Annotated in this window: 89 protein-coding genes (2 of these 89 cut by a window edge); 37 read left to right on the top strand and 52 right to left on the bottom strand. The window is 52.6% G+C overall.

Features of this window, described 5'->3' with window-relative positions; translation table 11 throughout:
* The 7 genes from CRP01_RS16885 to CRP01_RS16915 all read left to right on the top strand — a co-directional run.
* Positions 1–1,661: the 3' portion of a bifunctional riboflavin kinase/FAD synthetase gene (locus CRP01_RS16885; protein WP_099151254.1), read on the top strand. The gene continues 349 nt to the left of window position 1, outside the view; the window shows 1,661 of its 2,010 coding nt (coding positions 350–2,010); its start codon lies off the left edge, out of view; it ends in the stop codon at positions 1,659–1,661.
* Complete coding sequence (locus CRP01_RS16890; RefSeq protein ID WP_099151255.1) at positions 1,658–2,383, top strand: RluA family pseudouridine synthase; 726 nt, start codon at positions 1,658–1,660, stop codon at positions 2,381–2,383. The genes CRP01_RS16885 and CRP01_RS16890 overlap by 4 nt, the downstream gene beginning before the upstream one ends.
* Positions 2,384–2,524: 141 nt before the next feature.
* Positions 2,525–2,947: a response regulator gene (locus CRP01_RS16895; protein WP_099151256.1), complete on the top strand. Its 423-nt coding sequence runs from the start codon at positions 2,525–2,527 to the stop codon at positions 2,945–2,947.
* A gap of 244 nt (positions 2,948–3,191) precedes the next feature.
* Positions 3,192–3,755, top strand: a complete 564-nt coding sequence (locus CRP01_RS16900; protein WP_099151257.1) for an RNA polymerase sigma factor — start codon at positions 3,192–3,194, stop codon at positions 3,753–3,755.
* 83 nt (positions 3,756–3,838) lie between these two features.
* Positions 3,839–4,702 (top strand): helix-turn-helix domain-containing protein, encoded by an 864-nt coding sequence (locus CRP01_RS16905; RefSeq protein ID WP_099151258.1) that lies wholly within the window; start codon positions 3,839–3,841, stop codon positions 4,700–4,702.
* Between the two features lie 160 nt (positions 4,703–4,862).
* The gene (locus CRP01_RS16910; RefSeq protein ID WP_170110408.1) at positions 4,863–5,465 is read left to right on the top strand and encodes a cysteine dioxygenase; all 603 of its coding nucleotides are present in this window, start codon (positions 4,863–4,865) and stop codon (positions 5,463–5,465) included.
* A gap of 51 nt (positions 5,466–5,516) precedes the next feature.
* Positions 5,517–5,885, top strand: a complete 369-nt coding sequence (locus tag CRP01_RS16915) for a DsrE family protein (RefSeq protein ID WP_222845757.1) — start codon at positions 5,517–5,519, stop codon at positions 5,883–5,885.
* Between the two features lie 377 nt (positions 5,886–6,262).
* Here the strand turns inward: CRP01_RS16915 and typA are convergent, their stop codons facing one another.
* The 3 genes from typA to CRP01_RS42325 form a co-directional block, all read right to left on the bottom strand.
* Positions 6,263–8,071, bottom strand: coding sequence for a translational GTPase TypA (typA, locus tag CRP01_RS16920; RefSeq protein WP_099151261.1), 1,809 nt, complete (start codon positions 8,069–8,071; stop codon positions 6,263–6,265).
* A gap of 336 nt (positions 8,072–8,407) precedes the next feature.
* Positions 8,408–9,709 carry a M24 family metallopeptidase gene (locus tag CRP01_RS16925; protein ID WP_099151262.1) on the bottom strand — a complete coding sequence of 434 codons (1,302 nt, stop codon included), beginning with the start codon at positions 9,707–9,709 and terminating at the stop codon, positions 8,408–8,410.
* A gap of 22 nt (positions 9,710–9,731) precedes the next feature.
* On the bottom strand, positions 9,732–9,899 hold the full coding sequence (locus CRP01_RS42325; protein WP_170110409.1) for a hypothetical protein: 168 nt from the start codon (positions 9,897–9,899) through the stop codon (positions 9,732–9,734).
* A 168-nt stretch (positions 9,900–10,067) separates the two neighbouring features.
* Between CRP01_RS42325 and CRP01_RS16930 the strand changes: the two genes are divergently transcribed.
* The gene (locus tag CRP01_RS16930; RefSeq protein WP_099151263.1) at positions 10,068–11,810 is read left to right on the top strand and encodes a hypothetical protein; all 1,743 of its coding nucleotides are present in this window, start codon (positions 10,068–10,070) and stop codon (positions 11,808–11,810) included.
* A 68-nt stretch (positions 11,811–11,878) separates the two neighbouring features.
* On the opposite strand, the gene CRP01_RS16935 is transcribed toward CRP01_RS16930, so the two are convergent.
* Positions 11,879–13,429: a serine hydrolase domain-containing protein gene (locus tag CRP01_RS16935; RefSeq protein WP_099151264.1), complete on the bottom strand. Its 1,551-nt coding sequence runs from the start codon at positions 13,427–13,429 to the stop codon at positions 11,879–11,881.
* A 300-nt stretch (positions 13,430–13,729) separates the two neighbouring features.
* Between CRP01_RS16935 and CRP01_RS16940 the strand changes: the two genes are divergently transcribed.
* On the top strand, positions 13,730–14,551 hold the full coding sequence (locus CRP01_RS16940) for a class I SAM-dependent methyltransferase (RefSeq protein WP_099151265.1): 822 nt from the start codon (positions 13,730–13,732) through the stop codon (positions 14,549–14,551).
* Between the two features lie 62 nt (positions 14,552–14,613).
* Here the strand turns inward: CRP01_RS16940 and CRP01_RS16945 are convergent, their stop codons facing one another.
* From CRP01_RS16945 to CRP01_RS16955, 3 genes are all read right to left on the bottom strand, one after another.
* Positions 14,614–16,374 carry an ABC transporter ATP-binding protein gene (locus CRP01_RS16945; protein WP_099151266.1) on the bottom strand — a complete coding sequence of 587 codons (1,761 nt, stop codon included), beginning with the start codon at positions 16,372–16,374 and terminating at the stop codon, positions 14,614–14,616.
* A gap of 355 nt (positions 16,375–16,729) precedes the next feature.
* Positions 16,730–17,008: a hypothetical protein gene (locus CRP01_RS16950; RefSeq protein ID WP_099151267.1), complete on the bottom strand. Its 279-nt coding sequence runs from the start codon at positions 17,006–17,008 to the stop codon at positions 16,730–16,732.
* Between the two features lie 288 nt (positions 17,009–17,296).
* Positions 17,297–18,718, bottom strand: coding sequence for a glycoside hydrolase family 53 protein (locus CRP01_RS16955; protein ID WP_170110410.1), 1,422 nt, complete (start codon positions 18,716–18,718; stop codon positions 17,297–17,299).
* Between the two features lie 254 nt (positions 18,719–18,972).
* Between CRP01_RS16955 and CRP01_RS16960 the strand changes: the two genes are divergently transcribed.
* The 3 genes from CRP01_RS16960 (at position 18,973) to CRP01_RS16970 (ending at position 22,570) form a co-directional block, all read left to right on the top strand.
* Entirely contained in the window at positions 18,973–20,010 is a 1,038-nt protein-coding gene (locus tag CRP01_RS16960; protein WP_099151444.1) for an MBL fold metallo-hydrolase, read from the top strand.
* 503 nt (positions 20,011–20,513) lie between these two features.
* Positions 20,514–21,548 (top strand): bestrophin family protein, encoded by a 1,035-nt coding sequence (locus CRP01_RS16965; protein ID WP_099151269.1) that lies wholly within the window; start codon positions 20,514–20,516, stop codon positions 21,546–21,548.
* Between the two features lie 248 nt (positions 21,549–21,796).
* Positions 21,797–22,570 carry a MerR family transcriptional regulator gene (locus CRP01_RS16970; protein ID WP_099151270.1) on the top strand — a complete coding sequence of 258 codons (774 nt, stop codon included), beginning with the start codon at positions 21,797–21,799 and terminating at the stop codon, positions 22,568–22,570.
* A gap of 107 nt (positions 22,571–22,677) precedes the next feature.
* Here CRP01_RS16970 and ftsZ read toward each other — a convergent pair whose 3' ends face one another.
* The 15 genes from ftsZ to CRP01_RS42330 form a co-directional block, all read right to left on the bottom strand.
* Entirely contained in the window at positions 22,678–24,123 is a 1,446-nt protein-coding gene (gene ftsZ / locus CRP01_RS16975; protein ID WP_099151271.1) for a cell division protein FtsZ, read from the bottom strand.
* A 180-nt stretch (positions 24,124–24,303) separates the two neighbouring features.
* Positions 24,304–25,623, bottom strand: coding sequence for a cell division protein FtsA (ftsA, locus tag CRP01_RS16980; protein ID WP_099151272.1), 1,320 nt, complete (start codon positions 25,621–25,623; stop codon positions 24,304–24,306).
* A 236-nt stretch (positions 25,624–25,859) separates the two neighbouring features.
* Positions 25,860–26,642 (bottom strand): cell division protein FtsQ/DivIB, encoded by a 783-nt coding sequence (locus tag CRP01_RS16985; RefSeq protein ID WP_099151273.1) that lies wholly within the window; start codon positions 26,640–26,642, stop codon positions 25,860–25,862.
* Between the two features lie 62 nt (positions 26,643–26,704).
* Positions 26,705–28,066: a UDP-N-acetylmuramate--L-alanine ligase gene (gene murC, locus CRP01_RS16990; RefSeq protein WP_185154569.1), complete on the bottom strand. Its 1,362-nt coding sequence runs from the start codon at positions 28,064–28,066 to the stop codon at positions 26,705–26,707.
* Positions 28,067–28,103: 37 nt separating this feature from the next.
* The gene (gene murG, locus CRP01_RS16995) at positions 28,104–29,216 is read right to left on the bottom strand and encodes an undecaprenyldiphospho-muramoylpentapeptide beta-N-acetylglucosaminyltransferase (RefSeq protein WP_099151274.1); all 1,113 of its coding nucleotides are present in this window, start codon (positions 29,214–29,216) and stop codon (positions 28,104–28,106) included.
* A 57-nt stretch (positions 29,217–29,273) separates the two neighbouring features.
* Positions 29,274–30,410 carry an FtsW/RodA/SpoVE family cell cycle protein gene (locus CRP01_RS17000; protein WP_099151275.1) on the bottom strand — a complete coding sequence of 379 codons (1,137 nt, stop codon included), beginning with the start codon at positions 30,408–30,410 and terminating at the stop codon, positions 29,274–29,276.
* 119 nt (positions 30,411–30,529) lie between these two features.
* Positions 30,530–31,831: a UDP-N-acetylmuramoyl-L-alanine--D-glutamate ligase gene (gene murD, locus CRP01_RS17005; protein ID WP_099151276.1), complete on the bottom strand. Its 1,302-nt coding sequence runs from the start codon at positions 31,829–31,831 to the stop codon at positions 30,530–30,532.
* Positions 31,832–33,097 carry a phospho-N-acetylmuramoyl-pentapeptide-transferase gene (gene mraY, locus CRP01_RS17010; RefSeq protein WP_099151277.1) on the bottom strand — a complete coding sequence of 422 codons (1,266 nt, stop codon included), beginning with the start codon at positions 33,095–33,097 and terminating at the stop codon, positions 31,832–31,834.
* A gap of 54 nt (positions 33,098–33,151) precedes the next feature.
* A complete protein-coding gene (locus tag CRP01_RS17015; RefSeq protein ID WP_099151278.1) occupies positions 33,152–34,606 on the bottom strand; it encodes a UDP-N-acetylmuramoyl-L-alanyl-D-glutamate--2,6-diaminopimelate ligase in 1,455 nt (484 codons plus the stop codon).
* Positions 34,607–34,736: 130 nt separating this feature from the next.
* Positions 34,737–36,902, bottom strand: a complete 2,166-nt coding sequence (locus CRP01_RS17020; RefSeq protein WP_099151279.1) for a penicillin-binding protein — start codon at positions 36,900–36,902, stop codon at positions 34,737–34,739.
* Positions 36,892–37,218 (bottom strand): FtsL-like putative cell division protein, encoded by a 327-nt coding sequence (locus CRP01_RS17025; protein ID WP_099151280.1) that lies wholly within the window; start codon positions 37,216–37,218, stop codon positions 36,892–36,894. The genes CRP01_RS17020 and CRP01_RS17025 overlap by 11 nt, the downstream gene beginning before the upstream one ends.
* A gap of 142 nt (positions 37,219–37,360) precedes the next feature.
* A complete protein-coding gene (gene rsmH, locus CRP01_RS17030; RefSeq protein ID WP_099151281.1) occupies positions 37,361–38,266 on the bottom strand; it encodes a 16S rRNA (cytosine(1402)-N(4))-methyltransferase RsmH in 906 nt (301 codons plus the stop codon).
* Complete coding sequence (gene mraZ, locus CRP01_RS17035; RefSeq protein ID WP_099151282.1) at positions 38,263–38,733, bottom strand: division/cell wall cluster transcriptional repressor MraZ; 471 nt, start codon at positions 38,731–38,733, stop codon at positions 38,263–38,265. The genes rsmH and mraZ overlap by 4 nt, the downstream gene beginning before the upstream one ends.
* A gap of 389 nt (positions 38,734–39,122) precedes the next feature.
* Positions 39,123–39,854: a polyprenol monophosphomannose synthase gene (locus CRP01_RS17040; RefSeq protein ID WP_099151283.1), complete on the bottom strand. Its 732-nt coding sequence runs from the start codon at positions 39,852–39,854 to the stop codon at positions 39,123–39,125.
* 135 nt (positions 39,855–39,989) lie between these two features.
* Complete coding sequence (locus CRP01_RS42330) at positions 39,990–40,133, bottom strand: hypothetical protein (RefSeq protein WP_170110411.1); 144 nt, start codon at positions 40,131–40,133, stop codon at positions 39,990–39,992.
* 63 nt (positions 40,134–40,196) lie between these two features.
* Here CRP01_RS42330 and CRP01_RS17045 point away from each other — a divergent pair, with 63 nt between their 5' ends.
* Entirely contained in the window at positions 40,197–40,982 is a 786-nt protein-coding gene (locus CRP01_RS17045) for an SDR family oxidoreductase (protein WP_099151284.1), read from the top strand.
* Between the two features lie 377 nt (positions 40,983–41,359).
* Here CRP01_RS17045 and CRP01_RS17050 read toward each other — a convergent pair whose 3' ends face one another.
* Together CRP01_RS17050 and CRP01_RS17055 are read right to left on the bottom strand one after the other, a co-directional pair.
* Entirely contained in the window at positions 41,360–44,134 is a 2,775-nt protein-coding gene (locus tag CRP01_RS17050) for a T9SS type A sorting domain-containing protein (protein WP_099151285.1), read from the bottom strand.
* 240 nt (positions 44,135–44,374) lie between these two features.
* Entirely contained in the window at positions 44,375–45,502 is a 1,128-nt protein-coding gene (locus tag CRP01_RS17055) for a hypothetical protein (RefSeq protein ID WP_099151286.1), read from the bottom strand.
* A gap of 350 nt (positions 45,503–45,852) precedes the next feature.
* Between CRP01_RS17055 and CRP01_RS17060 the strand changes: the two genes are divergently transcribed.
* From CRP01_RS17060 to CRP01_RS17075, 4 genes are all read left to right on the top strand, one after another.
* Positions 45,853–47,019, top strand: coding sequence for an alkaline phosphatase (locus CRP01_RS17060; RefSeq protein WP_233752698.1), 1,167 nt, complete (start codon positions 45,853–45,855; stop codon positions 47,017–47,019).
* 60 nt (positions 47,020–47,079) lie between these two features.
* A complete protein-coding gene (locus CRP01_RS17065; protein WP_099151287.1) occupies positions 47,080–48,222 on the top strand; it encodes an acyl-CoA dehydrogenase family protein in 1,143 nt (380 codons plus the stop codon).
* Positions 48,223–49,017: 795 nt separating this feature from the next.
* Positions 49,018–50,676 (top strand): gamma-glutamyltransferase, encoded by a 1,659-nt coding sequence (ggt, locus tag CRP01_RS17070; protein WP_233752699.1) that lies wholly within the window; start codon positions 49,018–49,020, stop codon positions 50,674–50,676.
* A 589-nt stretch (positions 50,677–51,265) separates the two neighbouring features.
* Positions 51,266–53,749 (top strand): heavy metal translocating P-type ATPase, encoded by a 2,484-nt coding sequence (locus CRP01_RS17075; RefSeq protein WP_099151289.1) that lies wholly within the window; start codon positions 51,266–51,268, stop codon positions 53,747–53,749.
* A gap of 153 nt (positions 53,750–53,902) precedes the next feature.
* Here the strand turns inward: CRP01_RS17075 and CRP01_RS17080 are convergent, their stop codons facing one another.
* From CRP01_RS17080 to CRP01_RS17100, 5 genes are all read right to left on the bottom strand, one after another.
* Positions 53,903–54,757, bottom strand: a complete 855-nt coding sequence (locus CRP01_RS17080; protein ID WP_099151290.1) for an MBL fold metallo-hydrolase — start codon at positions 54,755–54,757, stop codon at positions 53,903–53,905.
* A gap of 100 nt (positions 54,758–54,857) precedes the next feature.
* Positions 54,858–55,379: a 6,7-dimethyl-8-ribityllumazine synthase gene (gene ribH, locus CRP01_RS17085; protein ID WP_099151291.1), complete on the bottom strand. Its 522-nt coding sequence runs from the start codon at positions 55,377–55,379 to the stop codon at positions 54,858–54,860.
* A gap of 314 nt (positions 55,380–55,693) precedes the next feature.
* Positions 55,694–56,389: a tetratricopeptide repeat protein gene (locus tag CRP01_RS17090; RefSeq protein WP_099151292.1), complete on the bottom strand. Its 696-nt coding sequence runs from the start codon at positions 56,387–56,389 to the stop codon at positions 55,694–55,696.
* 168 nt (positions 56,390–56,557) lie between these two features.
* Positions 56,558–57,589, bottom strand: coding sequence for a pyruvate dehydrogenase (acetyl-transferring) E1 component subunit alpha (pdhA, locus tag CRP01_RS17095; protein WP_099151293.1), 1,032 nt, complete (start codon positions 57,587–57,589; stop codon positions 56,558–56,560).
* Positions 57,590–57,882: 293 nt separating this feature from the next.
* Positions 57,883–58,476, bottom strand: coding sequence for an NUDIX hydrolase (locus CRP01_RS17100; RefSeq protein WP_099151294.1), 594 nt, complete (start codon positions 58,474–58,476; stop codon positions 57,883–57,885).
* A gap of 201 nt (positions 58,477–58,677) precedes the next feature.
* Between CRP01_RS17100 and pyrE the strand changes: the two genes are divergently transcribed.
* The 3 genes from pyrE to CRP01_RS17120 all read left to right on the top strand — a co-directional run bounded on the left by pyrE (position 58,678) and on the right by CRP01_RS17120 (position 61,623).
* On the top strand, positions 58,678–59,316 hold the full coding sequence (gene pyrE, locus CRP01_RS17105; RefSeq protein WP_099151295.1) for an orotate phosphoribosyltransferase: 639 nt from the start codon (positions 58,678–58,680) through the stop codon (positions 59,314–59,316).
* Between the two features lie 155 nt (positions 59,317–59,471).
* Complete coding sequence (locus CRP01_RS17110) at positions 59,472–60,551, top strand: M42 family metallopeptidase (RefSeq protein WP_099151296.1); 1,080 nt, start codon at positions 59,472–59,474, stop codon at positions 60,549–60,551.
* 217 nt (positions 60,552–60,768) lie between these two features.
* Positions 60,769–61,623, top strand: coding sequence for a UbiA family prenyltransferase (locus tag CRP01_RS17120; RefSeq protein ID WP_143473418.1), 855 nt, complete (start codon positions 60,769–60,771; stop codon positions 61,621–61,623).
* A gap of 8 nt (positions 61,624–61,631) precedes the next feature.
* Here the strand turns inward: CRP01_RS17120 and CRP01_RS17125 are convergent, their stop codons facing one another.
* The 3 genes from CRP01_RS17125 to CRP01_RS17135 form a co-directional block, all read right to left on the bottom strand.
* Positions 61,632–62,261, bottom strand: a complete 630-nt coding sequence (locus tag CRP01_RS17125; protein ID WP_099151299.1) for a hypothetical protein — start codon at positions 62,259–62,261, stop codon at positions 61,632–61,634.
* A 97-nt stretch (positions 62,262–62,358) separates the two neighbouring features.
* Positions 62,359–63,285 carry a hypothetical protein gene (locus CRP01_RS17130; protein ID WP_099151300.1) on the bottom strand — a complete coding sequence of 309 codons (927 nt, stop codon included), beginning with the start codon at positions 63,283–63,285 and terminating at the stop codon, positions 62,359–62,361.
* A 170-nt stretch (positions 63,286–63,455) separates the two neighbouring features.
* Positions 63,456–65,531 (bottom strand): glycoside hydrolase family 97 protein, encoded by a 2,076-nt coding sequence (locus CRP01_RS17135; RefSeq protein WP_099151301.1) that lies wholly within the window; start codon positions 65,529–65,531, stop codon positions 63,456–63,458.
* A 293-nt stretch (positions 65,532–65,824) separates the two neighbouring features.
* Here CRP01_RS17135 and CRP01_RS17140 point away from each other — a divergent pair, with 293 nt between their 5' ends.
* The 4 genes from CRP01_RS17140 to CRP01_RS17155 all read left to right on the top strand — a co-directional run bounded on the left by CRP01_RS17140 (position 65,825) and on the right by CRP01_RS17155 (position 69,499).
* Positions 65,825–67,051, top strand: coding sequence for a pyridoxal phosphate-dependent aminotransferase (locus tag CRP01_RS17140; protein ID WP_099151302.1), 1,227 nt, complete (start codon positions 65,825–65,827; stop codon positions 67,049–67,051).
* Between the two features lie 128 nt (positions 67,052–67,179).
* Positions 67,180–67,908, top strand: a complete 729-nt coding sequence (gene ubiE / locus CRP01_RS17145; protein ID WP_099151303.1) for a bifunctional demethylmenaquinone methyltransferase/2-methoxy-6-polyprenyl-1,4-benzoquinol methylase UbiE — start codon at positions 67,180–67,182, stop codon at positions 67,906–67,908.
* Complete coding sequence (gene porT / locus CRP01_RS17150; protein WP_233752700.1) at positions 67,881–68,603, top strand: type IX secretion/gliding motility protein PorT/SprT; 723 nt, start codon at positions 67,881–67,883, stop codon at positions 68,601–68,603. Before ubiE ends, porT begins: the two co-directional genes overlap by 28 nt.
* Positions 68,604–68,671: 68 nt before the next feature.
* Positions 68,672–69,499 (top strand): DUF6624 domain-containing protein, encoded by an 828-nt coding sequence (locus CRP01_RS17155; RefSeq protein WP_099151305.1) that lies wholly within the window; start codon positions 68,672–68,674, stop codon positions 69,497–69,499.
* A gap of 191 nt (positions 69,500–69,690) precedes the next feature.
* Here CRP01_RS17155 and CRP01_RS17160 read toward each other — a convergent pair whose 3' ends face one another.
* Positions 69,691–70,272, bottom strand: coding sequence for an acyl carrier protein phosphodiesterase (locus CRP01_RS17160; protein ID WP_099151306.1), 582 nt, complete (start codon positions 70,270–70,272; stop codon positions 69,691–69,693).
* A gap of 1,354 nt (positions 70,273–71,626) precedes the next feature.
* Here CRP01_RS17160 and CRP01_RS17165 point away from each other — a divergent pair.
* Both CRP01_RS17165 and CRP01_RS17170 read left to right on the top strand, forming a co-directional pair.
* On the top strand, positions 71,627–72,838 hold the full coding sequence (locus tag CRP01_RS17165; RefSeq protein WP_222845758.1) for an Nramp family divalent metal transporter: 1,212 nt from the start codon (positions 71,627–71,629) through the stop codon (positions 72,836–72,838).
* Between the two features lie 94 nt (positions 72,839–72,932).
* Positions 72,933–73,649, top strand: a complete 717-nt coding sequence (locus CRP01_RS17170; RefSeq protein ID WP_099151307.1) for a hypothetical protein — start codon at positions 72,933–72,935, stop codon at positions 73,647–73,649.
* On the opposite strand, the gene CRP01_RS17175 is transcribed toward CRP01_RS17170, so the two are convergent.
* The 6 genes from CRP01_RS17175 to CRP01_RS17200 form a co-directional block, all read right to left on the bottom strand.
* Positions 73,646–74,809, bottom strand: a complete 1,164-nt coding sequence (locus CRP01_RS17175) for a sensor histidine kinase (RefSeq protein WP_143473419.1) — start codon at positions 74,807–74,809, stop codon at positions 73,646–73,648. The genes CRP01_RS17170 and CRP01_RS17175 overlap by 4 nt on opposite strands.
* 13 nt (positions 74,810–74,822) lie before the next feature.
* Positions 74,823–75,374, bottom strand: a complete 552-nt coding sequence (locus CRP01_RS17180) for a heme NO-binding domain-containing protein (protein ID WP_099151309.1) — start codon at positions 75,372–75,374, stop codon at positions 74,823–74,825.
* A 329-nt stretch (positions 75,375–75,703) separates the two neighbouring features.
* On the bottom strand, positions 75,704–77,782 hold the full coding sequence (locus CRP01_RS17185; RefSeq protein WP_099151310.1) for an alkaline phosphatase D family protein: 2,079 nt from the start codon (positions 77,780–77,782) through the stop codon (positions 75,704–75,706).
* 30 nt (positions 77,783–77,812) lie between these two features.
* Positions 77,813–80,227: an ABC transporter permease gene (locus CRP01_RS17190; protein WP_099151311.1), complete on the bottom strand. Its 2,415-nt coding sequence runs from the start codon at positions 80,225–80,227 to the stop codon at positions 77,813–77,815.
* A gap of 117 nt (positions 80,228–80,344) precedes the next feature.
* Entirely contained in the window at positions 80,345–80,737 is a 393-nt protein-coding gene (locus CRP01_RS17195; RefSeq protein WP_143473420.1) for a GIY-YIG nuclease family protein, read from the bottom strand.
* A gap of 93 nt (positions 80,738–80,830) precedes the next feature.
* The gene (locus CRP01_RS17200; protein WP_099151313.1) at positions 80,831–81,886 is read right to left on the bottom strand and encodes a PA0069 family radical SAM protein; all 1,056 of its coding nucleotides are present in this window, start codon (positions 81,884–81,886) and stop codon (positions 80,831–80,833) included.
* A gap of 597 nt (positions 81,887–82,483) precedes the next feature.
* Between CRP01_RS17200 and CRP01_RS17210 the strand changes: the two genes are divergently transcribed.
* Positions 82,484–83,077 (top strand): peroxiredoxin family protein, encoded by a 594-nt coding sequence (locus tag CRP01_RS17210; protein WP_099151315.1) that lies wholly within the window; start codon positions 82,484–82,486, stop codon positions 83,075–83,077.
* On the top strand, positions 83,061–83,546 hold the full coding sequence (locus CRP01_RS17215; RefSeq protein ID WP_099151316.1) for a protein-disulfide reductase DsbD domain-containing protein: 486 nt from the start codon (positions 83,061–83,063) through the stop codon (positions 83,544–83,546). The genes CRP01_RS17210 and CRP01_RS17215 overlap by 17 nt, the downstream gene beginning before the upstream one ends.
* A 492-nt stretch (positions 83,547–84,038) precedes the next feature.
* On the opposite strand, the gene CRP01_RS17220 is transcribed toward CRP01_RS17215, so the two are convergent.
* Together CRP01_RS17220 and CRP01_RS17225 are read right to left on the bottom strand one after the other, a co-directional pair.
* Entirely contained in the window at positions 84,039–84,788 is a 750-nt protein-coding gene (locus CRP01_RS17220) for a hypothetical protein (protein WP_143473421.1), read from the bottom strand.
* Positions 84,789–85,088: 300 nt separating this feature from the next.
* Entirely contained in the window at positions 85,089–85,841 is a 753-nt protein-coding gene (locus CRP01_RS17225) for a hypothetical protein (RefSeq protein ID WP_099151318.1), read from the bottom strand.
* Between the two features lie 340 nt (positions 85,842–86,181).
* Here CRP01_RS17225 and CRP01_RS17230 point away from each other — a divergent pair, with 340 nt between their 5' ends.
* The 4 genes from CRP01_RS17230 (at position 86,182) to CRP01_RS17240 (ending at position 90,141) form a co-directional block, all read left to right on the top strand.
* Positions 86,182–87,264 (top strand): sensor histidine kinase, encoded by a 1,083-nt coding sequence (locus CRP01_RS17230; protein ID WP_099151319.1) that lies wholly within the window; start codon positions 86,182–86,184, stop codon positions 87,262–87,264.
* Positions 87,265–87,275: 11 nt separating this feature from the next.
* The gene (locus tag CRP01_RS17235) at positions 87,276–87,977 is read left to right on the top strand and encodes a LytR/AlgR family response regulator transcription factor (protein ID WP_099151320.1); all 702 of its coding nucleotides are present in this window, start codon (positions 87,276–87,278) and stop codon (positions 87,975–87,977) included.
* A 68-nt stretch (positions 87,978–88,045) separates the two neighbouring features.
* A complete protein-coding gene (locus CRP01_RS43200; RefSeq protein WP_262510330.1) occupies positions 88,046–88,177 on the top strand; it encodes a hypothetical protein in 132 nt (43 codons plus the stop codon).
* Positions 88,178–88,215: 38 nt separating this feature from the next.
* A complete protein-coding gene (locus CRP01_RS17240; protein ID WP_233752701.1) occupies positions 88,216–90,141 on the top strand; it encodes a RecQ family ATP-dependent DNA helicase in 1,926 nt (641 codons plus the stop codon).
* A 48-nt stretch (positions 90,142–90,189) separates the two neighbouring features.
* Here the strand turns inward: CRP01_RS17240 and CRP01_RS17245 are convergent, their stop codons facing one another.
* The 5 genes from CRP01_RS17245 to CRP01_RS17265 form a co-directional block, all read right to left on the bottom strand.
* On the bottom strand, positions 90,190–91,488 hold the full coding sequence (locus tag CRP01_RS17245; protein ID WP_099151321.1) for a sulfatase-like hydrolase/transferase: 1,299 nt from the start codon (positions 91,486–91,488) through the stop codon (positions 90,190–90,192).
* A 14-nt stretch (positions 91,489–91,502) separates the two neighbouring features.
* On the bottom strand, positions 91,503–92,132 hold the full coding sequence (locus CRP01_RS17250; protein ID WP_170110412.1) for a YHYH protein: 630 nt from the start codon (positions 92,130–92,132) through the stop codon (positions 91,503–91,505).
* 519 nt (positions 92,133–92,651) lie between these two features.
* Entirely contained in the window at positions 92,652–93,653 is a 1,002-nt protein-coding gene (locus CRP01_RS17255) for a hypothetical protein (protein ID WP_099151323.1), read from the bottom strand.
* 585 nt (positions 93,654–94,238) lie between these two features.
* Complete coding sequence (locus CRP01_RS17260) at positions 94,239–96,860, bottom strand: ABC transporter permease (protein ID WP_222845759.1); 2,622 nt, start codon at positions 96,858–96,860, stop codon at positions 94,239–94,241.
* Positions 96,861–96,948: 88 nt separating this feature from the next.
* The gene (locus tag CRP01_RS17265; protein WP_099151324.1) at positions 96,949–97,275 is read right to left on the bottom strand and encodes a PadR family transcriptional regulator; all 327 of its coding nucleotides are present in this window, start codon (positions 97,273–97,275) and stop codon (positions 96,949–96,951) included.
* A 484-nt stretch (positions 97,276–97,759) separates the two neighbouring features.
* On the opposite strand from CRP01_RS17265, the gene CRP01_RS17270 reads away from it, so the two are divergent.
* Both CRP01_RS17270 and CRP01_RS17275 read left to right on the top strand, forming a co-directional pair.
* A complete protein-coding gene (locus tag CRP01_RS17270; RefSeq protein WP_099151325.1) occupies positions 97,760–98,086 on the top strand; it encodes a PadR family transcriptional regulator in 327 nt (108 codons plus the stop codon).
* Entirely contained in the window at positions 98,083–100,740 is a 2,658-nt protein-coding gene (locus CRP01_RS17275; RefSeq protein ID WP_170110413.1) for an ABC transporter permease, read from the top strand. The genes CRP01_RS17270 and CRP01_RS17275 overlap by 4 nt, the downstream gene beginning before the upstream one ends.
* Positions 100,741–100,745: 5 nt before the next feature.
* On the opposite strand, the gene CRP01_RS17280 is transcribed toward CRP01_RS17275, so the two are convergent.
* Positions 100,746–101,999: a DUF418 domain-containing protein gene (locus CRP01_RS17280; protein ID WP_170110414.1), complete on the bottom strand. Its 1,254-nt coding sequence runs from the start codon at positions 101,997–101,999 to the stop codon at positions 100,746–100,748.
* Positions 102,000–102,188: 189 nt separating this feature from the next.
* Between CRP01_RS17280 and CRP01_RS17285 the strand changes: the two genes are divergently transcribed.
* A complete protein-coding gene (locus CRP01_RS17285; RefSeq protein WP_099151328.1) occupies positions 102,189–103,409 on the top strand; it encodes a TlpA family protein disulfide reductase in 1,221 nt (406 codons plus the stop codon).
* Between the two features lie 144 nt (positions 103,410–103,553).
* Here the strand turns inward: CRP01_RS17285 and CRP01_RS17290 are convergent, their stop codons facing one another.
* The 4 genes from CRP01_RS17290 to CRP01_RS17305 form a co-directional block, all read right to left on the bottom strand.
* Positions 103,554–106,130 carry an ABC transporter permease gene (locus CRP01_RS17290; protein WP_099151329.1) on the bottom strand — a complete coding sequence of 859 codons (2,577 nt, stop codon included), beginning with the start codon at positions 106,128–106,130 and terminating at the stop codon, positions 103,554–103,556.
* 178 nt (positions 106,131–106,308) lie between these two features.
* On the bottom strand, positions 106,309–108,912 hold the full coding sequence (locus CRP01_RS17295) for an ABC transporter permease (RefSeq protein ID WP_099151330.1): 2,604 nt from the start codon (positions 108,910–108,912) through the stop codon (positions 106,309–106,311).
* Positions 108,912–109,238 carry a PadR family transcriptional regulator gene (locus CRP01_RS17300; RefSeq protein ID WP_099151331.1) on the bottom strand — a complete coding sequence of 109 codons (327 nt, stop codon included), beginning with the start codon at positions 109,236–109,238 and terminating at the stop codon, positions 108,912–108,914. Before CRP01_RS17300 ends, CRP01_RS17295 begins: the two co-directional genes overlap by 1 nt.
* Before the next feature lie 276 nt (positions 109,239–109,514).
* Positions 109,515–111,680 carry a polysaccharide lyase family 8 super-sandwich domain-containing protein gene (locus CRP01_RS17305; RefSeq protein WP_099151332.1) on the bottom strand — a complete coding sequence of 722 codons (2,166 nt, stop codon included), beginning with the start codon at positions 111,678–111,680 and terminating at the stop codon, positions 109,515–109,517.
* A gap of 208 nt (positions 111,681–111,888) precedes the next feature.
* On the opposite strand from CRP01_RS17305, the gene CRP01_RS17310 reads away from it, so the two are divergent.
* Positions 111,889–112,644, top strand: coding sequence for an SDR family oxidoreductase (locus CRP01_RS17310; protein ID WP_099151333.1), 756 nt, complete (start codon positions 111,889–111,891; stop codon positions 112,642–112,644).
* Between the two features lie 13 nt (positions 112,645–112,657).
* Here the strand turns inward: CRP01_RS17310 and CRP01_RS17315 are convergent, their stop codons facing one another.
* Positions 112,658–114,493 carry a family 43 glycosylhydrolase gene (locus tag CRP01_RS17315; RefSeq protein ID WP_099151334.1) on the bottom strand — a complete coding sequence of 612 codons (1,836 nt, stop codon included), beginning with the start codon at positions 114,491–114,493 and terminating at the stop codon, positions 112,658–112,660.
* Between the two features lie 330 nt (positions 114,494–114,823).
* Between CRP01_RS17315 and CRP01_RS17320 the strand changes: the two genes are divergently transcribed.
* Positions 114,824–115,343: the beginning of a SusC/RagA family TonB-linked outer membrane protein gene (locus CRP01_RS17320; protein ID WP_099151335.1), read on the top strand. 2,663 nt of this gene lie beyond the right edge of the window; 520 of the gene's 3,183 nt are visible here — the first part of the coding sequence; its start codon is at positions 114,824–114,826; its stop codon lies beyond the right edge, outside the window.

Consider the following 115,343-nt stretch of genomic DNA (forward strand, 5'->3'; position numbering starts at 1 on the left):
CCCGATACATTGTTATCGGCTACGATCACCGCTTCGGTCTGAATCGCCAGGGCGATCTGAACTACCTGCAGTGGTACAGCGAGCAGGCCGATTACGAAGTGGTGGAGATCGCCAAGCAGGAGGTCGATGACCTTTCCGTAAGCTCCACCAAGATCCGTAAAGCGCTCAATGCGGCGGATATCGACACGGCCAATCTGCTGCTGGGCCATCCTTTTCCCCTTTCGGGTAATGTGGTGCACGGACAGAAACTGGGGCAAAAACTGGGTTTTCCTACTGCCAATATTCAGTTGGAGGATTCCGTCAAACTGGTACCACCGCACGGGATCTACGCCGTACACGTCTACCACGAAGAGCAACGCTACGGCGGTATGCTGTACATCGGTGACCGACCGAGCCTGGCCGATGCCGGCCACCGCACCATCGAGGTCAATATCTTCGATTTTCAGGACAACCTCTACGGTAAAGAACTCTATCTGGAGATCGTCGGCTTTATCCGGGAAGATGCCCGCTTTCCCGATCTGGAAGGCCTGAAAGCCCAACTGGCCGAAGACCGCAAGAGCAGTCAGCAGTTGCTCGACCGACTGGAAGCGCAGCAGAGTCCGGTTGCCGAAAGTACCGCCAGCGTGGCGGTCGTCATTCTGAATTACAACGGCCGGGAATATCTCGAAAAATTCCTACCTTCCGTATTCAACAGCAGTTATGAGAATCTGACGGTCTACGTGGCCGACAACGGCTCCGGCGACCAATCTCTGGCGTGGCTGGAGGAACACCGGCCGGAGGTCCGGCGCATCGATCTGAAAAAGAACTACGGCTACGCCGAAGGCTACAACCGGGCGCTGCGCCAGGTGGAATCCGATTACTATATCCTGCTGAATTCCGATCTGGAGGTGCAGCCCGGCTGGATCGAGCCGATCATCCGGCTGCTGGAAGAAGATCCCGCAACGGCCGCCTGCCAGCCCAAGATCCTATCCTACGAGAATCCTTCGGCTTTTGAATACGCCGGTGCCGCCGGGGGCTGGATCGATTACCTTGGCTACCCTTTCTGTCGCGGTCGCGTCTTTGATCTCACCGAAACGGACGAGGGGCAGTACGATGATCAGCAGGAGATCTTCTGGGCCAGCGGTGCGGCCTTTTTTGTACGGGCTAATCTTTTTCACCGCATTGGCGGTTTCGATCCCGATTATTTTGCCCACGCCGAGGAGATCGATCTGTGCTGGCGGCTAAAGAGGGCTGGTTTCAAGATCCAGGTCGTTCCGGAAAGCGTGGTCTACCATCTGGGTGGAGGCACCCTGAACTACCAGGCACCCAACAAAGCTTATCTCAATTTTCGCAATACGCTGTATACCATCTGGAAAAACGAATCCGGCCTCAAACTCTGCTGGCTGATCCCGGCCCGTATGGTCCTGGACGGCGTAGCCGGTGGGCTGTTCTTATTTCAGGGGAAATTTGCCCACATCAAAGCGATCGTGCGGGCTCACTGGACCTTCCTGCCCAAGATCGGTCAACTCAGCCGGAAAAGGCAGCATTACGCCGGGCTGATCGCCAAAGCGGGCAACGGTCTGCCACCGAACGAGCGGGGGCGCTTTTACGGCAGCATTGTCTGGCAGTACTACGCACTGGGCAAAAAAAGATTTAAATCCATTATAAACGGATCCATATGAAAAGCAGGGTGGACATCCTCTACCAGGACGATCACCAGATGGTGGTCGATAAACCGGCCGGATTGCTGGCCGTACCGGACCGCTACGATCCCGCCAAACCTAACCTGATGGACTGGCTGCGCGAGCGGTACGGGGATATCATCAAAGTGCACCGCCTGGATAAGGATACCAGCGGCGTGATCTGCTTTGCCCGCCATACGGATGCTCACCGGCATCTGTCCCTGCAATTCGAACAGCACGAGATCGAAAAGACCTACCTGGCGCTGGTGGAAGGTGCAATGGCCCGGGAAGCAGGCACCATCGACCAGCCCATTGCACCCAACCCGTCGCGGCCCGGCCGGATGATCGCCACCAGTAAGGGAAAAAGTGCCCTCACCCATTTCCGGACGCTGGAAACCTTTCAGCGATTTTCCTGGGTGGAAGTCGAGATCGAAACCGGCCGCACCCACCAGATCCGGGTGCATTTTCAGTATCTGGGCCACCCGCTGGCGGTAGACGAATTTTACGGTACCCGCAATGCCCTCTTCCTCTCCGAGATCAAAGGGAAGGGCTACCGACTCGGTAAAGATCAGGAGGAGCGACCGCTTATCAGTCGCTTAAGTCTGCACGCACACCGGCTGGCGTTCGTCCCTTTTGGCAAGTCCGAAAAGGCTACTTTTGAAGCGCCGCTTCCTAAGGATCTGGCCGTTAGCCTTAAACAGCTGCAACGCTGGGGCGGATAGGGACCGGTGCACCCAAAAAAATTTTCTCCGCCGGATGTTACCAATTTACATTTCCACGTCTCAAAGCCTAAATTAATTTCCCTGTGCAGCCCGGCGAGCCCCAACAGCGACACCGGAATTAAATCCTATTGATGACTGATCATGGAAAATAACGCCCACCAATTGGTTAAGGTGGTTGTCGTGGAAGATCACTTTCCGGATTTTGTGCTGATTGAAACAGCCTGTGAGCAACTGCCCTTCCCAGTGCAGTTGACGCATTTTTCCAATGGATTGGACTTACTCCATTCGCTCTCGCCGGACGGCAGTACGGACCTCGATTTCATCTTGCTGGATCTGAAGAACTGTGTAATGGACGGTCGGTCTTTCCTGCGGAAGATCCGGGCCCTACCGGCCTATCAGTATTTGCCGATCATTGTTTTTTCCAGTTCGAAGACCCCTTCCGATGTGCAAAGCTGTCTGGAGTTGGGAGCAAATGCCTTCGTCTCTAAACCCCTCGAATACCCGGAGTTTGCCCGGCTCATTCACAGCCTTTTCACTTTCTGGAATTACAACATCAGCCTCTGAGCTATACCCCCGGAACGGAAAACTTTTGCTTTCTACCCATCTATGTATAAAAAAGGCTTTATATTTGTTGCGATTAGATGCGCCGCTAAACCGGATCGTTAATTGACAAAGACTATTCTTAAGATCCGGCTTTTACGCTTCCAATCAAACACTGTACAACCGCTTTGAAAAGCAAAATCTGCGATACGATCCAGCATTGTATCGCTTTTTTTTATAATATTGTAGAGTACTAAAAAACGCGCTCATGTACTCTTACTCTGATTGCCAGGCCCGGCAAAGCAGCCGGCTATTGGCGCAAACCTACTATCAGCGGGCCGATACCCGCATTCTCGCCATTCTTTTCCACCGTTATCGTGCTTCCGTTTTCCGAATCTGCTGTTCCTACCTGAACAACCGTATGGAAGCCGAGGACGCTACCATGGAGATCTTCGAAATGCTCCCCGATCAATTAGGTCGCTACCGTATCCGGAACTTTTCCTACTGGTTCCGTCAATTCAGCCGGAATCACTGCCGGCGGCGGCTGAGAAGGCAGCCGCCGCGGATTTGGAGCAACGCCTTCGGCCCCTTGTCAGAAGAGCAGTCTTCGGAGGCAAAGCTCAGGATGGAAAAGAGGATCGAACAACTGTATCTCGGTCTGGATCAACTCAAGCAGCCCCAGCGGAACTGCATTGTGGGCTACTATTTTGAGGAGCTTTCCTACCGGGAGATCGCCCAAAAACTAGAGCTTTCCACCAAGGCGGTGAAGAGTCATATCCAGAACGGGAAAAGGAATCTGCGCAACTTTTGCCTGAAGCCCTGTCCCACTTAGTGTATGCCCGTTCTGGCTTAGCGTATATTTTCCAATTTAGCTGATATAGTGGTAATTTGATCTTGTATTAAACACCTAAAACCATGCTAAATTTTTTTAAGATCGTAAAGGAGAATCTGAGCTTCAATCGCTTTCAGTTCCAGGAAACCGTTTGCCTCGAATACAGTTGCCCGATCGACGCCGAAACGGTCGGGATCTTTTCCAAAAATGACTATCTGGTCCACGTACTGAGTGGAAAAAAGACCTACCGGACCATCAACGGGGAGTGGACGGTGAATCCGGGTCAGACCCTCTATTTCAAAAAAGGGGCGGAGATCATCAACCAGTATTTTGATGATGAATACTGCATGCTCGGTTTTTTCCTGTCGGATGACCTGATCAGGGAAACTTACGAAGAAGTCAAAGGCCAGGTCCTGGTCAATACCGCCGGAGATCACCGGAAATTCACGGCCGCCGAAGTGCGTAATTCCAGTTACCTGGAAGGTTATTTTCACTCCATGCTGACCTACTTCCGCGGGATCAACCGCCCGCCCGATCATATCCTCGTCCTCAAACTGAAGGAGCTACTGCTGAACCTGATGAGCGCCGATCCCTTACTGACGGCCTACTTCAGCAGTCTTGCGGATTCGGGCCGCCCACCCCTACACCAGATCATGGAGCAAAATTTCTGCTTTAATCTCAAACTCGAAAATTACGCCGAGCTCTGTCACCGGAGTCTGTCTACCTTTAAAAGGGACTTTCAGGAACACTACCAGGAAACACCCGGTAAATGGCTTACCAAAAGGAGGGTGCACCACGCGGCCCATCTGATCGCGAATTCCGGCCTAAGTGTTACCCAGGTTGCCTTTGATTCCGGCTTCGAAGACCTGTCTCATTTCAGCCGGGCTTTCAAAAAGATCATGGGCAGTACCCCTACGGAATTCAAAAAAACACTGGTGCAGGTCTGATTTTTTGAGATTGGACTTTTTAGTCCACCAATTGAACTTTTGGGCAAAACCGGGCGCTGAAATAACCTGCTTCTTTGCATTGTACCTAACATCAAAGAAGAAAGTTATGAAAACCCTTGTCCATCAACCCCATTACCCAAACAACCACGAAAACACCGCTATGTCCAAGATTAGCCCTTACCTGGCGATCCAGCGCGGTTCCGCAACTTCCAGTCCCCGACGGGAAGCCAAACGTATCTTATTGCCCTCCCGGAAAACGGACGAAGGCAACCAAAGCATACTGACGGAGGCGGCAGCCGAAGCAATGGCCAATGGCCACATTCCCAACCTGGAGAAGATCTGCCGGGAACTGAACGCCACCTTCCACGACGGAAGCCGGGAACATTCCGCTTTACAGTTTATCCCCATTCTCAAGCAATTATCCGCCTTCGATGCGGCCGAAACGGAACGCTTCCTCAGCAATCCCCAAACCAGCTATGTACTGGTACAGAACGATCAGCTAAAGGTGGTGCTGATCCACTGGCCTCCGGGCAAATTCAGCAGTATTCACGGACACGCCCAGGGAGGCTGTGTATTCAAAGTGCTGAAGGGAAGCGTGCAGGAGAAACGCTATACCCCCGACGAGCGACAGCACGAGTTGGCTACCAGTCGGTTCGAAGAGCAGGCCATGGCCTATATCGACGACGAAATGGCTTACCACGCGGTGGGCAATCCCTACGACGAGCCGGCGATCAGCCTACACGTGTATACGCCGGGGCGTTAGGCCAACCAATCTCAAAATTCAATAAATCTAAAACCCTTAAATCAAATGGTTATGGAAACGAATCAAAAATTAGTAGTGATCATCAGCAACGGTCTGGACAACGAACGCTCCTCTGTAGCCTGGAGTATTGCCAACGGTGGTATCAATTCCGGACTGGACGTATCGATATTCCTGGTAAGCTCCGGTGTAGACTGGGTGCGCAAAGGTGCGGCCGATGCCGCCCGCCCCAACCCGGAAGATCCGCCCATAGGTGAGATGATCCAGAAAGTACTTGATAATGGTTGCGCCATCGGAGTATGCCCGCCCTGCGCAAAGGTGCGCGGTTATTCCCAGGAGGATTTCATTGACGGAGTGACCATTGTCGGTTCGAGCGCCATTCACGAGCCCATTAAGGCCGGCGCAGTAGCATTGACGTTTTAGGTGATCTGGTGACGGAGTATCCCGAAGATGTAGAAACAAGGGTTTTCGAAAGCAGGGGAGATGGAGGGCACACGCGTGGCTTCTTTCTCCCACCTGCTTCGCTCTTGAGCCCTGCATGGTGAGCAATTTTACCCGGTTCGGCCGGATCTGAGCACTCCGCGCATCTTCCACTCCGTCCTTTATCCGACACCCAAACCCATAGCCCGCGACTGACAGCGCGCGGCACCCATTTTATCCAAAAGGTTTTTCATTTCAGGACTAAAGCAGAAAGGTTGGGCAGTGTCGATCGGGATCCTGGGGATCTCCGGTTTTCGACAACTGTCCAACCTTCTTTATTGGGTCCTTCCGCTGCGGAAGGAATTGATCTTATCTAACTACTAAACCAAAGCGGCATTTCTTGAACGCTTGCGCTCGTGCTCTTTCAGCAGCATTTTGCGGAGGCGGATCGATTCCGGCGTCACTTCTACGTATTCATCTTCCTGGATGTATTCCAGCGCTTCTTCCAGCGTGAACACCTTGGGTGGGATCAGCTTGAGCTTGTCATCCGCTCCGGAGGAACGCATGTTGGTCAGCTTTTTGGTTTTCGTCAGGTTGATCACCAGATCGCCCGGACGGCTGTTCTCCCCTACTACCTGACCTTCGTAGATCTCGACACCGGCTCCTACGAAGAAGCGGCCACGGTCCTGCAGGTTGAAGATACTGTAGGGGATCGCTTTTCCAGTTTCCATACTGATCAGCGAACCGTTGATACGGCCGGGGATCTCGCCTTTGTGCGGCTGGAATTCCTTGAAGCGGTGCGTCATGATGGCTTCACCGGCAGTTGCCGTCAGCATATTGCTCCGCAGACCGATGATACCCCGGGAAGGGATCTCAAACTCCAGGTGTACCTGGTCGCCCTTCGGTACCATTACCAGCATCTGTCCTTTACGGCGGGTAACCATGTCGATCACCGTGCCGGAATGTTCGTCGGGAACGTCGATGGATAGTTCCTCGATCGGTTCGTGGACGATTCCGTCAATTCGCTTGTTGATTACCTGCGGCTGTCCGATCTGCAGTTCATATCCTTCCCGACGCATGGTCTCGATCAGTACGGAAAGGTGCAAAACACCGCGACCGTATACTTTGAAAACATCCGCAGAATCGGTCGGCTCCACGCGCAGGGCGAGGTTGCGTTCCAGTTCTTTTTCCAGACGCTCTTTCAGGTGACGGGAAGTTACGAACTTACCTTCCTGACCAAAGAAAGGTGAATCGTTGATGGTGAACACCATACTCAACGTCGGCTCGTCGATGGCGATGGTGGGCAATGCTTCCGGCTGATCGAAATCGGCAATTGTATCCCCGATCTCAAAACCTTCCACACCGAAAACCGCACAAATGTCGCCCGCTTTGACTTCCTCTACTTCCTTACGCTCAAATCCTTCAAACACATAGAGGTTACGTACCCGGCTCTTTTCGATCGAACCGTCTTTTTTCATCAGGCTGACCGGCTGACCGCTCTTCAGCGTACCCCGGTTCAGACGACCGATGGCGATACGGCCGATATATTTACTGTAATCCAGCGAAGTAACCAACAGCTGGGTAGTTCCTTCTGCTACTTTCGGTGCCGGAATGTGTTCGATGATCGTATCCAGCAGCACGGTGATATCTTCCTGGGGTTCCCGCCAGTCGGTACTCATCCAGCCGTTTTTGGCCGAACCGAAGATGGTCGGGAATTCCAACTGTTCTTCGTTGGCTTCCAGGTTGAACATCAGATCAAATACCTCTTCGTGTACATCATCCGGGCGGCAGTTCGGCTTGTCCACTTTGTTGACCACTACGATGGGTTTCAATCCCAGCTCCAGGGCCTTGGACAGTACGAAGCGGGTTTGCGGCATGGGACCTTCAAAAGCATCCACCAGCAGCAGTACACCGTCCGCCATATTGAGTACACGTTCTACCTCACCTCCAAAGTCGGCGTGACCCGGGGTGTCGATGATATTGATCTTGTGATCTTTATATTCGATAGACACGTTTTTGGACAGGATCGTGATACCACGCTCTCTCTCCAGATCATTATTGTCCAGGATCAGTTCCCCGGGCCGTTCGTGGTCGGCAAACAGCTTTCCGGCGAGGATCATCTTGTCAACCAGGGTCGTTTTACCGTGGTCAACGTGGGCAATAATGGCTACGTTACGAAGATTATTCATAAATGCTTTTATCAAATGAGGCGCAAAGGTACGCATAATATGCGAAAGTGGGTATAGCCAATTGAAAATTATCCTAAATATAATTTATTGAAAAACAGCAAATTACACCATTGAAACGATCTATTTGTTTTTACCAGGATCAGCAAACTTAAATTGTCCAGGCGGAGGGAATACCAAATAAAATAGTCATTGTTAGGAAGACGGGAGGGGGTGAGGGGGTGATGGGGTGACTTGGTGACTTGGTGATGGGGAGACTTGGTGAGTGGGAGACGGGTTCCCACTCAGCAGGTCTTCTCTAACTTTTGAAAACTGGTCCACAGCATCTTCCCGCTTGGGTTATTTGATCACCAACACCCGCGGATTCACCGGATAAAGCCATTCAATACCCCGGGAGGTGACGATGGCGTCATCTTCGAGCGGCACGCGCAATTTTTTACCGCCCCACTCCGGCACCTTGGTATAGGCAAAGAATTCGATGGACAGGAGGTTAGAAGGTTTGATCTCAAAGCCCAGACGGACCGGGTTGAAAAAAGCGATCGACGGCCCGACGCCGTGCCCCCAGTTACCTACCGAGTGGCAGCCGATAATGACGTCGGTCACATCTCCTTCCGTAAACTGATTGAAACCTTTCATCTTATTGAAGCCGGCGGCCGTCAGGGCTTCGTACACCGCATCTTCGGCCTGTCGGGCCGTGACACCCGGTTTGATCGTTTTCTTGATGATGTCCCGCACTTTCACCGCTTCGTCAAAGGCGTGCTGGATACCGGCCGGCACCTCCGTTTCCCCTTCCTGTAAAACGTAGGCCATGCGCTTCATATCCGTGTACATATTCATCAGCCCGACGCCCCAGTCAATCATCAGTACATCGCCACGCTGGATAATGCGATCGGTCGAAGTGGCCAGGATTCCGCGGACGCCGGTGACGTATACCGACGGCATGCCGAAGGAGGATCCCAGATTGTGTTTGAAAAGCTGTTCTTTCATCCACCAGGCGACGTCTTCCAGGGTGGTAATACCCGGCGTGATCACCTCATTGGAGAGGGCCTTTTCGGCGATCTGATAAGCCAGATCACAGGCTTCTCCGTAAACGGCGATCTCACTCGCCACCCGCCGGGAACGGAAATCAGATACGAGTTTCTCGGCCGATACGAATCGCGCTGCGTAGGTTTCGCCCAGTATTTCCGTCAGTTCCAGATAGCCGGAATAAGATAAACCGTCCGCGCCACCGATAGATCTGGAATAATTAAGGCCGATCCGCTGCGGGTCCCTCTCGGCGACATAGTCTTTCAGTTCGAGTTCCGAGCCGAAATAGTCGTAAGCGCCGCCTTCTTTCAGCAGATAGCCGCTGATGCCCAGTGCCGCTCTTTCTATGCGATCACCGCCCCGATCGGTAAAGACATAGTAGCCGGTGGAGCCTACATAGCCTTCTCCCATATCCGGATACAGGGGATCAAATCGTCCTTCCCGGTTCATGATGATCCACATGTCAATATTATTCTCCCGCATCACTTCCGGCAGGATCAGGTCAAATTTATCATTACGGATCTGGTTCATTTTACGCCAGCGGCGGTGGGCTTCCTGGCCGGTCAGTGAAATGGAGAGAAAGATCAGCAGTAGTAAGGTAAACGTTAAGCGCATACTTTTCCGGTTTTTGTTTCCACTAAAGATAAGCGGGTTTTTGACTTTGGCCCCCAAACTGAGCGGCAGCAAACCGGATATTGGCGTGCCAGGCCATAGCTACCACAAAGGAATTTGGATATTGCACCCGAAAAGCGATGGCTCCGACCGGGACATTAGTCTTCTTCTGAGCACCAAAAGAAGCTAGCATTTGGAGTTATTTTCAGTTATTTATAATCAATTGAAAATCATCACACTAACTAATAAAAGACGATAGATTTTTAACAAAATTTTGGTTATTATGGATTATAATTGTCGTCGTTCAAGTCCGGAAAAGAATTGATTTTCACGGTCTATAATCACCTAAAACCCCTACTTTATGAAAAGCACTACCGCAACGCGTTTTCCATTTTTATGCATCTGCCTGGCCTTCTTATGCCTCACTTCCTGCAGTCGTCGGGCAACCACCTACCTTTACCAAAGCAAAGGTGAAACCTTCGTTTTCCCGGAAAGTGATCTGCAACTCAAACCGACCGGGATCTGCTTTTCCGGCGGCGGCACCCGCGCCATGACCTGTGCCACCGGGCAAATGAAAGCCCTCGACAGTCTCGGTATCTGGCCGCACATTGGCTACATTTCCTCGGTTTCCGGAGGTTCCTGGGCGTCCTCCATCTTTACCTTTTACCGACCGACGGCCAATGGTCCCAGAAACGACCGTGAGTTGTTAGGGACACCCCGGGGAGCCCAAAAACTTACCCTGCAGGAATTAAAACAGCCGATCTCAACACGCCACATGCTCTACGCGGTTACCCGCGATCTAACTTTCAGGTTGCTGGAAGGCCTGGCGGAAGATGATGTCAGTTTAGGACTGCTCGAACGATCCGATGATATCTGGATCGATGCCGTTGCTTCCACCTACCTAAAGCCGTTCGGATTGTACGGCGGCCGGCAATCCTATTTCACTCTGGATCGGGCCAGTATGCAGGACATCATCCGGCGGGAACCGAAACTCCGGCTTTCGGAGCGGGATTTTCACCTGGTGCACCAACAGGCCGGAGATGCTCCCCGACCCTACCTCGTCATGAACTCCTGTGTCCTGGGACCTTCCGAAGACCTGCCCTTTCCCGGTCACGAGCAACTGACGGTATTCAACTATTCCCCATTGGGTGTCGGAGCCACCCAGTTTCGAAACATTACCTTCGACCAGGAAAAAACCGGGGAACACGACTTTTCCGTCGGTGGCGGTTTCATCGAGCCTTTCGCCATGGGTGGCACCGCTCCATTGCAGCCTCCCGCCGTATGCGAAGATGAGCGGGGCCGGCAACGACTGTGCGCCGAGATCAAGTTACACCCCAAACGGCGTTTCAGACTCGCCGATGCGGTCGGCACCAGCAGTGCGGCCTTCGCCGCCGAAGTTGGGCAAAACGCAGCATTGGGTATTCTCACCGAAATAGCGGCCCTGGGTTCGATCATTCCGGAACAGCACTACTGGCCCGCAGGCGCTGACAACATCAGCGCGGAATCCTTTCGCTTTGCCGACGGCGGCAGCCTGGAAGATCTCGGCGTCGTGTCCCTCCTGCAACGTAAGGTGAAAAAGCTGGTCGTGTTTATCAATACGGATACCCCAATCGATACGACCTTCAAACCGGGAGAAAGTGCCCCGACCGAAAAGGTCATTGACTACGATCTCTTTACTTTGTTTGCCGATTACACCTACGGGAATCACATCCACAATCAGGTCTTTTCCGAAGCGGATTTTGTCCGGGTCTTTAATCAGTTTGTGAATTGTGTGAAAAACGGAGAAACCGTAATGGCCCGGCTAAATACCACTACTCTGGCCAATCCCTGGTGGGGCATTCAAGCGGGCCAGGAAGTAGAGATACTCTGGGTCTACAACGACAAAGTTCCGGATTGGGAAGGCCAGCTACCGCCGGCCATTCAGGCCGAAATTGCGAAAGGTAAATCCGGCCTGTTCCCCAATTTCCCACAGTATCCGATCGCCTTTCCCGAAGAGATCCCTTACCTGCAGCGGCTTAGCCCGGCGATGGCTAAACTCCTGTACGAGTTACAGTTCTGGAATGTGTATTCCCACGGATCGGAATTTGATTTTCTAAAAGAGTGATCATTCTTTTTCCTGGAAATACAACGAATCGTCAGATTGCTGACTGATCAACCGCTATATTGAGAGCATCAGCGGTTCACGTTCAGCCTTTGCACCTTCGGGTCCGCTTCGGGGCTTAAGGTGAAGAAAACCCGGAGGGTATCCCGCTCTGCGTTAAGATCAAAAGCGCCGCGCAATTGATTGATCGCCCTGACATCACTTACCGATTGAATAGGTCCAGCTTCTGTAAGCAGCGCGTTGATCTTTTCCATTCGAGGATCCCGGGGCTCGTCCAGATAGAAATTTTCGGCCAGGATCTGCTGCTCCAGTCCGGCGTCCCAACTCGTGATCATTTCGACGATCTGATCGCGCCTGGTCGTCAGGATATCAGCGGTGCCGACCTGCCGTGGCTGCAGATCCAGTTCGTCGAAGAGCAATTTTAGGATTTCCGGATAGGGCCAGGGCGTGGTGTAGGTAAGATTGCAAAACGCCATGATCCCGATGCCCAGGTCCGGATAGAACACATAGTTGCTACCGAAACCGGGAAGCGCCCCGCCGTGGGAGATCCTCCGGGTGCCGGCGCAGTTTTCCGAGATCCCCAGACCGAATCCGTATCCCGACAGCACCGGGCAGGGAACATCATTCCAGTCCGTGGCGTTCGGGATCAGGCGGACAAACTGGGGTTGGTGCATTTTTCGTAAAGAACTTCGTTTGACCGGACCGTCGTCGGCAGCCGTTCTCGGCGGCCAGGCGGAGAGGTGAAAGCTGACGTATTTGCTAAAGTCGGAAATAGAGGTGATCAGTCCGCCCATCGCCCCGAAGGCGCCGTCGTGTAACATGGGTTCGATCTCCAGACTTTCGGGCCGGTAGCCGATGGCCAGTTGTTCCGCAGGCACGGCTTCGTATTCCCAGTAGGTTTCGGACATGCCCAGCGGTTGCAGGATCCGGGTGGTGATGTACTCCTGGTAGGGCATCCCGGAAACCCTGGAGACGATCATTCCCAATATGGCGTAGCCTGTATTGCTGTATTCAAAAGCAAAGCCCGGTGGGTTAGAAAAGCTGATCCCGCTGAGGATCAGGTTGGTTAACATACTGTCCGGTTCGTCCAGTTGCCGGTCGCCCCACGGGTTGTCTTCCGGGAATCCGGCCGTCATGGTCAGTAGGTTTTCGATGGTAATGACCGGCGCATCGTTGGTCGGATAGACCAGTTCTGACATTTCCGGAATATAATCGGCCACCGGATCACCCAGGGCAATACGCCCGTCTTCCATAAGCTTCATAATGGCCATGGCGGTAAAACTTTTCGTCATGGAAGCAATACGGAAGGAGGACTCCGTCGTAGCGGCTATTTCCTGTTCCCGGTTGATGACGCCCACCGCCGAATCGATCACCAACTCATCATCGACCACCACCCCGTAGGCGATGCCCGGGATGTTCCGGTCTTTAGCGTAGTCTGCAAACAACTGATGTAGCTTCATCCGAATGGATTCGATCTGCTGCCGGCGATCATCCTGCGCAAAAGTGGAAGGTACGTAGGTTGATGAGACCCGGGGTTCTGCCTGCGTTTCTGCCGCTTCCGGCGTTTCCGAGTTGCAGGACCAAAAACCGGCCAGGAGTAGTAACAATAGCGTTCTGTACATTCTTTTGATTTTGGGTTTTAGGAGGAGTTTTCCATCGATTTGCAGCACAACTAATTCTGGGTGAACCTCACATCACTGGGCTCAAATCCTATCGCACTTTAAGATAAGCCGGATTTTCTATACGCGACCTAAAGTGGTTTGGTATTTTCCCAAAGCGCTTCGGCACGTCTCCTGGTAAAAAACCTTCCAGCGTACATTCCTTCAGTAACTGGTGACGAATGCTTAACTTAAAACCGCAGCTCCTGAGGACGGGGCATCTTTTGCGTTCGCTTCCCAGGCCAGGATCACAAAACCGGAAAAATGACCGACCAAAACAAGATCAGGAACTATTACAAAAGCTTCGATGAGTGGGGAAGACTGGATACCTATCCGGGCCGGCTGGAATTAAAGATTGTCCTTGAAATAATAGACGCTTACATCCGCCCCCCGGCGAATATTTTTGACCTGGGCGGTGGCGCAGGACGGTATACCTACGAACTGGCGAAGCTGGGCTACGACATGCACCTGGCGGATCTTTCTCCGGACCTGATCGCAATCGCCCGGGAAAAACTCGCCAACTTTAACGGACAGGGTACCATTAAAGCTATAGGCATTGCCAATGCCCTGGACCTGTCGGACTTTGAGGATGATACCTTTGAAAATGTATTGCTGTTTGGCCCCCTGTATCATCTTACTGACGAGGACGAGATCCAAACATGTTTGCGGGAGGTGCATCGCGTATTACAGCCCAAAGGCAAGGTATTTTCATCATTCATCCCTTACCATTGTGGCTTAACGAGCATCCTGGAAAGGTCCATCCTATCTCCCGAGCAGGTAGACGGTACGGTGTTCTCCGGAGTATACGAAAATGGGACCTTCAACAATGCCGCCAATTATGGATTTCAGGAAGGAAAATACCTCCGGGCCAGAACCCTACAGGATCATTTTGCCCGGGCCGGTTTCGAGCCATTGGAATTACGGTCGATCCGGGGGATAGGTTATAGACAGGAAGAAGCGATCCTGGCTCTGGAAAAGCAACGCCCGGAGTACTTCCGGCAGGTCATGCAGATCCTGCATGCTACCGCCGGTGACCTGCCGATCGTGGAGACCGGTGGGCATGCGATCTATGTGGGGGAGAAATGAGTCAGACCTGACGGATAAAGACCTGGCAGATTGAGTAAATCTGCCAGGTCTGGCGGGTTTGATCAGATCTTGGCCTGGTAGGTATACAGATCATAATACCGACCGCCCTGGGCAATCAGTTCTTCGTGTGTACCTCGCTCGGCAATGCGCCCCGCTTCGATCACCAGGATTTGATCGGCCTTTTTGATAGTACTGAGGCGGTGGGCAATAACGATGGTGGTCCGGTCCCGCACCAGTTCGTTCAAACTTTTCTGAATAAGCCCTTCGCTTTCGGTGTCCAGGTTAGATGTAGCTTCATCCAGGATGATCACCTTGGGATCGGCCAGAATGGCGCGGGCAATAGCGATGCGCTGCCGCTGCCCGCCCGAAAGTTTGACGCCCCGCTCTCCGATCAGGGTATTCAGCCCCTCCTCGAAACGATCGGTAAATTCGTTGACGTAGGCGGCGTTCACCGCGTTTTGTAGCGCCTCTTCGGAGGCATCCGGCCGGGGGAAAAGGATATTTTCCCGGATAGTTCCTTCAAACAGGAATTCATCCTGTAGCACTACCCCGAGATGTTGGCGGAAGCTGCTCAGGTTTACTTTGGTGATGTCCTGCTGATCGATGGTGATGGTACCCGAATCGGGATTGAGGAAAGTCGCGGCCAGCCCCGCAATGGTAGATTTTCCGGAGCCCGAACTACCCACCAGGGCGGTCACCGAACCGGGCGGTGCGTGGAAACTGATCCCATGCAGCACTTCGTTGCCCTCTTCGTAAGCGAAGGTTACCTTGTCAAATTTGATGTCACCCCGCATATCTTCCAGATGGATCCGGCGGTGTTCCGGATCCTCTTCCGGCTGCATATTCATCAGCTCTTCGGTGCGATCGAGCCCGGCAAGCGCCTCGGTGAGCTGGCTTCCGATATTGCTCATCTGCACGATGGGTGCGATCATGAAACCCAGCAGTAGGGTGAAGGAGAGAAAATCGCCCGTCGTCAGATCTCCGGCCATGATCTTGTAGCCGCCGATCCCCATGATCCCCGTGGAAGCGATCCCCAGGAGGAAAGTCGCTGAGCTGGTCATCAGCGCCGTCGCCGTCAGGCTCTTTTTCACATTCTGGTAGAGTCGGTCTACCCCTCCTTCAAAAGTCCGGTTTTCCTGTTCTTCCGCGTTGAATGCTTTGATCACCCGCACCCCGGCCAGGGATTCGGTCAGGCGGCCGGTCACTTCCGCATTGATCTTTCCCCGTACCCGGAAAATGGGTCGGATATAAGCAAAAGCCCGGAGCGCCAGGTACCCGAAGATACTGACCGGTACCAGCACGAAAAGCGTCATCGAAGGGCTGATCCGGATGAGCAAGAACAGGGAGATCACCGCCGTGAGCGTGCCGCCGACCAGTTGCACCAGTCCCGTCCCGATGAGATTGCGTACCCCTTCCACGTCCGTCATGATGCGGGAGACGAGCTCTCCCGACTTGGTGTTGTCGAAAAAGCGGATCGGCAGGGATAACACTTTCTTTTGTACCTGGGCCCGCAGTTCGGAGATCAGATACTGCGCCTGTACACTCAGCAGGCGGGTGAGCAGAAAGGACGTGATCGCCTGCACCAAAATGGAAACCCCCACCAGGATAAGCAGGTTATACAGCTCTTCGTAACTTTTTGCAGGAATTACCTCATCGAGCAGGGCTTTACTTTTCCAGGGGAGCACCAGACCAGCCAGGCGGCTGATGACAATGAGCACCAATCCGATCAGTACCAGATTGCGCCGGGGCCAGATGATGGTTCGGAAAGCCTGGGCCATCGTCACTTTGGAACGGCCGTCGGCAGTATCATTTTTTTTGGACATAGTTGAGGGTGGGGAATTTTAGGATCCCACGCCAAAACTACCACTTCGTACGGCAAAATGCAGCAAAAGCGGGACACCGTTTTAGCGGTTGGTTGGAAACAAACTTATTAGGAAGGAAAAATGATCAGAAAATACGGAGGAAAACAAGGGAAATGGGCAAAAAAAAACCCCGAAATTCCACAGTGGAAAGATCGGGATTATTGTGTTTGGCGATTTGGTTGGGGGTTATATGTTCATCAGATTGTTTTGGGGTATAAAGGACTGAGGTCTCCTGAGGTCTTTAATTTAACTAGTTTTCATGGTTTTCCGGGGTCTTTATCTTGACGGAAAATTTACTTGCTAAGGACGGTAATCTCTACCGGTTTCTCAGTCGGAAGCCTTGTACGTGCTGGCTGTTCGTATGTGGATTAGCCACCAGTTCCAGGTCTACGATGCAGTGTTCGAATTTGATTGCGTATGAGCGGCGTACGATGGCGGGGTTAAGCACATCTTTTCCGATCAGTTGCGATCCGATATAAGCGCCAGCTTCCTTAAAAGTGGACATCATTTCGCGGATCTTGTTCAAAACATTGCTGGAGTTGCTGTTGTTCAGCAGGCCGACCGTAAGTGCAAGTTTAATTTTCCGGGTGTTCATCTTGGATATGTTTTAAGGTATAGGATTGTTTGGTTAAATTGTACATCTTAAGAACTCTGTTTTGCCCCCGTATGTTGCAGGGACTTTATTTAAACATTTGTTAATATTTCTTAAGAAGTTTTAAAAACTTTAAGGAGCTTTCTCCTCTCTGATGATGTTTGCTTTCTAAACCCTCCGATATACATACGTGTTCGTTTGCATTTTCGGTTTTTGGTAAAATTATTTTCGCAACCATCGTCTTTATATGTCCTGAGCCCGAAAAACGTTACCCCTAATTCTCAAAAAAATTTATTTCCAGACCAGAGAGACGGTTTTGATCAGTTTGGAACCCTGGTATACGGTGACCCGGTAGATGCCCGTACTTAGATTGATAGCCGGAAGTGACAGCTGGTATCTCCCCTCTCCGGTCTGCGGCCTGAATTCCTGCTGGAATAACATCCGACCGTCATTACTGCTCAGTCGGACCCTGGCGACGCCCGCTTCCAGTCCCCGGTAATTTACCCTTATTCGTCGTTCCAGAGAATCCACCGAAACGCTGATATCCGTCGCTTCGTTCCCGGTCTCCCGCACATCTGTCAGGCCTACGTAAGGATATTCCATCCAGGCAATACCTCCATTCTCCAGCAAATTGTAGTCAAAATCAAAAAAGGTAGCGTGTTCCTGGTGGGAGCCCTGCCCCCACTGCGTAGAACAGGAGGAGGATACCCAGGCCGGTTCCCAGTAGATCACGCCGAGGCCACCGTTCTCCAGCACTGATTGGGTCAGATCGATCAGCCATGCTTTCTGGCTTTCCGGGCTCACCGGGTCATAATTGGGGTCCGTTTCGCTGATGATGTTGTTCGCCTGATCGTTGGCCTCAGTGGTCCAGAGGTAGCCGGTTTCCATGATCATCACCTCGTAGCCGGGGTGTTGCTCACGCAGTTCCCGGATGATGGTTCCGGTCTCGTCGATGGTTGTAGGTTTGTGCCAGGCCCAGTAGTAGGAGATCCCCATGATATCGAAATCCGTCACGCCATTATTGATAAAGGCATCGAAGATCCAATCGGCGTTATCCGGTCCGGCCGCGTGAATAACCACTTGAATGGAATCGCCGGTAGCGGCTTCCAGGTCCCGCACCGCCCGGATCCCCGTATTGAACAGGGCCGCATTACGGTCCCATTCCAGCGTATAGGTTGCATTATCTTCGGGAGAGAGCAGGATGCCTTTATTGGTCTCATTGCCGATCTGCACCAGTTCCGGCAACAATCCCTCGGCTTTCAGTTCCGCCAGCGTACTGTAAACATAATTATATAAGGAGTCCTGCAGGAGCGGCAGATCATCCACTACCGGCAACCAGGCCGCGGGCACCAGTTGTTTGCCGGGGTCCGCCCAATTATCGGAAAGGTGAAAATCCAGCAGAACATCCATGCCTGCAGCCCGGGCGCGCGTGATGCTCCGTTTGACGTCCGCCAGATCGGAATATCGACTACTTTCGTTCAGATCATCGTACCAGGCGGGCGTATGCCAGAGGCGAAGCCGGACCAGGTTGGAACCGTGGTCGGCAAAAATGGCGTAGGGATCTTTGGGTTCATTGCCTTCCTTATAGACTACTCCGCAATCTTCCATCTCGTTGACGTAAGAGAGGTCATTGCCAAAATAAAATGATTGACTATTAGCAGGAAAATTTTGGATGAGTAAAATAAAAAGCAAGTAATAAAATGGTGTTCTCATGATGCACATTTTGTTGAAGCTTAAAATTAGCCGCTTGTTAAGTGTTGTTCAGGATTGTCCGGCGTATATAGAGATAACGACAGTATCTCATTTGTAACCCCGCCATCTACCCTCATGCTCCGGTAAAAACCGGAATTTGTGTATATCCAACGGTGATTTGTGTGCGAGCCGGAGCAATTTTGCCCCTAAATTTGTATAATCCCGATCGCTCTTCGAAAAAGACGGGAAATTTTACCGGCTTAAAAGCACCCAAAATGAGATCGAAACAATTCGGTGGTAAACCCACCAAGACGCTGATTGACAGATACCAGCAATCCGATAACTGGCAAGATGGCAAATTTCAAAACCTGGAATTTACCGATATGGACATCAGCCTGTATAAAATACCGGGCATCATCTACCAGCAACTGACCAACCGGGCGGCCCGGGAACCCGCTGCGCCCCTACCGCTAACGAATTTCAACCGACCGCATTTTTTGAGCCCATCGGAATCCGCCCGTTTCATCTGGTACGGGCACTCGGCACTCTTACTGCGTCTTTCGAACCGGACCATCCTTATCGATCCTATGTTGGGCCCCAACGCCTCGCCGATCGCTCCCTTTCCCACCCGGCGCTTTTCCAGCAATACCCTGGAGCTGATCGATGAATTTCCTGAAATAGATTTGCTCCTGCTCACCCACGATCACTACGATCATCTGGATTTCGCCAGTATCAAACGGCTGCAGTCGAAAACGAAAAATTATTTTGTGGCCCTGGGCGTGAAAAGACACCTGGTACATTGGGGTATCGATCCCGATCGCATCGTGGAATTTGACTGGTGGGAAAAACGGGATTTCAGGGATATCTCCGTAACTTTCACGCCAACCCGGCATTTTTCCGGCCGTGGGCTAACCGATAGAGCGAAGTCGCTCTGGGGAGGCTGGGTATTCCGAACGGCCAGCGAAAACATCTGGTTCAGCGGAGACGGTGGCTATGGCTCGCACTTTAAGGAGATCGGCGACCGCCTTGGCCCCTTTGATTTTGCCTTCATGGAATGCGGGCAATACAATGAGCACTGGGCCCTGATCCACCTGTTTCCCGAAGAAAGCATCCAGGCCGCAATGGATGCCGGAGCCCGGAAAGTGATGCCGGTGCACTGGGGTGGATTTTCCCTTGCTCCGCATACCTGGACGGATCCCGTAGAACGTTTCCACCGGGCGGCGACGGAGCATGGCCTCCCGCTAACCCTGCCGCAACTGGGTAAACCGTATCTGATCACGGAAAACCAGGTGGAGAAGTGGTGGGTGGGTTGAAGTCGGCATATTTAGCTCGACTTTAGCATTTTATGTTGCGTTCGGTAAATAGAATAGGGAAACGGACATTCCAAATTAATACATGGCCAGGGCTACGCCCTTCAATGTAAAACCCCTTATTGATCAACCAATATTTTCGCAGCTACGCTGCTGGCATGGATAAGGGTATCGCCCTGAAATATCTGTAGCTGCATGATTGGAATCCGATCGGGGAAGGGCATCGCCCTGGAGATAAAATGGCATTCCGCCATCAAATGAGACGGCGAATTCAAAGAGCGATTTTAAGCCATCCGGTTTAGGATAGTACCTTTTAAAATTAGATCACAGCTTTGCGTGGGCACGGAATCCCAATCACTGAAAATGCAAAAGTCGAGCGTAGAAACTCGAACGTCCTGGATATGCTGAATTCCAAAAATCCTACATTCAATACACCTGGCAGCACGGCCAGTTAACTCCGCATCCGAAACACACTCTAATTTACACACCTGAAATATCTTGAACAGATGATCGTAAAAAGAAGTATTTCCTTAGGTAGAGTTTTTCGCTGGACCGGCCACCATATGGTCTGGCTGCTCGCCGGAGCCACGGTTTTTGCCTTTTTGTACCGTTTTGATTATCTCCACTACAGTATTCCCTGGCTACCTATGTCGGTCATCGGTACGGCAGTGGCTTTCTATGTGGGTTTTAAGAACAACAGCGCTTACGACCGCATGTGGGAAGCCCGTAAGATCTGGGGCGCTATCGTCAACAGCAGCCGCGCCTGGGGCATGTATGTTGACGGATACATCAGCGATCAGTTCGCGGTCGAAAAACCGGCGGAAACCGAACTGCAGCGTATCAAACAGCGCCTGATCTACCGGCACATCGCCTGGTTGTACGCCCTGAGAAGTCAGTTGCTGGTACCTACGCCCTGGGAGCACATCAGTCAGGGCGGGCTGCTGGGTCGGACGGCCGCTTACTACCAGGAATACTTCGGCGTAGGCTTGGTAAACGATGAGGTCACCCAAATGGAACTTAAAATGTTGATCCCGGAAGAAGAATACGACCGCCTGATCAACAACGTCAATACGGCCACCCAGATCATCAACGAACAGTCGCGGGATCTCACCGGGCTCCGGAAAAGGAACCTCATTGACGATTTCCGGCACGTAGAGCTGAACAAGACCCTTTACCACTTCTACGAACATCAGGGAAAATGCGAACGAATCAAAAAATTCCCACTCCCCCGGCAATACGCCAATATGAGCCGGGTATTCGTCGGGATCTTCATCTTCCTGCTGCCGTTTAGTATGATCCCGGAATTGATGAAATACGAAGACTGGGGCTTCTGGCTCTCCATCCCCATCACGGCCCTGGTGGGTTGGGTGTACGTGGTGATGGAGATCGTGGGCGATTATTCCGAAAATCCCTTTCAGGGTATGGCCAACGATATTCCTATGCTGTCCCTCTGCCGGGTGATCGAGATCGATTTGCGGGAAATGCTCGGTGAAACCGATCTGCCGCCGGGTATTGAGGCGAAGAAGGGGGTGTTGATGTGATGTTTTTGTGTTGAGGGTGTTGGGGTGTTGCAGTGTTGGGGTGTTGTAGTGTTGGGGTGGGATGCATTCGTTAGAGAATCAACTCATTGCTATCGGATGAATTTTGGTTTGCTTCTGATCATTTTCCTTAGGCTGGGTTTGATGTTCCGGAGCTATTTTTAATTTTTTTTAAAAAACTCAAAAAAACGCTTGACTCTTACCTTACGTCATAGCCTAGCTTTGTACCGTTCACTAAAGTAAGCCGTTGTATGGCCTCCTATTCAGTTAAACAACTTGCGAAATTGTCCGGTGTGAGTGTGCGCACCTTACACCACTACGACAAGATCGGACTGCTCCGACCGGCGGAACGTACCGAAGCCCGGTATCGCCGCTACGAAGCGCCCGAATTGCTGAGGCTGCAGCAGATCCTCTTTTATCGCGAATTGGGTTTCCCGCTCCGGGAGATCGGTGAGATCCTCGATGATCCCACGTTTGATCTGCTGGAAGCGCTGGAGTCCCATAAGGTTAACCTTCGCGCCCGAAAGCACCGGATCGACCAACTGCTTACCACGCTGGACCATACCATTGATCAAATTAAAAAAGGAAATGTCATGGAAAAACCAGAAGAATTGTACGAAGGCCTCCACCCGGATACCGCTAAGGAATACCGGGAAGGCGCTATCAAAAAATACGGCAAAAAGGAAGTGGAACGATCCGAACGGGCGCTGATGAAAATGGGCAAGGATGGTTTTGCCGCCCTCCAGGCCGAGGCGAAAGAAAATACCGCCACGCTTTTCCGCCTGATGGACCGGCCGCCGGAAAGCGCGGTGGTGCAGGCCGAGATCGCCCGCCACTACCGGATCATCCGGCAATTTTGGGGTACCGCCAATTCCGATGATCCCCAGGCGGAAGCCTACGCGGGACTTGGGCAACTGTATGTAAACGACGAAAGGTTTACGATGGTAGGCGGGCAACCGCAACCGGAATTCGCCCAATTCCTGAGCCGGGCTATGGCCCACTACGCTAAGCACAGCCTGAGCTGAGCCCGCTGAAGGAGATAAAAAAAGAAAAGGCCTGAGACCGAATTGAATTCGGACCCAGGCCTTATTTTATGGCCAACAGTTGCGGTTAGGTTACCCCAAGCTGGTCGTTAATCTACATTGTCGTGGAGAAAAGAATTTCCCTCCCGGATCTCCGGTTGATCATCATCCGAGATCGTCCATTTGGACAGGGCCGGCTCTTCGGAGTTCGGCACCTTATCCAGGTTCACTCCCCGGCGCAGAAATGCCGGTTCGTTTTCCAGTTCGTTCACCGTATGCGGGTTATTCAGTTTGAGTCCCATACTCCGCTGACGCTCCCGGCGTTTGGCATCGCGCTCGGCCTGACGGCGGCGCTCCTCCTCGATCTGATCGCGGTTGCTGGGCGGTACGTAAGGTTCTTCGTAAGAATAACGCATTGACGGGTTTTTATCCACTTTTGCTCTAACGTCTTCAAAGTCAAATGTTTGAGCGCTAGGTGTTCTGTCTTCTTCGTATCCTATGTCAGCGAGACCCGTTTTTTTTTCGGGGCGCGCATTGGGTTCATCGTCGTCCAGAGATACCACCACGCGGTCTTCGCCGGTTTTCTTCTGGGTGAATTTGTGGCGCTCAAAACCGGTAGCGATGACCGTCACACTGATCTTATCGCCCAGGGTTTCGTCGAAGCAGTTACCCCAGATCAGGTCCGTTCCGTAGCCGGCTTCCTCCTGTACGAATTCGGTGATCTCGAAGATCTCATCCATCGTCACCTCCCGGGTACCGGAAGTAATGTTCAGCAGGATGTGCTGGGCTCCGCGGATATCGTTATCTTCCAGCAGCGGCGAGTGCAGGGCTTCGTCCACCGCCCGGCGGGCGCGGTCTTCCCCTTCGGCCGATGCCGTACCCATAATGGCCACACCACTGTCGCGCATCACGGTATTGACGTCCTCGAAGTCCACGTTCACATAACCCGGAACGGTAATGATCTCCGCGATCCCTTTGGCCGCTGTGGTCAGGATATTATCCGCCTGGCAGAAAGCATCCGTCAGCGAAAGATTACCGTGGATCTGGCGCAGTTTATCATTGGAGATCACGATGAGTGTATCCACGTGCTTTTTCAGTTCCAGCAGGCCTTCCATACCTTGGTTGGTCCGGCGGCGCCCCTCGAAGGTGAAGGGCAAAGTCACGATACCTACCGTCAGCACGTCCATCTCCTTGGCGGCCTTGGCGATAATAGGAGCCGCACCGGTACCGGTACCACCTCCCATACCCGCCGTGATGAACAACATGCGGCAGTTGTTTTCCAGATATTTTCTCACTTCATCGATAGACTCCTCGCAAGCCAGTTTACCGATATTAGGTTTGGATCCGGCGCCACGCCCTTCTGTCAGATCAGGCCCCAGATGGATCCGGGTGGGCACCGGGCTCATTTCCATGGCCTGGGCGTCCGTATTGCAAATGGCAAAATCTACCCCTACAATACCCTGTTTGTACATGTGCGTCACGGCATTGCTACCGCCGCCGCCTACTCCAATAACCTTGATGATAGGACTTTCGTCTTTTGGCAAATCAAATACCATAACTGCTGGTTTTTGTCAAAAAACCGTTTGGATGAGCGCTGTCAAACCGGTCGCTCCGGATCATTAGTATCAGTAAATGTGCATCCAAAGGGTCTATGATGTTCAAGAGAATAAATTTTAAGTTCACAGTGTGCGTTATCGGGTGACCGGATCGTCCGGCACCGAATAACGATCACCTAATTAGAATTCGGCATCCGGTTCGGCTTCAAACCACTCTTTGGTCTTGCGGAACAGTTGCTCGTACCATTTATTACCATCCGCTTCGGCGGCAACGGTTTCTTTTTCCTCAACCGGTTTTTCTTCCTCCGGTTCGGCCACCTGCACTTTGCCGGATTCCACATCGTCGATGCCTTTCAGCAACAGACCGACGGCCGTAGCGTAGATCGGACTGCTCAACTGCTCGTGGTAGCCGTGGGCCAGATGTTCCACCGGGATCCCCGTGCGGGTACTCATCCCCGTGTGGTACTCGGTCAGCTTATCCATGTGGTTCAGCAGGGCACCGCCGCCCGTCAGTACGATCCCGCCGATCAGTTTATCGGCGTAGCCGGAACGTTTGATCTCCCAGACTACATAGTCCAGGATCTCCTCGGCCCGGGCCTGAATGATGCGGGCCAGGTTCTTTTCGCTGATCTCACGCGGCTCCCGGCCTTTCAGTCCGGGGATGGTGATGATGCGGTTGTCGTATACTTCTTCCGACAGAGCAGAACCGAATTTCACTTTCAGTTTCTCGGCCTGCTGCACCATTACGTGGCATCCTTCCTTGATATCCTTGGTGATCACGTTGCCACCGAAGGGGATCACGGCCGTGTGCCGGATGATACCGTCGTGAAAGATGGTGATATCCGTGGTACCGCCACCGATGTCCACCAGGGCTACGCCGGCTTCTTTTTCCTCTTCACTCAGTACCGCGGCGGCCGAAGCGATGGGTTCCAGCGTCATGTTGGCCACCCGCAGTCCGGTACGTTCCACACAACGGTGAATGTTATTGGAAGCGGTGATCTGGCCGGTGATGATGTGGAAGTTGGCTTCCAGCCGCACCCCGGACATACCGATCGGATCGGTGATCCCCTGTTCGTTATCCACCGTATATTCCTGGGGGATGACGTGCAGGATCTTGTCGCCCGGAGGCAACACCAGTTTATGCATATCGCTCATGAGGCGATTGATATCGCGCTCTGAGATCTCGGTAATATCATTATCACGCGTCAGGATACCGCGATGTTGCAGGCTTTTAATGTGCTGCCCCGCAATACCAACGTGCACGGTCTTTATGTCTTTGCCCGATTTGCGCTTGGCAATATTGGAGGCATCGGCAATGGCTTTAACGGTTTTCTCAATATTGGAAACCACGCCGCGCAGTACCCCTTCACTATCCACTTTACCGAAACCGACAATTTCTAATTTACCGTGTTGGTTTCGACGCCCGGCAATAGCGCACACCTTGGTCGTTCCAATGTCTAGAGCAACAACGAGTTCTGAGTTTGAAGATTTATAATCCATAGTTTGTCGGTTTTGGCTCCCGGGCTAGTTCATGGTGGTCCCTTCGGAGTTTAGCGGATGAAACGAAAATTGAAATCAAAGCAAAAAACAAGTCACTGTCTGTCAAAAACTTACACCAACTTTCCCTTTCACTTATATTCGCATTTTGTGTAGTTCTTCATTCACTAGGTGCTGTAAAATACAAATTATTGTTTAAAATTTTTATCCATCTAACTTTTACTATACAAAAAGTTATTTTATCGTTTTCCAACGACCTGGCCGTCGTAGCGCAGATCGATGGAGCGGTACTTTCGCCAACCCTCGTAAGGAGCTGCTTCATCGTAAAATATCTTCAACCGTCTTAACTTATCTTCCCGATCGCGCAGGCGACCGAAAAAGATCTTCTGATTGCCGATCTTGGGCACCAGGGTCACTTCATTCCGGTTACTGACATGGATCTGTTCGATCATCGGTTCCAGGAAGCTGTCTTCCCGGATGGTCTGCGCCAGATAGAACAGGTCTTTCAGTAAATGTTCTTTCTTGGGCTCCAGGAAATCGGTCGTATGCGGAGGGATATTCCCCGTGAGCACCAGTACGTGGGGCGAAGCGTGTTGGGAGGTCTTCATCTTCACCCCGGTATCATCCATATAATAATTCAATCCGTTATTATCGATCACCCGTACCACCGGTTCGCGTTGTACGACCCGGATGGACAGTTGATTTTTGGCATCTATATACGCTTCGGCATCCAGCACGAAAGGGTCTTCTTCCAGCACTCTTTCGAGGCGTTCCATATTCACTTCCCTTACGGGAATGGAATTCAGCGGGTAACCGAAACTCCGGTCAATGGCCAGCAGAATGTCTTCCTTTTTGATCAGGATGCTGCCGTCCGGTAGTTTTTCAACATCCACCAGTACGTCCACTACCCGGTTCTCCCCTTTTCGCTCTACCGCCGAGATGATCAACAAAATACCCAGCAGCCCCACGGTCAGATAACCGAGGGTTCGCAACTGTCGGATATGTTTTTGTTTTAGCATCATTTAGTTTCGCTATTGAGTCGTCGGACCGGATACGATCCGAATCCTAACGTTCTATTTTTTCTCTATTCCCCTTTCAGCCAATCGGCGATCGGCTCCACAAAGGTGTCTATATCTCCGGCCCCGAGGGTCAGCAGTACTTCCGGGCTTTTACCGGCCAGCAGGCTCATCAGCTCGCTTTTGGTGACCAGCTCTTTTGCCGGATTATCAATCTGATCAAAGATCAGTTCCGAGCTCACTCCCGGTATCGGCGCTTCCCGGGCCGGGTAGATATCGAGCAGGATGATCTCATCCAGGGCGCTCAGGGCATCGGCAAAACCGTCCGCAAAATCTTGCGTCCGCGAGTATAGATGCGGTTGAAAGATCCCCGTCAGTTTTCGACCCGGATACAACATCCGGGCGGCCGCTATAGCCGCGCGCAATTCCGAAGGATGGTGGGCATAATCATCGATATACACCCGTTGACCGTCCCGGAAGATGGTTTCAAAACGCCGCTTCACACCTTTAAAATTTCGCAGTGCCCGCCGGATAGCATCTTCACTTAATCCCAACTCCAGACCAATGGTAATGGCAGCCGTGGCGTTTTCAACATTATGCGCGCCGGGCAGGGCCAGTTCCAGGCCCTTCAGGTGCGCCTGCGGACTCCGGTAATCAAAAGTGAAAAAGCCGTTTTCCACCCGCAGGTTCTCGCTGCGGTAATTGCCGCCGTCCAGGCCGTAGCTCATCACTTCCGGAAAATCCCCGAATTCACCGGTGAATCGGTGCTGCACCCACAACTGCCCGCCCGGTTTCAGCCGGCGGGCAAACGCCAGGAATCCTGTTTCCAGGATCGACGCCGCATCTCCGTAAATATCCAGATGATCCGGATCCATGGAAGTGATCACTGCCTTATCGGGCGACAGGTGCAAAAAGGACCGGTCGTATTCATCAGCTTCCACGACCATCCATTCACTTTGCCCCAGTACGTAATTCGAGTCGAAATTACCGGCAATACCCCCCAAAAAGGCGGTACAGTCGATGCCTCCGGTCTGCAGTACATGGGCGACCATGCTGGATGTGGTCGTTTTGCCGTGCGTACCCGCAATAGCGATGGTCCGCATGCTTCGGCTGATGATCCCGAGCACTTCTGCTCTTTTTTTCAAAGGAAAACCCAACTTCCGAAAATGCTGTAACTCCGCGTGGTTAGCCGGAACGGCCGGGGTGTAAACCACCAGATCGATCCCCTCCGGTATAGCGGAAACATCTTCTGTGTAGTGAATTTTCATGCCTTCCTGTTCCAGCTTTCTGGTCAGGGTGGTTGCGGTTTTATCGTAGCCGGAAACGGCCACTCCGCGCTTGTGGAAATAACGGGCAATGGCACTCATCCCGATCCCACCGATACCTACGAAGTAGGCTTTTTTTATAGTTGTTAATTCAAGTGCTTCCAATGCTCTTTATGGTTGATGGTGCGATCCGCGCTAAGGCCTATCGTCCACCTTTTTTCTCAATTAGCTGCAATACCTCCGCTGCGATCCGGGCGGCTGCATCCGGCCGGGCCATGGTCCGGATATTTTTGCCGAGCTGTTCCAGCGTTTCCGGTTGGGCCAGCAGGCTCATGGCGCGGGTGATGATCCGTTCTTTTGCTTCGGGATCCGGCAGCAGCACCCCGGCGTTTTTTTCCACCAGTGCCATCGCATTTTTGGTCTGATGATCCTCCGCCACGTTCGGCGAGGGGATCAGCATCGCCGGTTGTCCCAGCTGGGCCAGTTCCGAGATGGTCAGGGCGCCGGCCCGGCAGATCACCAGATCCGCCATGGCGTAGGCCATATCCATCCGGTCGATAAAGGCCTCGGCCCGCACATTTTCCAGTTGGGCCGTCGCGCAATCGCCGAAATCTTCCACGTAGAGACTCCCCATCTGCCACAGTACCTGGATCTCCGGTTTGTCCGCCAGGATCGCGCTGTTGGCCGCCATGGCCTCGTTGATGGATTTGGCTCCCAGACTGCCTCCGAAAATGAACAGGATCGGCTGGTTGGGATTGAATCCAAAATGGGCCGCTCCTTCTTCCCGACTGGGCTGTTCCCGCAGCATGTCCTTGCGCACGGGATTTCCCGTCAGTACCAGTTTATCAGCGGGAAAGTATCGCTCCATGTGATCGTAGGCCACACAAATGCGATTGACCTTACCGCTCAGGATCCGGTTCGTCGCTCCGGCGTAGGAGTTCTGTTCCTGGATCAGAGCGGGTATACCCATCCGGCTGGCGACATCCAGTACCGGTCCGCTGGCAAAACCGCCAACCCCTACCGCTGCATCCGGCCGGAAATCGCGAATGATACTCCAGGCCTTCAGCATGCTGGTCAGCAGCTTCAGAGGAAACATTAAATTCCGCAATGTCAATTTTCGATGGAAACCGCTTATCCACAATCCTTTGATGGGATAGCCCGCTTTGGGCACTTTTTCCATTTCCATCTTTCCTTTCGCTCCGACAAACAGAATTTCTGTTTCCGGCTCTTTTTCCTTTATCGCATCGGCAATGGCGATCGCCGGGAAGGTATGTCCTCCCGTTCCTCCGCCGCTGATGATGATTCGATTTGCCATATATTATGTTGTAGCGGTGCGGTGCGCTCACCACGGACACTACTTTTTTTCTTTTGGTTAACCGGTGCTCGCATCGATGTACTTGCTCACACTCAGGATGATCCCGAAGGCGATACAGGTAAAGATGATCGAAGTACCGCCCTGACTGATCATCGGCAGGGTCAGTCCCGTTACCGGTACCAGATTGACGGCAACGGCAATGTTCAAAAAGGCCTGCGTGACCAGCAGTATACTCAATCCCATGGCCACCATCGCACCGAAGGCTTTCGGACTTTTGGTTACCATCCGTGTCACCCGGAAAAACAGGAACACGTAGAGAAAGATCAGGAACGCGCCACCGATGATCCCATATTCTTCCACGATGATGGCGTAGATAAAATCCGAAGAGGACATCGGCAGAAAATTCCGCTGAATACTGTTACCGGGCCCCATTCCGAACCACTCCCCGTTGGCAATGGCCATTTTCGCCTGAATGACCTGGTAGATCTGATCGGGTCCGTCCATGAATTCGCGAAAGCGATTGACCCAGGTCGTCGATCGGATCAGATCCGGATAAAAGCCCCCGAGTGCATACAACAGGGCAAAAGACACCACTCCCAGAAAGAGCAGTAAACCGATGTATTGCAGGGACACCCGACCCACGAACATCATGAAGACACAGGTCAGAAAAAGCATGATGGCCGTCGACAGATCCGAAGGTGCGATCAGGCAACAAATGATCAGTACCGGCATGATGATCGGCAAAAAGGCACTGTTGAAATCCTTGATGTAATCCTGCTTTGAGGTCAGGGAGCGGGCTACATACAGGATCAGAGCCAGTTTAGCCAGATCGGAAGTCTGAAATGTCAAAGACGTATACGGGATCTTTATCCAGCGTCTGGCGTCATTGATCTCGGCGCCGTAAAATATCGTGATCATCAACAGTGGGATCGATAGTGCCAGCAGCACCGGAGCCCAGCGGTTGTATTTCATGTAGTGGATCAAATGCCCCAGATAAGCCAGCAGAAAACCTACTGCCAGCAGGCCGGAGTGCTTGAACAGATAGAATTCGGTGTTCCCGTCCTGTTGGTAGGCCAGGGAGCCGGTAGCACTGTAAACGGCCAGTATGGAAAATATCCCCAGCAGGACCATCACCGACCAAATGGCCTTGTCTCCCTTCAACTCTGCATAGATCCGTGCTGCGATATTCGACATTTTCTCACGTTGTTGCTCCGACCGCAGGTCGGACGCGATGTTGACACTTTTCCGGTGTCACAATGGTTTATTTTGGGTGGTAGTGACGGATCTTCATCGGTCCCTACCCTATTGATTCGCTATTGCAGTTCTAATACGGCCTGTTTGAACAGGCGCCCCCGTTCTACATAATTTTTAAACAGGTCAAAACTGGCGCAGGCCGGAGAAAGCAGAACGATATCTCCTTCCCCGCTCATTTCCGCTGCCGCTTGTACCGCTTCGCTCGCCGAACCGGTTTCTACCGTCGGTTTGTCCAGCGCGCCGAAAGCGGCAATGATCTTACTGTTGTCGACGCCCATGCAAACGATGCCTTTCACTTTGTCTCGCACCAGCGGCAGGAGGGGTTCGTAATCGTTGCCCTTATCCTGGCCGCCGACCACCCATATTACCGGGCGTTCCATGGCTTCCAGCGCGTAGAAAACGGCATCCACATTGGTCGCTTTGCTATCGTTGATGTATTCCACACCATCGATGATCGCTACCCTTTCCAGCCGGTGTTCAACTGCCTCAAAACTTTCCAGGCCCGCCTGAATGACTTCCGGATCGATACCGAAAAGTCGCGCCAGCCGGATCGCGAACAGCGCGTTCATCGCGTTGTGCCGACCGCGCAGCGCCGTGGGCGCCAGATCGTATTGATGATTGTCAATTTTTAAGAGCGATCCTTCGATCTGCTCCCGGTCGATAGCGATCCGCTGCGCCGGGCCGGCCAGTTCTTCCAGGTACTGCCCGATATTCGGGTCATCTCCGTTGTAGAGGAAATGATCCGATGGCTCCTGGTTGAGGCCGATCCGGAACTTCGACCGGATATAGTTTTCAAATTTATAGTCGTACCGGTCCAGATGGTCCGGTGTGATATTCAGCAACATGGCCACTTTTGGCCGAAATGCCCGGATACCGTCCAGCTGAAAGCTGCTCAGCTCCAGCACGTAATAGGGCGTATCCGCTTCTGCAACCTGCCAGGCAAAACTTCTGCCGACATTACCGGCCAGCGTAACGTCCAATCCGCCGCCCTTCAGCAGATGCCAGCTCAGGGTGCTGGTGGTCGTTTTTCCGTTACTGCCCGTGATACCGATAAAGGTGCCGCGGGAATAGCGGGCCGCAAATTCAATTTCCGAGATCACCGGAGTGCCCTGCCGAAGCAGTTGCTGCACCAGGGGTACCGTGTCGGGTATACCCGGGCTTTTGACCACTTCGTCCGCCGAGAGGATCTTTTCCTCCGTGTGCCGGCCTTCCTCGTAGGGAATACCGCGGGACTCCAGTTCGGCTTTATATTTTTCCTGAATGTTCCCTCGATCGGAAACAAACACCGTAAATTCTTGCTTTTGGGCCAGGATCGCTGCGCCGACGCCACTTTCACCGCTCCCGAGAATTACCACTCGCATTTATCTGATTTTCAAGGTCAAAATGGTAAATACCGCAAACAGAATACTGACGATCCAGAATCGGGTCACGATCTTCGTTTCGGGTACGCCTTTCTTCTGGTAGTGATGGTGCAGCGGGGCCATTAAAAATAACCGCCTTCCTTCACCGTACTTTCTACGCGTATACTTGAAGTAGGCCACCTGCATCATAACCGACAGGTTTTCCGCCAGGAAGATCACGCAAATGAACGGGATCAACAGTTCCTTCCGCAGCAGGATCGCCATGGCCGCAATGATGCCTCCGATCGTCAGACTCCCGGTATCGCCCATAAAGACGGTAGCCGGATAGGAGTTGTACCAGAGGAATCCGAGACAGGCTCCCAGAAAACAGGCCGCAAAAATGGTCAGTTCCTGCGTTCCCGGTAGTTGCGTAATCCCCAGATAATCCGCCGCAATGGCGTTACTGGATACGTAGGCAAAAACGGCCAGCGTCAATCCCACAATTCCGGACACTCCCGTGGCCAGTCCGTCCAGGCCATCCGTCAGATTGGCCCCGTTGGAAACGGCCGCGACGATCACAATGATCAGAGGGATGAATAACAGCCCTACCCATTTGCGGGATTGCTCCTTGGGCAGGGGAATGAGATTATGATAGTCCAAGCGATTTCCCTTGGTAAACGGTACATTGGTGATCAGGGCTTTATAATTTCCCTTTGCCTCGATCAATTCACCATCTCTTTCCGTGCGATCGACCTGTCCGACAATGCGGTCTTCCAGTCCCAGTTCCTTTGCCGTTGAAACATCCATACGCACCACGATCTGGTCGTTATTGAGCATAGTGAGTGCGATGATGAGGCCCAGTCCGACCTGTCCCAGAATCTTCACATAGCCTTTGAGGCCCTGTTTGTCCTTGCGGAACACCTTTATATAGTCGTCGGCAAAACCGATAACACCCATCCACAATGTGGAGATGATCATAATAATGACGTAGATATTATCCAGCCGGCAGACCAGTATGCAGGGGATGAGAATGGCCATAATGATGATCACTCCGCCCATGGTCGGGGTCCCTTCCTTGGCTTTCTGGCCCTGCAGGCCGAGATCCCGGACGGTTTCTCCCATTTGTCGTTTTTTCAAAAAGCGGATAACGCGACCTCCCCAGATCATCGAAATGACCAATGAAAGTATCGCAGCGAGCCCGGCCCTAAAGGTGATGTAGTTGACCAATCCCGCGCCGGGAAAGTCCCATACATTTTCTCTGAACCACTCCAAGAATGTAATTAGCATAATGTGTGTATCTCAAAGTTTGTTACAAAGCGCAAAATTAGAAAAGCTCGCCTTTTATCCTTGAAACTCTTCTTTAAGAATTTCCTTATCGTCAAAAGGGTGTTTTACGCCCTTTATTTCCTGATATTTCTCGTGCCCCTTACCGGCTACCAGGATCAGATCTCCCGGCCTGGCCAGTTTTACGGCGGTTTTGATTGCAGTTCTCCGGTCTACCAGACTCAGCACTTTTGATTTGGCGCCGGCCGGAACCCCGCTTTCCATTTCCTCCAAAATGGCGTTCGGATCTTCCGAACGGGGGTTATCGGAGGTCAGGATCACTTCGTCGCTCAGATCGCAGGCGATCCTGGCCATTTTGGGCCGTTTGGCCCGGTCACGATCCCCGCCGCAGCCCACTACCGTGATGATGCGGGTACTGCCTTCCCGCAGGTCATTCAGGGTTTCCAGCACTTTTTCCAGCGCATCCGGCGTGTGGGCGTAATCCACGATGGCGGTAACGCCCGTTTCCGCCTGCCGCAGGTATTCCATGCGTCCTTCGGCGGCCGTCAGATTGCTCAGCAGAGTAAGGATCTCCATCCGGTCCTGATCCAGCAATACGGCGGTGGCGTAGACGGCCAGCAGATTGTAAGCATTGAAGGTACCGACCAGCCGTCCGTAAAATTCCTGACCATCCAGTTCCATCTGCAAACCGGTGATAGAATTCTCCAGAATGCGGGCCCGGAATTCGGCCAGACCCCGCAGGCTGAAACGGTGTACTTTAGCCCGGGTGTTCTGCACCATGACCATGCCCCGCTTATCATCCACATTGACCAGCGCAAAAGCCTCCTTTGGCAGATCGTCGAAAAATTTCTTCTTCGCATCGATGTACGCCCGGAAGGTGCCATGGTAATCCAGATGATCGTGGGTGATATTGGTAAATACCGCCCCGACAAACTGTAATCCGGCAATGCGCTCCTGGTGTACGGCGTGGGAACTTACCTCCATGAAGGCATAGTCACAGCCCGCGTCTACCATTTGCGCCAGCAGTGCGTTGATACTCACAGCATCCGGTGTGGTATGCGTGGCCGCCAGCTGCTCGTCGCCGATGCGGTTGCCTACGGTAGACAGCAGGCCGACCCGGTATCCCAGATCGGTAAACAGCCGGTACAGCAGGTTGACCATGGTGGTTTTGCCGTTCGTACCGGTCACCCCCACCAGCTTCAGCTGACGGGAAGGGTGATCGTAGAAGGCCGTAGCCGCCATACCCAGCGCATGCTGGCTGTTCTCTACGGTAATAAAGGTGACTTCCGGAGGAAAATCGGTAGGTTGCTGTTCGCCGATGACGGCGGTGGCACCCAGTGCAATAGCCTTGTCAACGTATTGATGTCCGTCGGTTTGGGTACCTCTTACCGCTACGAACAGACTGCCGGCCTGCACTTTACGGGAATCAAAATCTACCCTGGTGATCGGTTTATCAAGATCTCCCGATACTGCTTTCAGTTTCAGGTGTTTAATTATTTCTTTCAGCTTCATGCTTTTCGCTTGAATGGTTTACCGCTTGGGCGTAAAGCTGCGAAGTTCTCGATTCGGGATCAGAAAAAATGTTCTTTCCCGTAAATTATTTGTGCGCCCCGCCTGGCGGATAAAACCGGGGTGGCGATTATTATTCCAAAGCCAGCCAGATCGTCTGGCCTCTCAGGGCCGTTCCCGGAAGTATGGACTGTTTCACCACTTTGCCCACTCCGTTGAATTCGACCTTCAGTTTCCGGTTTTCCAGGACGTATAAGGCGTCGCGCAAACCCAGCCCCACTACATTCGGCACCTGATCGTCGAGTATGGTGCGGCGGTACAGCATCAGACTGTCTGATTTTGCGGACAATACGCCCAGCTCCGTGGCGGGATCTCCGTAAAATTGGATATCCAGCTGATCCAGGATCCGGTGAAAGTCCGTCGCCCGGCCAATATCTCCCGAAGGCAGCGTGGCCGTGGTGTAAACCGGTTTCGGGCCGGCGTTCATCGGGCGGTGCAGCTCCATCAGGGAGTAAAAGCACTGGTCGGCGATCTCGCGAAAGACCGGTCCGGCCACATCCCCACCGTAAATACCTCCCTGCCGCGGCTTGTTGATCACCACGATACAGGAGTACTGCGGATCTTCGGCGGGAAAATAGCCCGCAAAAGAAGCCTGGTGCCCACCGACGCGGGTACCCCGGGATCCCCGTTCGTAATCAACCTGCGCGGTACCGGTCTTTCCGGCAAAGCGGTAGCGATCCGTCCGCAGATCATGGCCCGTACCCCGGTCTTCTTCGATCACGCCTTCGAGCAGTTTCCTGACGGTTGAGATCGTTTCCGGTTCGGCGATCTTTTTCTTGGCTACCGTGGGGCGGAAATGCTCCACGGGTTCGCCGAAGCGGCGGATCTCCTGTACCAGATAGGGTTTCATCAATCTCCCGTTATTCGCAACTGCATTGTAGAAGGACAACATCTGCAGCGGGGTCAGTCTCGTTTCGTAACCGATCGCCATCCAGGGCAGGGTGATCCCACTCCAGTAATCTTCGGTACTGTAGGCCTCTTTGATCAGCGGCTTACCTTCCCCTTCGATCTCGATGCCCGTCGGCAGGTGCAGGTTGAATTGTTTCATCCGGTTGATGAAAGCTTCTGCACCCAGCTTATTATTGGCACTGGTCTTTTCACCGTAATGCTTATTGACCAGTTTGGCCATCCCCACGTTGGAGGACATAATGAAAGCATCGTAGGCACTGATGGAATCCAGCCGGTAACTGATGGGTGAGGAATCATCCATGGTTACGTCGTAGAACTGGGTCTGTCCGTTTTCAATGTCCACGGAGTCGGTCAGCTTGACGAAGCCGTCTTCCAGCATGGCCATCATTGAGGCCAGTTTGAAAGTAGAGCCGGGTTCGGTCGATTTTCCGATTCCGTAGTTGTAATCTTCCAGCCAGGAACCGTTGTTCCGGCCGATGTTGGCGATGGCCCGGATCGCTCCGGTCTTCACCTCCATGACTATAGCGGTGCCCCATTGGGCATCGTGTTTCTGCATACCGCGCAAGAGCGCTTCCTCGGCAATATCCTGAATGTTGATGTTCAGGGTCGTAACGACGTCATCACCGATCTGGGGTTCGACGGCGGTCAGGTCATCCATCGGTTTCCAGAGGTCCCGCCGGCGATCCACGTTGATCATCATCACTTTGCCGGGTTCGCCGCCCAACTCTTCGTCGAAGCTGCTTTCCAATCCGATCGGGGTGGCACCGTCCAGTACCCAGCCGATCGTTCTCCGGGCCAGCAGGCCGAAGGGACGTACGCGTTCACTGCGCTTTTCCGGGATAAAACCTCCGCGGAACTGGCCGAGATTGAACAAGGGAAACTGCTGAATGAAGCGCTTCTCGTTGTACGAGACTTTCCGCTTGATCAGTACGTGGCGGCTGCGGTTGATCGCCGTATCCCGCAATTCCATCAGGTATTTGCGGTAACCACCGACGGTGTAGCTGTTGTCCACGTATCGGGCCATGGATACGGCCAGCGAATCCACATTGGCCAAAAAGTCCTCATCGCTCGGGGCGTAGGGATCGAAATACAGGTCAAAAATGGGTACGGAAGTTGCCAGCAGGCTGCCGTCTTCCGCCAGAATGTTGCCTCTTTCGGCCTCAATCGTTCGTTCTTTGATCACGTTTTCCAGTAAGGCGCGGTTTCGCCACTCCTCCCCTTCCACGATACCAATGGTTATGCTTCGGTAAACCAGAAGGACGGCTACCGGTATCACCAAGCCAAACAGCAGGAAATACACCCGGTATAAAACTTCATTTTTAACGTCCATCCTCGTCGTCCACTACGATTTTTTTGGGTTTACCCCGTTGCAAACGCAAGCCGTCACCCCTTACCTTATCGGCAATTTCGGAGCGCAGGCTGTTATACATATTTTCGGACTCCAGTGACATGTAATACCACCGCAGTTCCTTGATATCCTTTTCCAGCATCTGTATGGTCCGCACATTGCGTTCCGCCAAATGCGAGTTGGCTATATAGATCACCGCCAGAAACCCCAGGAAAGCAATAAAGATCAGATTCCGGAGTATCCACTCGGCCGGCATCTGGCTTATTTCTTTAAATCCTGTAGTTTTCTTTTTGGCCATGATATTTGGTTACCGGTATTTGCATACCACCTATATATATAGCTTACTGCTATTTTTAAATTAAGTTGCGGGAGGCAGAGGGTGTGGGGGGCGTGGGACACGGGCTCCGGGATGATCACCCGTTCCGGGCCTCAGGCCCCGCTTATTCCTCACTTTTTTTCTCCCCTACCCTCAGCTTGGCGCTGCGGGCTCTCGGATTGACTTCAATCTCTTCGGGGCGGGGCAATAATGCCTTCTTAGTTATTACTTTAAACGGCCGGTAAATATTGCCGTAAAAATCTTTTTCCTGTTCTCCTTTTAAGTTTCCGGACCGAAGAAAGTTCTTCACCAGCCGGTCTTCCAAAGAGTGGTAGGAGATCACCACCAAACGGCCGCCGGGTTTAAGCACTTCCAGGCTCTGCTCCAGAAATTCCTCCAGCGCCGCCATCTCATCGTTCACTTCGATACGCAGCGCCTGAAAAACCTGCGACAGATACTTCCAGCGGGTGCCGCGCACGAAGGGATCCATAGCCGACAAAAAATCGTCCACACTGCGAATGCTCTTCCCCTGCCGGGCCTGAACGATGCCCGCCGCCAGGGTCTTGGAATTGCGCACCTCGCCGTACTCACTGAAGATCCGAACCAGATCCTCTTCCAGGTAGGTATTGAGCACATCCGCGGCGGTTGATCCGTCATTCTGGTTCATCCGCATATCCAGGTCGTGGTCGAAGCGGTAGGAGAACCCGCGGCTTCCCTCGTCCAACTGGTGGGAAGATACCCCCAGATCGGCCAGGATGCCGTCCACTTGCCGGATACCGTATAATTTCAAAAAGCGACGCAGAAAACGGAAGTTGTGCTGTACGAAGGTGAAGCGTTCATCCTCCGGCACGTTTCCCAGTGCGTCCTGGTCCTGATCGAACCCCAACAGGCGACCTTTGTCACCCAGCGCTTCCAGTATCAGTCGGGAGTGTCCGCCGCCGCCGAAGGTAGCGTCTACAAAAACGCCCGCTTCCGCAATGGCCAATCCCTCGATCGACTCTTTTGGCATTACCGGTACATGGTAGGTCATTCTTCGCTGTTTTGACCGATCTTACCGAGTACCTCATCCGCCAGATCCGAGAAGTCCATCGGCTCGTCTTCCATCATCTGATCGTATTCATCCTGAGCCCATACTTCAATCCGGCCGTTGTAGGCGGAAAGGATCACTTCGTTTTCAATTCCGGCGTATTCCATCAAGCGCTTGGGCAGCAGAATACGATCCGCGCTGTCCATAGTGAGTTCCTGTGCACCCCGGTAAAAGTACCGGGCAAAGTTCCGGTTTTTCCGGTTGTAAATATTCAGTGCATCGATCTCTCCGGAAATCTTTTTCCAAACATCTTCCGGATACAACACCAGGCATTTTTCAAATCCGCGGTTGATGACCAGCGTATGCTTCTCTCCTTCCCCGAGCTGGTTGATCAGTCCGGAGGGAAGCCGCATCCGCCCTTTGGCGTCTAATTTGCAGTCATACTCGCCTAATAATTGTCTAAATGCCACGGTTTACACTTATGGATTTTCAAATGTATTACATTTTGACACATTTTACCACTTTCACCCACTTTTTTTTGGGTTCAACTCCACATTTTCCCAAAAAGTTCAATCGCCTGTCAACAAATAGTGAACAAAAGGCAAGCTATTTGTGAACCCAGGCCGGATTTCATACTCCCCGTGCTCCACAAGCAGTCAGCCAGACCTCCAGGAAAACCAAGAGAAAGCAGCAGATAATCAACCACATAGCGCAGTCGACCGGGAGTAAAACTTAAATTTTCCGACTGGGAAATTTTTTTTCAAAAAAATGGTGGGAAAAGGTGGGAAGGGGGGAATTGATGATGGGATGATCTGATGATTGGATGATCTGATCATTAGATCATCCAATGATCAAATGATCAGCCCTGGTAGCTGGAGAAAAAGCTGCGCCAGCGCATGCGCAATACGCCAAGGATGGCTTCCTTGATGATACCGCTGGACATTTTGGAAACACCCTCTACCCGATCGGTAAAAGTGATGGGCACTTCCACGATCTTGAAACCCAGACAGCGGGCGGCGAATTTCATTTCGATCTGGAAGGCATAGCCGATGGCTTTGATCTTGCTGAGATCGATGGTTTCCAGTACCTTACGGTGGTAGCAGATGAAGCCGGCGGTAGGATCCATTACCGGCATCCAGGTGATCATGCGAACGTAAAAAGAAGCTCCGATGGAAAGGAATACCCGGTCGGCGGGCCAGTTGGCCAGTTTGCCGCCGGTGACGTAGCGCGATCCCACGGCTACGTCCGCACCTTCTTCTTTACAGGCTGCGTAGAGGCGCAGGAGATCGTTGGGATTGTGGGAAAAATCGGCATCCATTTCGTAGATATACTCGTATTCGCGTTCCAGCCCCCAGCGGAATCCGGTGATGTAAGCGGTGCCCAAACCCAGCTTTCCGCTGCGTTCGACGATGTGGAGGGAATCGGGAAATTCTTGTTGGAGGCCTTTTACCAGGTCGGCAGTGCCATCGGGGGAACCATCATCCACGATCAGTAAATGAAAGTCTTTTTCCAGCCCCATGACGGTGCGAATCATTCGAACGATATTCTCTCGTTCGTTGTAAGTAGGAATAATAACTAAACTGTCTGCCAAAATCTTTTCACATTAGCTGGGCAAATATAGCCCAAATTTCCTTTTGTCAGAACACATACCGGACTTTTCAAAATTGAACGCCGTTTCGTCCGGCGGATTGCCTTCCGGGGTCCGGCTTAACCTTCTAAACGCCAATTATTTCCCCGGTAGTTCCCCGAAAGGGGTATTACCGAATCGATCCGGCCCGGCGGCGCCGGTAGCCCGGGGCGCGCACCAGGAATTGCTGATCACCAAGTCCGTCATGCTTAGCTGCTTCCGGCTCACCTGCTCCCGCAGCAAAACGGAAAATTTATCTTATATTGATCCCCTACATTTTCTACTCTACAAAACTTCGGATCAAATATGGACATCAGCCTAATCGGTAAAAACGCCCTGGTTTGCGGCAGCAGTAAAGGTATCGGACGGGCAACCGCCGTCGCCCTGGCCCAATTGGGTGCCAATATTACCCTGGTTGCCCGGAGCGCGACCATCATGACCGAACTGGTACAGGAGCTCGACCACAGCCAGGATCAGAAACACGATTTCCTCCAGGCTGATTTTACCGATAGTAAGGATCTGAAGAAAAAGATCACGGGTCTGGTTTCCGGTCGCACCATCCATATCCTGATCAATAATACCGGCGGACCGGCGGGCGGACCCATCACGGAAGCCAAGGTCGCCGAATTCCAGCAGGCTTTCCACAACCACCTGATCTGTAACCACATCCTGACCCAGTCGGTGATCAAGGGCATGAAGGCCGCCGGCTACGGACGCATCATTAACATCATCTCTACTTCCGTCAAGCAGCCGATCCCCGGCCTGGGCGTATCCAATACCATCCGGGGAGCAGTGGCGAACTGGGCCAAAACCATGGCCGGCGAACTGGCTCCCTTCGGTATTACCGTCAACAACGTACTACCGGGCATGACCAGCACCGGTCGCCTGCAGGAGATCATCGACGCCAATGCGGAAAAACGGGATCTGGACTCCGAAACGATGAGCGCCGATATGGCCCGGGAGATCCCGGTCGGCCGCTTCGCCGAACCTTCCGAAATTGCCGCCGGTGTCGCTTTTCTCGCCAGTCCGGCAGCATCCTACATCACCGGCATCAATCTGCCCATCGACGGAGGCCGGACCAGGAGCCTGTAAATATATTGTTGAATAAATTTCGCAAACACTTTGTTTTGTCCGAAGATATTGATATCTTTGGACTATAGCGGTTATTATAACAGCACAAATAAGTCGATACCATCCTGACCGCTATTCTATCCTGTAACCGGTAGTCCTACCGGATGATCAATCACACGTTTTGGATTTGATACTATTGGAGTTTTGCTATTTCTGGCAGGAGTGTATCCATAGCTAAACAGTATTTTGCTACGAGGGTCCAACGGCTTATGGAGAGCTCCTGCCGTTTTGTAAAACAGCATAGCGCCGGCTATCGGTAGCCAGTGCCGATCAATTGGTTAATCCTACGAAGGCGAGGGTTTAATTCAATCGGGAATCGTACCTATCGACCGATAGTATCAATGAAATACGACGATCCGGGTGGTGATCTTTTCATGGCCGGTCACCAGATGTACGTAGTAGATCCCGGCCGGCAGGGCCGTCACGTCCAAGGCAGTGGTGTGACTCCCCTCCCCTCTGGCAATATCGTTGTGCAGGTTCCGGATCACGGTACCGTTTGGATCAGTGATCAACAGCTGAAGATCCGTGGCCTGCGGTAAAAAGTATTGCAACTGGATGTGTTGCCGCCCCGGATTCGGATAGGCCGTAAGTGTCGCCTTCCCGGGAACGATGCCGGACGGGGTCTCCGCAACGGAAAGGGTGCCGGTTTCCGGTGCGTTGAGTACGGGAGCAGGCGGTTCGCACTCCAGAATGTAAGCCCGGAGCACCGAACCGGCGGGTGCCTGAAAACCCGGTAATAAGCGGATGGTTTTCCCGGCGATGAAGGTTACCCCGTCGGCACCGATGCTGATCGTGCCGCTGGATTTCAGGGTATCCGCCGCTATCCAGCTGGTTCCCTCGGGGATTGGATCTTCATTTACGGTAAGGACATTATCCATACATTCCGGCCGGGGACTGACGGAAACCTGTATCTCCTCACTGGTAAGCGTAAGATCGGGCAAATCCGGATTGGTGATCACACAGTAGTAATAACCGGCGTCGGCCAGTTCCAGATTATCCAGGGTCCATTCGTTATTCCCCTGGATCTCCTGCAGGAGATTCTCTCCGCGGTACCACTGGTACACATTGGCGGAGAGCGCATCATCCACCAGTAGATCAATGGTTACCGATTCTCCTTCGTAATTACTGACCACTGGGGGCAAAGGCACCATCTTTTGGGGAATGTACACGACCGGACCACCGCCGATGCCGGTAATATGCGCCGTATTATCGGCCAGTGTAGGCAGGATATCCTCAAACGTCAGCCGGTTAGTGCGGAAATTTAGCTCCCGCAATTTGGGAAGATGGCCGTAGTAGGGAATGAGACAGTCCAGCTCATTGATCGCTACAATGATCGTATTCAATTCGAGAGAATTGGCAAAAGCCGGCAGACATCCACTCAATTTATTATCCGCCAACACCAGATATTCCAGCTTAGTCGCATTGGCGAACTCCGGTATTTGCCCGTCCAACTGATTTTGATAGAGATTCAGGAATCTAAGTTCAGTCAGGTGGGAAAATCCGGGAATGCTACCGGTCAAAGCATTTTCCGCTAAAGCAATAGCGCTCAGCTTGGGGCAAGCTATAAAGTCCGGTATCTCCCCGCTAAAGTTATTTTTATCCAGATTGAGGACATCCAGTTCCGGCATCCCCGCGAAATCCGGTAAGGTCCCAAATAAATTACACCAGGAAAGGTTAAGCTCCCTCAAATTCGGCAAACTGGAGGTCCCGACAAATCCGGAGAGATCCGTGCCGTTCAAATTATTCAGGCTCAGATCTAGTAGCCTCAATTGGGCAAAATTCAGCGTGGGCAATACGCCGGCTACCTGATTATAATCCAGGTCCAGAGTAAGCACGCATCCAAAAACATTCAGCTCCACTCCGTACCAATTTTCCAGGGGTTGATTGAGATCCCAACTATTGGTCCAGCCGGGTCCGTTCAGCGCCTGGTACAGATCGACCAGCATCAGGGAATCTGCCTGTCGGCAGGGAGTAGCGCCAGCCATTTCCAGGAAGATCTGTTTACTTTCCAGCGTCAGGTCCGGTGCATTGGGATTTGTGATCTGGCAATGGTAGATCCCCACATCCGCGGCCGTGAAGTTGGCAAAATGAAGCTCATTATCCCCCATGACGGTCTGAAAATACACGCCGTCCTTAAACCAATCGTACTGACTGGTGGAAACCGTATCATCAATTTGCAGGTCTATCGTTACCGGCATGCCATCCAGGGCATAGATGGTGGTATCCGCATAGATCTGCTGCTGTGGTTCGTACCTCAGCGTATCCGGGCTCTGATTATCGAAGCGGTTGCTGTTGATCAGAGCCTGGATACTTTCGAGATTCGGTAGGATATCTTCGAAAGTGAATTGATTATCGTACAGGAGCAACATGTCCAGGCCCAGGATATGCGCGTAGGCCGGAACGGTACAGGAAAGATCGTTTTTCTCCACCCGGATAAAGTCTAAAGACCCACAATTGGTGAAGTCCGGCAGGCAGCCCGAAAGCTGGTTATCCGCCAGAACCAGCGTTCGCAAATTAAACAGATTGGAGAAGTCCGGTATCTCTCCTTCCAGTTGGTTGCGTTCTAACACCAAATAAAATAAGGCCGGTAAACTGGTAAAGTCCGGGATTGTACCACTCAGTTCGTTTCCCGATAAATAAAGGCTTCGCAAAATTGGCAAGGCGGAGAAATCCGGTACCGGCCCGCTTAGGTCGTTGAAGGATAAATAAAGACTCCTCAAAGCAGGCAATTGTGAAAAGTCCGGGATCGAACCGACGATCGCATTATTGATCAGATACAGTTCGTCCAACTCCGGTAAATTCAGATCGATTAAAGTGCCGGTGAGACCGTTATTGCCCAGGGAGATGCGTTCTACACATCCGGCGGCGTTTAAGGTTATACCGTACCAGGTTTCCATAGGCTGGTTCAGATCCCAGGTAGTCTTCCAGTTGGGACCGTCCAGCGCCTGGTAAAACTGGACCAGCGACAGGGAATCGGTAGCGCGATCACAAACAAAAACCGGAACGTTTAGGTCCGGCGGAGGAGATCCTGCGTGCGGGGAGTAGGCCAATAGATTCGTAGCAGCTAGCGTCAAAGCCAGCAGAATGCTTAAGAGCGTGGGCGTTTTAGGCATGATCAGAGAGCTATTGAGTTATAAACTTCAAAATAGCGGTTTTTCGTAAAGAAAAAAACCGGCACCCGATTTTTCCAGGTCGCCAACTTACCAATTCCAGCCTTTCGGGATGCTTATAGCTGTTGCAGTTCCCACCGTATCCTTTTGCAACACCTTTCCCCTGAGCAAAAAAAGAGGGCGTTCTTTGCCAAGCAAGAACGCCCTCTCCCCTATCCGGTAAAGGCCGGCAGGTATCGGTATTTATTTACCGGAATTCATTCCTTTCCGGTCGCCGTCCAGCGGCGGTGTACTGCTGCTCATGGCCTGATACATATTGGTGCTCACCACGTCCTCCATCTGATCGATGGTCAGATAGAAGCTTTCGAGGTAGTCGATCACTTCGTTCCGGCCGTTGCGGCTGAGGAATTTGCAATCCTCTACAATTTGCACCAGAGCGCCTCTTTTAGAGCGAAAATATTCGAACAGGTACTCCAGTTCCGTATCGGCGATCGGCATGCCCAGGTAAAGGCGATCCTGAATGGAACGCAGTCCCATCTGGGTATTGGGTAACGCGTAGGACGCATTGACCAGACCGGAGAAATCAAAATCGTAAGGCACCGGTTTCCAGTGCTGTCCGTCCAGTGGTTTCACCATTTTCAGGTTGCGGTTCATGGCAATACTCCAGTCTTCGTTGCCGATCATGTACTGGTACATAGCGTGGATACCTTCCAGCCGCAAGTCGAGTTGCTCTTTTTGCGGGTTCAGGCAGTCACACTCTTCGCCGCCCAGTCTTTCGGCCATTTCATCGGTGTCTTCCAGGATGATCGCGTAGCGCTTCACCCGGCTGACTTTGCCTTTGGTGTCTTCGTAGCTGATGCGCACCAATTGGACCCGGTAGGACTGGTCGGTCAGTTCCTGGTACAGTTTGTAAGCGAGATATTCCTTCAGTAGATTTTCCTGGCCGGCGTTGCGGTCATCCAGACAGTGGGTGACCAGTTTGAGTTTGTTATGCGGTTTAATGTCTGCTCCTACTAACTTCTCTTTAGGAAATTTGATCTTGATGGGTGGAAAATCACAGACCCGGCGCCGGAAGTTCCCGCGGGATCGGATTTCTGCCTGAAAGGAAAGAGATTCGCCTTGTTTGTTGTTGAAGGTAAAAATAGCCGATTGATAGTTGTCGGTTTTGATGTTCTCCATGAGCCGGACCATGTCCGTTTCTAGGGTGACATCAACGATCTCCTGCCCGTATAGCAGGTCGAAGACCGTTTGACGGTTATCAGTTTCGGATGCAGGTGAAGCATTCGCCGGTGATCCAATAGATACCAGCATGGCAAGTAGAACCAGCCATCTACTCACCGCTTGGGCAAGTAACGTAAGTCGGGTGATCATAAAAAATAAGCTTTTAAAAAGTTTTTAACAGTCGGTATAAAAAAGTAGCTTGTACTCATAAGGACGATTCAGCTTTGGCTTAGTTGCCTGAAACTAAAATTTTAACATTACCTTTGTAATTAGCTCAAAAATAAGCGTAACAAAGACCGAACAGCCGCCCGAACACGTACATTTCTTACGGTGGCCATATCGGCCTCAAAATTACAATGATTCAAAATTAAATTCTAACATCCGGTAGTTAAATATTTGTAAACAGAATTTAATTTTATAACAAATGAGCTACATGCTTGTTCAAGTTAGATAAGTAAGCAGGGTAAATTAGCACGCTAACCATTTTAAAATCAAGGATAATGCCTTGGAGCAGAACCTTTGCAGGGTACATTTTTTCTCTATTGATCGTACTTGGCTGTAAGCCGGTCCCCTCTTCGGTAGTCGACGCCTCGTACACCGCTCCGATCCAGGCCAAGCCCAAAAACGTCATTCTGATGATCGGGGACGGTATGGGCCTGGGTCAGATCTCCGCCGGCATGTACAGCAACAACAACCGGCTGAACCTGGAGCAATTCCCGGTGGTGGGCTTTCACAAATCCCACTCCGCCAGCGATCTCATTACCGATTCTGCCGCCGGAGCAACCGCCTTTGCCTGTGGAGTAAAGACCTACAATAATGCCATTGGCCTCACCGCCGATACCCTACCCTGTTACTCCATCCTCGAAGAAGCGGAAGATCGCGGCCTGGCCACCGGCATGGTCGTGACCTCCCAGATCACCAACGCCACCCCCGCGGCTTTCATCGCTCACCAGCCGTTGCGGGTAATGAACGAGAATATTGCAGCGGATTTTCTGGAGACCGATATCGATATCTTTATCGGCGGGGGACTCTCCTACTTCATCGATCGCTCTTTTGACAAGCGCAATCTGCGCAAGGAACTGGAAGACAAGGATTATCTCGTATACGATTACACCCAGGGTAGCGTGCACCGGGTCCGGATGGATCTCGGTAAGAAGTTTGCCTTTTTCACGGCGGAGAACTTACCCTCGGGCGTCAACCTGGGGCGTAACTATTTGCCCTACGCCAGTCAGATCGCCGCGCAGTTCCTGACCCAGAAAAGCGATGAAGGCTTTTTTCTGATGATCGAAGGCTCCCAGATCGACTGGGCGGCCCACTCGAACGATGCCCAGTGGATGATCAAGGAGATGCTGGACTTTGACCGGGCCATCGGCCAGATCCTGGAATTCGCAAAAAAGCGCGGAGATACCCTGGTGATCGTTACGGCCGACCACGAGACCGGAGGGGTTGCTATCAACGACAAATCCAAAATGAACCGGCTCCGGCTGGACTTTACCACCAACCACCATACCGCGGCCATGATCCCGGTATTTGCCTACGGCCCCGGCGCACGGCTTTTTTCGGGTATTTACGAAAATACCCAGATCTACCACAAAATGAAAGAGGCGCTGGAGTGGGACGAACGGGCCGGAGTGATCTCCGAACCGGAGGAAGGTGGTCGCAACTGATTGAACAATTTCACAGCTTGGCGTATTTAATATGCTAAAGCATTATATAAAAAGGATTTCATGAACGTAGAAACCCTCGAAAACCTCAAATTAATCCAGGAAAGCGCCCGCGATTTCGCGGAAACTTATATACGTCCCCATGTATTGGAATGGGACGAAGAACAACATTTTCCACTGGACCTGTTCCGCAAAATGGGAGAATTCGGTTTCCTCGGCGTATTGGTGCCCGAAACCTTCGGCGGAGCCGGCCTGTCCTATCAGGAATACATTACCGTTATTGAAGAGATTGCCAAAGTATGCGGCGGTATCGGCCTGTCCGTGGCGGCGCACAACTCTTTATGTACCAATCATATCCTACTTTTCGGATCGGATGAGCAGAAGCAGGAATACCTGCCGAAACTCGCTACCGGCGAGTGGCTGGGTGCCTGGGGCCTCACCGAACCGAATACGGGTAGCGATGCGGCCCGGATGCGATGCGTTGCCGAAAAGGACGGCGACCACTTTGTGATCAACGGAGCCAAGAACTTCATTACCCACGGGAAATCCGGTGATGTGGCCGTGGTGATCGTTCGTACGGGCGAGCTGCTGGACAGCCACGGGATGAGCGCTTTCGTGATCGAAAAGGGCACGCCCGGGTTTACTTCCGGAAAAAAAGAAAATAAACTCGGTATGCGGGCCAGCGAAACGGCCGAACTGATCTTCGATAACTGCCGGGTCCACAAAAGCCAGATGCTGGGATCGGAAGGTGACGGTTTTATCCAGGCGATGAAAGTACTGGACGGCGGCCGGATCTCGATCGCTGCTCTGTCTCTGGGAATTGCCAAAGGCGCCTACGAAGCGTCCCTCCGCTACGCGCAGGAACGGGAACAGTTTGGCAAACCGATCTCCAAATTCCAGGCCATCAGCTTCAAACTGGCCGATATGGCCACCCAGATCGAAGCCGCCGAATTGCTGACGCGCAAGGCCGGCCGGATCAAGGATTCCGGAGAAAGCAGTACCACACTTTCGGCCATGGCGAAACTCTACGCCAGCGAAGCCGCCGTAAAGATCGCCGATGAGGCGGTACAGATCCACGGTGGTTACGGTTATATTAAGGATTATCCGGTAGAGAAATTTTACCGCGATGCCAAATTGTGCACGATCGGGGAAGGTACTTCGGAAATTCAGCGACTGGTGATCTCGCGGCAATTGCTGAAGAAATAATCAGCAAGGCGCTTCGTACCAGATCGGTATGCACCTCCCGGTAGAAAAGTAATATAGATTAAGGTCGATAATAGGGTCAGCCCGGAGCAAACGATCATAGGGACGTACTTATGGTCGTTTGCTCTACCCATCCACTTACGGACGTAAACACTTTCCAAGGTTTCCACTTTCCAACATTATACCAAAAACAAAAAAACCATCCCACAACCGCTTACGACCCAAGAGCGGAGTAGAATGGTTTTGATATTGGGTAAATATTTGCTGGTAAATTTTAGTACAAAAGGGAAAAAAAGGGGTGCAGCCTTGGAACATCAACTAGTGATAATCCATCTCCTATAGAAATAGGCCACACCCTTCCAGCTGCGCCGTCGCGCAACTGCAAATCTGGAACACATTCATCCCTTTGAAGTTGGTCAGGATCCCCATCTCGATCAGGAATCCACTTATATTTTTTAGCAAATCGGTTTTTTTTACGATCTTCATTCTCGTGATACACTATGCCTTTCCAGGAAGCAGGACAGGGTCATACTTCAAGCCCGACACAGAGTAGATTTTACACTGGGAATTGTTAAGATCGAATCGGTTTGGGAGCTATGGAATAGTTTTCATAACCCGCTGATGCATGCTTCCTAAACCTCCTCCCAACTCATTGAAAAGTAAGGATTAACGACTTAGATTCTTTTTCAATGCATTCTAACAGATTAGTTTTTTTGTTCATTTAATACAATAGCAAGCACCGTGCCAAAAACACTTCAACGCTACATTTTTTTTATTTTTTTTTCTGCAATCTTCTTTTTGCAGTGCCGCAAGGCCGATACTCCGCTCTATAATATTACGCAAAGCGTAGTGGCAGATTCGGCGATGGTCGTGAGTCCGCACCCCCTTTCTACCCAGGTTGGGATCGATGTGCTCCGGCAGGGAGGCAATGCGGTGGACGCCACCATTGCGCTTCAATTTGCCATGGCTGTGGTCTACCCCCGCGCCGGTAACATCGGCGGCGGCGGCTTCATGGTGATCCGGCAATCCGACGGTCAGACCGCCAGTCTCGACTACCGCGAAAAGGCCCCGGCGGCCGCCAACCGGAATATGTATCTGGACAGCCTGGAGAATGTGATCGATGGCCTGAGTACCAGCGGCCACCTGGCCGCCGGCGTACCCGGTACGGTAGCCGGCATGTTCGCTGCCCACCAGCAATACGGGAAGCTGCCCATCGCTCAATTGATCGAACCGGCCATCGAGCTGGCCAGGGAAGGCTTCCGCGTTTCCCAGGAAGAAGCCGACCGGCTGAACCGCTTCCAGGAGGACTTTCACAAATACAACGAAGCCCCCAACCCTTTCCTGAAAGAAAACTGGATGGAAGGTGATCTGCTGATGCAAGCGGAATTAGGGCAGACACTCGAACGTATCCGGGATCAGGGTGCTGCCGGATTTTACGGTGGCGAGACGGCCCGCCTGATCGCGGATGAAATGGCCGAAGGCAACGGCATCATCACTCCGCAGGATCTCCAGAATTACCAGGCGAAATGGCGTACGCCCCTGACGGATACCTATAAACAATACCGGGTGATCTCGATGCCGCCTTCCTCCAGCGGCGGGGTGGCCCTGCTGCAGATGTTGAAGATGCTCGAACCCTATCCGCTGTCTGACTACGGTTTTCATTCGCGGGAGGCCGTCCACCTGATGGCGGAAGTAGCCCGACGCGCCTACGCCGACCGGGCCGAGCATATGGGAGATATGGACTTTTATCCCGTGCCGATCGATTCACTGCTGGCCGACCAGTACCTGCTGGATCGCATGCTGAATTTCCAGACCGACAGCGCTACTACGAGCGATCATATCCTGGCGGGTAACTTCACCGTTGGCATCGAAAGTTTTGAAACCACCCATACTTCCGTGGTGGACGGCGCCGGCAATGCCGTGTCCGTCACCACGACGCTCAATTCCAACTACGGTTGTAAGGTCTGGGTAGACGGTGCCGGTTTTTTCCTCAACAACGAAATGGACGACTTTAGTGTCAAACCCGGCGTTCCTAATCAATTCGGGCTGATCGGCGCCGAAGCCAACGCCGTGGCCGCCAACAAGCGTATGCTCAGTAGTATGACGCCGACCATTATTGAAAAGGACGGCAAGTTGTTTATGGTACTCGGTACTCCCGGCGGTTCGACCATAATAACCGCCGTTATGCAGGTTTTCCTGAATGTAGCCGAATTCGGTATGGATCTGGAAGCGGCCGTCGGCGCCAAACGGTTCCACCACCAGTGGCTGCCGGACGTGATCATGGTGGAAGAGGGCGGCTTTTCGCCGGAGCTGAAAACGGCTCTGGAAGGCATGGGGCACAGTTTCCGCGAAGTACAGTCCATCGCCAAGGTGAAAGCGATCCAGGTACTGGAAGACGGCCGGCTGCACGGCGTAGCCGATCCCCGCAATACGGATGATGACGCCAAGGGGTATTAGGGTACTGCAGATCCCTGATTGGGGTTGAGTTAGTTATACTGCACAAAGTCACATGTTGTCAAGTATAGGATAAGCAGTTTCAAGAAATTCAGCAGCCATCTCAAAACATTTTGGGATGGCTGCTGGAAAAATAGGAGAAGTTTGAAAACTTCTGCTGCCGGAGAAACCCTGGATTTCAGCATTTTCAGTGATAGGACTCACGGCCCTCGCAAAGCTGTAAGCTAATCTTAAAACGTACTCTCGTCAACCGGATGGCTTAAAATCACTCTTTGAATTCGCCGTTTCACCTGATGGAGGAATCTCATTTTATCTCCAGGGCGATGCCCTTGTCCATGTCAGTGGCGTAGCTGCGAAAATAATTGTAGATCAGTAACAGGGTTTACATCGAAGGGCGTAGCCCTGGCCAGGTATTAATCCAGAATGTCCATTTTCTTATTCTATTTACCGGACGCTACATAAAATGATAAAGTTGAGATAAAGGGTGACGCTACCGGAAATCCGGAATTGACCGGGTGGGAAAAGCACATCCCGCCGTCATCAGGTGTTTTACAAAAAAAGAACTAGGCTGTAACACCAAACCACCCTGTACATGCAAAAACTGCAACTGGAGCTCCCCGTACTGCTACCCGATATTCCCCACGAAAAGGACCAATGCGTTGACCGTCTGATCGATCGTTTACAAGATGAAAGTGGTATTGACCGGGCCCACCTGGAAGGAAAAGATCCGGCCCGGCTCTGTCTGCACTACGATCCCGAACTTATCTCCCTGCAAAAAGTAAAAAGTATTGCGAAGCAAAGCGGTGCCGGCCTGACCCGGCGTTTCCGCCATTCGTTACTGGATGTAAAAGGGATCCGGCACGCCCGGCACGCCCGTCGTATTGAACGCGACCTGCTGGACCGGGAAGGGATACTCGAAGCGGTAGCCTCGGTTGCCGGCAGCCTGCGGCTTGAATGGGACAGCCAGTTGATCTCCGAAGCAGATATCCAGAACGCCGTTCAACAGTCCGGATTAACCCTGGTCGAAGATGCCGGAACCGTTCCGTCCGAAGCCCACGACCATGATCATGACCACGACCACGATCATGGACACGATCACGACGAACAGGAACACGGAGGCGGACACGATCATCAGCACGGAGGTTTTCTCGGCGAGTACACGGAACTCTATTTCGCTATCGGTAGCGGGGTATTCTGGCTAGCCGGGCTGCTTCTTTCTCTTACTGGCTTTGGGGCAGAATGGGTGACGACCGCCTTGTTTATCATCGCCCTGATCCTCGGTGGTTATTTTACCTTGCTGGAGGCGATTGCCACCATCCGTCAGGGCAAATTCGAAATAGACTTTCTGATGCTGGTGGCCGCGGCCGGAGCCGCAGCGCTCGGCAAATGGGAGGAAGCAGCCCTTTTGCTTTTCCTCTTCAGTCTGGGGCACGCCCTAGAAAATTACGCCATGAACCGGGCCCGGAAATCCATCACCGCCCTGGCCGAACTGGCCCCACCCACGGCCCTGCTCAAAAGGCAGGATGAACTGGAAGAAGTAGCGGTAGAGCAGCTTGCAGTGGGCGATATCATCGTCGTAAAGCCCAATTCCAAGATCGCGGCCGACGGTGTCGTAATCAAAGGGAACAGTGCCGTCAACCAGGCTCCGATCACCGGAGAGAGTGTTCCGGTAAATAAATACGCCGTATCCGATCCGAATCAGGAGCAGGACCTGCAAACCTTACCAGCAGAACACCGGGCCTTTGCCGGTACCATCAACGGCAGCAACGTTCTGGAGATAAAGGTGCTCAAACCCGCCCGGGACAGTACGCTTTCCCGACTGGTGACCATGGTGAAAGAAGCCGAAACCCAAAAGTCTCCAACCCAGCACCTCACCGATAAGTTTGAACGCTATTTTGTGCCGGCGGTGCTCGTATTGGTAGCGCTCCTGCATTTTGCCTTTCTGGTGATCGACGAACCGTTCTCGGCCAGTTTTTACCGGGCCATGGCCGTACTGGTGGCCGCGTCTCCCTGTGCGCTGGCGATCTCTACCCCCAGCGCCGTTCTGGCCGGAGTGGCCCGGGCCGCGCGCCAGGGCGTTCTCATCAAAGGCGGGCGACCGCTGGAAGACCTCGGCAGCCTCAATGCCGTGGCCTTTGACAAAACCGGAACGCTGACGGAAGGCAAACCGAAATTAACGAAAGTAGTTCCCCAGAAAGGGGTCTCGGAGGAAGAGCTGTTGCGGGTGGCTGTACCCGTAGAACAACTGAGTGATCACCCCCTGGCTGCCGCTATAGTGGAAGGAGGTGAGGCCATCCTCCAGGACGACGCGCTGCCGAAAGCCCAGGGCCTGGAGGCACTAACCGCCCGAGGCATCAAAGCCCAACTGGCCGGCAAAACCGTCCATATCGGAAACCGCAGATTATTCCGGGAACTGACCGGAGAAGCCATCCCATCGGATATTGACCGGACAATGAGTGAACTGGAAGCGGGTGGAAATACGGCGATGATCGTGCACGAAGACGGTCGTTACCTCGGCGTGATCAGTGTGATGGATGTCGCCCGGCCGGAAGCAAAAACAACCCTGCAAAAACTGAAGGAACGCGGTATCCGCCGCATGATCATGCTCACCGGTGATCACCAGAAGGTAGCGGACGCCGTAGGAAAAGAGCTGGGGATTACCGACCCGATGGGCAGCCTGCTGCCGGAGGATAAGGTGGCCGCCATTGAAAAATTGAAACAGGAAGAAGGTCAGGTTGCAATGGTCGGCGACGGGGTAAACGACGCACCGGCGATGGCCAGAAGTACCGTCGGCATCGCCATGGGGGCCGCCGGATCGGACGTCGCACTGGAAACCGCAGACATCGCCCTGATGGCCGATAAACTGGATAACCTGCCCTTCGCTATCGGTCTCAGCCGGAAAGCCAAGGGGATCATTAAACAAAACCTTTGGATCAGTTTGGGAATGGTAGCTATTCTGGTACCCCTGACGCTGTTGGGCGTAGCGGAGATCGGACCGGCGGTGATCGCCCACGAGGGCTCTACCTTGGTAGTCGTCGGCAACGCCCTACGACTACTGGCCTACAAGAGTAAATAAGAAGATCAGTCACAAAGTACCGTAACATCGGAAAGCAACAACAAGCACGACACCAAGATGGTTAGGTACTTTGTGGCCGGATACTTCCAACATTTCCACCTTCCAACGTTCTAACGTTCTAACGTTCTAACATTCAAACGTTTCCACCGGACACTAACTGCCGAAAAGCTGTTCCGCATCCACCATTTCCTTCATGGCGATCCGGCCCCTTTCGTTGCGTTGTATGCTGATACAGGAGATCCGGGGATCGTGCTCGAAGAACAATACGTAATGGTGTTCCAGTGCTTCTTCCAGCATTCGTTTCTTCTCGTCCATGGTATTCAGGGGGCGCAGATCGTAGCTCATTACGTACGGTAGTCCCAGATGCCCGGCAGAAGGGATCAGATCGGCACAAAAGACGAGCGTCCGGCCGTTGTACGTAATGATCGGCAACATCATCGCTTCGGTATGGCCGTAAACGAAACGCAGCCGGATGCCGGGTATCCACTCTACATCCTTTTCCGACTCGGGGATGAATTTGAGCTGGCCGGCTTCCCGCAATGGTTCGATATTTTCCTTGAGGAAAGAAGCCGCCTCCCGCGGATTCGGATCCATGGCCCAGTTGTAATGAGCTTCGCTCGTCCAGTAAGTAGCATTCGGGAAGGTCGGCACCAGATCCTCCCCTACGTAACGAACGGCCCCGCCAACGTGGTCAAAATGCATATGGGTAAGCAGTACATCGGTGATCTCGGCGGGCGTGTAACCTTTATTGGCCAGAGACAGCAGCAGATCCGTATCTCCATGCGGATGAAAATGGGAGCGGAATTTTTCATCCTGCTTGTCTCCCATACCGGTATCGATCAGGATACGCCGGTCGCCGGTATCCACCAGCAGGCAGCGCATGGCCCAGGTACAGAGATTATGGTCATCGGGCGGATTGATCTTCTTCCACATTACTTTCGGGACTACCCCGAACATGGCGCCTCCATCCAATTTAAACAATCCGGTTTCGATGATCCTTAATTTCATAATTGGTATTTATTGGTTAGTCTGTAGTTTCCTTTCCGGTCTGCGGATACCAAGTTTCGGCGGTCAGTCAGCTGTTCTGGTAAACGCTGTAGCGAAGCGATCAGTTGAAGCCCAGAGGGCGCTTGCCGCTTTTGCTCAGTTCTTTTTTTAACGCCGCCATCCGCAGGGCGGTTACGGCTGCTTCCACGCCTTTGTTGCCGTGTTTGCCGCCGGCACGTTCTTTAGCCTGTTCTTCCGTGTTGGGCGTCAGTACACCGTAGATGAAAGGCTTGCCCATGGCCATGCCCAGATTGGTGAGGCCGGTAGCGACCGCGTTGTTGATGTACTCATCGTGCTTGGTCTCGCCCTTAATCACGCAGCCGATGCAGATCACGGCATCCGGATTGAGGTAGCTGGCTACCATCTTGGCGGCGCTCGGCAATTCGAAAGCGCCCGGTACCTGCACGGTATGGATCTTTACGGGATCGGCTCCGTGCTTGACCAGGGTTTCAAAACAGCCTTCGTAGAGCGCGTGGGTAATTTCCGAATTCCAGTCCGAAACGATAATTCCGAAGCTCATTTCCTCCGCGGAAGGAATATTTTTTTCGTCGTATTGGGACAAATTTTTCAGTGCACTTGCCATGTTGAATTGTTTTTTATCCGTGAGTTGGTGATGGAATACCCGGAAGGAAAAGGACACGCTCCACGCTGAACGAACAGCCCGAGAGTAACACCGGAACGGGTCATAAGCTCAGCCCTGCACTCGCCACCGGGCTTTCATTAAGATAGTAGCCCAGAGGGCAGGATTATCACCTCTCTTTCTGCAAAAATTGTTCTGACGAGCGGCCGGCAAGCGGCACGCTTACGTTAATAAACAAAAAAAGGTAAGACTGTTTGAACGGTCTCACCTTTTTTTGCCAAAGAATTTTCCTTCAATAGAACTTCCTGCCGGCGATCTTAGCTGGCGTCAGCCACGCGGGTCAGGTATTTATCGATATCCGATGCGTAGGGTGAATCGGGATATTCCGTTTTTACTTGTTCGTAAGCTTCCCGGGCTGCTTCCAGATCGCCCTGCTTTTCGTGCAGCATCCCCAGTTTTTTGAGGTAGTAAGAAGCCAGTACCGAGTTATCACTCTGGTTGACGGCTTTTTTATAGCTGCTCAGTGCGTCGTCCATACGTCCCAGTTCGGAGTAGGTATCGCCCAGCGCTCCGAATTTCATCACCGGGAGAATATCTCCGGAAGGATCGTAATCTTCCAGATAATCGGCTGCGGCTTCAAATTGCCCCAGGTTCAGATAGCTGATACCGGCGTAGTAGTGCGCCAGGTTGGCTGCTTCCGTACCGCCGTAGTTGTCAATGATATCCAGAAAACCGCTGCTACCCACGCCCGGGCTGGTCAGTGCCTGTGCGAAAGAGTCGCGCTCAAACTGATATTGAGCCAGGTTCATTTGATCAATGGCCTCCGCTTCACGTGGGGCCTGATAGAAATTCTTATAGATCAGCAGGCCGCCGAAAACGAGGATCAGGGCCACACCAAAACCAAACACCAGACGCTGATTTTTCTCAAAAAAACCTTGCGCCTGATCGCGTACCTCCACGATATCCACTAAGGTCTCATCCGCTTGCTTCCGATTCTTTATTCTTCTTGCCATTGGTTCAAAATCTTATTTTCGCTTGATTAATAAGCACTTACATTTACGAGCTCCAAAAAAGCCACGCAAAAATAAACAAACTTTATTGAATGTTGCACCTTCCGCAATAAAAAACGGTGAGTACCTGCAAAACTGATACTCACCGTAGGGTATATTTTTTAAGAAATCCTAGTCGCGAATGAAGGGATAATCCTTCTGTACGTAGTTGTCAGTGTACAGTTCGGAAGCATCCGGGTAATCGGACTCTTCGGCGAACTTCACGGCTTCGTCGATCTCTTTTTTAATTTTTGCTTTGATCTCCTTGATCTCCTCTTCGGTAGCGATACCTTCCTTCAGAATCTTGGCTTCGGTCTGCTTCACCGGGTCGCGATCCATGTATTCTTTCACCTCTTCCTTGGTCCGGTATTTGGCCGGGTCGGAAACGGAGTGTCCTTTATAGCGATAGGTCCGGATCTCCAGGAAGTAAGGACCTTTGCCCGCGCGGATGTGTTCCGCCGCTTTGGTGATGGCTTCGTGTACGGATTCGGGCGTCATCCCGTCCACTACTTCGCTCGGCATATCAAAAGCCGAACCGATCTTATACAGCTCGGTTACGTTGGAGGTCCGCTTTACAGAAGTACCCATGGCGTAACCGTTGTTCTCTACGATATAAAGTACCGGAAGTTTCCAGCTCATGGCCATGTTGAAAGATTCGTACAGCGCACCCTGGCGGGCAGCACCGTCACCAAACATGGTCACACACAGATTATCGGTACCCCGATACTGCTCGGCGAAGGCAATTCCCGTGCCGATGGGGATCTGAGCCCCCACGATACCGTTACCTCCGAAATAGCGATTCTCGGCGGAGAAGAAGTGCATGGAACCACCTTTACCCTTCACGATACCGGTCTCTTTACCGAACAACTCGGCCATAGCTTCGTTAGAAGTCACACCGCGTCCCAGAGCGATCCCGTGCTGGCGGTAAGCCGTCACGATCGCATCTTCTTTACGGATGGCAGATTCAATACCGGCCGCAAGAGCTTCCTGTCCGATATAAACGTGACAGAAACCACGTACTTTTTGCTGACCGTACATCATCAGAGCCCGTTCCTCGAAACGGCGAATGCGCAGCATCAATTCGTACCACTCCAGATAAGTTTCTTTACTATACTGGTTTGCTTTCTTTCTACCTCTTTTCTTTTTTTCAACAGCTGTATCCATCTTTTCTTATGAGTTTTAGCCAAGTTGGCGATTTGTAGTGGAAGATAAGCAATCATCTCCTATAGGGTAACGTATGACGAACCTTCTGGTTTGCCATGCAGCGGCAAATATAAGCTTAAGCCACGAAATATCCGCTATAATCATGACGGTATTCGGCACGAATCACCCTACTCCGGAAATATCTTCCCGGCACAAAGTGATTGGGTATTTTCCGAAATCCCTTCGGTCCGTCTTTACGGTACCCCAATTCAATCACTCCGGACGGGGCCTAAGCCCTCCGCACCCAAGCGGTCTTACGTCAGTATAGATCGAATGTGCGCCGGGATCGAGGAGGGCATTTGCCGGATAGCATCAGCAGTCACCCACTCAAAACTTTCCGGGTCGAGGTCGGGTAGCTCCCGCTCCGGGGTCATCCGATACCAGTGGGTCCGCTGCAGGATACGCCGTTTTTCCCGCCGCAGGGTACGGTAGGTGGCCGGGAGTTCGCTACTTGCCGGCCAATCGTCAATTCCCGTCAGATCCCGGGCAATTTCCCGGGCCGTTTCTTCCGCGGTGCAGCCGGGTGCTATCTCGCTGACTGGCAAACTGCGCCGGGAGTCGTCTACGCGGAACAGCATGGTTCCACTATCGTTGGTGATCACCAGTCCGGCCGTCTCTTCGCGGTCGAAATGCTTCTGAAAATCCGACCACATGCCCGCCGGATCCGGACTGAACAGACGGATCTGATCCCAGCGGCGGGTATTTTCCAGCATGTTCACGTAGTGGAGCAGAAATTTGGACTTTCCCGGATAGCGGGCCACCAAATCGTCCTCCCCGGCCGGCGGAAGGCCCGATTCCGGCTGAAGGATCAATAATAGCGGAGTATCATTTATATAGATTTTGTACATTTGCTGCCTTTAATTGACGCTCAGAGACTGTTTGAAAACCTCTCACTGGGTTACAAAACGCGGCTTTTGCCGCCACTTTGCACCTATTTTTAACTCCGTAGCTGGGCTATGCAGTGAAAAATAGCTTTCAATTGACGCCAAAATCCGGGTTTTTCTCCGGCAGCAGAAGTTTTCAAACAGTCTCTCAGAAAATTCCCGGATATGAGTACTGCAGCCGAAGTAGCCAAACGATTGATGCAAATAAATGCAATTAAGCTGAACCCGCAAAACCCATTTACCTGGGCCTCCGGGCTACGGTCTCCCATTTATTGCGATAACCGGCTGGCCCTGTCTCATCCCGATCTGCGGAGTTTCCTGATCGATTGTTTCGTCGAAAAGGCAGCCGATTTCGGCCCCGTTGACGGCGTAGCCGGAGTAGCTACTGCCGGTATTCCCCACGGAGCGCTGCTGGCCGACCGGTTGGGACTGCCCTTCATCTACGTTCGTTCCAAGGCCAAAGGGCACGGCCGGCAGAACATGATCGAAGGAGAAATGGCCTCCGGCGCCCGACTCCTGGTGATCGAAGACCTCATCTCTACCGGGGGCAGTTGTCTGGCCGCAGTAGAAGCGCTCCGGGAAGCGAAATATCAGGTCAGCGGTGTGCTGGCCATCTTTACCTACGGTTTTCCCCAGGCCCAATCGGCCTTTGAAGCCGCCTCCTGCCCCTTTGGTACGCTCAGCAGCTACCCCGTTCTGCTGGAAGAGGCCAAGAACCAGAAATACATCACTAACGACCAGTTAAAGACACTACAGGAGTGGCAACAGGATCCAAAAGCCTGGAGCATCCGGTTTAGTAATTAGGTGATCAGAAGCAAAAGCCGCTAATTGGTATATCCGCCGGCGCCTGCCTCCCGATCACTTTATTCACATTAAAATCTTTCCGAATCAGAGTATATTATTAATTTTGAACTATAACTCTGTAGCAACGGAAACCAAAATCAACAAGAAAAAACTACATGAAGCTCATTACAAAGGATGCTGAGGCTTTTCTGGAAAAATATCTTAATAATCCCTCTCCCACTGGTTTTGAAGCGCCCGGTCAGCAACTTTGGCTGGAATATATCAAACCTTACATCGACGAATGGCAACTGGATAACTACGGTACGGTCTACGGAGTGATCAATCCGGGTAAGGACTACCGCGTGGTGATCGAAGGGCATGCCGATGAGATCTCCTGGTTTGTGCACCATATTTCCGACGACGGATTCATTAATGTAGTACGCAACGGCGGGTCCGATCACGTGATCGCTCCTTCCAAACGGGTCAATATCCATACGCCCAAGGGCGTGATCAAGGGCGTATTCGGCTGGCCGGCCATCCACACCCGCTCCGGTGAAGATGCCAAACTGACTCCCCAGCCGCACAACGTCTTTATCGACGTGGGTGCCGATTCCAAAAAAGAAGTGGAACAGATGGGCATTCATGTAGGCTGTGTGATCACCTACGAAGACGAAATGCTCGTGCTGAACGATCGCTACTACGTCGGCCGGGCCCTGGATAACCGCATGGGCGGGTTCTGTATCGCCCAGGTAGCCCGACTGCTCCGGGAGAATGAGATCGAACTCCCCTACAGTTTATACATCGTCAACGCCGTACAGGAAGAAGTCGGTTTGCGCGGAGCCGAGATGATCGCCGCCACCATCAAGCCGCACGTCGCCATCGTTACGGACGTTACCCACGATACCCATACGCCGCTGATCAAACCCAAAAAGCACGGCGATGTACGTACCGGCAAAGGTCCGTCCGTGACCTACGCTCCGGCCGTCCACAACAAATTGCTCGGTCTGATCATCGAAACGGCCGAAGCCAACGATATTCCCATCCAGCGGGAAGCGTCCTCGCGGCGTACCGGCACGGATACCGATGCGTTTGCCTATTCCAACGGAGGGGTTCCTTCCGCACTGATCTCCCTTCCGCTGCGTTATATGCATACGACCGTAGAAATGGCCCACAAGGATGATGTGAAGAACGTAATCAAACTGATCTACGAAACCCTGCTCAAAATTGAGAACGGCCATAATTTTAAATATTTTTGAGGTATTCGGAAGCGGTTTTTACGGAGCACATCCGCTGGAGTACGGCGCTATTTTGTGCATTTCCCGTAAGGAAGAAGGAGGAGTGTATCGCAACCACTCTCAGCGGGACCGGTCAGATGCGCCGATCCGGCCGTAAGCAGTTGCGCTCCTGTCGGTAAACGGCTTTCGGCGAACAAGCAGGCAGTAGCCGGGTACCCCAGACTGAAGACCGAGTATTGTGCTACGACCACTCATCAACCTGATCTTATACAGCAACTTATGGATCGCGGCCTGTGCGGCGGCCATGTGCTGGCATACGCAACTGGTGCTTACCGGTGAGTTTCAGCTCCAGCCGCTGGGCGCTTTTGTGTTCTTTGCCACGCTGCTGTTATACGCCATGCACCGGCTGGTCGGGCTCAGTCGGGCCGAAGGATTCAAGGATAAAGGCCGGTACTTTGTGATCGAACGCTTTCAGACCCATATCGGGCTGTACGCCCTGCTTTCCGGCGTAGGCACCCTGTGGTTCTCCTGGCAGCTCCCCTGGAAGGTCTGGTGGTCGCTGGTGCCGGTAGCTCTGATCTCTATGGGCTATGTGCTCCCGATCTTCGGGCGTGGCCGCAGGCTGCGGGATTTCAATTACATCAAGATCTTTCTTATTGCGATCTGCTGGTCCTGGATCACCGTTTACATTCCGGCGCTCGAACTGGGCCTGGAATACAACATTCCGTTGCTGTTCCTGTTCCTGGAACGGATCTTCTTCATTTTTGCCATCACGCTGCCCTTTGATATCCGGGATCTGGAAATTGACCGGGCCAACCACGTACAGACCATTCCGGCCGTGCTGGGCGTACGCAGATCCAAGATCCTGGCGATCGTTGCACTGGTGATCAGTGCCGGTTTTGCCGCCTTTACCTACCGGCTGGATGCCTATTCGGACGGCGGCTTTGCGGGCCTGATCAGCAGTCTGCTGATCACCGGTGCCGTGGTGATAATCACGGATCCCGAACGCCACGACTATTTTTTCAGCGGCATCGTGGACGGCATGATGGTCTTGCAGTTCCTGCTGATCTGGCTGGGCGGGAATATCGGATAGCCCCTCTCCTACTCGCAGGAGGAGTTATACAGCGCAATGATCTTTTCCAGATTGTTAAAGCGGAATTTTCTTTGCCCGATGTTATCCGTGACGGAGGGGCAATCCTTGAGGACCTGCTTCAATATCAGATCGTAATTTTCCTTTTCCAGGCGGATCACCAGTTCCGTATCCTCCGAGGACACGTAATAGGCATCGTCGCGGGAAGCCTGAAAATCCGGATCAAAGACCACCCTTTCGGAGCTCTTTTTACGGTCCGGCAGCGCCTGCGGATCGGGAACGACGAATAGCTGGGCTTTTCCGGCCTCCCGGGGTTCCAGGAATTGCCGCATCCCGTTGTGCGGCCACACCTTGGCGTAGAAGGTCCTGCCCTTCCCCCGGGTAGCTCCCGGTAAAACACCGATGGTATACTGCCGGATGTCTTTGGCCTCCCAGTTTGCGGGAGTCGCTTCCCCGGTCTCCACGATAAAATGGTTGATCAGATCCGGAGCCTGTCTCCAGCCGACCGTACGGATCGTACCGGCAATGGTATCTCCCTCCAGCGAGATCAGAAAGCCCGGGGAGGTACTCTGCCCCATCGCGGTAACAGCGAAACAATTCAGGATTAAAAAGATAAGGATCAATTGGTTAGGATGCTTCATGACTTGAAATAAATTTGCTATTCAAATTTAAATCAATTTTTGCAAACTGCCTTCCTTTCTCTTTTCCCCTGCCCTGCGGAGACTTGAGTGCTTATTCTTAGTGATCCAGTGCCAGTTGTAAATGATCCTCCGGTACGGGGATCTGGTTACGCTGAGCCGTGATGGAATCGTAACGCATTTGTTTTTCCCGCAAAAAACGGGAAGATTCCTGACTGACCTGGGCGAAAGTCTGTTTGGCTTCTTCCAGGGCAAAACGCGATGCAGCGATGGTGATCGGTAAATTGAAAGTACTGTTCGCAGGAATTTTGATGGAAAATTCCAGGGTGACGGCTGTCCCCTGGCCGTTCGGACGGTAACCGCAATTGACCACTTCCGTCGAGCGACCGCTTTGCGGTGCACTGGATCCGAGTACCAGGTACCAGCCGTTGTCAACGTCCACAACGGACCATACCTGAATGTCTTCTTCCCAGGTGGCCCGGTCCGGCCCGTCGGTCATCGTGCCGTCATTGGCGTTGGCGGCGGGACGCAGGTCCGAAAATCCGGTCCAGGCAAAATTGATCACCTGATCCTCATTGGTGGAATTACTGAGATTGTACTCCACGACGAGGGCTTCTTTTCTATCCGGTATAAATTGAAAACGCTGCACCGCCAGTCCGTGGGGCAAACTGGTGTAGAGGTGCTTGGTGGCAAAGGGGTAACTGACAAAAGTGTCGGCTTTGATCAGGCAGGCGGATTCGTCCTCCCAGTAAACCGATGCGGCAAAACCGTCCATCAGCTTGATCGGGTGATCCCAGATACCTTCCGATTCCTGCGGATCCTGCCGGCTTAATTCCGGGAAACCACCGTCCTGGTGACCGACCATATAGAGTTGATCCCCCGCCGTGAGAAAGGAGGAGTCGAGCTGATCGCCGTCCATTTCCACGCCCCTGCCGCGGACCATTTCCTGCAGCCCGCCGTTAAATTCCACGTCCGGCCGGCATTGTATAAATGCTACAGCCAATATTATCCAAATGAGGTGTTTCATAAGATCTTTGCTTTTAATTTTGGAGCACTCCGGGCCAGCCTGCACACCTTTTTCAACTGATTATCAACCACTCGTGCAATAGCTAACCAAATGCTTCCGTCTATAGCTTAAATCTAAAAAACGCCCCAAAAGATCGGTTGAAGGCCGGATATTTGGATTTGGCAACGCCCCTATTGCCGCAATAAACTGATGGCCAGCCCCCCGCCGGGCGCCAGTTGGAAGGTATCGACGGTAGCTGCATTCACCTCGATCGTTTCGATCTCGATACTGGTCGGATTGCGGTCCCAGTGGGCATCTGCGCCGTCCCGGTACACCGTCGTTTTGTATTGCTGCCCTTCCTCCAGGAAACTGAAATCGATGACCACCGTCCGGGCCTCTTCGTCGGTAATGCTGCCGACGAACCAGTTGCCGGTTTCCCGTTCTTTCCGGGCGATGGTGACAAAGTCTCCCACTTCCCCGTTCAGCACCCGGCTTTCGTCCCAGTCGACGCCCACATCGCGGATAAACTGGAAGGCCGGCTGCCCTTCGTAGTGCTCGATCAGATCGCAGGCCATCTGGATCGGGCTGTAGATCACCACGTACAGCGCCAGTTGCTGGGCCAGCGTGGTATTCACCTGACTGCTGTCCTTGTAGGGCGCCAGTTTGATCCGGAACATGCCGGGGGTAAAATCGATCGGGCCGGCCAGCATGCGCGTGAAGGCCACGATCGGCAAGTGCTCAGCGGGGTTCCCCCTTTCCACGGAAGAGGAATTGAATTCCTGTCCCCGCAGGCCTTCCCGGGAAATGGCGTTCGGATAGGTGCGCCGCAGCCCCGTGGGTTTGATCGGTTCGTGCGCATTAATGGCCACCTGGGTCTCAGTTCCCTTTTCCAGTACCCGCCGGAAGTGCTGTACCATAAACTGGCCGTGGTGGTGCTCCCCTTTCGGAATGATCGGCCCCACGTATCCGGATTTTACCGAATGGATCCCCAGTTCTTCCAGCAGGGCGTAGGCCGTATCGAGTTGCTGATCGTAGGTGCGCGGAGCGGCCGAGGTCTCATGGTGCATGATCATTTCCACTCCTTTTTCCCGGGCGTAGCGCACCACCTCCTGCAGATCGTAATCCGGATAGGGTGTGACGAAATCAAAAACGCCTTCGCGATCCTCAAAACCGATCCAGTGTTCCCAGCCGGTATTCCAGCCCTCCACCAGTACCCCACCGATATTGTTGGCGGCGGCGAAATCGATATGCGCTTTGGCGTTTTCGGTAGTTGCGCCGTGTTTTCCGCTGGCCAGGTCCCAACTGGATTTTCCCAGGTGCATTTCCCACCAGATACCGACGTATTTCATCGGTTTAATCCAACTTACATCCCCAAGCCGATTAGGTTCATTCAGGTTGACGATCAGTTTGGATTCGATCAGTCCGGCCGCATCATCGCTGATCTGGATACTGCGCCAGGGGGTGAAGAAGGGCAGGGCCCGTTTCACTTTATAGCCGTGGCGGCTGGAGCCAACCAGTTCACTTTCCAGCGAAAGTTGTTCCGGATCTACTTTCAGCGTCATACCGGCATAATCCGTCAGATTGGCTTCGTGGAAGCTCAGGTGCAGACCGGATGCGGTGCGCATCGTGATCGGCGTATTGACAGCATTTTCCGGGATATAGGTTTGGGCCAGATTCGGATGGTTCCGCTTGGCCAGGGCATCGATCTCACTGAATTTGGTAGTATTGTACAGATGCTCGTAGCTATCCCAGTCGCCGGGGATCCACCAGCAACTGTGGTCGCCGGTAAGCTGAAAACCGGAGCGTTCATCCGTGATGATGACGGTATCGACACCTTCCTGCTCCGGCAGTTCGTAGCGGAAGGCCACCCCGTCGTCGTAGGCGCGGAAGTACAGGTTCATGGCGCGCGCCGGCGCTTCCTTTTCCCGCAAGCGGACCCGCATCTCCTGGTAGTGGTTCCGGACCGTCCGCTGTTCTCCCCAGGGCATTTCCCAGCTTTCGTCGACAATATCGGTACTGCGTTCGGCCACCTCAAATCCCTGCATCAGGGCGGGTTGATCCCGGAATTCCAGCCCCAGGTGGGAGCGGTCGATCACGATCTCATCCTCGTAGCGAACCAGATAAACCGGGGCGCCCGTGTCGTCCAGTTCGAACTCTACCGAGATCTTTTCGTTGGGAGATACGATATTAACCAGGCTGGTTATGTCATTGCAGCTCCAATGGACCATCGTTCCGATGCAGAGCAGCAGCAGAGTAAGATTTTTCATGTCGTTTAAGTTTCCCCGGCGTAAATCCGCCGTTTCTGGGTACTAAATGTATTAAAAATTCAGATTAGTGCGGGAGTAAGTCGGAGAAAAAGGTCAGCCCGGGCCGTAAATAAGTGAACATTATCCATCTAATTGTCAATCATTTACCTTCCAATCCCAACCTTTACCGCTTAGATATATGATCATTTTTGCACGATCGCAGCGAACTGATTAAGTGTCAGAGGGTTTTACCAAGCTGTAAATAAGTCTATCTTTGGCCCTAATTTGCATTTTTTAACCTAAATTATTAACAAATGCCTTCTGTTTCTAAGCGAGGGGAGCAGACGCCATTGTCGCCCTTTCGCAAACTGATTCCCATTGCCGACCGGGTAAAAGCGGCGGGAAAAAAAGTTTATCATCTTAATATCGGTCAACCGGATATCGAATCTCCGGCGGCGGCCATGGCGGCGGTACGAGCGACGGATACTAAGATACTGGCCTACAGCCCGGCAGAAGGTAACGCATCTTACCGGCAAAAACTCGTTGGTTATTACAAAAAGTTCGACATCGATCTGGAACCCGAGCACATCATGGTCACCACCGGTGGTTCGGAGGCGATCCAGTTCATGTTCCTGAGCTGTCTGGACAAGGGAGACGAAGTGATCATTCCCGAACCGTTCTACGCGAATTACAACGGTTTTGCGCACATCGGCGACATCAAGATCAAGCCGATCACGAGTACCATCGATACGGGCTTTGCCCTGCCGGATCCGGAAGCTTTTGAGGCCATCATCGGCCCGAGAACCAAAGCGATATTCATTACCAATCCCAATAACCCTACCGGGTGTTTTTATCCCAAAGAGGCGCTGAAGCAACTGGCTTCCATTGTGAAAAAACACGACCTCTTTTTGTTCGTGGACGAAGTATACCGCGAATTCTGCTACGACGATCAGGAGTTTTTCAGTGCGCTGAACCTGCTGGATATCCAGGAGAACGTCGTAGTGATCGATTCCATCTCCAAGCGCTACAGCGCCTGCGGTGCCCGTATCGGGGCCATCGTTACCTACAACCAGCAGGTCCGGGATGCTGCATCCCGTTTTGCCAAACTGCGGCTGAGCCCTCCGGGTCTGGCCCAGATCTTTGCCGAAGCGACCCTGGATGTGGAGGAGAACTACCTGTCTAACGTCAAAGAGGAGTACGACAACCGTCGTCAGACCGTCTACCGTCGCCTGCAGGCGATGCCGGGTGTGACGAGTTACAAACCGGGTGGCGCATTCTATTGTTTTGCTCAGTTCCCCATCGACGATGCCGATGCGTTCTGCCAGTGGCTACTGGAAGAATTTGAACTGGACGGCGCAACGGTCATGCTGTCGCCGGGACAGGGATTCTACGCGACGCCCGGTCTGGGGCACAACGAAGTGCGTATTGCCTACGTATTGAATACCACGGACCTGGAAGCAGCTATGGATTGCCTGGAAGAGGCGCTCATCAGCTATCCGGGACGGGTGGATAATGCGGTGGAAGCACTAACCGTTAATTAATGATTGGATGATCTGATGATACAATGGTTGGACAATTTAATGCTCTGATCATTGTATCATCCAATAAACTTTCTCCTTCCCCTACCGTTTCCTTTTGGCAACTAGCACGCTAAAAGTACAAGTAAGATATGAGTAAGACTGTAAAGCCATACGAAGCCGAAGGTAGTAAGAAGCAACAGGTGTCTACGATGTTTGACCGCATCGCTCCTTATTACGATTTTCTCAACCGCTTGTTATCCCTGGGGATCGATACGATCTGGCGTAAGAAAGCCATCAACCTGCTCAAAGCCGACCAGCCGCAACGGATCCTGGATGTTGCAACGGGTACCGCCGATGTGGCCATCGAGGCCGCGCACCAGCTGAGTCCCGAAGAGATCATCGGGGTGGATATTTCGGTAGAAATGCTGGAAGTCGGACGTAAAAAAGTGCAGCGGAAGGGCCTCCAGGAGATCATCACTCTGGAGGAAGGGGACTCAGAGAATTTACCGTTCCCGGACAATACATTCGATGCGCTTACCGTTGCATTTGGAGTAAGAAATTTTGAAAATCTGGAGCGGGGCCTGCGCGAAATGCAAAGGGTGCTCAAACCGGGTGGCAAAGTGGTTATTCTGGAATTTTCCAGGCCAACGATCTTTCCATTCCGTCAGCTCTATCATTTTTATTTCAAGAACATCCTGCCGTTTATCGGCAAATTTACGTCCAAAGATCCCAAGGCATATCGCTACCTCTACGAGTCGGTGCAAGCCTTTCCGGATGGGGACAAATTTTTGAACATATTATCCCAAACCGGTTACAAATCGAATCGATGCATACCTTTAACGCTCGGAGTTTGTTCCATTTATCTTGGCGAAAAATAAGCCTTTGCTTACTGTTAGCGATCGGCCTTTCCGCTTCATTGCAAGGCCAGAGAAGAGATCTGGGTAATTACAACTTTTACGACTTTCAGCAAAAATCGTACTATTTCGGAATCACCCTGGCCATCAACCGGGCGTCTTTCCAGCCGTTCCGCTCCCGCGATTTCATCTACAGTGACAGCATTCAGTCCGTAGAATCCATCGAGGGGCCGGGTTTCAACCTGGGTATTGTCACCAACCTCAAGATCGGTCAGTATTTCGATTTTCGATTCCTGCCGACATTGTCCTTTGCCGAAAGGAACCTGCGGTACGACCGGGAAAGCCGGGTGCGGGATTTCACGCAGCGGAAGGTGACTTCCGTACTGGTCGAAATGCCCTTCCACTTCCGGTACAAATCGGAACCGTACAAGGATAAACGCCTGTTCGTGATCGCCGGGATCAAGTACAACTTTGACGTGGCGAGCGATTCGCGTACCCGTCAGGCGGAAACACTGGTCAAGATCTCTCCCCACGATTTTGCCATCGAATACGGAGCCGGGATCCAGTTCTTTTTCCCCTACTTTATTTTCTCACCGGAATTCAAGGTTTCCCACGGTATCGGCAATACGCTGATCTTCAACCCGAATCTGGAGGAAAGTACGGTACTGGAAAAGATCCTCTCCCGCACGTTCACGATCTCCTTCCACTTTGAAGGTTAAGATCGCCTTCGGATACCCCTTAGCGTAGTATGCCCTCCCGGCGTACTGACCGCCGAAAAATGTACAGTATGAAAATAAAACTAACCCTGGTTTTCCTGGTCTCCGCGTTTATTGCCTGCCAGGATACTTCCCTACGTAAGATCACCGAAGAGGAAGTCATTGAACGGATCGTCAACCGGGACATGCCGGACCCCGCCGAGGTCGTCATCAAAAATACCGACGGCGATATCATTTCGGTCGACTCCTTGAAGCAACTGGAAATGACGGGAGCCTACTTCGAAGATTTTTACGCCAACAGCGACAATGAAATCGTCGAAGTAGTCGTCCGCCCCAAAACCGCGGCGGATGATGCGATGATGAAAAAGATCCAGGAACGGGTCAAACCTCCGGTACCCGAACTGCAAACCGTAGCCATAGACTGCGATCAGAAAGCAAAAATCCTGCAGGACCTGTACGAGCGCGATCAGTCCATGCGCACGCAGGGCGGACAGGTAGACCCCAAGGTCGATTTTGCCAACCTCGAAGTGGTGGTCAGTTTGATCGAAAAATGCGGAATGCCTACCCTCGAAGAGGTGAGTAAAGAACAAATGGCCGGCATCTGGGCCGTTCTCCAACACGCCATTCCTCACTACCAGAAGAAATACATTCCCCTACTCGAAGCATCGGCAAAGAACGGTGACATCAGTTGGGAGATCATTGCCGTCATGAAGGATCGCGCCCTCATGTACGATGGCCAACCCCAGATCTACGGCAGTCAGATCAGCAACGGCAAGCTGTACGAACTCGCCGAACCCGAATACGTCAACCAAAGAAGAGCCACCATGGGCATGGGACCGATCGAGCCGTATCTGGAGCGATTCGGCATCAATTTCGATGTTGAGCAGCAAACAAAGTGAAGGTGTTTCTTTATAATGGCAATTCCAATGGCAATGGCAATTTCAATTCCTAAAATCAAGCGAAAAGGCTAATGATGGTCCGAGCGGTCGATGTTTGCTTGCTATTGTAGTTGCCATTGACATTGCCATTAAAAATATCGGATGCCAATTTTGTAGAACTGAACAGTCCAACCAACAACTCCGGGTCAATCTCAGCAGGCACATTCCCGCCGCACATACTCCATGATCTCCGGAAAAAAAGCCAGGAAATCCGCTTCCAGGCGGGGTTCGAACAGCTTCAGACTTTCCACCGCCCCCTGCAATTGCACGGGTTTCGATACCCGGCGCGACATGCGTCGAATGGTCGTTTCCATGCCGTCGTAGGTAGCGTAGTTCATGAGCCAGTCATCTTCGATCATGGCCTTGAGCTGGCGCTGGGTGCGCTCGGGCATCACATCCAGAAAAGCCAGTAATTGCTGGTAGATTTTTTCGGAGAATTCCTCCAGGGATTCGGGATGAAACCGGGACCAGTGGCGGGAAAGGAAAAAATCATAATAGACATCCACCAGCACCGGAGCGTATTTGCCGTGCCGGTCGTACAGCAGTCGGCTGCTTTGCTTCACCCGCGGATGACTGTCCGTGAACATATCGATCTTACGGTGCAACTGGACCCCGATCTGAACCGGTTCCGGCAGAGCGGCGATCTCGCTGTTGCGCAGCAGGTCGCCCAGGAAGTTCCCCGTCACCAGGGTGTCGCTTTCGCAGGATAGCAGCATGTGGGCGAGGAAATTCATGATCGATCTTTTGTTGAAACGCACCCTCCGGTTGCCGGAAGGCCCTGTTCTCCGGTTTGGTATCGCCTGTTTCGGAGAACACCGTCGCGGTAAAGGTAACCATTGACCATCAGCCTTCCAATGTGTGGATAACAAATTGCACCGCAAATAGCTTTTTAGAACCCGACGGATCGGAGAAATCCGCCAGGCTGCCGGCCCATCCTAACGGATCATTCAATTCCTTCCGGTCTGTAATAGATGCAACGCACCGTGCTATTTACTGACCAAATGGATGAAAATACATTGAACTACAGCGTAGCGACCTGATCAAATGAGATAGAAAATCATTAGGACGGTGCGCTGCACCTGAAAATATCGGCCCCATCGTATGCTGTAGCTATAACGGTGCGCTGCACCTAGCACTGACATAAAATTGGTTTGGAAAATTAAAACCAAATTGAGGACAGTGAAAAACTGATGGATTGGAGAAATCCGTCAGGTATGTAGGTAGGTGCAGCGCACCGCACTATTTTCAACCCCAAGGGAGGAAAATAAATAGAGCTACAGCGTAGCGACCTGATCAAATGACATATAGAATCAATGGGACGGTACGCTGCACCTGAAAACACCGGTACCCTCCTATTCCGTAGCAATGACGGTGCGCTGCACCTAGCACTGACATGGATTGGAGAAATCCGTCAGGTCTATAGGTAGGTGCAGCGCACCGCACTATTTTCAACCCCAAGGGAGGAAAATACATAGAGCTACAGCGTAGCGACCTGATAGACCGATACGGAAAATCATTAGGACGGTGCGCTGCACCTGAAAATATCGGCCCCATCGTATGCTGTAGCTATAACGGTGCGCTGCACCTAGCACACTGACATGGATTGGAGAAATCCGTCAGGTCTGTAGCAGGTGCAGCGCACCGTACTATTTTCAGCCCAAAGGGAAGAAAATAAATAGAGCTACAGCGTAGCGACCTAATAGAACGATGTGGAAAATCATCAGAACGGTGCGCTGCACCTGAAAATATCGGTCCCATCGTATGCTGTAGCAATGCCGGTGCGCTGCACCTAGCACTGACATGGATTGGAGAAATCCGTCAGGTCTGTAGGTAGGTGCAGCGCACCGCACTATTTTCAGCCCAGAGGGAGGAAAATAAACAGAGCTACAGCGTAGCGACCTGATAGACCGATACGAGAAATCATCAGAACGGTGCGCTGCACCTGAAAACACCAGTACCCTCCTATTGCGTGGCAATGGCGGTGCGCTGCAACCTATCACGGCGAAATGGTAAGTGCAAGTTGGCATACCCACCCAATCCATATCTGTTTGATTTGCTATTTTAGCCCTAAATACAAATCCTACCCTTTTGAAAAAGAAAACGCAGATCGGACCGGCCGCAATGGTGGCAGCCGCCTTTATCGGACCGGGAACGGTCACCACCGCTACGCTGGCCGGCGCCGGTTACGGCTATACCCTATTGTGGGCCGTTCTATTCTCTACGCTGGCCACGGTACTGTTGCAGGAAATGGCCGCCCGACTGGGTGTGGCGGGCCGACTGGGCCTGGGTGACGCCATTCGGCAAAAAGTCCGGCATCCGGTCTGGCGCATCCTGGCATTTGCGCTGGTACTGATCGCCATCCTCGGCGGCAATGCCGCCTACGAAGCGGGCAATCTGACGGGAGCCGTTCTGGGGTTCGATCAGTGGCGGGTCCAGTTGGGAGTCTGGCAGTTCAATCCGCTGATCCTGCTGATCGGAGCGTTGGCGTTCCTGTTGCTTTTTTCCGGTAAATACCGGACCATCGAGCGTTTTTTGGTATTGCTGGTGGGCACCATGAGTCTGGTGTTTTTCTTTTCGGCCCTGCTGATCCAGCCGGATCTGGGTGCGATTCTGCAGGGATTGTTTGTACCGGTACTTCCCGAAAATGCCCTGCTGATGGTGATGGGGCTGATCGGAACTACGATTGTACCCTACAATCTGTTTCTGCACGCTTCGGCCGCCGCTAAACGCTGGGAGTCAGCCGAAGATCTGCAGCAGGCACGACGGGATACCGTGATCTCGGTCTTTCTGGGTGGTTTGATCACCATGGCCATCGTAATCACGGCCGCGGCGGCGCTGCACGGTCAGGTAGATTCGGTCAATAATGCAGGTGATCTGGCGCAGCAGTTGCGCCCCCTGCTCGGAGAATGGGCCCAGCCATTTCTTTCGCTGGGTTTTCTGGCGGCGGGTCTGTCCTCGTCCATTACCGCTCCGCTGGCGGCCGCCTTTGCTACGGCCGGCATTCTGGGCTGGTCGTCGGAGCTTACAGGCAAAAAATTCCGGATGGTCTGGATGTTTGTGCTGCTGATCGGCATCGCCTTTTCCCTGGTCGGGTTCCGGCCGCTGACGGTGATCCTGTTTGCGCAGATCGCCAACGGTATCCTCCTGCCGGTGATCGCCGCTTTTCTTCTGTGGGTAATGAATGACAAAAATATTCTCGGTGCATTGACCAATACTACCGCCCGCAACGTACTGGGACTGATCGTACTGCTCGTGGCGCTGGGGCTCGGCCTCAAAAGTATTATCGGAGCGCTGGGATAAAAGATCATTGCAGTTTCCCGGCAATGGATGGAAAAGTTGTTAAGGAATACGCAGCGCAGCGTGTCGGCGTTTTGAAATTATAAAAACGCTCAACATGCAAAGACTCTCTGTATTCCTTCTTCTCAGTCTGGGCTGTAGTGGGCTGACAGCCCAATCGGAAACCTGGCTGCAAACGAGCCTGAACGGCTTTTTCTCCCACCAACAAAAAGGAGACATTGATGTCGAGATCGATTTTGCCCATACCGGGCATTTGATCTCCTACGCCGAACCCACTGCGGTCTATCCCGGCCTGGGTATTCAGAAGATCCGGAAAAGCTCCTGGTTCTGGGGCTTTCACATTACCGGACTCACCTTTAGTGTACGGGACGAAGCGGTACTGGATGAATTCAATAACCAGCTGGTCATCCCGATCGACGGCGGCCGGATCACCCATCTCGGGCTTTTCACCCGGCTGGAATACGGGAAGATCTTTCTGAGGGATGGGAACAATAAGGTCTTTCCCGTGTGGAGTGTCAGTCTCGATCCGCACTATCGCTACCGGAGTAAAGTGCCGGTTACCTCCGCCGGATTCCCGCGCCATTTTCATCAACTGGGACTCACGTTACGCCTCATTCCCGGTTTATCCTTCCAACTGGCCGAGCGGCTGTACCTGGACCTGAAGCTCCCCGTCGGATTGAGTAATCTGAGTTTTGAAAGTCATCAACTCGATAACCCGATACTTTCCGATGAGGCCCGGAAGTCCTCCCGGTTTACGAGTCAGATCGGTCTCTACGACCTGCAGGCCCGGATCGGCCTGAATTTCCGGCTCTAAACCGGATCTTTTGCAATGGTGAAATAAAAGCAGGTCCCGACTGCAGTACCGGCCTTTACCCCGATCTCTCCCTGGTGTTGCTGGATGACCTTTTTGCAAACGGAGAGGCCGATACCGTTGCCGTCGTACTCGTGGGCGTGGTGTAATTTCTGAAATACCTTGAAGATCTTGGAGGTATATTTTGCTTCGATACCGATGCCGTTATCCTCGATCTCAAAGTACCAGTAGTCCGGCCGCTCCTCGAAGCGCAGGGCGATTTCCAGCGGGCGTTCACTACGGAATTTGAAGGCATTATGCAGCAGGTTCTGAAAGACCCGCCGGAGGCTCTTTTTATCCCCCTGAATGACCGGCAGGTCCGGGAAATCGATCCTGGCGCCTACTTCGTTGAGGTAGACGTTGAGATCGATCAGGATTTCCGCGATGATCAGGTTCAGGTCAACGGCTTCCATTTCGAGATTGCCGGAATGCAGGTTGGAATAACTGAGCAGATCACGGGTCAGTGAATGCATGCGTTTTGCGGAGCTGATAATGTATTTCAGGTACTCCTGCTGGTTTTCATCCAGTTGATTTTCCCGGGCTCTTTCCAGCAATTGGGCAAACCCCACAATGCTGCGCAGTGGCGTCTGCAGATCATGGGAGACTACATAGGCGTATTCCTCCAGCTCCTCATTGACCATTTTGAGATGGTCGGCCTGCTCTTTCAGCTTGTTGGCCAGCAGGCTGACTTCCTGAATAGAGATCTTCTGGGCCTCCAGCACGAACATGAGGTTAGGCGATATGTCGTACAGAGCGAAGTCACTCAATTCCAGGTTCAGCTCCCGGATCTCCTCTTTGGGATCGAAGATCAGGGAGCCCACAAAAACGATCCCGCCCGACAGGCCTTCCAGTTCCAGGAATTGCCCTTTCAGTTGTTGGTTCGAATTTTTGAAATGCAGGTTCACGGCCTGATCTTCCCGCTGGGCACCGGTTGCCGCATCTATCGGCAAACCGTCATCCGCGCGGAATATCTGTGCAAAGCCGAGTGGCCGGCCGTTCCAGCGCAGCAACTTGGCCAGGCCTTTACCCATGCGGATGAGTTGCCGGTCCCGGTCCATTACAAAATGGAAGGGAAACAATTTTTGAATGAGATTCAGATTGCTGGATAGAATTTTCTGTTCCACGTTGATCTGGGATCTATGCCAGTGGGGTATAGCGTATTTTGAAGGTATCACAGTCCTGTTGTCCTTTAAAGCCAATTTGTTCAATTTCTAATTGCAGATGGAAGCGGTCTCCCAGTCCCTGCATCATGCCCTTTACGAAAGGAGCCAGGCCTTTGCGTTCCGATCGGTATTCCAGATGCAGGGTATTTTCGTCCTTTTCAATACACACGAAAGAGGGCGTGCGTACTCCTGGATAGAACTGGCTCATACCAGCGTGCATTTTATCCAGATTTTTTAAAAAGGTGGGTAAGGAATTCCCGCCGAGCTGCAGTAAGCCGCCGAATCCTTCCTGAGCGGTAAAGGTGATCCAGTGGCGGCCAAAATCGGCCATAATGTCTTCTGCGGGAATGTCGAGTAGTTTGCTGGCTGCTCCAATGAGCCGGTAGGTAACGTGGTCCTGGTAAGGCTGGGCGTTTACAAAGAGCGCTTCTTTTACTTCCGCTTCGGCCTTGATCGTTTCCCACATTTGCATACCATGTCCATTGACCACCAGATCCTGGATGGCTTTGTTGACAAGTCCGTACATGGCGAATAATTTTATCGAAGCCGCGAAGCCAGCCCGCCGAAGGTTTCGGGAAGAGCGCGTACGGTAATCAGACGGCCTGCAAAAGCACCGTCAACGATCGTAACGCCGACCTCCGCTAAACGGAAGTCGTTCTCTTTTAAATTTCAGCAAAACCAGTCTTGCAACCCGATATGCAATACCACCGGCCGTACCGGTCGTATTGTGTGACTTATGAACTATTTCAAAAGAGTTTAACTCAAATATCGGGCCAGGGTTTCAAAACTTTACACCGGGTAAAAAATTTATATCTGATATAAGCCGAAAACGGTCAGCACCTACACCCTATTTCCTCACTGCTTGATCAGGGGATAGGTCCGAAAAGTCGAATGGGATTTTATCCGGTAAAAATAGTTGCCCGGCGGCAGATCGCTCAGGTCCGTGTAGAGTGAAAAGATACCCGCCGGCATCCGCTCGGCCAGGAGGGTCTTCAACCGACGTCCGTCGGCGGCAAGTAATTCAATCGTAAGTTCCGTCGGCGTATTCAGGGCGTATTGCAGCTGATTGTAATTCCGCGCGGGATTGGGAAATGCGGACAGGATCAGCATATCCCGGCCGGCCGGATCGCGCGTGGGGGTGGGAACGGCCGGAGGATCCAGGGGCGCGGGAACATCCTGCACCGCTTTCGGCGGACTCGCAGTGGCTGCGGCCCGCAGGTGATTTTCGCCCTGGCGGGTATAGAAAGCCCCGCCGAACTGCTGCTGGGGATCAACTTGCAGAATGGGCGTATAGTACCAGTTGGCCTGAACGCTATCCGGCTTGACATCCAGGATAAAATAGCCGTGCTGGACGAGATCGGCATACTTCATGTGCGGATTGGGATTGCCCAGTTCCACCGTTCCGTTGGCCACAGCAACCGGGCGGTTGATCTGTGACTGCAGGGCGAGTGCAATAAAGAAGTTGGAGTTCTCATCAAAATTAGCCGAAGTGATACTCGGAGTGGCAAATTCCACCGCCCGGGAACCGGCGCCCGTGGCCGGATCGTAGGCTGGCGTAATTTCGTAAAACGGCTGAGGTCCCAGATCCGCTACTTCCTCCAGGTTGACCGCCACTGCCGGATCGGCCAGATCAAAAGCAAAACTGGTGTGAAAATCTCCGGTAAGGATCACTACATCATCGATAGACTGATCTTTCAGATAGGATAAGATCTCGGATCGCTCGGCCGGATAGCCGTCCCAGATATCCATAAAGGCGCTTTCCGTCGATTCGTAGGTCATATTGACCAGGCTGCCCGCCCAGCCCACGTGGAATTCGGCGAAGATCACCTGCTGACCGATGATCTTCCAGCGGGCGGTACTGTTCGCCAGCCGATCCAGTAGCCAGGCTTTTTGGTCCGCCCCCAGGATCGTGCGTTCCGGATCCTGCAGACGCGGGTCGGTGATATCATTGATCTGGGCTTCCCGCCCTTCCAGCCGCGTATCCAGCAGGATCAGCTCCATCAGTTCACCGTACTGAATGCTCCGGTAGACCTGTTGGGCGGCATTGTCCCGGATGGGCATCCATTCGAAGTAGGCGGATTTGGCATTAGCCTTGCGGTCCGTCCAGTTGCCTTCGGTACCCGGATCGTGATTTTCGGCGCCGTCGGCGTAGCTGTCGTTGGCCGATTCGTGGTCATCCCAGACGGTAATGAAGGGATATTGCTGGTGCAGTCGGACCAGGTTCGTATCCAGTCGGTAGATGGAATAACGCGAGCGGTAATCTTCCAGAGAAATGATTTCTTCCACGGGTTCGAGCGGGCGATCCTTCCAAATGGCTCCGCTGCCGTACACCTGATCGGCATATTCGTAGATGTAGTCTCCCAGATGGATGATGGCGTCCAGGTCCGTACGTTCCGCCAGGCGGGCGTAAGCGTTGAAATAGCCGGCCTGGTAGTTGCTGCAACTGACCACACCAAATTTAAAATGATCGATATTCCCGGCGATCGGCGTGGTTTTGGTCTTTCCCGTCAGCGAGCTTTTTCCCAGCGCGTTGAAACCATAGTAGTAGGTGGTGCCCGGACTCAGCCCGGTCACGTCGACCTTCACGGTATAGTCTCTTTCCGGACCGGTACTGACGGTGCCTTCGGTTACGATATTGGCTAGTTCGGGATCGGTCGCCATTACCCAGTTCAGTTCGAGCGGGCTGCCGTCCGTACTTTCGGGAGTTACCCGGGTCCAGATCACTACCCGGTCCTCGAGCGGATCGCCGGAGGCGACACCGTGGTAGAAAGGCGCCCACTCCAGTTTGAAAAAATCTCCGCTGCCCCTGAGTTCGATGCGATCCTGATGCCACAGGATCGAGCCTTTACCGAAACTATTCGGCTGATCTACCTGAGCCGAAAGCCCGATCAGGGCCATTAGAATGCAATGAAACGAAAGCAGGGACTTTTTCATGGATCTTTTTGTCCACGAGTATAAGTCATTTTAGTCATTTGACAAACTTTCCACTGGATTCGCCCGCGCGGCCCGCAGACAGTGAATACTTACCGTGAGGAAAGCAACGGCAATGGAGGCCAGTCCGGCCAGCACAAAGATCCACCACCTGATATCGATCCGGTAAGCGTATTCCTGCAACCAGTTCCGGACCAGATAATACGCTACGGGCGACGCCAGCACAAGCGCAATGACCACCAGTACCAGAAAATCCCGCGACAAAAGCCGGACCAAACCCGCCGTAGTGGCACCCAGCACCTTGCGGATCCCGATCTCCCGGGTGCGCCGGACGGTATGCAGATGCGAGATCCCGAACAAGCCCAGGCAGCAGATCAGCAGGGCCAGCACGGCCGCGATACTGATGATGCGCTGCCAGCGCTGCTCCCGATCGTATTCCCGCGCATTGAGATCGGTCAGGAACTGATATTCATAGCTGGCATCCGGTATTACTTTCTGATACAGCGCCTCAAAGTCCTGCAGCGCCGCCTGAGTGTTCTCTTTCTTAATTTTCAGCCAGATGCCTCCTCTGTTTCGGGGCAATTGGTAAATAGCCAGCGGTTGCACCGGCTTGTGCAAGGACTCGTAATGGTAATCCGCTACTACGCCCACGATCTGCATGGGTTCCTCCCAGTCCGTAAAATCCGGATGCAGCCGGACGGAAGCTCCGATAGGTTCTTCCAGACCCGCCGCCCGGACAAAGGCTTCGTTTACGATCACTTCCCGCTGGTTCTCAGCGGTAAAGTTTTGTCCCAGGCGCAGATCGATCCCCATCACCGGCAGAAAATGGCGATCAGCTGATTTGTGTACCGCACGCACCTTTTGGTCGCCCACGGTGGTCTCGGCCGACTCGTAACCGAAATCGCCCCCGAATGAGATCGCTTCGAAATTATCGTTCCGGGCCACTTCATTCTGCAGTAACTGCTGGATGGGTGCGTATTCGCGGTTTCCCCCGATATGGGTACGGATCACATAAGCGGGCTCGTAGCCGAGATCCTTTTGGTGGATGAATTCCATCTGCCCCCGGAATACCAGCGTTCCTACCGCCAGGATAAAGGCCAGACTAAACTGCAGCACCACCAGGGCCCGTCCCAAACGCGACCGCCCGGGGGAAACACTGCGGTTGTACAACACATCGCCGGGCTGGAAACCGGAAAGTACGATGGCCGGGTACAGTCCCGACAGCAAAGTTGCCGTCAGGAAGATCAGCGCGAGGCCGAGGCCGAATTTCCAGTTAATAAGATCGGCCAGAGCGACCTGCTTATCGGCCAGTGTATTAAATGCCGGTAGCGCGATGATGGCCAGGATGAGGGCCAATATCAGGGAGATGCCGCACAACAAGGCTGCTTCTCCCAGGAATTGAATGACCAGTCCCCGCCGACTGCTCCCCGTAATCTTACGAATACTCACTTCCCGGGCCCGCCGGAGCGATCCCGCAATATTGATGTTCACAAAATTGATACCGGCCAGCAGAAAGATGAAAAAGGCGATCCCCAGGAAAAGATTGGAATAAACGGGGCGACTTTCGCCCACGGTACCGCCTTCGTGCCAGCCGCTGCCGCCGAGCAGCATATTGAGGTGCATATCCGTAATGGGTTGCAGGCCATAGCTGATATCCGGATCGAAGCTCGCTTCTTCCAGTTGGCCGGCAGCCTGCTGCGCGTAAATACGGTTGAATTTTTCGACCGTTGCCGCCCGATCGGCCCGCTCGTCAAGTAGCAGGAAAGTACCCAGATAGGCATTGAGCCAGTTCTTATCATCAAACGAGAGCTGCAGAAATCGGAACGGCAGCAATACATCAAACTGGATAGAGGAGTTGGCCGGCGGATCGTCCACTACTGCGGTCACCAGCATCGGTTTGTGCCCCAGCCTGCGGGCGGACGGATCGGCATCCAGATGCAGGAGTTTTCCGACGGCATCGGTGGTATTGAAGAAACGCATGGCCGTGCTTTCCGACAAAACGATCGAATTGAGTTCGTCCAGAGCGGTAGCCGGATTGCCCTGCAGCGCCGGGAATGTAAACATCTCCAGGAAATTATCGTCAACGAACAGCATCTGTAAATTCAGCACTTCCCGTTCGTGACGCACATCTCCGTAAATATCGCCGCCGAGTACCCGCACGTAGTCCTGCACTTCCGGTACGGCTTCCCGAAAAGCCGGGCCCTGTACCTGTCCGCTGCCACCGGTCATTTTGGGATCGCTCCCTTCCCGGTCCACCAGTTTGGTCGTGATCCGGTACAATTGATCAGTGTTCTCGTGAAAATTGTCAAAACTGCGTTCATCCAGCCAGTAAGTGACCGCCAGCAACAAACAGGCCACCCCCATGGCCAGTCCGCTGATATTGATGAAGGTATTGAGCTTGTGGTGGGCCAAATGCCGGAGCGCCGTTTTCAGGTAATTGGTAAACATAGTCAGGTTTTTGCAAAATAAACAACAGCATAAACCTACTACTCTTCCGGCGGGCGGCGGGAAAAGAAATGTAAATATTGGTTAAAGGCTTGTAAAAGCTGGTAACGGACCGTTCAGTTACCAGTCTTCCGGGAACAATCCGAACTCCGCGTCGTACTGGATCATGGCGTAAGCGATCGCCGCCAGTAGCAGCAATTGCGGGAACCATCCGAAAAAGAGTATCCAGGCCCGGGCGGTCAGTCGTTCGAAAATATTGAAGCGAAACCACTCCGTACGGCCGGCGGTACGGCCGGCATTGTGGAAGAAGAAACGGGTAGTGGCAAAATAATGGTGCAGGAATTGCTCGACGATGCGCGCGAAAAAAACTTTCCGGCAGATCACGATCTGTACATCCGACCGCACGCCGCGCCGCACACTGGCCAGTCGCCTTTTGGGTATTCTGGAAATACCGATCTTGTGTTTGCGGCTGCCCCGCTTACGCATCAGATAGATATATTGTAGGTCAAACACTTACGAATGAGATTATCGGTTAGTCTGCAATCCGTCACCGGACAACATTAATTAAGGTACGTTTTGGTAGTGAGCTGATAAACGCTCCGGCCGCTAAAATAATTTTAACTGCGGATTTTTCATCCGGTGGAAAAGCTCCAGATTGTATTCGGGATGTTTCCGGTCGCCAAAATACAATTTACGGGCTAACTGCATCTGCTGACCGACCATTTCGGCGATCTTTCCTTCCCCGCGCATCCGTACGCCGAAGCGGGAATCGCTCAGCTCCCCGCCGTGGCAATCCCGAATGCGGTTGAGCACACGGTCCGCCCGGTCCGGCAGATTTTTTCGGATCCAGTCTTCAAAGATCTCCGCTACGTCCCCGTTGAGCCGCACCATGGTGTAATGCATGGAACCGGCACCTAGTTCCGCCACCTTTTTGCCCATTTCCAGAATTTCGTGATCGTTCAGTCCCGGAATGATCGGCGCCATCATGATGTTGACGGGGATGCCGTTGTCCACCAAAGTTTTGACGGTTTTCAGGCGGGCGGCCACCGATGCGGTGCGGGGTTCCAGGGCCCGGCGCAGGCTCTCTTCCAGCGTGGTGATGGAAATGGATACTTTGACCAGGCGTTCCGCCGCCATTTGCCGCAGCAGGTCCAGATCGCGTGTGATCAGACTATTTTTGGTGATCACACCGACCGGGTGCCGGTAGCGCCAGAGGACTTCCAGGATCTTCCGGGTGATCTTCAGTTCGGACTCGATCGGCTGGTAGCAGTCCGTATTCCCGGACAGCATGATGGCCATCGGCTCCCAGTTCTTTTTGCGCAGCGCCGCTTCCAGCAATTCCGGGGCATTCTTTTTGACCAGGATCTTTTGCTCAAAATCCAGGCCGGCGCTGTACCCCCAGTAATTGTGGGTGGGCCGGGCGTAGCAGTAAATACAGCCGTGTTCGCATCCCTGATAGGGATTCATCGACCAGGCGGGACCGATATCCGGACTCGTGACCTTGTTCAGGATGGTTTTCGGATAAACCTCCGTGAATTGCGTACGCGGCCGTTCGCCCGCTTCCTGCAATTCCAGGGGATCACTTTCCCGCACCAGGCTTTCAAAACGACTGGTGGGATTGAGCTGAGCGCCCCGTCCTTTTATATATCGATCATCATTCAATACAAATTGATTTTATTATCCAAATATAAAACAATTATATTTAAAAACGCAGCGGACCTGTAAAAATTGTTTATAGTTAGGTCTGCCCGGGCCGCACTATGCCCGGTAGCTCCTTCCCTACCCCAGGGCTGTTCAGTTCTATAAAAACGCAATGCGAATTTTTCAATTACAATGTCAAGCACAATAGCAATAGCAAGCAAAAGGCAGCTTTCTGCTCCGATTTTGACCCTTTCGCCTGATTTTGAGTTATTGAAATTGCTATTGCCATTGAAATTGCCATTTTTTATTTTCAATAATTTGAGAACTGAACAGCCCTACCTCCCCTACCCCTAGGTTCCGTGCACGCAGGTTCAAGCGCTATTCACTCAACGGGATCGAGTACACAGAAACCAGAACCCGCTCCAGACTCACCTCCACTGGATTCCGGTCGGCGCTGCCCGTACCTTTACCATAAATTCACCCCAGCGGAACAATACTAGTCCCAAAACAACCAATTGAAAAACAATCAATTAACCCCAATCAGACACGTATTTCAACAGTGAAGTCCCGACCAATTATTCTTTGATTAATTAAACCTAAACCTTAAACGTTTCTCTAATGAAAAATCCAGTTTTCGCCTTTCTCGGTCGTTTTGCGGGCCTGACCGCTGTCTGTACTTTTTTGCTGTTCACCCAATATGCGTGTACGGAATCCAGCGCCAATAACAACCAACTCGTAGCCAGTTATATCAGCGAAGCGGCTCCGGCCTTTTCGCTGCCCGATTACGACGGGAACCTCATCAGTCTGGAAGACTACCGGGGAAAATACCTGGTCATCCACATTGCTACCACCTGGTGTCCGTTCTGTAATGCGGAAGCGCCCAACCTGGAAAAGCTCTACCAGAATTACCGGGATCAGGGCGTGGAAGTGATGATCATTGATGTGAAGGAATCCAGGGAGCTGGTAAAATCCAGTCTGATCGACCGGTTCAACCTCAGTTTCCCTGTGCTTTTTGACACGGATGGGAGCGTTGCGGCCAGTTACGCGCCACCGGAAGTACTGCCGGATCTGGCCCGGGACGAAGTCATGCTGGCTTCCAACCTGCTGATCGATCCGGAAGGTAAGATCCGCTTCTTTTCGCTACTGGACTCCCAGAATTTCGACGCCCAATTAGTTGATCTAAAAGCTGTATTGAATGAACTCCTTCCCTAAATACCTGGTACCGTTTTATCTGATCGTTTTCAGTTTTTGCCAGAGCAAACAAAACCAAACCCCCGATGCTTTTATCCAATTGGCCGATCAACCGGCAATAAAGGTCCGGGCCGGATCGGAGGAGAAGGCCGCCCTCGAATTCAGTATCAGCGACGGCTATTATATTCTGGCGGATTACGGTTCGGATCACAACCTGCAGTTTACCAAACTTAACGTGACGGGTAACGATCAGATCCGGACGGGTACACCCGCCTTCCCCGAACCGGCGGACCACATGCTCAGCGGCTCGGATTACAAGATGAAGATCTTTGCGGGCAAATTGAAGATTGCACTGCCGGTGCAGGTGGCAGCAGGAACGGCCAGCCGAAACCACGTACTCGACGGAAAGCTGTCTTATCAGATCTGCAATCATCAGAAGTGTTTTTTCCCCAGGGAACTCGACTTTAAGATGAATATACAGGTGCCGTAGATTTTTCTATCGTAACTCAGATCGACCGGCATTGAACCGAACTTACAGTACAGATTTACAAAATTTTGTAAATTTTGCAAATCGCTAAACCCTGTAACCCCAGTACCCCAAACCAATAAACACCAACCCCAAAACCCATTACCTAAAACCCAATTACTCCGCTGCCCACGATTTCACACCGGCCTTCCACTTTGTTTTGCAGCAAAGTGTCGGGACAGTGTGACTTCGTGGGCAGCTTTTTTTGCGACCATCGATCTGACGGTCACACCACTATAGCTCGGGGCGAACGGAACATTTCATCAAACGTCAGGGACGGTAAGCGCGACTGGTTTTTCCGGTATCTCGAAAAAAGACCATATCGACCCGCGAAAAGATCGAAGTACGCTACGACGACAAAAAGAGGTAGCCGCTTGGGTCGGCTACCTCCGTTATCTCTGATTATAAAAAAGAGTCGAAAACTTTGATCAGGCTTTTAGGGCATTGGCGTACGGATCAATACAGATCAATGGCGTAAACGGTACCGTTGATCACCACCTCCGCCGCACCGTCACCCAGGAAGATGATCGTTCCGCTCAGGGAGTAGGAATTTCCGGTGGAGGTCTCTCCGGTAATCGTAAAAGTTGCCGCACCGCTGTTGATCTGCCGTTTTACCTTGCCCACGGCCAGGTCGGTCAGATTGAATTTCACGGTGGATTCCAGGCTGGTCTGATTGCGCACTTTGGACTCCTGGGTACCGTTGCGCTCGTAACTTCCGTTGAAGAGGTATTCGGCTCCGCCCAGCAGGTTGGTCATCGACCAGTTCCCCTCCGCATAATCACTGGAGATCAGCCGGAGCGATTCGTAACTTACCTCACCGGTACGATTGTACGTCAGGCTTACCGGCAGATCATTATCGTCGCAATTGAGCATCCACTGCCAGTCGGTCGAGAGATTGCCGTCAAAACGGGCGGAAGTAAAGGTATGGGTGACCGTACTGTCATTACTGATCCCGCAGTAGGGATTGGTGGGGCTTTTCTGGAGCATGGGCTGGGTGACTTCAATGGCGGCATCGAGTTCGGCAGTCAGGCCTTCGGCTTCCAGCGCCATGGCGCCTTCCACCAGGGCTACCGCTTCTTCGTCCGTGATGGCGTCTTCCGATCCGGGAGTGCCGGTGGACTCCTTTTCACAGGAAGTGAGCAGAAAAAGGCCGGCCAATAGCGCAACCGATAAGGTGTTCTTCATAGCAGAAAATGTGGTTTTCATTGGTGTGATTTTAGGTAAAATTGATTTTGGTTAACGGCTACAAAGAAAGGAGTAGCTCCCTGGCCAATGAAATGTTTTCAATGAACGGAAGGAAGGTTTCAATGAATGGAAAGTCGGGATAGAAAAGGGAAATATATTAGTGCTTTGGGCATTAAGTTTCGCATACTTAAGTCGAAGTGATTTTGCCGGCTAATGAAGCCAGAAAACGCAGACATAGCTGGAGCTACGGCGAGGCTTCTTGGGGAAATTAGCCGGTGAAAGCACGAGACTTGGGGTGTGCAGGACTTAGTTCCCAGAGCACTACTGTCTGAAAGGATAAAAGGGATAGGTACGGCTGCCGAGGGTTACCTCCGTCGCTCCGTTATCCGGGAATTCGATCTCACCCGAAAAAAAGAAGGTACGCCCGCCGACAGTGGAACCGCTGATCTCGAAGGTAGCACTCCCATGGCGGGACTCCATGCGCTGGGGTTCCACGACGAGATTCTTAAAATTCAGAAAAAGAGTGGTTTCGTAAGTTTGCTTTTGAAGGATTTTGGAGATCTGCCGTCCGGTGCGCTCGTAGGTGCCGTTGAGGTGCCAGTCATCGTGAAGCTCTTCATAGGTTAGGGCGAGATTACCGTCGGTATAGTCCCGGGAGGACAATTTGGGGGCCTGGTAGGTGATATCTCCCTCCCAGCTGTAGATCAACTGATCCGGGATTTCCTGATCATCACAATTCAGGATCCACTGGCGGTTAACGGAGAAAGTTCCCTGGTAGCGATCCCGGTCAAAGACATCCGATTTCAGGTTACGGTCGCTGATATTGCAGTGGGGGTTTGGATTTCCCGCGGTGAGTTGTTCGGTATGGATAGCGATGGCCGTCAGCAATTCGCGCATCATGCCCTCCGTTTTGACTGACATGGCGCCTTCCACCAGCGCAAAAACTTCCTCGGCCGTCATGGAACCTTCCGTCAGTACAATGATGTCCGGTTTCTTGCGGCAGGAAGTGTTGAGTAGCAGCAACATCAGCAAAAAGAACAATCCCGTATTAAGCTTATGGCGACTTGCCGTCATACCTCGGTGATTTTAGGATCCGTAAGCAGGCATCTAAAACTGAGTCATTAAACTAACGGCAGCTGAGCCGACTGTGGCCCAATCCCACCTTAGATTGGAGATCAATTTTAGATCCCTTCGTTTCAACTGTCAGCTCTGATCCATCCTTTGATTGCTGAAAATACAAAATTCCGGATAATCGAAATGTCCCCGCCTCGACAGGGCGGTGCGTTGCACCATGCCGGCCGAAGCGATTTGCCCCCCCTTTCGACTGTAGTCATTTAAATTTCCCCCTCCATTCGTTGAAGGATAGGGACCATTTGTTGAAAGTGCAGGTACCGGGCCGCAGATTTTATTAGTTTTGACCGGCATTACCGTATTCAAATGTCCGGACGGCCGCAGGGCCTACCGGCTTTATTCATCACTCATGGAAGGGCGTCCGTATCTGCACTGGGGAGTACATCTGGGCATCTGGCTGTTCGGCGGCCTGGGGTTCAGTCTCGTCTTCATCCGTTTCCTGCCGATCGAGCTCAGCATTCTCCGTACACTACCGAACCTCGCCCTGCTCGCTGTGCTGTTTTACGGCAACAACTGGCTGGTCCGTCACTTTTTTATTCCCAAGAATTATGTCGTGTATTTTAGCTGGGCGGCCCTGCTGCTGGTAGTGGTCACGCTGGTACGAGCCAAGGTCAACTTTCAGTACATTGACTACCGGATGGATTTCCTACCCCAGAACAACCTGCGCGGCCTGCAGAGCGCGGCACTGATCTCCAATCTGGGCCTCATGTTTGTGGGCATCATTTACGAGCTTTCCCGGCACCGGGCGGAAGTAGAGAAAAAGGCGCTGGCCGCTCTCGCCAAACAGCAGGAAGCCCAGTTGCAGTACCTGCGGGCCCAGATCAATCCGCATTTTCTCTTCAATACCCTCAACAATATCTATTCGCTGGCCACGGTGCGATCCGAGCAGACCGCACCGATGGTGCTGCAGCTGTCCGAATTGCTGCGATACGTGACCTACGAAAGCCAGCTGGATCGGGTGTCGCTGACCAGTGAGGTCCGGCAGATCGAACGATTTATCGAACTGTTCCGCATGCGGAGTGAAACGCCGCTGGATATCCGTTTACAGTACCCCGCTTTTCCGACGGATTTCACGATCGAACCCATGATGCTGATCCCGCTCGTAGAGAACTGTTTTAAGCACTGTGATTTCGATACGAACGACGATGCTTTCGTCCGGATCGAATTGGAGGCGGACGACCAACGGCTGCGCTTTCTGACCGTCAATTCGAAAAACGATCAATTGCAGCAAAAAGATAAGGTCGGCGGGGTTGGCCTGGAGAATATCCGGCAACGACTGGCCCTGAAATACCCGCAGCGCCACAGCTTACGGGTGGAGAACCAGGACCGGACCTTTAGCGTAGAAATGCAATTGCAACGATCATAACTGTTGAACCCATGACGATCAAAACCCTTTTGGTAGACGATGAATACCTGGCCCTGAACCTGCTGGAAACCTTTGCCGGCAAGTTGCCGGAACTGGAGGTCGTCGGTAAGTGTAAATCACCGGTGCAGGCCATGGAAGTGCTGGGCCGGGAAGCGGTGGACCTGCTTTTCCTCGATATCCAGATGCCTACCGTCAGCGGGATTAATTTGCTGAAAAGCCTGCCCCAGGCGCCGGTCACCATCTTTACCACCGCCTATGCGGACTACGCCGTTGATGCCTTCAACCTCAATGCCGTAGATTATCTGCTGAAACCCTTTTCGTTTGAGCGTTTTCTCCAGGCAGTGCAAAAGGCCAGGGAGCATCCGCAGCTGCGCCCGTCAACGCTGGTGATCCCCAAGGAGAGTAAAGATTTTTTCACCATAAAGGTGGATGGCAAACTGACCAAGGTCCGCTTTGAGGACATTCTATTCGTGGAAGGACTGAAGGAATACGTTCGCATCGTTTGCCGGGATGCCCGCCTGGTCACCTACGAGCGGCTGAGCAGGCTGGAAGAGATCCTGCCGGATAACTTCCTACGGGTGCACAAATCCTATATCATCTCCAAAGACCGGGTAGAATCGCTGGAAGGGAACCGGCTGGTTATCGGTTCGCACAAGATCCCCATCAGCCGGGATAAAAAGCAGCAGGTGGTGGAGAAAATCTTTTTTGACTGATTCAGGCTGCCCGGTAAAATTGCCTTTTACCGCTGGAGTTCATGAATCTCAATAAAACGGCCAGCATAATGGCGCATTTTAAAACCAGACTCCTCCCCAAATACATGCTCATTTACCGGAACGGCCGGATCGTTGATAAGGACGCACCGCACCCGGGTACCGCCCAACTCAACAAAGCGCTCCAAACTTTGACCCGCTAGCAGAAGGCCTGGCACCGAATAGCAAAAATCCCCTAACTTTGCGCCTGCATCAGGCCAAATTTATGACGCCACTCGAAGTACTACAGCTTTACTGGGGATACGACAGCTTCCGCCCGCTACAGGAAGATATCATCCAATCCGTACTGGACGGGCAGGATACCCTGGCCCTGTTGCCGACGGGTGGGGGTAAATCGATCTGCTTCCAGGTACCGGCTCTGGTACAGGACGGGATGTGCCTGGTGGTTTCTCCCCTCATCGCCCTAATGAAAGACCAGGTGGAAAACCTGAAAAAGCGCGAAATCGCCGCCGAAGCGATCTATTCGGGTATGCACTACCGGGATATCGACCGCATTCTGGATAATGCCGTCTACGGCGGTGTGAAGTTTCTCTACGTTTCTCCCGAAAGACTGACGACGGAGATCATGCAGGAGCGGCTCAAAAAAATGCCGGTCAGGCTGCTCGCCATCGACGAAGCGCACTGTGTTTCCCAGTGGGGCTATGACTTCCGACCGCCCTATCTGCAGATCGCTGAAACGCGGGAGCTGCTCTCCGATAAGGTGCCGGTGCTGGCGCTTACGGCCACGGCTACCCCTCCGGTAGTGAAGGATATTCAGGAAAAACTGGCCTTTAAAAAGGGACGGGTCCTGCAGAAAAGCTTTGCCCGGGAAAACCTGGCCTACGTTGTGCTGCAGGAAGAAGGCAAGGAAAAAAAGCTGGTCGAGATCCTGCAAAAGACGCCCGGCACGGCCGTCGTGTACGTGCGCAGCCGCCGTCGTACCAAGGAACTGGCCACCTGGCTGCGCAAGCACCGGATCCACGCCGATTACTACCACGCCGGACTGCTCCAGGATACCCGCACCGCCAAACAGGAGGCCTGGATGAACAATAAGATCCGCGTCATGGTCAGTACCAATGCTTTCGGGATGGGGATCGACAAAGCGGACGTGCGGACGGTGGTCCACCTGGATCTGCCCGACAGTCTGGAAGCCTATTTTCAGGAAGCCGGACGTGCCGGGCGGGACGGAAAAAAGGCATTTGCCGTGTTGCTCTACAACCAAAGCGACCGGCACCGCCTGGAACGGCATTTTGAAACGGCCTTTCCGGAAATGTCCGAACTGCGCCGGGTTTACCGGGCGCTGGGCAGTTATTTCCAACTCGCCGTCGGTGGCGGACAGGGCGACAGCTTCAACTTCGATATTGTCGACTTTGCCCGCACCTACCAACTCGACCTGATGATCACCTACAGCTGCCTGCAGATGCTGGAACAGGCCGGCTGGATCCTGCTTACCGATGCGGTCTTTGTCCCTTCCAGCCTGCGCATCAAAGTGAGCAAGGACGAGCTGTACGACTATCAGCTCCGCAATCCCAAAATGGAACGCATTCTGAAAACGATCCTGCGGACTTACCAGGGCGCCATGCAGTACGACATCCACCTGCGGGAAAAACAACTGGCTCGCTTCCTGGCCATGCCCCAGCAGCAATTACAGCAGGCGCTCGGCCATCTGCAAAAAGCAGGCATCATCAACTACAGCCCCCAACGGGAGGATCCCCAACTGATCTTCCTGCAGGAGCGGGTAGATGCGGACAACCTGGCCATTGATCAGGCCCTGTATAACTTTCGCAAGCAGCGCCACCGCGATCGCATTCAGAGCGCGATCCGGTACGCCGAAACGCCGGTCTGCCGCAGTCAGCAACTACTGGCGTATTTCGGAGAAGAGGATGCTCCCAAATGCGGCAAATGCGACGTCTGCCTGGGGCGTACGAAGGCCGAAGTAAGCACCGATGATTTTGAGCGCTACAAGGAAAAGATCCAGCGACTGCTGAAACGGGAACAACTCAGCATGAGCCAGTTGATCGAATCTTTCCCGCCGAAAAGAGAGAATCAGGTGCTCCGTTCGCTGGAGTATCTGCTCGATGAGGGTTTCGTAGAAAAGGTGGGGGAACTGATCCGCTGGAAGGAGTAAAACGAAACCGGGCAGACTGGGTTTCCGGAGGGGGATACAGTCGTCTTTTTACTGTCTAATGTTCCGCAGTTCTGCTTCCAATGCTGCTTTTGCCCCGGATACTGTAGTTGACAGGGTGGTTTTCAGAAGATCTTCCTGTTCGTAGGGATCTTTCCGTAAATTGTACAGTTCACTGTTTCCGTTATCATTCATTATGAGTTTGTAAGTTTCGTTCCTGATCGCCCATTGATCGCCACTTCCATCGTCCATTTCAGTGTATTGGTAGTCCCGGATCGTTGCAGTTTGCGCGAACAAGGATTTAAAACTTTTACTGTCATAGACCTCAGGGGTGTTTATACCCGCTATCTCGGCAATGGTTGCGAACAGATCAGTACCGGTGATCAGGTTATCGTCAACTCCCGTCCGTAGAACGCCGGTCCCCGAAATAAACATTGGCGTATTCACTCCTCCCTGATACAGGGTATTTTTCACAGTAGCACTGGAATAAGGACTTTGGGCGACCTGGTTGGGCGTACCGTTGTCTCCGACGAAAATGACGATCAGATTGTCCTTTTCTGCATCCGGAATATTATTCAGCAATCTACCGATCTGATAATCCATAGATTCGATAGCGGCCAGGTAATAGGGTAAAGGATCCATTCCGGTGGTAAATTCCGGCAAATTGCCCTGAGTATGCGTCTGGGCGGGAGGAACATGGAAGGGAGTATGAGGAGCGTTGTAGGCCAGCCATAAGAACCAGGGTTGGTTTTGTTGATTAACCCAGTCAATTGATAGGTCAGTAAGTTTTTCGGTAATATAAGTGGTCTGCAGGCTGGTTGCCCCGCTTTCGGAAAGCTGCCACCGGTAATAATTATCTACCGCCCCCCGGATCAGTCCGGCGTAATAATCAATACCAAATGATTCCGGATTTACCGTTGGATCATTACCGGACAAATGCCATTTGCCGATCAATGCACTGGCGTATTCCCCGTTGGTCTGGTCCCGGAGGTATTGTTGCAGGGTAATTTCGGAGCCGGCCAGGATATCTCCCGCTCCTTTCACCTGGGTGCGATACCCATATTTACCGGTCATGATGGCCGCTCTGGTGGGGGTACAGGTAGGATTAACCCATAGGTTACTAAAGGTAAGTCCGCTCGTTCTGATCGCATCAAGATTGGGTGTAGCGGGTTTTAGCAATCCTTCGGAAAAACCACTTAGCGCATCCTTCCCCAGATCATCCGCTATGATCAGCAAAATATTGGGTGACTCGAGAGTTGATGCCGGGGACTCAACATTTTTTGAACAGGCCGGAAAGATAATGACCGCCAATACAAATGGTAAGATCAAAGACAGATTTAAGGTTTTCATGTTTTGAGCTGAGTTTACTGTGGTGTTCCTTTAAAGCAACCAATATTATAAGGAAAATCATAGGTCCAGTGGTAGTGATAAAGTTCCACCAATTCACCATCCCAAAGCACCGGGTGCGTATGTCCGTGGCATTCGTCCAGATCGGCCGAGGAAAGCAGTGCTCCATCTTCACCGTAAGGACCGTAGATACCGAAGCCGTCCAGCATATATCCCATCAGGGCTGAATGGCCGGCCGAATGCGGATGAATATGGTCCTGGAGGTCCGGAGCGGGGAAATGGTAGTGGTATCGCTCGGTACCGTCGGTGTGTCCGCCGAATCTATCCAGCATTTCGTGGGCAGCAGCATCATTGCCGAGGGTTGAGGCGCCGTGGTAAATAGCGCTACCGCTTAGCGAAATGCCCGACGGACCGAAAAAAACACAAGCTGGCAATTGCGCTACTTTGGGCATTGCCGGCAAAACATAGTACACTTCATGTTCGGATATTATGTTCGGATTACCATCGTACCGAAAAGCGATACTGCCTCGCTGGATAGGAAAAATGCCGGTTGGATGGTCCGGTAGAGCGTTACCGGCTATGATCCGGTTACCATTGCCGTCCAGCGTAATACGGAATTCGCTATCCCAGCTAACATTGCCTTCCACTTGCGGTTTTTTGTAATAATCCCATGTACCATCGGGATTGGTCCAGTCACTGGCATCCGAGTTTCCGGCACCATCAGCCGGAAGCCCGCATAGCCATAAGGATAAAAAGTCGGGTTGGTTATCCCCCCGATTTCTGATTAAAATACGAGTAGGATCCGTTCCTCCAAGAGGTAGATGAGCCAGATCTACCGGATCCGTGGATATCGGAACTACCGGCGCCCCCGGTTCATCGGATTTACTACAGCTAACAATCATTAATGAAACGAAAAAAGAGCAAATAGCTCCTCGTAATGGATCGGTGATTCTGTTTTTCATTTGGCAAGGGTTTAGTCATTGGACACTTAAACTGCCCAAATTTTTCCCAGGCTGGTGAAAAACTTTGCTGAGCGATGCGGTTGGGATAAGCTCCAGCACCAAGCTCTTATCCATAAATTTTAATCAGAGCGGCCCGAAGTATATCCCTAGGCTATGTGTTAAAAAGTGGCGTTTGCAGTCCGATTAATAATTCCCAAACACACTCTAAATCAAGTTATTTACCTCATTGATAATAGCATAACTCAATTTCTTACCGTTTGGAAGCTCAGTCCCTCCAATATTATCTTCCCAGGTGATCACTAGTTTTCCAAGCTCATTGACACCGTGGACTCCAAAATCGTCATAATTTGCCTTAAAGGATTCCGGCACAATATTCACTCCCCACTTTTTCACTACTCCACTTTGCCAGGCGTCATTCACTTTGGATACCACGAGGATATCGGTGCTTTCGTTTTCCCCTTCCGTAAGGGCAAAAATTGTCTGATATTTTTCGGAATACCTTAAGGTTCCTTTAATCACAGAATTAGCCGGAGCTAATACTTCTGCCTTGTGACCATCCTGATAATAATGCCTGATCAGCTGATTATATTTATTTACCATAAATTTACCGGGCCAACCCAGATCCAAAATATTGGATAACATGGCGGATTCGTATGGTTGCATATCTGACTCCGCCGGATCAACCGCATTTCCTGCTGCGTACTGGTCTACAATACGCTGAAAATATTGCTGTAAAGCGGCTTCTGATGCCAGCGCATCCGGAATATCATCAAGGGTCACCTGCACCTCTCCCTTGTATATGGTGCTGCCATTGGGAAATCCGGCTCCTCTGATCGAGGCCGAGTGGATTATGGTACCGTGAGAGGTCGAAATTGCACTTTTCTTCTGAAGCAGGTTCGAATGCGATGCATTTAACTGGGCGGTAATTTCTGCTAATTGGTTACCCTGATAGCCCAGACTTGCCGCTACATCTACTGCCGATTCAAACGCTTCATTCAACAAGAAATCTGAAACGAAACCGTAATTAGCGGGCACCTCGGTTATGCCACAGCTAACCGGGCCAAGATCGGAGATGACGTGGTGGTAATAACTGACAATGTATTGGTTTGGCGGACAGGCCCATTTTTGTTCGTCCGCAGCTACTCTTTGCTTATTTGTGTTCTTTGGGAACTCTAATTGAATCTGACAAACAGCTCTTTTTCTCATTTTGATTTTGGGTTTAAAAGTTTGAACTGGTCTAAACTTATTGTCTGCCGATGAGGCCAAAGTATTGGATTTACTGGCGAAGGGCTTTTTGAGTTTCGTACTGCCCATACGGGCCCGTACCGGGGGAAAGTACGGAACGAGAAAAAGCTGAAGTCCAGGAGATTCAAGACTTTAGGCCACAGTCCAGATGAATAAGTTTAAACCAGTTCTTTAATAAACATTTTCAATTGGTAGACGATGGTATTAGAAAATGTCAGATGATTGCTTCCATTTTTTCAAAAATAAAAGCTCTAACCCAATGGATTTGGCAGGGGGGGAAGGATAGGAACGGGGGAACAAACGGGATTTAAAATAGCTTTTCCGGGCACCAATGTGACGCTGGCAGCAGAGCAAAGGAGGAGAAGCTAAGAGGAAGAAAACCGATTCCTAATTGGAACTACCCCCTTTTTATATAATCATCCATGAAACAGCAAATAGACCGTGTGAAGTCCTCCCTAGTACAGTAAGGTATTGGTGCCGGACCTTACTACACTATGGAGAACTTCATGGTTGTTTGACCTCACTGCTTAATGCAACTTAAGTTCATCACTCACTCTTGATACTATTCACCGGATTCATAAAGGCTGCCCGCAGGGCCTGGAAACTCACCGTAAGCAAAGCCAGGATCATGGCCAGTAAACCCACTACGGCGAATACCCACCACGACAGATCCGTCCGGTAACTGAAATCCTCCAGCCAGTTGTTCATCAGCAGCCACGCCAGCGGAACGGCCAGGATACAGGCGATCAGTACCAGAAAAATGAAGTCTTTGGATAAGAGTTGCCAGAGGTTGGTGACCGTAGCGCCCAGCACTTTCCGGATGCCGATCTCTTTGGTCCGTTGCTCGGCCACGTAGGAGGCCAGACCGAACAGGCCCAGGCAGGAGATGATCACCGCCAGCAGGGCAAAGAAGGTGGCCAGTTCGCCGATGCGCTCTTCGTTCTGGAATTTGCGGGCGTATTCTTCGTCGGCAAAATGGTATTCGAAGGCATTGACCGGATCGTATTTTTTGAATATGGTTTCGATCTGGCTCAGGGCCTCGTGGGCCCGGCTGTCCGGTTTGAGCTTGATGTTGATCTGATTGAGCCAGGTTTCGTGGTGCATGAAGAGGGTCTGACGCACCGGATCGTAGGGGGACTGGGTGATCAGGTTTTTCACCACCCCGACGATCTCGTGGCGCATATCGCCGCGCTCCATAATAGTACCGACGGGATTTTCCAGTCCCATGTACTCCACAGCCGCTTCGTTGAGGATGATGGCGGAAGAATCCGTAGCGAAATCCCGGGAAAAGTCCCGCCCTTCGATGATCTCCCAATCCACCATATCGCCGAAATCGTAGGTAACCCGCAGGCTGGTGAAGTCGTTGCTGAGCCCGGGATCCATACCGTCCCAGGTAAAGCCGCCGTTGGTGACGCCGGTAGAGGTGACCGGAGAATCGGTACCGACCATGTTCTCCACCTTACTGGTATTGAGCAGGTCGGTCCGCAGGGCCTCCCAGTGGGTAATGATGTCGCGGTTTTTGATCGGTACCCGGACCAGATTATCGCGATTGTAGCCGATCGGGCGGTCTTTGGCGAATTCGATCTGCCGGAAAATAAAAATGGTACCGATGATCAGCACTACCGAAACGGTGAACTGGATAACGACCAGTATTTTACGCGGCAAAGCGGAAAAACGTCCCAGGCGAAAGGTCCCCTTCAGTACCTTCACTGGCCGGAAGCCGGACAGGTACAGCGCCGGGTAACTGCCCGCAATAATCCCCGTCAGCAGCGTAAATCCGATGCCCAGCATCCAAAACCAGGGATTGCTCCAGGGAATCCCCAGTTTTTTTCCGGCTACTTCGTTGAAAGGCGGCAGCAGGACTACGGCCAGGATGAAAGCCAGCACGAAAGCAATACTGGCGATCAGGACGGATTCACTAAAAAACTGACTGACCAACTGGGCCCGCAGGGAACCCAGCGTCTTGCGAATGCCCACCTCTCTGGCCCTTTTTTCCGAACGGGCCGTACTCAGGTTCATAAAATTGATGCAGCCCAGCAACAGCACGAAAATGCCGATGATCCCAAACATGCGCACATACTCGATGCGACCGCCCACACTGGCGCCATTTTCAAACTGGCTGTACAGGTGCCAGCGCTCCATGGGATGCAACCACAGCTGCGGCTTGGATATAGCGGCAAATTCCGGATCGATACTATTGTACTTCACATCTTTGATCTGGGCCGACACCTGTTCCATGGTGGTGTTCTCGGCGATCTGCACCAGGGTGTTGAACCAGCTGTTTCCCCAGCCGGCCCGCTCTTCCAGGTTCTGATGTTGAAAGTTTAGTTTCCAGGGACCGATGAATTCCAGGTCGCCAAAGGTCGAGTTTTCGGGCAGGTCTTCGTAGACACCGTTGATCGTAACGGCCAGGTCATTGCCGAGGATGATGCTTTTGCCCATCGGATCCTCCGTTCCAAATAAGGCTTCTGCCGCTGAGGCCGAAAGGACCACGGAGTTCTGGTCCTCCAGTGCGGAGCGCGTTCCCTGCAAAAAGTTCAGAGACAGCATTTCCGTGACCTCCGCCCCCATGAAGCGGCCGTTTTTAGTTACTTTCTTATCGTTGTAGCGCAATAGCTGATTGCTGGATCCCGTGATCGTGATCACATTTTCGAACAGATCGCCGTGGTCTTTTTCCAGGGCCGGTTCAAGTTGCCAGGCCTCGCTCCACCAGGTGCTGATCTGGCCGTTCATCGTCTGGTTTTGCATCACAAAGGCCAGGCGATCGCTGTTGGGAAATTGCCGGTTGTTGTTCAGCTCGTCGTGGATCCAGAGGCCGATGAGGATGGGCACCAACATGGCCAGCGCCAGCCCCCCGATGTTGATCAGGGAGTAGGACCGGTTCTTGAACAGGCCTCTCCAGGCGATCTTTAAATTGTTTTTAAACATTAGACTAGGTATGATCGGGTGAAAAAATCGAATGGGTTTCATGAGTGAAGGGCGGAAAAGGGTGATCACGTCCCAGGCAAAGCTGCGGCGGGCCCGGCGCGTGCCCTGCTCCTCCAGCTGGCGCTCAAAACGTTCGTAGAGATCTCCCTGGATATCTTCGAGGTAGTCGTAGTGGCAGAACCACTCGAGGAAGCGAACGGCCCATTGCGGAGGTCCGGATGTTGATTTTGGCTCTTTCATGATTCTTTTTTGGAGGTGGGGATTTTGGAAGGGCTGCACGGCGAATACTCAGTGGTCCACCGTGCTGTCCTCCTGTTTTCCCATTGTCTCATTCAAAGGCAATTTTCGGAATGGCATTCCAGAGGGCCAGTCGCTGGTCCTTGGTACTTTCCAGCATGTTCTTGCCGTGATTGGTCAGTTTAAAAAAGCGCTTCCGTTTACCGCCGCGGACGTTGGTCGCCTCCCCGAATTCGGAAGTCAGGTAGCCCTTTTTTTCCAGGCGGCGCAGTACCGTTTGCAGCGAACCGATACTCACCTTCCGGTCGAGGCGTTTTTCCATTTCGTCAATGATCGCCACGCCGTAGGCCTCATCGTACAGGATGGCTACCGTCAGCATAACGATCTCTTCGAATTCGCCGAGGTGGTGTTTGCTCATGAATCTATTTTTACCTTAAATGTAGTTATTATATCCAAACGGCGACCTTTTTCCATTAAGTTTTAACATTTTCGGATTTACAGGAAAAGTGTTAAGCGGTAAGCCTCGCTCCGCAGCAAACGGGCGGTCTGGAGTATTTGGACCGGATTTTGAACCGGCGGGACTACCCCTTGCAGGCGGTTGCCGAAGCGCTTTTTCCCGGCCCGATCCGGAAATAAAGACTAAGCAATCGGGAAAGGGTTGCCTGCAAAAACCGAAAAGTTCGAAAATCGCTCCCCTACCCCTTTGTTTCCCGCGACTGCCCTGACTACAGAACATTGGTCTATGGTTTACCCGAATTTTAGCAACTGCTTATGCCTGTTCCCGGGACCCGGATAACGAAAAATTACCTACACAGGTGAACGGTGTTTTTCTAAAATCCCATAAAAACTACAATCACGAATAAAATAATTTTTATATTTACTACAATTACGAATAATACAACATGAAAAAAACTAAGCTAGGGGAATTCGAAGAGTTGGTACTACTCACGGTAATTGTATTGCAGGAGGAAGCCTACGGCGTTCAGATTAAAAAGGAATTGCAGGATCGGCTCAACGAAAAGCTCAGCGTGGGCTCGATCCAAACTTCGCTGAAACGCCTGGAAGAAAAAGGATTTCTCACCTCCGAATTCGGGGACGCCACCCCCAAACGGGGAGGAAAACGCAAGCGGATCTACGCGGCCACGCCCTACGCGCAGCGGGTACTGGAAGAGATCAAAGCCGTTCGAATGGGTTTATGGGCCTCTATTGCCAAACTGAATATCGCATGAGCCACGCCGACCGCCCAATGCCCCCGAAATGGCCGTTGCAGCTGCTTCGCTTTTTCATCAGAGATGAATATCTGGAAGAGATCGAAGGTGATATGGAAGAGGTCTTCCGGGATGATCTGGAAATTTACTCAGTAGCGAAAGCGCGCCGCCTGTACGCACTCGAAAGCCTGAAACTGATCCGCCCCGGCCTGGTCAGACACCTGAAATTTAGCAATCACCCAAATACTGTTGATATGTTTAAGAATTACTTCAAGATCAGTCTGCGCAATTTTGTCAAAAACAAGGATTACAGTCTGATCAATCTGGGCGGCCTCGTGCTGGGCCTCATCTGCTGCCTGCTTATCGGGCTGCACATCCTGCAGGAACTGAGCTACGATCGATTCCACCCGGCCGCCGGCCGCACCTACCGCGTGGTGATGGATATGTTCGGCAACGGTGAACTCAAGACCAAAAGCGCACCGGTCTATCCGGCGGTGGGCCCTACCCTGCTGGAAGAATTTCCCGAGGTGACTGCCTACACGCGTATTCTGCCCTTCGGCAACGGAGTATACAGTTACCGAAAGGACGGTGGCCCGCTGGTACGCTACAATGAGAACAATGCCGTGCTGGCCGACGTGGGTTTTTTCCGGCAGTTCGGCTTTAAGCTGTTGAAAGGCGATCCGGACCGGGTACTGGCGCAAAAGGATCAGGTGGTGATCTCGGAAAGTACCGCCCTGAAATACTTCGGAGATGAAGATCCCATCGGCAAGACGCTGACGCGTCGGGGTACCGATGAACTGACGGTCAGCGGGGTCATGGCGGATTTCCCGGAAAACTCCCACATGGATTTCGACATCATTTTCTCCATGAAATCCATGGACGATTTTGCAGAGCTGCCGGAAAACTGGGGCTGGTACGACTTCTACACCTTCGTAGAGCTGGCGCCCACCGCTTCCGTTCCCGTTTTTGAAGCAAAATTAGGTGCACTGCTGGATGAAAAAAAAGCGAAATACTACCAGGAAAACAATTCCCGGGAAGTCCTCTGGTCCCAGGCTGTGGAGGATATCCACCTTTACAGTCAGGGCCTGAGTTGGGATATGGGGCAGAACGGCGGCGCCTACCAGATCTACTTCCTCGGTGCCGTAGCGCTGCTGATCCTGGTGATCGCCTGGGTCAACTTTATCAATCTCTCCACCGCGCGGGCGGTCAAACGGGCCAAGGAAGTGGGCATCCGCAAGGTAGTGGGTGCCGGAAAACGGCAACTGGTCTTCCAGTTCCTGACCGAGGCGTTGCTCTACAATTCTCTCGCGGTGCTCGTTGCCGTTGGGGCCCTGTTCCTGCTCATCCGTCCCGTCAACCGCTTATTCGATACCTCCCTGTCGATGGGGACGCTGCTGCAACCGACTATACTACTGGGACTTCTGGGACTGATCCTGGTCGGAGCCCTGCTTTCCGGCCTGTATCCGGCCTATATTCTTTCCTCCTTCCGCCCTCTGAACGTGCTCAAAGGTCGGTTTTACAACCGCAAATCCAGTTTCGGGTTCCGTCAGGTGCTGGTCGTCTTCCAGTTTGCGATCTCCACGGTCTTGATCCTCGGGACCTTCATTGTGGTCAAGCAACTTCGGTTCATGCAGAGTTATGACCTGGGCATGAATATGGAGCAAACCCTGGTACTGCGGGCGCCGAGTTCGAATGCAGAAGGTGAACTGAGCAGCCGACTAGGCCTCTTCCGACAGACGCTGGAAGAACTGCCGGCCGTACAGGGCATGACCATCTCTTCCAGCATTCCCGGGATCGAGAATTTCGGGATCTCCGGTTTCCGTTCCCGGCACTTCCCGAATGAAGATCGCGACTGCTATCGCATCCGGGTGGACGACGCTTTCATGCCGGAATTTGAGATCGATGTACTGGCCGGCCGTAATTTCCGCGAGGAAATGCGCAGTGACTCATCGGCGGTGCTGCTCAATGCCCGGGCCGCCGAGCACCTCGGATTTGCGAGTCCGGAGGCCGCCGTGGGCGAAAAGGTAAATCCGGGTTCCAACTACGAGTGGAATATCATCGGGGTGGTGGAGAATTATTACCAGGAGAGTATCAAGGAGGACCTCGATCCGATCATCTTTTTCCACAGTCCGGATCAGGGACGCTACTATTCCCTCAAGATCCAGGCGGATGACGCGGCGGCGACCATCGCGGCCATTGAAAGCCAGTGGGACCGGATCTATCCGGATAACCCTTTTGATTTCTTTTTCCTGGATGAGAATTTTGCCAGTCAATACGCAGCCGACCGGCGCTTCAACCTCATTTTTATCGGCTTTGCTTCCCTGGCCATTTTTGTGGCCTGCCTCGGTTTGTTCGGACTGATCTCCTACACCGTGGAACAGAACCGCAAAGAGATCGGCATCCGCAAAATCCTGGGAGCTTCGGCACCGCAGATCATCCGGAACCTGGCGGGAGATTACCTGAAACTGATCCTGATCGCTATGATCGTCGCCTTTCCGCTGGCCTACTACCTGATGTCGCGCTGGCTGGATGATTTCGCCCAACGCACTACGATCGGGGCCGGCATGTTCATCATCGGTGCCGGTTTGATCGTACTGGTAGCCATCCTCACGGTCAGCGGTAAATCCTACCGGGCGGCGACGGCTAATCCGATCCAGGCATTGCGGGAGGAGTGATCTGTTTAGCTGCGGCCGTAAGTCAACCGGCGCCAGAGTCGCTCCAGCGGTCCCTGCCGGAAACGGCGAAGCCACCACCAGCTCAGTACGAGTTGGGCCACCCAGATGGCGGCCACGATGGGTAGCAGTTCCGTGCGGGAGATTTGATTGTATTGGCCCAATCCGTAACCGTAAAAGATGAAGCCGCAAATGATGCTTTGCAGGATATAATTGGTGAGGGCCATTTTTCCGGCCATACTGACCGGGCGGAAGGAAAGGTTTTGCAGCCACCGCTGGTAGATGCCGTTGAACAAAAGAATATAGGCCAGACCGAGCAACTCCTTGGGGAAAGCGAACAGCCAGGCCCGCCAGACACTGCGCACCGGTTCGAAATAGGCGTAGGTCCACTGGTAATACCGCAGATAATTGACCACCAGGGCAATCGCCAGTACCGTGGCTGTGATCAGCCAGTAATGCGGCAGGTTCCGATAATCCCGGAACACGTCCAGCTTGTACAACAGGATACCCAGCATCATCATGATCAGGGTGCGAAACAGGATGCCCTGGTAGAAGATCACGCCTTTATGGACCCGGGTATGCTCCGCATTGGTGGCGATGCTTTCGAAATAGGTTTGCCGGGGTACCGGCATTTCGGTCCGATCCGCTTCCTTTTTGCTGGTCCGGTTTTCCCAGCTGGTAATTGCTTTCCGATCCGCCTCGCTGCGATCGGTTTCCGCGACCGCCGTCGCATCGGTAAATGCCCGGTATTGCTCCTGGGCCCGCCCCGCACTTTCGTAGGCATTATACAGGACAATGGCAACCGGTATCAGCAACACCAGCAATAAACGGCGCACCGAAAAGGACCGGAATGGGAACAACAAAAAACCGCAGGTCGCGTAGTGGTACAATATATCCCCGTCCCAGATCAGGTAGGCGTGAACAACACCAAATACGAACAGCCAGAGCAGCCGACGGGCGTAGATGTCCATCGCTTTCAGGCCCAAGCCTTTTTGTTCCAGGCGCTCCAGGAAGATGTAAAAACCCACCCCGAACAGGAGCGTGAACATACTGAAGAACTTACCCTGGGCCAGGAAATACACCCAAAAGCGCGTATCGTGATCCAACTCGCCGGCAAAGCCGAATTTATAGGGGCTCCAGGGATCGGGATAGGAAAAGGTCTCGACGTTAATGATCAGAATGCCGAGAATGGCAAGCCCCCTTAGAAAGTCGAGGGAGCCGATCCGTTCGCCGGATGAGGTTGGTTGCAGTTGTGAGTTCAATCGTGCTGGTTTGTGCCTACGGAAGATTATCTTTCGCCAAGATAGATCACCCCGGCCGGACCGGCAAAGATCCGGGAAAGTTAATTCCCGCTGCATCGGGGATCTCTGCCGGTTTTGCTAACCTTCCGTCTGACCAGACGCCGGTCGATCCGGTTTGGAAAACCGGCCATTTATACGTAAATTATTAGAATGCGTATTCAAAACATTACCAACCTATTAATAGCAATAATATTCCTTTTCACCGTAAGTGTCAACCCACTGAATGCCCAGGCGGTGATCCGGGGCACCATCAGCTCGATGGAAGACTGGTCCGATGAGATCTACCTGCTGGCCATTACCGACTACGACCAGCTTTTTTCGGCTACCAGTAAGGGCATTATCGACACGGTCCGGGTGGATGCTGACGGCCATTTTGTGTTTAAACTGGATCAACTTCCCTGCACCGATTGCCTCTACCGGATCGACCTCCGGCCCCGGGGTGCACGTGGCCCTACCATCTACAATGGCTCCAGCCGGGAGAACTATGCCCTTTTCGAGCTGAAAAACGGCCAGGAGTTAGAACTGAGCGGTGATGCCGAGCAGTTTACCCGCAGCCTGCGCATCCAGGGCGGCCCGGACAACTGGCAATACCGGCCGATCCGGGAACTTCGGCAACCCGTTTATGAATTTACCGATTCGGTTTACGCCTTCTTTTCCAAACCCCATCAATTGAGCCGGCAGGCCATGGACTCCCTGCGGGAAAGCAATCTGCGGCGCATGGAGCAGCTATCCAGAGCGAATAACGAATTGCTGGCCGATTATATCGAGCGCTCTCCGAATATCTACAATAAGATCGTCGGACTATTCCATTATGATTACGACCGGAAGGCGGATAACGATCTGGCGCTGTATGAATCCGTGGCCGGGCAACTAAAGCGTGATTACGCCGCCCATCCTTATTATCAACAATTGCTCGATCAGATCTACCGCACCCGGTACGTGTTACCCGTTGGAAGTTTGGCGCCCGACCTGAAATTAACAACTCCGGATGGGGAGACCATCCCGCTGCACCAGGCCGGCACCAATCTGATCCTGATCGACTTCTGGGCCTCCTGGTGTAGCCCGTGCCGTCACGAAAACCGGGTGACCGTGAAACCTTTGTACGAGAAATTTAAAGAATACGGTTTTATGGTCTACAGCGTTTCCCTCGATGACGACTGGCAAAACTGGCGCCAGGCTATCGAACAGGATGGGATGAGCTGGATCAATGTTTCCGATCTCAAAGGCCAGGGATCGCCGGTGTATGGCACCTACAAGATTGAGGCGCTACCGACGACTTACCTTATCGACAAAGCGGATCTGCGGATTATTGGCAAAAATATCCGGGGGGAGGAGTTGCAGCAGTTTGTGGCGGAATATTATAAGTTTTGAGCGTTACGTTTTCGTACCGCCGGCTCCCAATTGTCCGATGGATGTTTGCCGACTGGAAGTCGGCATTACGATTGACAATGTTTGCCGACTGGAAGTCGGCATTGCGATCGATGAATGACTTGCCGACTGGAAGTCGGCATTACTTTACTCTTTCAAACACCTGACCGGATCAACCCGGGCGGCCCGCAGGGTCTGCAATCCTATCGTTAGCCAGGCAATAGTCATCACCAGAATGGCCGGTAGGAGGAAGTACCACCACTCCAGGTCAATGTGCAGATGGAATCGGTTTAGCCAGTTTGCCGCCAGCCAGTAACTGATCGGCAGGGCCACCACGATGGCCAGGGCTACCACTTTGGTAAAATCGCCGGTCAGTATCTTAATGACCCCAAAAACACTGGCTCCCAGCACCTTTCGGATCCCAATCTCTTTCCTCCGCCGGTCGGCCGCGAACATGGCGAGCCCCAATAAACCCAGACAGGAAATGATGATGGCCAGGGCCGCAAAATACCTGGATAATACAGCTACTCTTCGCTCCGAGATGTACAGTTGCTGGTAGTCTTCGTCCATAAATTTAAAATCAAAAACCAGTCCGGGATAGTAGGCTTCGTACACCGATCTGACCTGAGCGATCGTCTCTTGCTCAAGACCGGCCTGTATTTTCAACGATAACCTGGGGGCGTACTCCAGGGGCGCCAACAGTAATACGCAGGGCTTCACAGTCTCGTAAAATGACTCGAAGTGAAAATCCTCAACGACACCCACAATCTGTCTTTCATCGCCATTTACCAGGATGCGCTTATTCATCGGTTCTTTCAATCCCATTTGTCGAACGGCTTCTTCGTTCAGGATCACCTGATCAGGAGAACCGAATGATTCGGAGAATGGCTGTCCATCGACCATCTGAATATCCAAAGTTTCGAGCAGGCCGTACCCCAGCCAGAAGGTGGAAAAAAAAGTTTGGTTATCCGGAGACTTGCCTTCCCAATCGATCGCATTGGTACCGCCAAGTTGTTTTCCGGCCTTCAGGTTTCCTCCTCCCACGGAAGTTACACCGGGTATTCTTTTGAGATCGTCCGTAAAGGATGCGCCGGGCTGTTCCACGTCAAAATAAATTACGTGATCCCGGTTGTAGCCCAATTGGGTACCGGACTGGATAAAATCGATTTGCCGGTATACCACAATAACGGACACGATCAAAAGCGTGGAGATAGCGAACTGGAACAGGATCAACCCTTTTCGCACCCACAATTCGCCGACTGATGCCCGTACCCGACCCTTTAGCACCGCCACCGCCCGGTGACCGGACAGGAAAAAAGCAGGATAAGTCCCGGCCAGCAAACCGGTCAGTAAGGTAATGCCCAACAAACCCAACAGCAGGCCCGGAGCCAGTCCCAGTTGTAATGCTTTTCCGGTAAGTTTATTGAATTGGGGGATGAACAATACAATTAACAAAAGTGCTACCAGAAAAGATAAAAAGGCCACCAGCATCGATTCGCTCAGGTATTGCAGCACCAGTTGACCACGACCGGCACCTACCACTTTTTTAACGCCAACTTCTTTCACTTTGGTGGAAGCCTTTGCGGTCGAAAGGTTCATGAAGTTCACACAAGCTATTACCAAAATGAACAGCGCAATGATCAAGAACAGTCGGACATATTCGATCCGTCCACCCGCTACCTGACCGTTTTCGTAGCGGTTGTACAGGTATCGATCCGAATACCGCTGCAGACTTAAGGTGGCGTTGGAGTCTTCAATTTTAGAATCGAGAAATGCACTCACCTTGGAGCGAAGCGGATCGGCTGGGACATTTTCCTGTAGGCGCACGAAGGAGCGGGGACTACTATTAGCCCAATTCTCCTGCGGAAAATATTCCAGGTACCAGTCATAATTCAGAACGAGGTCGAACTGATCGGTAGCGGTGGCCGGCAAATCGGCAAAGACCCCAGAAACTACACAGGAGCCACTGATACTTTCCGTTTGCCAGTCCAGGGTTTTTCCCAGAGCATTCTCCGGATTTTGGAATAAATTGACGGCCAGCGCCTCCGAAATGACCACATGGTTCTTCTGGGTAAATAGTTCTTCCGAATTACCCTGCAATAGTGGATAAGGAAATACCCGAAAAAAATCCGGCGAAGCATACTGCCCGGCCGCTTTCAGTCGATTGTCCTCGACCGCAATAACTCCTTTCCCGACATTAAAAGTTGCAGGGATTACCGATACGGCAAACTGAATTTCGGGTATTTCATCCTCTAATGCGCCGGCCAGGGGACCGGGCGTAGCCTCAATGGTCTCCCGGCCCGTGGGGCTATCCACCGTTTGTAGTACCTGATAGATCTGCTCGTCGTGCTCCAGAAATTTATCGATCCGAATCTCATCGTACACCCAGAGGCATATCAGAAATACACAGGCCAGGCCGGTAGACAAACCCGTTAGATTGATAAAAAAACTGCTTTTATGGCGCATAAAACCGCGCCAGCTGATCAGTAGGTTGTGTCGCAACATTGCTCCTTGAAGATTTGGATTACGGTTAAATGACCTGATGAAATCCGGCCGAAAATGCCACAGCACCTGCCGGACAAAATACCAGTTCGCCCGCCGGGGAGCCCGTTCGTATTCCTGTTCGAATAATTCGATCAGGTCGCCCTCGATCTCCTCGAGATAATCCTCGCGGCAAAACCAGCGCAGGAAACGAAGTGCATTTTTAGGTGGTTGTTTGGCCATGGTTGATATTGTATTGCCGACTTCCAGTCGGCATGCATCGTACCGCCGACTTCCAGTCGGCGTGCATCGTACCACCGACTGGAAGTCGGTGTGTGCCGTACCATCGACTGGAAGTTGGTGTATGCCGCACCACCGACTGGAAGTCGGTGTGTGCCGTATCGCCGACTGGAAGTCGGCGTTACTGCAGGGATTCGACCGGGTTGGCCCGTGCCGCCCGCAGACTTTGCAGACCAACGGTAAGCAGAGAAATAATCAGCGCCGGCAGCGCCACCAACAGAAATACCCACCACTTGATCTCGATGCGGTACGCAAAACCATCCAGCCAACGCTGCATGGCCAACCACGCGATCGGAACGGCGAGCAGCAGGGCGATCGCTACCAGTCGGAGGAAATCTTTGGACAGCAGCTCCACCAGCTTCAGGGCGGAAGCTCCCAGCACCTTGCGGATACCGATCTCCCGGGTCCGTTGCACGATCTGGAAGGATACCAGTCCGAAAAGCCCCATACAGGCAATAAAGAGAGCCAGGAAAGTAAAGATCGAAAAGGCCTGCCCCAGTCGTTTTTCCGACGCGTAGAGCTGATCGTAGGATGCATCGAGGAAGCGGTACTCGAAGGGCGTTCGGGGAGCCGCCCGTTCGAATACTCCCAGGACGAAAGCCAGGGTATGTTGCAGATCATCCGTATTGAGTTTTACCGCCAGATTGCCGAAGCGCGTCGGTTGGTTCTGCGGATGCCGGAATTTGAGGAAAAGCGGTTCGATCTTCAGATCCATGGGCTGAAAGTGAAAATCCTCCACTACCCCGATCACCTGACCGTCGCGAAAGGACTTTCCGATAGCGGTCTCCGGGGTCCAGCCGATGGCTTGTACTGCCGATTCGTTCAGCAAATAACTCTGGGTCGAATCCGTTGGGAAAGCCGTCGAAAAGTTGCGCCCGGCGGCCAGCGGAATCTCGTACAGATCCAGGAATTCCTCATCCACAAAGTAGCGGTAGCAGTACAGGTTTTGAGTTTTATCGTTGCCTTCCCATTGATCCACGATCCCCTGGTTGCCGGTATTGAGGATCAGGTTATTGGAGACACTTACTTTCTGGATACCCGGATGCGCCAGCAACTCACTGCGGATACTGCTCATTTTGCGATCCACCTGTTCGCTAAAGAAAGGCACATAAGCGATCTGATCCCGGTTGTAGCCCAGTTTTTTGTGCTGAATGTACTGCAGCTGCTGGTAGACCACCACACTGCTGACCGCCAGCACAACCGCCGCCGTAAACTGTCCGACGATCAGTACGTTGCGCAGCGAAATACCCTGCCGGAAACTTCCCGCCAGTTTCCGCTGGAACGCCTGTACCGGCGATAAAGCCGACAGGACCAGCGAGGGATACAATCCGGAAAGGCCACCGATGAGAATGGCCGTCAAAAGCAGTCCGGTCAGCAACCAGCCGCTACCGACGACATCGAAAGGAATGGATTGGTCCAGCAGATGATTAAAACCCGGCAACAGGAGGTACGCCAGTCCCACAGCCAGTACGAAACTAAACAACGTAAGCATAAACGACTCTCCGAGTAACTGACCGACCAGTTGTTGCCGTTCAGCCCCCATCACTTTGCGAACGCCCACTTCCTTCACCCGTCTTACCGATCTGGCCGTGGCGAGATTCATATAATTGATCGACGCCAACAGCAGTATGATCAGTCCGATCGCGCCCAGCAGATAAACGTAACGAATATCTCCGTTCACCCCCATTTCCATGTTGATACGGGAACGCAGGTGAATATCCAGCAGCGGTTGCAGAAAGAATTCGGCCCGAAAAGGCAGGTTTTTGTACGCGGCCTCCACCTCATCGTCAAATAGGGCCATCCGCTTTTCCAGTTCCCGGTGATCAGCACCTTCGGCCAGCCGCAGGTAGGTGCGATAATTGTTGCTGGACCACCGACCGACGTCTGACTCGAAATAGTAAATATTCCCGATGGGAAGGATGGCATCGTAGGCAAAATGCTGGTTCCCGGGCGGATCCGCAAAAACACCCCGCACGGTCAGCGGACGTTCGTCGTTGAGTTTGAGCGTCTGTCCGAGCGGATCGGCGGAACCAAAGTGTTTTTCGGCCAGCGACCGGCTCAGCAGGATAGTTTCCGGATCGGAAAGCGCTTCGGGCCCCTGACCCTGCAGGATCGGGATCGTGAAGATGTCGAATGCCTTATCATCCGCATACAGTAGCTGGGAGGAAAGATATTCGTCTTCCCGGTACAATAGCCCCTGCTCTACCGTTAAGGTTGCGGCCGCTTCCACCTCCGGAAAGTTCGCCTGAAGGGCGGGTGCAAGCGGTTCGGGAGTGACGGCAAATTCATCCGTGCCGCGAAAGACATTTCCCTCCTGCCGCTGGGCCACGCGGTAGATCCGGTCGGCGTTTTCGTGCTGCCAGTCGTAACTCTGTTCGTACTGGAGATAAAGCGCGATCAGGATGAAGCAACTCAGACCGATGGTGAGCCCCGAAAGGTTGATCAGGGTATACATGCGTTGCCGGAGCAGGTTTCTCCAGGCTATTTTTAAATAATGTCGGTACATGCTGGTATAGATTAGCGGGTGATTGGAAAGCGAACGAATGAAATCCGGGCGAAAATGCAGCAGTACCTGCCAGGTAAATTTCCAGCCGGACCAGCGGGGAGCATCGGCGTATTGCTGCTCGAAGACCTCGATCAGATCGCCTTCGATCTCTTCGAGGTAGTCTTCCCGGCAGAACCAGCGCAGGAATCGCAGGGCGGTTTTGGGTGGTTGGGGTGTCATTAGCCGAAAGTGATTTTGGGGATCTTCTGGTACATACTGGTGCGGAGCTCGTACTGGCGGTCCAGGGCACGTTTGCCCATAAAGGTGATCACGTAGTACTTTTTGCGCCGCCCTCCCCTATCGTTGGTGATACCTCCGAAACGGGATTCCACCAATCCTTTTTCCTTCATGCGCTTCAGGGCGACGTGTACGGCGCTGATGTTGATCTTTTTATCCAGATGCTCTTCCAGGGCATCTTTGATGGATACCCCGTAGGCCTCATCGTGCTGGGCGGCAACGGTGAGCAGAACTAATTCTTCAAATTCTCCCAGAGAGGGTGGTTTCATGGCTTCGTTATTTACTTAACAATTATAAAAGTAATGGTTATATTCACATTTGTCAAGTAAATGCCCGATTATTATTTTCACTTTTGTTAAGCAAATGGATTGAATACGGGGTAAATAGGAGCTAATTGGACTGGAAAGGATGGAATAAATCAGTTGTTTTACAGGGCTGCCGAAAGGAAGTAAAGCCCCGAAATGCCAGCCCTGACGGTAATATTAATCTCCCAACCGGCCCATATTCTCGCGGTTCTACCGATCGGGAGACTAAGGTAGGTACGATCAGAACCGCAGCGTCACACTTTTGCCGGCGTATACGTCCTGCGGCAATTCAACAATAAACAGGGTTTCATTATTTGTCTTATCCGGATAAGTCACAAAGTGATCCCCTTTACTTTCGTAGATACCCGATACCCGGAGCATGATCCGCCCTAATTTCCGGGAAGGATCGGCCAGACTCAGTTCCGTAATGCGATCGCCGTCCAGTTTGGCCATCGCCATGCCCTGACTGTCCATACTGATCTCCAGGCCTTCGCTCAGTTGTACCGATCCGGCCTGATAAAAAGCCAGTTGCGCCAGCTTGAGTTTATTGCTCTTTACGGCCTGCACCGTTGCGGAATTCGCCAGGATCTCGATCCCGCGCTGATCCCGGCTGGTACGGGCCAGTTCTTCCTCGCTTACATCCGGCACTACGATATACTGGTAGCCGGCATTATTCGGTCGCTCCCCGTGATCGAACCAAAGGGTAAATACCTCCTCGCTGACGAGCTCTTCCGAAATGTTCTTCTGATCGGTGATATCGGACCAGCGACCCGTTTCCGTCTGATTGGACAGGTTGATATCTACCGGCTCCGGAAACAGATAGCCGACGCGATCCTGGTAGGCCCACTCGAGATCTTTCAGTTCGTGGTCCCCTCTCGCCAGTGTTTGTACCCGCCCATCCTGCTGGACCCGCACATCACTCCGCATCATGACCTGATTGATGGTGGTAGCCACCGGCAGGCGTTTCCGGGAATTAATATCCGTGCCCAGGCAGACGTATTCGTCGTCAAAGAAAAACCAGGCTTTTTTCGCCGTGATACCGTCGTGCGGACTGCGGAAATCAAAAGCGACCGCCCCGTAGAGCTCATCCGTTACCGCGCCGACGAAGTCGGTCAGGCCGTCGAGTTGAATGATATCGATCCCGTGCAGTTCCGGTTTTTGCAGGATGGTCGTCCCGGAAATGCGCTGCCAGTCGTACACCGGCCAGATATCGTGGTATTCGTCGCCTTTGAGCATGAGGTAATTGGTCCCGTCCGCGCGGTGGTGCGTGGTTTTACCGGGGCCGTTGTAGGGTTCTTCCATATTCCGGTTGCGCGTGGAATACATCCGGACGGTGGTGTAAAAATTGGGCCGCTGAAAGACGAAATGCTCCGTTTGCCAGAAAAACTTGGCAAAAGAGCGACTGGGTTCGATCTCTCCTTTCCGCAGTTTCAGGACCTCTTCCAGTTCCTCCTTCCGGTAATCGGTCCCGGCCAGCAGGCGTTCGATCTCCACCAGTCCCTTGGGTTGAAAAGTTGATCTATTGGAGATGGAACGGTTCTTCACACTGATGTCTTCGTAGATGCCGTAAACCAGCTGTTTACAGATGCCGTCGAGATAATAATCTACCAGCTGATTGATCTTCTCCCGGGAAAAAGCGTATCGGGTGCCCGCCACGTAATAGGACCATTCACCGAAAGCATTGGCGTATTTTCCGTAACCGTAGGAAGTAGTATTGTTCACCCGGTCCACCCGGTGGTGAAAGCTGTAATCGTGCTGGATCCCCCGGCTGCCCGTGCTGAACTTCAGCTCCCCTTCAATGATCCGGATCACCTCGTCGAAGGCTTCCTTTTGGGCGGTGAACAACAGGTTTTTAGCCAGGATGCCCGCAATTACGATCCGGTCTCCGCTGGGTCGCGCACCGGAAGCATTCATATGGGCCCGTCCAATCATGGGCTGGGCTTTTTCAACCAGATCTTTCGGAAGTTCGTCGCCGATCACCAGCATCAGATTGACCAGGTTGGTGGGGGTACTGATCTGGTTGTTGTGCCAGTTGTCGCCGAAAAAGTCATTATCAACCCAGTATTTGAGCAACAGGATGATCTGCTCTTTCAGCTCGGCACTGCGGTAGTAGGCGGAGGAATTCGTTTTGTAGGCTTTTGCCAGATAAACCAGATCGGAAGTATGCCGCCGGTGGGGGAAACCCGCCCGCCGGCTCAAGTCCGAATAATCGATACCGGCAAAACTGCCGTCTTCCTGAACGTTGGTAAGAATTTCGGCGACCCGCTCGTCGTCTATAGTCGTATTCATGACTTCGGCCACTACTCTATCTTTGATGATGGCAAAGTCATCCGCCTGGGCCGGCAGGGAGGCATTAAAGATCAAAAGAAAAAATAACGGGAGGATGGATCTAATGGTTGGTTTCATCGTTTTGTTTTGTTGTATTTCGTTTCGTTTTCACCTCTCAGACGAAAAAAGCTCCCCATTGCCATGGCCGATGCTCTGTAATTTGAACGACAGGCCGTTCTAAAACTGCCTACAGGTTGGTATAAGCCTGAAGCAGCTATTAACAATACGCAGATCTTTTGCCCCGGATAGCCGTAAACTTTTACTATACCATCGGGGTTTTGGCAGTATGAAAACACCAATTGTCATTATTACCGGTGCCGGGCAGGGGATTGGTCGCGCCACCGCCAAGTATCTGGCCGGACGGAATTACCGGGTCGCCCTGCTGGAGAAAGACCGGGAAGCCGGCGAAGAAGCACTGGCCTTAGCCCGGGAACTGGGAGAAGCCCTATTCATTCCCACCGATGTATCGGACGAAAGATCGGTCAAACAGGCCATCAATACGGTCCTGGCGGAATGGGGCGCTATCCATTACCTATTGAATAATGCTGGTTTCTCCATCAATAAGCCCCTCGAAGAGCTAAGCCTGGAAGAATGGAATCAGGTAATCGGCACCAACCTGACCGGGGCTTTTCTCTGCGCAAAATACGCCGCTCCCCATCTGCGCAAGGCTAAAGGCGCGATCGTCAATCTGGCTTCCACCCGCAGACTGATGTCCGAACCCGGCACGGAAGCCTATTCCGCATCCAAAGGCGGTATTTTCGCATTGACCCACGCGCTGGCGATCAGTCTGGGCCCGGACGTGCGGGTAAACAGCATCAGTCCCGGTTGGATCGATGTGACGCCCTGGCAAAAACAAAGCGAACGCGAGCCCGCAAATCTACGGCCGGTCGACCACGAACAGCATCCCGTCGGGCGGGTCGGCACGCCCGAGGATATTGCCGCTCTGGTCGAATACCTTTTTTCGGATAAAAGCGGCTTCATTACCGGTCAGGACTTTGTGGTCGACGGCGGTATGACGCGAAAAATGATCTACGAGCACTAGAGCCGGCACACAACTATTCCGTAAACAGGACGGCGCTGCGTTCCGATATGCCGTTCTCGCTGAAGGCTTCCACCCGGTAATAGTATCCCTGATCGGTGTTCAGGGCACGTAATTCGTAGTTCGGTTTATCGTACATCAGCGCGGAGAGATTCAACTGATCCTCCCGGATACCCCAGTAGATCACGTAGCCCGTTGCGCCCGGAACCGGATCCCAGCTCAGGTCGGTATTGCGACGATCCTCCTGCCGTTGGGCCGTAAAATTAGCCGGTGTGGCCGGAGCCGCCTCTCGGCCCTGACCAAAGACCCGGAATTCGGAAATAGACAGGAATTTATTGGTACAGTAGATGTGGTCATAACGAATGTAGCGGGCCGCCACCGACTCCTCCAGTTCCAGATAAGCGTGCGGCATATCCCGGGTATTGTCCGAATAGTCGACGATCGTCTCCCAGTTTTCTCCGTCGGTGGAAGCGCGGATCAGGAACTGCTGCCGCAGGGTATCCGGCCGACCGAAGATCTCACTCCGGTAGTCCTGAAAGTTGATCTGTAAAGCCCGGACGTCCATAACCTTTTCCAGGTCGACTTCCACGTAGATGGAGTCGTTGTTCGCTTCCGAAACCCAGTAAGAACGGATCTCTTCATCGTTGATCTTTTCCACTTCAAATCCCCGGATCTGTTCCTGCATATAACCCTCCTCACTTTCATCCACCACATTGATCTCCTGATCTACCAGACTCGAATTGGTGCGTACCGGTTTGTCGTAAGACAGCAGCATCCAGCCGGTAAAGCGCTCTTTATGGTCTTCCACTTCGGTATCCGGCAGGTAGTGCGGATAGTCGCCGTAGGCCGTATTGACGTACATCTGGCCGTTATCTTCAAAACCGGCCGGGTACATGCCGATACGCCGTTCAAACTTGAAGTTGACCGAGATCGCCATGGTCGCGTAGTGCCAGTAATTGCCGTTATTATCCCGCACCGTACTGCCGTGGCCCGATCCTTTCAGGAATCCTCCGGGCTTATAGGAGATCGGGTTGTAGGGAGCGTATTCGAACGGACCAAGCGGATGTTTGGCGGTATAGACCCCATCGGCATAGACGTTCCATTGCGTACCCGGGGCACCGTATTCCAGGTAGTAGGTATCTCCGTGCTTCATCATCCAGGGCCCTTCGATAAATGGGCCGATGTCCGAACGGTGATCCTGCCCGAACCTTTCCCAGCCGTGATGCTCGGGGTCCAGATTGAACAGATCGGTCTGCTCCCCTACCGGAACGTAGTAGTTCTCCGCATCCAGCTCAATCCCGTGGATGGGCCATTTGTTGGAAGATTCTTCGTAGAGGTACACCTTCCCGTCGTCATCGACAAACAGGTTGGGGTCCTGCACGCCGTTCGGCATATTGATCACCGCAAAATTTGTGGTCCAGTCCCCTACTTCCGGATTATCCGTTTCGATCACCGCGCCGCGGCCGGAAGGATCTCCCAGGACGATCACCTTACCGTCGCGGACAGCCGCCGCCGGCGCGTTGCAACCATTGAAATACCAGCTTTGGGGCCGGATAAAGGTCCAGTTACTCATATCGTCCGACGCCCAGTATCCGTGGGAGCGGGTGACAAACATGTAAAAACGACCGTTGAAATTCACGATCGCCGGGTCGGCACCGGATCGATAGGAAACATTGTTCTCGGCCCGGTAATGGGACATATAGGTGTAATCAATGTCTAGCGGATTACAATACGTCCGGTAATTCTTTGACTTTTCCTGCGGAGCAGCGGTATCCCCCGCGGGTGCGCCCACCGGTGTACAGGCAGCGAATAAAACCCCGGTGAGCAATGGAAGGTAAGATGATGCTTTCATGATTGGAAGATAGAGAATTTCGGTATTTCCACCCTGTTGCGGTTGATTTTTTCTCACCCTGCTTTGGTTCTCCGCTCCGTCTGCACACTCTCGGGTATTATGGAGGCAGACCAGTAGATATTCGGGAGCGTCAGGCAACTGCAGCGATCAATCTTCTCCTTTCCTCCCATTTCATAAATATTAGGAATTAAGCACGATTTTTTCAAAAATATTTACAATAGCTATTAATTACAAAATATAATTCGTCAATTTTTCATCATTAGTAATTTTAATATTGAATAACATATAATTATTTTTTTACATTAGGTGTCAACTAAATTGAACACCATTATGGAAAAAACTAGATTGTGTAAGACCCTCTTACTAACTACATGGCTGTGTCTCCTCTTTGCGGGGAGCACCGTCGCCCAGGTTTCCGGTGTCGTGACGGACAAGGAAACCGGAGAACCGCTGATTGGCGCTTCCGTGCTGGTCAAGGGTACTTCCAAAGGAACGATCACGTCCTTTGACGGTACTTATACTTTAGACGCCACCTCGGACGAAGTGCTCCTCTTTTCCTACACCGGTTACTCCGCACTGGAAGAGCCGGTCAGTGGCCGGACCACGGTCGATGTCTCGCTCGATCCGGGACAATTGCTGGACGAGATCGTCGTCACGGGATATACCGCCCAGAGTAAGCGGGATATTACCGGAGCGGTGACAACCGTCGACAGTGAAGAACTCCTGGCCGTGCCGGCCACCACCTTCTCCCAGCAACTCCAGGGGCGGGCATCGGGCGTCAGCATTGTGAACGATGCGACACCGGGTGGAGAAGCCACCGTTCGTATCCGGGGTTTCGGTACGATTGGTA

The sequence above is a fragment of the Flavilitoribacter nigricans DSM 23189 = NBRC 102662 genome (genome assembly GCF_002646595.1).
Lineage (GTDB): Bacteria > Bacteroidota > Bacteroidia > Chitinophagales > Saprospiraceae > Flavilitoribacter > Flavilitoribacter nigricans.

What these genes read in the sequence shown, in the direction of transcription:
- CRP01_RS16890 (WP_099151255.1), top strand. Translation starts at nt 1,658, where the DNA reads ATGAAAAGCAGGGTGGACATCCTCTACCAGGACGATCACCAGATGGTG.
- CRP01_RS16895 (WP_099151256.1), top strand. Translation starts at nt 2,525, where the DNA reads ATGGAAAATAACGCCCACCAATTGGTTAAGGTGGTTGTCGTGGAAGAT.
- CRP01_RS16900 (WP_099151257.1), top strand. Translation starts at nt 3,192, where the DNA reads ATGTACTCTTACTCTGATTGCCAGGCCCGGCAAAGCAGCCGGCTATTG.
- CRP01_RS16905 (WP_099151258.1), top strand. Translation starts at nt 3,839, where the DNA reads ATGCTAAATTTTTTTAAGATCGTAAAGGAGAATCTGAGCTTCAATCGC.
- CRP01_RS16910 (WP_170110408.1), top strand. Translation starts at nt 4,863, where the DNA reads ATGTCCAAGATTAGCCCTTACCTGGCGATCCAGCGCGGTTCCGCAACT.
- CRP01_RS16915 (WP_222845757.1), top strand. Translation starts at nt 5,517, where the DNA reads ATGGAAACGAATCAAAAATTAGTAGTGATCATCAGCAACGGTCTGGAC.
- typA (WP_099151261.1), bottom strand. Translation starts at nt 8,071, where the DNA reads ATGAATAATCTTCGTAACGTAGCCATTATTGCCCACGTTGACCACGGT.
- CRP01_RS16925 (WP_099151262.1), bottom strand. Translation starts at nt 9,709, where the DNA reads ATGCGCTTAACGTTTACCTTACTACTGCTGATCTTTCTCTCCATTTCA.
- CRP01_RS42325 (WP_170110409.1), bottom strand. Translation starts at nt 9,899, where the DNA reads ATGCTAGCTTCTTTTGGTGCTCAGAAGAAGACTAATGTCCCGGTCGGA.
- CRP01_RS16930 (WP_099151263.1), top strand. Translation starts at nt 10,068, where the DNA reads ATGAAAAGCACTACCGCAACGCGTTTTCCATTTTTATGCATCTGCCTG.
- CRP01_RS16935 (WP_099151264.1), bottom strand. Translation starts at nt 13,429, where the DNA reads ATGTACAGAACGCTATTGTTACTACTCCTGGCCGGTTTTTGGTCCTGC.
- CRP01_RS16940 (WP_099151265.1), top strand. Translation starts at nt 13,730, where the DNA reads ATGACCGACCAAAACAAGATCAGGAACTATTACAAAAGCTTCGATGAG.
- CRP01_RS16945 (WP_099151266.1), bottom strand. Translation starts at nt 16,374, where the DNA reads ATGTCCAAAAAAAATGATACTGCCGACGGCCGTTCCAAAGTGACGATG.
- CRP01_RS16950 (WP_099151267.1), bottom strand. Translation starts at nt 17,008, where the DNA reads ATGAACACCCGGAAAATTAAACTTGCACTTACGGTCGGCCTGCTGAAC.
- CRP01_RS16955 (WP_170110410.1), bottom strand. Translation starts at nt 18,718, where the DNA reads ATGAGAACACCATTTTATTACTTGCTTTTTATTTTACTCATCCAAAAT.
- CRP01_RS16960 (WP_099151444.1), top strand. Translation starts at nt 18,973, where the DNA reads ATGAGATCGAAACAATTCGGTGGTAAACCCACCAAGACGCTGATTGAC.
- CRP01_RS16965 (WP_099151269.1), top strand. Translation starts at nt 20,514, where the DNA reads ATGATCGTAAAAAGAAGTATTTCCTTAGGTAGAGTTTTTCGCTGGACC.
- CRP01_RS16970 (WP_099151270.1), top strand. Translation starts at nt 21,797, where the DNA reads ATGGCCTCCTATTCAGTTAAACAACTTGCGAAATTGTCCGGTGTGAGT.
- ftsZ (WP_099151271.1), bottom strand. Translation starts at nt 24,123, where the DNA reads ATGGTATTTGATTTGCCAAAAGACGAAAGTCCTATCATCAAGGTTATT.
- ftsA (WP_099151272.1), bottom strand. Translation starts at nt 25,623, where the DNA reads ATGGATTATAAATCTTCAAACTCAGAACTCGTTGTTGCTCTAGACATT.
- CRP01_RS16985 (WP_099151273.1), bottom strand. Translation starts at nt 26,642, where the DNA reads ATGATGCTAAAACAAAAACATATCCGACAGTTGCGAACCCTCGGTTAT.
- murG (WP_099151274.1), bottom strand. Translation starts at nt 29,216, where the DNA reads ATGGCAAATCGAATCATCATCAGCGGCGGAGGAACGGGAGGACATACC.
- CRP01_RS17000 (WP_099151275.1), bottom strand. Translation starts at nt 30,410, where the DNA reads ATGTCGAATATCGCAGCACGGATCTATGCAGAGTTGAAGGGAGACAAG.
- murD (WP_099151276.1), bottom strand. Translation starts at nt 31,831, where the DNA reads ATGCGAGTGGTAATTCTCGGGAGCGGTGAAAGTGGCGTCGGCGCAGCG.
- mraY (WP_099151277.1), bottom strand. Translation starts at nt 33,097, where the DNA reads ATGCTAATTACATTCTTGGAGTGGTTCAGAGAAAATGTATGGGACTTT.
- CRP01_RS17015 (WP_099151278.1), bottom strand. Translation starts at nt 34,606, where the DNA reads ATGAAGCTGAAAGAAATAATTAAACACCTGAAACTGAAAGCAGTATCG.
- CRP01_RS17020 (WP_099151279.1), bottom strand. Translation starts at nt 36,902, where the DNA reads ATGGACGTTAAAAATGAAGTTTTATACCGGGTGTATTTCCTGCTGTTT.
- CRP01_RS17025 (WP_099151280.1), bottom strand. Translation starts at nt 37,218, where the DNA reads ATGGCCAAAAAGAAAACTACAGGATTTAAAGAAATAAGCCAGATGCCG.
- rsmH (WP_099151281.1), bottom strand. Translation starts at nt 38,266, where the DNA reads ATGACCTACCATGTACCGGTAATGCCAAAAGAGTCGATCGAGGGATTG.
- CRP01_RS17045 (WP_099151284.1), top strand. Translation starts at nt 40,197, where the DNA reads ATGGACATCAGCCTAATCGGTAAAAACGCCCTGGTTTGCGGCAGCAGT.
- CRP01_RS17050 (WP_099151285.1), bottom strand. Translation starts at nt 44,134, where the DNA reads ATGCCTAAAACGCCCACGCTCTTAAGCATTCTGCTGGCTTTGACGCTA.
- CRP01_RS17055 (WP_099151286.1), bottom strand. Translation starts at nt 45,502, where the DNA reads ATGATCACCCGACTTACGTTACTTGCCCAAGCGGTGAGTAGATGGCTG.
- CRP01_RS17060 (WP_233752698.1), top strand. Translation starts at nt 45,853, where the DNA reads ATGCCTTGGAGCAGAACCTTTGCAGGGTACATTTTTTCTCTATTGATC.
- CRP01_RS17065 (WP_099151287.1), top strand. Translation starts at nt 47,080, where the DNA reads ATGAACGTAGAAACCCTCGAAAACCTCAAATTAATCCAGGAAAGCGCC.
- CRP01_RS17075 (WP_099151289.1), top strand. Translation starts at nt 51,266, where the DNA reads ATGCAAAAACTGCAACTGGAGCTCCCCGTACTGCTACCCGATATTCCC.
- CRP01_RS17080 (WP_099151290.1), bottom strand. Translation starts at nt 54,757, where the DNA reads ATGAAATTAAGGATCATCGAAACCGGATTGTTTAAATTGGATGGAGGC.
- ribH (WP_099151291.1), bottom strand. Translation starts at nt 55,379, where the DNA reads ATGGCAAGTGCACTGAAAAATTTGTCCCAATACGACGAAAAAAATATT.
- CRP01_RS17090 (WP_099151292.1), bottom strand. Translation starts at nt 56,389, where the DNA reads ATGGCAAGAAGAATAAAGAATCGGAAGCAAGCGGATGAGACCTTAGTG.
- pdhA (WP_099151293.1), bottom strand. Translation starts at nt 57,589, where the DNA reads ATGGATACAGCTGTTGAAAAAAAGAAAAGAGGTAGAAAGAAAGCAAAC.
- CRP01_RS17100 (WP_099151294.1), bottom strand. Translation starts at nt 58,476, where the DNA reads ATGTACAAAATCTATATAAATGATACTCCGCTATTATTGATCCTTCAG.
- pyrE (WP_099151295.1), top strand. Translation starts at nt 58,678, where the DNA reads ATGAGTACTGCAGCCGAAGTAGCCAAACGATTGATGCAAATAAATGCA.
- CRP01_RS17110 (WP_099151296.1), top strand. Translation starts at nt 59,472, where the DNA reads ATGAAGCTCATTACAAAGGATGCTGAGGCTTTTCTGGAAAAATATCTT.
- CRP01_RS17125 (WP_099151299.1), bottom strand. Translation starts at nt 62,261, where the DNA reads ATGAAGCATCCTAACCAATTGATCCTTATCTTTTTAATCCTGAATTGT.
- CRP01_RS17130 (WP_099151300.1), bottom strand. Translation starts at nt 63,285, where the DNA reads ATGAAACACCTCATTTGGATAATATTGGCTGTAGCATTTATACAATGC.
- CRP01_RS17135 (WP_099151301.1), bottom strand. Translation starts at nt 65,531, where the DNA reads ATGAAAAATCTTACTCTGCTGCTGCTCTGCATCGGAACGATGGTCCAT.
- CRP01_RS17140 (WP_099151302.1), top strand. Translation starts at nt 65,825, where the DNA reads ATGCCTTCTGTTTCTAAGCGAGGGGAGCAGACGCCATTGTCGCCCTTT.
- ubiE (WP_099151303.1), top strand. Translation starts at nt 67,180, where the DNA reads ATGAGTAAGACTGTAAAGCCATACGAAGCCGAAGGTAGTAAGAAGCAA.
- CRP01_RS17155 (WP_099151305.1), top strand. Translation starts at nt 68,672, where the DNA reads ATGAAAATAAAACTAACCCTGGTTTTCCTGGTCTCCGCGTTTATTGCC.
- CRP01_RS17160 (WP_099151306.1), bottom strand. Translation starts at nt 70,272, where the DNA reads ATGAATTTCCTCGCCCACATGCTGCTATCCTGCGAAAGCGACACCCTG.
- CRP01_RS17170 (WP_099151307.1), top strand. Translation starts at nt 72,933, where the DNA reads ATGCAAAGACTCTCTGTATTCCTTCTTCTCAGTCTGGGCTGTAGTGGG.
- CRP01_RS17180 (WP_099151309.1), bottom strand. Translation starts at nt 75,374, where the DNA reads ATGTACGGACTTGTCAACAAAGCCATCCAGGATCTGGTGGTCAATGGA.
- CRP01_RS17185 (WP_099151310.1), bottom strand. Translation starts at nt 77,782, where the DNA reads ATGAAAAAGTCCCTGCTTTCGTTTCATTGCATTCTAATGGCCCTGATC.
- CRP01_RS17190 (WP_099151311.1), bottom strand. Translation starts at nt 80,227, where the DNA reads ATGTTTACCAATTACCTGAAAACGGCGCTCCGGCATTTGGCCCACCAC.
- CRP01_RS17210 (WP_099151315.1), top strand. Translation starts at nt 82,484, where the DNA reads ATGAAAAATCCAGTTTTCGCCTTTCTCGGTCGTTTTGCGGGCCTGACC.
- CRP01_RS17215 (WP_099151316.1), top strand. Translation starts at nt 83,061, where the DNA reads ATGAACTCCTTCCCTAAATACCTGGTACCGTTTTATCTGATCGTTTTC.
- CRP01_RS17220 (WP_143473421.1), bottom strand. Translation starts at nt 84,788, where the DNA reads ATGAAAACCACATTTTCTGCTATGAAGAACACCTTATCGGTTGCGCTA.
- CRP01_RS17225 (WP_099151318.1), bottom strand. Translation starts at nt 85,841, where the DNA reads ATGACGGCAAGTCGCCATAAGCTTAATACGGGATTGTTCTTTTTGCTG.
- CRP01_RS17235 (WP_099151320.1), top strand. Translation starts at nt 87,276, where the DNA reads ATGACGATCAAAACCCTTTTGGTAGACGATGAATACCTGGCCCTGAAC.
- CRP01_RS43200 (WP_262510330.1), top strand. Translation starts at nt 88,046, where the DNA reads ATGGCGCATTTTAAAACCAGACTCCTCCCCAAATACATGCTCATTTAC.
- CRP01_RS17245 (WP_099151321.1), bottom strand. Translation starts at nt 91,488, where the DNA reads ATGAAAACCTTAAATCTGTCTTTGATCTTACCATTTGTATTGGCGGTC.
- CRP01_RS17255 (WP_099151323.1), bottom strand. Translation starts at nt 93,653, where the DNA reads ATGAGAAAAAGAGCTGTTTGTCAGATTCAATTAGAGTTCCCAAAGAAC.
- CRP01_RS17260 (WP_222845759.1), bottom strand. Translation starts at nt 96,860, where the DNA reads ATGAAAGAGCCAAAATCAACATCCGGACCTCCGCAATGGGCCGTTCGC.
- CRP01_RS17265 (WP_099151324.1), bottom strand. Translation starts at nt 97,275, where the DNA reads ATGAGCAAACACCACCTCGGCGAATTCGAAGAGATCGTTATGCTGACG.
- CRP01_RS17270 (WP_099151325.1), top strand. Translation starts at nt 97,760, where the DNA reads ATGAAAAAAACTAAGCTAGGGGAATTCGAAGAGTTGGTACTACTCACG.
- CRP01_RS17275 (WP_170110413.1), top strand. Translation starts at nt 98,083, where the DNA reads ATGAGCCACGCCGACCGCCCAATGCCCCCGAAATGGCCGTTGCAGCTG.
- CRP01_RS17285 (WP_099151328.1), top strand. Translation starts at nt 102,189, where the DNA reads ATGCGTATTCAAAACATTACCAACCTATTAATAGCAATAATATTCCTT.
- CRP01_RS17290 (WP_099151329.1), bottom strand. Translation starts at nt 106,130, where the DNA reads ATGGCCAAACAACCACCTAAAAATGCACTTCGTTTCCTGCGCTGGTTT.
- CRP01_RS17295 (WP_099151330.1), bottom strand. Translation starts at nt 108,912, where the DNA reads ATGACACCCCAACCACCCAAAACCGCCCTGCGATTCCTGCGCTGGTTC.
- CRP01_RS17300 (WP_099151331.1), bottom strand. Translation starts at nt 109,238, where the DNA reads ATGAAACCACCCTCTCTGGGAGAATTTGAAGAATTAGTTCTGCTCACC.
- CRP01_RS17305 (WP_099151332.1), bottom strand. Translation starts at nt 111,680, where the DNA reads ATGAAACCAACCATTAGATCCATCCTCCCGTTATTTTTTCTTTTGATC.
- CRP01_RS17310 (WP_099151333.1), top strand. Translation starts at nt 111,889, where the DNA reads ATGAAAACACCAATTGTCATTATTACCGGTGCCGGGCAGGGGATTGGT.
- CRP01_RS17315 (WP_099151334.1), bottom strand. Translation starts at nt 114,493, where the DNA reads ATGAAAGCATCATCTTACCTTCCATTGCTCACCGGGGTTTTATTCGCT.